The sequence below is a fragment of the Fibrella aquatica genome (assembly GCF_041321135.1).
In the GTDB taxonomy this organism is placed as follows: Bacteria; Bacteroidota; Bacteroidia; order Cytophagales; family Spirosomataceae; genus Fibrella; species Fibrella aquatica.
The window spans coordinates 1-102,323 of the sequence record NZ_JBGGWF010000017.1 but is presented as its reverse complement, the minus strand read 5'-3'; the positions used below and the strand labels follow the sequence as shown (position 1 = coordinate 102,323).

The following is a 102,323-nucleotide window of genomic DNA, read 5'->3' as shown; positions in this document are numbered from 1 at the left end:
GTTGCGGTTGCGCTGCTGAATCACCACTAGGTACTATAGCAGCGCAACCGCAACGGCGGACCGTCTTAATTCTTAATTCTTAACCGCAGCGGCGGACCGTTCTTAATTGATACACCGGCAAGTTAAGCGCGTTTGGGGCGGAATGCGTAATTTGAGGGCATGGAATTGCTGTTACACCGCTTTGATCTGCATTTGCGCCACACGTTCACCATTGCCCACGACAGTCGCGATGTGCAGAAAACGCTGATTGTTGAACTGCGCGATGGCCTGTTAAGTGGGTTCGGCGAAGCTACAGAAAACCCGTATTACGGAATTACGATAGACCGGATGATCACCGACCTCGATCAACTTCGTCCCCTCATTGAATCGGGCAAATGGCATACAGCCGAACAGCTTTGGGGTAAGGTGCATGAGGCAGTGAAGACAAATCCGTTTGCGCAATGTGCTCTCGACGAAGCGGCCCACGATTTGGTAGCCAAACGGGCCGGAAAACCACTGTATGCGCAGTGGGGGCTTGACCCAACGCATATTCCACTCACCAATTTCACCATTGGCATCGATACGCCTGCCATTATGCTGCGCAAAATGCAGGAGATGCCCTGGCCACTCTACAAAATAAAATTGGGCGGTACTCTGCTAGGCCATGGCGATGATGATCTGACACTTCTCTCGTTGCTTCGGCAACATACCGATGCCCGTTTTAGAGTTGACGCCAATTGCGGCTGGACCGTTGATCAAACCCTGGCCTACGCCCCCAGACTGGTTGAACTTGGCGTCGAATTTATTGAGCAACCCTTACCCGCCAATGATTGGGCTGGTATGGCCCGGCTTCTTGTCGAAAGTCCATTGCCTATCATAGCCGATGAAAGCTGTATTGTAGAAGCTGACATAGCCCGATGTGCCGATTTTTTCCATGGCATAAACATTAAACTAACTAAGTGTGGCGGACTAACGCCAGCCCGACGAATGATTGCCGAAGCCCGCCAACGCGGTTTGCGCGTAATGGTTGGCTGCATGACCGAATCGAGCGTGGGTATTTCGGCTATTGCCCAGTTGCTTCCTCTGCTCGATTACGTAGATATGGATGGTTCACTGCTTATCAGCAACGACCCGGCTACGGGGGTTACTTTCGATTTTGGTCAGGTACGTTACGCGGCAGAAAACGGTACCGGAGCAGCGTTGATAGGGTGATCTTTTCTATTAAATAGTTGATTGGTAATTAAGTATGGGTTCAACGTTGTCGGCTACGGCTCCCGTTTTTCAGATTGATCACCTGCCTGACCGTTTCATTCAGCACCAGGGGCAGGATTATCTTTTTTTCTCGGGTACGTCCTATCTTGGTATGGCGCAAAACCGGGCAATGCAGGCATTGTTGTCCGATGGTGTGCAGCGTTATGGGTTGCATTTTGGCTCGTCGCGCAACGGTAATCTCCAACTGGCTGTTTTTGAGGCTGCCGAAGCCAAGTTGGCTGAATTGGCGGGGGCTCCGGCCGCACTGACAGTATCATCGGGTATGTTGGCCGGGCAAGTGGTGGTAAACTGGTTAGCAAGCGTCGTTAGTTCCCAAAGCGTTGGTTATCAGGCACCGGGTACCCATCCGGCGCTTTGGCAGCCCTTGCTGAATGCACAGGCTGATTGGTTACCAATGCAACAGGAGGGCGTGAGCCCTGCCTACATACTGACCAACTCAGTAGATGCAATTCGGTCGGTAACAGACTCGTTCGACTGGCTTTCGAAGCTGCCCACCAACCAAACGATTTATGTGGTCATAGATGATTCGCACGGCTTGGGAATTTTAAACAATGGGCAGGGAATATGGCCACAACTGACTCAAAGGCTAGCGGATCATCAGAACGTGCGGTTGATTGTCACAGCCTCTTTAGCCAAGGCAATGGGCTTGCCCGGGGGCGTAATTTTTAGTGACCCGGCCACATTAGCGGCCCTGCGACGAACGGCTTATTTCGGGGCGTGTTCACCCATGCCACCTGCCTATGCGTACGCTTATCTGAATGCCGATACGCTCTATGCCGAAGCCCGCGAGCGATTAACCCAGAACGTTTCTCTGGCCGAACAGCTACTTGGCTCAACAGGTCTGTTCAAACAGGCCAAAGGCTATCCCGTTTTTTATACGGAGCACGACGACATAGCGCCCAAACTGCTCAATAATGGCATTTTTGTTTATTCTTTTGCCTACCCAACCGCCGCTGATAAAACCAATACCCGAATCGTTATTAGTGCGTTTCACGAATCCGAAGACGTTGAGATGCTGGCTGCTCTGCTACTATCACCTGTCGTACCGGCTTCTTAAACGCCTTGCCAACTCCTGGTTCTTTGATTTTCTTCCAAAAAGAGTAGCTAGAAATTGTCTGGTATTTATGGAATGTAAACCGTTTTTTTATCAACGAAAAAAACGCTCGTAAACCCTTTTAAACGCCATGAAAACTCTTACTGTCGCTCAGATTAATCAGCTACGCACCCACCTGCACAGGGCTGGTGCAACGCCTGCTCAGGCAACTACCCTGTTACCCCTGTTCAGTCAGGAAATTGAGCACTTCATGTGGATCGGTTTACCCTTCGAGGCATCGCTGGATAAGGTTCAGCTCGAGGCGGATGATAACCCAGTGCAGTATCTGCAACAGAAACACGCCATTTCTTCATCGGCCTCAGAAACAATGCTGGAAGAGCTTGATCTTGACGAAATTGTGTTTGCCAACCGGAATCGGGCCTACGGTGCCTATGACCTTCGCAAAGCATACAACCGCGCCGTAGTCAATGCCTTGCTGTTGACGATTGGCATTGTGTTGATGGTATTAGCGGCTATAGAAGCGTATCAGCAGAAAAGATGGGTATACGTGAGCCTTGGTGGTGGGGCCTGGATTGCGGGTATCTTTCTGGTTGCTTTTGCCAGTTTCCGCTTCTACATTGAACGTATCACGCTGATTACGAACGAAGAATAGCAAAATAATCAGCAACAGGGCACTAACTTTCCTGCAAGGAGCGTTATCTCTATTCACCAAGTAGAGTACGTTTTGCTTAAAAAGATTGGTTTCTCCTTGCTGATGGCATTTGCCCGGCCTGCTGCTGTAACAGCTACGAAAATTAACACTGCGCCTCTTGCGCCTCAGAAAAACACTCGAGATCAGCCAACATTGCTGGTCGTAAACAACCCCGCTGCTACGCTCACCAGACCAGCCTGGCCCAACGGAAGCAGTCTGCTACCAACCGATGTGGAGTTTCCGTTGCTCGACGTAGATTTTTGCGGCGAGGTAATGCCCTTTGAACAAGCCGATGTTGTATCGCGCTGGAAGCATGTGTTTACGTTGTTTAGACCACAATCGCCCAAGATCGATGCGCTACAAAAACGCGCTGATTCGTTCTTTCCAATGGTTGATTCTACACTGGCGGCCTATGATATTCCGGCCGATTTTAAATACATACCCCTAGCCGAGAGCGGTCTAAAACCTCGTGCGGTATCACCGAAAGGGGCAGGGGGGTATTGGCAACTGATGCCGGCAACGGCCCGCGAACTAGGTTTGAAAGTGGGTGGCAAAAACGACGAACGATTTAATGCCCAGAAGGCGACCGTAGCAGCTTGTAAATACTTGCGCAAGCTGTACGCTCAGTTTGGGTCCTGGTCGTTGGTAGCCGCCGCTTATAATGTGGGTCCGGGCTACATGAAGGCTCAGTTGAAAAAACAGGCCGACTGTTCGTATTACCAGATGAAACTTCCCCGCGAAACCCGATACTACCTATTTCGGGTGTTGCTATACAAAGAAATACTCTCCCGCCCCACCGATTACACCGCTTATTTAACGGGAGTATAAAAGGAAATGTCGTTTGCCTACGGCGTCATTAAGTGGTCATTCATAGTCATTAATAAACTAACAATTAATGATTATGAATGACCACTTAATGACGCCGTAGGCAAACGACATTTTTTATGTTTATTGCTTCGCCTTAACGGGTAAACCTTCCAGTTGCGCGTAACTCAGTTTCCAGCTGTCATCGGCGGCTTTTTTCCAGAGCAGCATAAAGTTACCTGAGCCCAACCCGCCCGGCTCGCCCGCCACTTCGGGCAATACATCGACGGAGTACGTACCTGCTTCATACGCTACCTGGGTATCGGCGGCTGTACTAACCGTGCTGAGCTTTAAATTGCCAATGGTCGGCATAGTGGCCCGAACCCATTTGTCAGCTACTTCTGACTTGCCGGCAAATCGGGTTTCACCCTGAAGAAACTGGACGTTATCGTCGAGCAAACCGACGACTTTTTCGGCTTCCTTGTTATTCCAGGCCTGAATAAACTGCTGATTGAGCGCTTCTACTTTAGCGGGTTCGCCGCCTTTGTTACAGGCTGCAAACAGAAAGGCAAGCGCAAAAAATTGTGCTATCGTTTTCATAAGAAATGGTGTCTTGCGTGGATGATTGGGAAATCGGATACTGGCTATTAGATACTAGACTAAATCTGTCTGATTCTTATCCAACATCCAGTATCCAAGATCTAATTGATTACCAGCTTTTCCGGCGGTATTCTGATGTTGGATAGGCCGTGCCCGGATCACCATATGCTGTGTTGAGCAAAAAACCGTTTCGTACTAACGGAACTGTAACTGGCTCTGGACCGGCCAATAGAGAGTTTTGCGAGGCGGCAACTGCTGCACCAGCGGCAACGGCAGCAACTGGTGCGGCCTTGGCTACGCTTGCCTTACGATTCGATGTGCCTGAACGGAGTTCGCGGTTTTCGGTAGCTGTACGGGCGGCAAATTCGCGGTCTTCGGCGGCGCGGGCGGCAGCGGCGGCTTTCTTGTTGCGGTTACTGATCACTTTGCCAACACCATAACCGGCAGCGGCACCAGCGGCCAAACCTACACCGGCACCTACCTTGCGGTCACGTTTGTGAATAAGGGCTCCGGCTACACCCCCCACGCCTGCACCAATGGCAGTACCTTTTGCCTCGGGGTTCCACTTGCGTTGGGCATTAGCGAAAGGGCTTACGAAAACAGCCACCAAAAGAGCAAGAGCTATAATACGTTGATTCGTTTTCATCTCTACAGTTGTTTTAAGCGTGAATAAGTACTTGTCTGCATCTTGGACAGGAAGCTGTTCTCAAGGTTTAAACAAGTATCTAATCAGACCTATATTCAACGTAGGATAGATAGGGATTGTTTGCGATCACTGCTCATCATGAGCAATTGTTTATATAAGCAGGCGTTAATTCGCTAATGGCGCTTTCGGTCAAGTAAGTTCTGCTCATTCGAGCAATTTGAGCAATTCATTCAACTTGAGCAGGGCTTCAATAGGAGTAAGGCGATTTACGTCGATCGTACGCAGTTTTTCTTTAATGGCTTCTGATTTTGGGTCACCTGCTTCAATGATGCGTAGCGCCAACTCGCGCTCGTTGCCTGAGCCCGCTTCGCGGATTGCTTCCTTATTGCCTTCGCGCTGATGTGATGCCTCCAGTTGGGTCAGAATGTGGGCCGCCCGTTTTACCACGCTACCCGGCATTCCCGCCATTTGTGCCACGTGAATACCAAAGGAGTGTTCCGAGCCACCTTCCTTTAATTTGCGAAGGAAAATGACTTTGTTGCCCACTTCTTTTACCGCCACATTGTAGTTCCGAATACGGGGAAGATCGGCAGCCAGATCGTTCAATTCGTGGTAGTGAGTGGCAAACAGCGTTTTGGGCCTACAGTCAGTGTTGTGCATGTACTCAGTAATGGCCCAGGCAATCGATACGCCATCGTAGGTGCTGGTACCTCGCCCGATCTCATCCATCAACACCAGGCTGCGCTCGCTGAGGTTATTTAGAATACTGGCCGTTTCGGTCATTTCGACCATAAACGTGCTCTCTCCCCGCGACAGGTTATCGGAGGCGCCTACCCGCGTGAAGATCTTATCGACGATGCCAATCTCGGCCGATGAGGCAGGCACGAAACTGCCCGCCTGCGCCATCAGTACAATCAGGGCTACCTGCCGCAGCAGCGCCGATTTACCCGCCATGTTGGGACCTGTAATGACAATGATTTGCTGCGTTTCATCGTCGAGGTGTACATCGTTGGGTACGTAGGGTTCGCCTGGAGGTAGTTGTTGTTCAATAACCGGGTGGCGGCCATCTTTGATCGTCAGGGCTTTGCTGTCGTTCAGTACCGGGCGAACGTACCTATTTTTTACCGCTACTTTCGCAAATGACGATAAGACATCGAGCACCGAAATAACACGCGCATTCTGCTGAATGGCGGCCACGTATTCACCCGTTGCGGCTACCAGTTCGGCGAACATCCGGGTTTCGATACTGAAAATCTGGTCTTCAGCGTTCAGGATTTTTTCTTCATACACTTTCAACTCCGGCGTAATGTAGCGCTCTGCGTTGACCAGCGTCTGCTTCCGAATCCAGTCTTCGGGAACGCGGTTTTTGTGTGCGTTGGTTACTTCCAGGTAGTATCCAAACACCTTATTATAAGCAATTTTAAGTGAAGAGATTCCTGTACGCTGTACTTCGCGCTCCTGCAACTGTAGCAGGTATTCTTTACCCGAATAAGCCAGTTTGTGCAGTTCATCGAGCTCCTCGTTGATACCTGTGCGAATCATGTTACCCTGATTGGAAAGCACCGGTGGATCGTCGCGGAGTTCGGCTTCGATTCGATCGAGCAAAAAGGCAAGGGGATTAAGCTGGTCGGCGTATTTTTTCAATGATGGAGCGTCGGCATGCTGATTCAGCGCCGTTATCAGCATTTCCTTTATTGGCAAAACATGTTGCAACGACCGTTTCAACTGCACCATCTCGCGCGGATTGATGCGCCGTACGGCCACTTTAGAGACTAGCCGTTCCAGGTCGCCGATCTGTTTGAGGTGGCTCAGCATGGTGTCCAGCAAATCATCGTTCTGATGCAGCAACGACACCAGATTTAGCCGCTCATCGATCAGGGCACGGTCTTTCAGGGGTAGCATCAGCCATTTGCGCAGTAACCGGGCACCCATTGGCGTAACGGTCTGATCGAGAATCTGAATCAGTGGAATACCGCCTTCCTGTTGGGCGGCAACCAGTTCGAGGTTACGAATGGTGAACCGGTCGAGCCAAACGTACCTGTCTTCTTCCAGCCGCGTGACGCGCTGAATGTGTTGCAGGTCTTTGTGTTCGGTTTCGTTGAGGTAATGCAGAATGACGCCGGCCGCAATAATACCATCGGGCAACCCGTCGATGCCAAACCCTTTGAGCGAAGTAGTCTGGAAATGCTGACGCAGGTAGTTATAACCAAAATCGTAGGTAAACGCCCAGTCTTCAAGTGTGAAGGTGTGAAATTTATCGCCGAAAAGGGTACCGAACTCGGCCCGATTCCTCTTGCAGTACAGCACCTCAGCTGGGTTAAAGCTTTGCAGCAGCTTGTCGATATAGGCGGCGTTGCCCTGCGAAGCCAGAAATTCACCCGTCGAAATGTCGAGGAAAGAGATGCCGAACTCATCACCGCCACTTTTGCCAAAATGCACGGCCGCCAGGTAGTTATTCCGGCGGGTGTCGAGCACATTGTCGTTGAACGAAACGCCCGGAGTAACCAACTCCGTAACCCCCCGTTTCACAATGCCTTTGGCCATTGCCGGATCTTCGAGCTGATCGCAAATGGCTACGCGTTCGCCCGCCCGTACGAGCTTGGGCAGGTGCGTATCGAGCGAGTGATGCGGAAAACCGGCAAGCTCTTCGTTCGACCCGCCATTGTTGCGTTTGGTAAGCGTAATGCCCAGAATACGACTGGTTTTAACGGCATCTTCACCAAAGGTCTCGTAGAAATCCCCCACTCGAAAGAGAAGTAGTGCGCCGGGGTACTTGGCTTTCACCTGGTTGAACTGCTTGTTGAGCGGCGTTTCTTTGGCTGGTTTCTGAGGCTTGTTGGGGGTGATCGTCTTCACTAAAATGGGGTACAGAAGTTTAAACAAATTTAGCCCATTTGAGCCGGGAAAGGAAGTGTTTTCTAGAACACCTCTGATAGGTCGAGTTAGTCAATGTAGCGGTCAGGCGTGAAGAAAACGCTGTTTGCTTAGTCGCTCTGTGTTTACTTTGCCTTTATGAACAACCCGCGTAAGCTCAGCCTCGACGAACTAAATAGACTATCGGTTGATGCGTTTAAAGCCGCCGACAAGTTTCCTTACTGTCTGTTACTCGATGATATTCGTAGTTTGAATAATGTAGGCTCGGTGTTCAGAACAGCCGATGCTTTTCGGGCCAATACGCTGTATTTATGTGGTATCACCGGTACACCTCCTCACCGCGACATTACGAAAACAGCCATCGGCGCGACCGAATCAGTAAATTGGCAACACGCCCCCGATATTGATGAGTTGGTTGGTGAATTGCAGGTACGTGGTTACGTTATTGTGGCGATTGAACAGGCGACTGATAGTATAATGCTACCGGAGTTTCGCCCCGACCTGACTAAACAATATGCTTTCGTATTCGGCAATGAAGTAATGGGTGTTCGGGAAAGTGTAGTGAAACGGGCCGATCACGTAGTCGAAATCCCTCAATTTGGTACTAAGCACTCGCTAAACATTGCCGTAACGGCGGGAATTATTTGCTATGATTTCGTAAATAAGATAACAAAAACTTAACATTGGGCTTTTGTTTGTCCCTAAAAATTCGTATTCCTTTGTAGATTTTTTATCTATTGAAAACCATGGCTAAAAGCAACAAAAAACAGACCCCAACCAATTCATTGGCGGCAGACATTCTCACTGTAGTAGAAGCAAAAGTAACTGAGGCAGGAAAAGCTACCAAAAAAGTGAAGAAGACGATTGAAAAGGCCGCCGAAAAATTGGCCAAACGTCTGAGCAAACTGGTGGAGAAGGAAAAGAAGCAGCTCGGCAAGTTGACCGAGAAGGTGGCAAAGAAGGAAGAGAAGAAGGCACACAAAGAAGCCAAAAAAGCAATTAAGAACGCTGCCAAGGCCGAGAAGAATGCCTCTCGTACCAAGGCCAAGAAGGTAAAGAAAGACGAAGCCCCCGCTGCACCCGTGCTGAAAGCAGTGCCGCTCCCTACAACAACGCCTAAAGAAAGTGCCCCCGCTACGCCTAAACCCAAACCAGCTGCCCGGCCACGAACTGCCGCGCCAACTACCCGGAAGACAGCCCCAGCTACTCAACCAACTACCGTAGAATCAACCACAACGACTTCTGAAGAGTCTGGCTCTTAGGTAGAAATATCAATTTTAGTATACTAGTAATTAGCCCGCATTGCCGGGCTTTTTTTATTTATAATAAAATATCGACATTGGTATGTGACGGAATGGTATAACTTTACGTCTATAGCCCCGGCCTCTTAGTCTCCGGGCTATATACACTTTCGGTATCCAACTCCGCCGTCTATGAATAATATAGCTACGTATGTTGTACGCAACTTGTACTATGGATTACTTGTAATCACAACGTTTGCGATATCAGTATATTTTGCACCCGATGTACAACGATTAGGATGGTATTTGTGGGTATCACTGGCGGGTATGTGTTGTGTAATTGGTTATTTCATGTGGCGCAATGCCCGTGAGCATCAGATGCCATACGTACACAAAGAAGTACTGGATACTATTGTTCATGAGTTCCAAACGCCTATATCAGCCATCAAGATGGCGGCCGATATTCTGGCCACTCCATTTGGCAGGTCATCGCAGGAACGTACCGACAAGTATATTCATATTATTCAGGAAGAAACTCAGCGATTACAGCAGCAGGTCGATGTGATGCTGAGTTTGGCGCGGGCCGACCGTGATCGGTTAGCCATTAACGTAGACGCCGTTAATGTACACGATCTGATAAAGTCTATCGCCGAACGACATGGACCTTATCTGAAATTGAGATTGCAGGCTACGCAACCTATTCTACTGGCCGACAAAATGCACCTGACGAATGTACTGCATAATTTGCTCGACAATGCCGTAAAATATAGCCCTGGCGAACCCGAACTAATTATTCAGACAGAGGGGGACCGATCTAACCTGATGGTTGCTGTGATTGATCGTGGGTTAGGCATTCCTAAACACTTGCAACGAAAAATTTTCAAACCCTTTTACCGGATCAGCGAGAATAATCAGGCGAGCGTAAAAGGATTTGGACTTGGGTTAAGCTATGTTCAGCGAATTGTTGAAGCGCACGCCTGGCATCTTGAATTAACCAGCGAAGTTGGGAAGGGTAGCGAGTTTAAAATTCGTTGTCCCAAGGCTACATTAGCCCCTTCTATTCATTTATCTGAGAGCAGAGTGTAATCCGGTTATTTTAGAACGTACCTGAGTTCATGTAAAAAGGCCGATTGTAGACGAATCTACAATCGGCCTTTTTGTTGTTTCAACCCGTCGTTGACAACCCTAGCTTAGTAGGTCACAGCGGAGGTGGTTTGGTAGGAAGAAGCTCCTGCCTGAACGAATGAAAGCAGATCTTCATTGAGCTGATCTTTCGCCGTTACAAACAAACCGTGTGGTTCGCCGTCGTAAATCTTGTACTCAGCCTGTGGCAACAATTCGTGTGATTTATCACCCGACGATTCGATGGGCACCGTCTTGTCATCATCGCCGTGAATGATCAGCGTGGGCACCGTAATTGTGCTCATGTCGGCCCGGAAATCGGTTGATGAGAATGCCTTTGCGCAATCGAGTGTGGCTTTTGGTGAAGCCAGCGAAGCCAACAAGAAATCATGGTTTAGATGAGCCTGACTAACCGGGTTGCTCAACAGACCCACGCCGTAGAACTGCTTGGCAAATGTTTCCAGAAACGCATACCGGTCTTTCTGTATGTCTTCGGCCATCGAGTCAAACGTGTCTTGTGGCACACCGTCGGGGTTGTCGTCAGTTTGAAGCATGTATGGTGTTACTGCACTGACAAGTACGGCTTTGCTCACGCTGGCACCACCGTGTCGGCTGAAGTAACGGGCCACTTCGCCACCACCCATCGAAAAGCCTACTAAAATAACGTTGTTGAGGTTCAACTCATCGATCACAGCTTTCAGGTCATCGGCAAAGGTGTCATAGTCGTATCCACCCCAGGGCTTCGACGATTTACCAAATCCACGGCGGTCATAAGCAACACAACGATAACCACGATCAGCAAAGTAGGCAACCTGGTTTTCCCACATTTCGTGGCTAAGCGGCCAGCCGTGAATGAAAATGATGGTTGGTTGGGTTGTCTCGGCGGCAAACGTTGTAGCCGTTGAAGTGGTATCGTATGTTGAACCTGCAACGTCCTGTACGAAGAGGTTTACTGGTTCTCCGAAACGGGAGTCGTTGGTTTGTATGTAAGGCATAACGTTGTTGAATAGGGGTTTGCTATTCATAGTATGAAACAATTGTACCTACATCTAGTCTTGCCTATCTGAGCGAATGGGCAAAAAAAATGGCAACCTTTACTGAACTACCTATAACCAGGGCTCAGTAAAAGTTGCCAATAACTGTTGGTACTAACTACCTGCTATTTTGCGGTGGTAGCGGATGGAGTAGCAGCTGTCACGGTCATCACGCCGTTCATGATGCGCCAGTGGCCGGGGAATGTGCACAGGTATGGATATTCGCCGGGTTGGTCAGGTGCTTTGAACCGGAGACGAATAGTTTGATTTGGATTTACCAGCGCGGTGGCAGCCAGAATATCAGACGACTCAGGTACGTAGTTCTTCTCGGCACCGTCTTTGGCTGTAATCATGGCGTCGGCCAGTTTACCAATCCGCTCCGTCGACTTGGGCTTACCAACCACCAGATTGTGCTGCATGGCGTCGGGGTTTTCCAACACGATGATGACCGTTTTGCCAGCCGGTACGCTGAATGTCTTCTTGTCGAAACGCATCTCTTCGCGCACTGTTTTCATCTGAATCACCACCGCATTGGGGTCTATGTCGGCGTTGGCATCACGCATTCCCCAGGCTTCGAGCAGGCGGTTCAGGCGTGGGCGGGCATCTTCCGGCAGGCTTGTGCCAATGCTGGCCAACAGCGTTTGTTGACCACTAGACAAGACCTGACGCGCTGGCTGACCCTCTGCTGACCGGGGGCGACGCACGTACGGATACCCATCTGACAAGCCTTTTACCAGCGCAAGTGCTTCATCGCTGTCGAGTTTTGTCGCGCGCTGCAACATCATCACCACCGAATCGGGTTTCGCCGTTGAGGCGTAGGCCCTTGCGGCTCTTTCGAGAGCAACCGTGCGCAGTTGAGCCGGAGCGCGGAAGCTGATCTTGGCTGTGTAGTTGTTGTTGCGGCGGTCGGCATCGGCAAACGTAACGTCTTTGTCAATGGCGATAGCCAGGCTGTACTCACCTGCTTTCTCACCCATCAGCGACAAATCACCAACCCACGGACCATTGTTCGTACGCGTAATAGCCACGGTTTCGCCGGGGGCAATGCCGCCATCAAACGTCCGGCTGACAATGTCAATTTTAGGGCCGTACGTGTCTGCATTACTTCCTTCAAAGCGCATCGTTAACGGAACGATTGTGCCCTTCGGCAGCGCTTCTGTACCCTGGTTGGTTATGTAAACCGTAGTGCGGGCAGGCTCCCGAACAACGGGGCGTAGGGGCTCCGTCACCACTTTACTCACCATCAAATCAACGCCGTTTACCGCTGTGCGTGGTCTTGCGGCTGGTGTCGGCTGTGTGGTGGCTTGCTCGTTCATAGATGGCATTGGGCCATGTTGACTGTGGTCCATTCCAGCATGCGCACTGGCTGTAGCATTCTCTTTGGCCGGACCAGCTTTGGTGATCGAACCAAGCCAGCGGTGAAGCAGTCGGGCATTGTTGCTGTTCAGCGCACAGGCGAACGCTTCAGGTAACCAACGGTCGTCGTTGCCGGCGGTTTGCCGTAGGCGCGTCAGTACAGCCTCGTCTGAAGCGGGGCTAATCGGTGATTCGCTCATGGCCAGCAGGCTGTTCAACACAACCAGTGGCTCGGCATCGTTAAGCGACTTCTGGGCCAACAGCATCTTGGCACCCTCATCGGTACGGGGCATCACTTGTACGGCCGTCTTGCGAACGCCAGCGCAAGGGTGTTTCAGAGCCTTTTCCAGTTCAGACGGTGTGATAGCGCCTAATCCATGCAGGGTCCAAAGGGCGTTTACGGCCGGTGCGTTAATGCCGATTTCGTCAACAGAAGGATCGTTCACGATGGCCCAAAGCTGAGGTGCTACGTCTTTGTTACCCCGTTCTACCAACAGCTTCTGCGCGTTCATGCGCCAGAAGAGGTTATCGTTCTTCAGCGCGGCAACCAGCCCGGCTGGTTCATTACGATTCAGTTTGGGGGCAGTATAGGTCGGAGCTTTGTTATAACCAACACGGTAGATTCGACCATGCGTGAAGTCGCGCAGGGGCGTTTCGTAGGCGTTACCCGCTCCATTTTTGAAGCCCTGTGGCACCGGGTTGTGCTGAATGATGTAGCTATACCAGTCGGCTACCCAAACGGCTCCGTCGGGCCCCACTTCGGCAAATACTGGCGCAAACCACTCGTCGGCTCCGGCCATCAGGTTGAAGCTACCGGCTCCGGTTTCGGCATCCGAAAAGTCGGTACCCTGCTTTACCATCCGGTTCTGGTGAACAATATGCCCGGTTGGTTCGCTGACAAACGCCACCTGATTCCAGTATTCTTTCGGGAATGCGCGGGCCGTGTACAGGTTATGACCAGCCGCTGCCGTAAATCCGCCAAATACATCGACCTGACGTACCCGCTCAGTAATGGGCTTCATGTCTTTGTGCGTATCGGTGCTACGGCTACCAGCCATGCTGCCGGGACGGGCGTTGAAATTCCGGTTCGGAATAGCCATGTACCAGCCGTGGCTGTTGTTGGCGGTTGAGCCAAACACGTTGCCTGTTTCGTCGAAGCCCAATCCCCAAGTGTTGTTCGAGGTATTGGTCATGTATTCGAGTTTCGATCCGTCGGGTTTGAAACGGAAGAAACCCTGGCTGAACTGAAGCGTATCGGAGCTGTTGCCCACCACGCCTTTGAAGCCCGAATAGCCTACGCTACCCCAAATCCAGTTGTCGAATCCGTAGTGCAGGTTGCTTGGGCCGGCGTGCGTATCGAACGTACCAAAGCCGGTGAACAGGATCTTCTTCTCGTCTGCTTTGTCGTCGCCGTTCGTATCGCGCAGAAACAGCATGTGCGGTGCCTGCGATACTACGAGTCCGCCATTGGCAAACGCCATCCCGGTCGGAATGCTCAGGCCATCGGCGAAGTTGGTGAACTTATCGGCTTTGCCGTCGCCATCGGTGTCTTCGCAGATCACGATCGAATCAGAGCCTCCTTCGGGTTTACGCTCGTTCGGGTAATCTTTGGTAATCAAGACATACAACCGTCCGCGCTCATCCCACGACATAGCAATGGGGTGCATCACGTTTGGTTCGTGGGCAAACAGGTTCATCGTGAAATCGACCGGTACCTGAATGTGCTTCATCGACTCTTCAGGCGAAAGCGGAAGTTGCTCCATCTGCTCGCCGGGGCGTTTTTCGTAGTTGGGCAGGTTAGCCGATTTATACGAAAACGCCTGCGGATTCAGATCGTCGTGCAGTTTCTTCACGGCATCACCTACCGACCACAGAATACCCCGTTCCAATAATTGCTGGAAAGCAGGCTGACTCCAGGTACGTTCGTCGTGACCGTAAGCCGTGTAAAAAACGCGTCCTTTACCGTAGGTACGTGTCCAGGTGTAAGGCTCTTCGGTAGCACCGGGGCGTTGGGCCGCAATGTCTTTCGCCTGATCGGCCTTGATGGGACGAACCGCCAGCACGTTGTTATCGGCCTGTAAGTGGCTGTGCAGGTACGTTTCGTCGTAGGCTTTAAACGAGGCAAGGCCCGCCGTGATTGCATTGTCGGGCTGGGTGAACCGGGTCTGGATCGTGTCCATCCGGTGCCGCCAGAACTGACCACCCACCACCTTATCGACGTATTCGGCCGAGTTGCGGAAGCAGAACGATGCGCAGTGAACCGGAATCAGGCCGTGCCCCGACGCTACGAAGTCGAGCAGAGCGCGTTCCTGCGGTTTTGGAATACTGTCCCAGTTGGCGAAGATCAGCATACCGTCATACTTCGACAGGTTTTCGGGGTTCAAATCCTCCAACTTGTCGGTATAGGTGATGTTGATACCCCGGCTTCCCAATGCAGCCATCAGTTGCGGGGCGCGTTCCATGGGTTTGTGGTGGCCTTTGTCGCCGAGAAACAAGATTTCGGTCCGGCGTGGTCCACTCTTCCGTGCCGATGCCGAGTTGGTCATCGTTTTCCCGTCCATCTCCTGACTGACCTTCGTCGGAGTACGGGTGCAGTTGGCCAGAACCAGCGCTGAGAGCGCGGTTACCAGCAGCGATCGGTTTATTGAGAAAGCCATGGGCTATACATCGTTTTCAAGTTGAATGGGTTCATTATGCACTACATGCTTAACGATGGCCGTCGACAGGCTTCTACGGCACCATCGACGGCTGTCGTTAACTACTTAAAGTCAGGCAGTTTCATGATCTCACCACCCTTCATGGCCGACTCGTGGGCCAGAATACCAACGCTTGTCCAATTGGCCGATTGAGCGGCGTTCGGAAATGGGTCGCGGTCTTCGGTAAGGGCAGTCAGGAATTCGTGTACCATGTGTGGGTGTGAGCCACCATGTCCACCGCCCTGCGTAAATGATAAGTGCTGCGTTTCGTCGGCATCGTACACACCTTTGGTTGTAAAGCGTTGAATTTCGGCGGGCAGCAAATGAGCGTAATCGGGCACCGTCACTTTCTCGGGAATTTCGGGTTCCGGCTTTTTAGCGGTATGAATCACCGGCTGTTCATCTTCGATCAACTGCCATTCGAACGATTTTTTATCGCCATACACCTCAAAGCTCTCGCGATATTGCCGGGCTACATCGAACAAAGACCGGTATACGTAAGCGGACAAGTCACTGTTTCTGAACTTGATATGAGCCGACTCTACCGCGAAGGGAGAGTTGTGAATCGCGGCCAGTTCGGGGCGAATGGTGCCCGAGCCGAAGCAGGAAACGTAGTCGGCTTCGAGGCGCAGCAGACCGGCAACCGGGCCAACGCAGTGCGTGGCGTAGTGCATAGGCGGCAGGCCGGGCCAGTAGTCGGGCCAGCCGTCCATATCCTGCTGATGGCTCGCTTTCAGGAACTGTACCTTGCCCAGCTCGCCTTTTTCGTACATCTCTTTCACGAACAGAAACTCGCGGGCGTACACCACAGTCTCCATCATCATGTATTTTTTGCCCGTTTCGCGGGTTACGCGCACAATTTCAGCACACTCTTCCACGGTGGTTGCCATGGGTACGGTGCAGGCTACGTGCTTACCGGCGCGCAGGGCTTTCAGGCTTTGTTCGGCGTGGTTCGGAATGGGTGAGTTGATATGAACGGCATCAACGTTGGGGTCGGCCAGTAGCTCGTCGTAACTGCTGTAACGTACCTGGATTCCGTAGTCGTCGCCGATTTTGTTCAGGCTGTCGACGTTACGCTGGCAAATAGCGTACATGTTGGCCAGTGGATGACGTTGGTAAATCGGGATAAATTCAGCCCCGAATCCGAGGCCAACGATAGCGATGTTAATCATTGATAATAAGCGAAATAATGAAAAAAAGGGACGGGCTGATAACCAGTTTATAACGCAATAGCTGCTTTCTCTAAGATACCGTTTGCTGCGAGATTGTGTGAAACGCCCTTGTTTAGCTTTTCTTTCAAGAAGGCGTACCCATCGCTTGCCAACTGTTCGGGCGAATCGAACATGCGACGGAAGATATGGGTGGCGGCGGCCAGTTCGGGCGGATTAGGACCAAACGCTTCGATAGCCAACGGGCCTGTGTAATCGACCTCAGCCAACGTATTCAATACATTGCTAAAATTGACCTGTCCTTTGCCAGGTGTAGATCGATCATTTTCAGAGAGTTGCACGTGAACCAGATAAGGGGCCAGCGTACGAATGGCATCGGCCATGTTTTTCTCTTCAATGTTGGCGTGGAACGTGTCGAAGGCGGCGCGGCAATAAGGATGGTCAACCGCCTCGATGTACCGAAGTGTATCGTCGGCGCAGGTAAGCAGGTACGTTTCAAACCGGTTCAACGACTCTATCGCCAGCATGACGTCCTGTTGCTGTGCGTGTTCAGCAATGGCGTACATACTGTCGACCGACCAGTTCCACTCGTCGGCGGTGGCAGGTTTGCCGGAGAACGTTTTAAAACCGGCAAAAAAAGGGCCCATCAGGATTGTTGAGCCAGCGGCGGCAGAGCAATCGACGACTTGCTTCAGGTACGTTACGCCTGCCTTGCGCACCGCCGCGTCGGGACTTAGCAGCGTCAGTTCGGGGGGAAGTAACGAGCACGTCTGAACGGCCAGACCCAATGCGGTTGCCTGTTGGCCAAGGCGCTGCCATTTTGCCAGATCAGGAGAGCCGCCCGGTGTGGTGCCGACGGGCATTTCTACAAAGTCGAATCCGGTTCGTTTCAGGTACGTTAAGGTATCCGATAGATCTTCATCCATGGTCATCGTCCAGGTAAACAGGTTCATGCCAAGCCGATTCATGCGCAGGTGGTTATAAGGTTCGTACTACTGATTCAGGAAATACTTCTACAAAGCTATTCTTGTTCTGTTTATGTTGTTGGCCTACTTTTGCCGAATATCGACTTTATTTTTGCAACTATACAGAAGTATCGTCTGTATTCCTGTTAATTCATGCACACTCTTAAGGCTACCCTATGAAATCTGCCTTGCGTAAGGACATTGACTCGGGTATCGGTTCGTTCGTTGTTAGAGACCTGATCGAACCCCACTTCGATCCCAATTGGCACTTCCATCCGCACTATCAATTGTTTCTGGTTGAAGAGGGAACCGGAACCCGCTTTATCGGCGATTCTATCCGGCCTTTTTCGCCCGGTGATCTGGTGATGATCGGCCCCGATTTGCCCCATTTATGGCGTAGTGATCAGGCGTATTTTCTGCCCGATTCGGGGTTGCAAACCCACGGATTGGTAGTCTATTTCACCGAAGATTGCCTCGGCCCCGATTTTTTCAATAAGCCCGAAATGAGTCGGATTAGGCAACTACTCGATCATTCCCGGCAGGGCCTTACCTGGACAGGCGATACGCACGAACAAACCGTGGCGGCGTTGCGTAAACTGGTGGTGCAGCCGCCATCATTTAGGCGAGTGCTGAATTTTCTGGAACTGCTTGATGACCTGGCTCATGCTACAGATGCACAATTGATCACTAGTGCCAACTATAGTAACCCCATGAAGCCCGCTGATGCCGACGAAGGAAGTGCATCCTCGCAGGCCTACCGGCGCATGCAGGCCGTACATACCTACGTACTAACGCATTTTCATGAAGCAATCAAATTAGACACCGTTGCCGATATTGCCGGCCTGACACCGTCTGCTTTCTGCCGCTATTTCAAGGTACGTACCAACAAAACGTTTGTCGATTTTGTAACCGAAGTACGCATCGGGCACGCCTGTAAATTACTCATAAACAGCGATTTGTCTATTTCGCAAATTGGTTACGAAAGCGGCTTTCGCACGATGTCAAACTTCAACCGCCAGTTCCGCGACGTAACCGGCCAAACGCCATCGCAGTACGTGAAAACGATGGGAGGAGTTTGAAGAGAGGGGGGAGTGGGAAAAAAGGGAGGAGTGGGAAGAAAGGGATTGCTGACGCAAAAGAAACTACGTATGCGTCAGCAATCCCTTTCTTCCCACTTCTTCCTTTCCCCCCCCTTCCTCTTTATTTCATCCCCATCCGAATGGCACCGTCGAGGCGGATTACTTCGCCGTTGAGCATGGGGTTTTCAACAATACTACGGGCCAGCATACCATACTCTGACGGGCGACCGAGCCGGGACGGAAAAGGTACCTGCTGACCCAGTGACAGGCGGGCCTCTTCGGGTAAACCTGCCAACAGGGGTGTTTCGAACAGGCCGGGCGCAATGGTCATTACCCGAATGCCTGACCGGGACAAATCACGGGCAATAGGAAGCGTCATGCCGACAATTCCGCCTTTAGATGCCGAATACGCCGCTTGACCAATCTGCCCGTCGTAAGCTGCTACTGAGGCTGTGTTGATGATCACGCCACGTTCACCATCGGCGTTGGGTACGTTCTGTTCCATGGCAAACGCTGCCAGTCGAATGACGTTGAAGGTGCCGATCAAGTTTACTTCAATCGTTTTGCGAAAAGCATCGAGCGAATGAGGACCGTACTCGCCGTTTACCTTCCCTACTGTTTTACGAGCTTCGGCGATACCGGCGCAGTTGACCACGACATGCAAGGCCCCAAACGACTCGGTAGCCAGCGAAATAGCCTGTTCAACGTCGGAAACGCTGGCTACATTGGTTAATGCAAACCGCACGTTGGTGCCTAGTTCGGTAACAAGCGAGTTGCCCCGATCCTGATTCAAGTCCGCTATGATGACGTTGGCTCCTGCCGCGTGAAAGGCACGAACAGTGGCTTCGCCGAGGCCCGACGCGCCGCCCGTCACCAGGGCTGTTGATTGATGAAGATGCATAGTTTGTTTACTTGTTGAGATTGTCGAAACCCAATTACATTAGATGCGACAAATCTACAAGTCTAAGAAGCGGTTGAGTTGATCGCGTTGGCGGAAAGCACGTTTTTTTGTCACCGTAACCATCTATCTGCCGTTATTCCTGTCTGCTATGATCTATCCAATTTTACTTTATTTTGGGCTACTATCTTGCAGCATAGTGGTGCCCGAACAGGGTCCAGGTACGTTTGTATCGACCAGTGCTATAACGCCCACTGTCGACCCGGAAGAAATCGTCGTTTTTCAGAATGGGGAAGGGAGGTACCGCTGTTACCGAATTCCAGCCATTGTGAAAGCGCCCAATGGTGAGTTGCTGGCTTTTGCCGAAGGCCGGGTGACCGACTGTGGTGATTTTGGCGACGTTGAGATTGTATTGCGTACCAGCACCGACAACGGCAAAACGTGGGGAACCCAGCGTCGGGCTGCTGACTTTGGCTCATTTCAGGTAGGGAATCCTGCTCCTGTATTCGACCTCTCAGACCCGCGCTTTCCCAATGGTCGACTGTTTCTGCTCTACAATACCGGCACCGTTTCTGAAGCTGATGTGCGGGCGGGAAAGGCTATACGAGAGGTGTGGTACATAACCAGTACAGACAATGGCAAAAGTTGGTCAGAGCCTGTCAATATCACCACGCAGGTGAATCGACCCAATAAGCCTACCGCCAATCCGCAGTACACGTTCACCGATGATTGGCGATCCTATGCCAATACGCCGGGTCATGCCCTGCAGTTGACCCGGGGAACTCGCAAAGGCCGACTGTTTGTGGCGGCCAACCATTCGGCAGGTTCTCCACAGGCCCAGTTTCGAGACTACCAGGCTCATGGCTTCTATTCTGACGATCACGGTAAAACCTGGCAACTCTCGGGTGTGATCGCTTATCCGGGTGGCAACGAAAGTACAGCCGCCGAAACCAGCGACGGGAATGTACTGATGAACATCCGTAATCAGTCGGGCGACGTAAAAAACCGGCTGCTAACCCACTCATCGGATGCGGGCACAACCTGGGGGCCAGTGCGTGTTGCGCAGGATTTGCCCGATCCTGTTTGCGAAGGAAGTATGCTTAACTACCAGCCAGCCAATGGGCGAGGTGTGTTGCTGTTCAGTAACGCAAACAGCCAGACAAAACGCGAAAAAATGACCGTTCGCATCAGTCAGGACGATGGCAGAAGCTGGTTGGCTGGTAAAGAAATCTATGCGGGTTCGGCAGCCTATTCCGATTTGGTTGTTCAGCACGACGGTCAAATCGGAATCCTGTATGAAAAGGATAACTACAGCCGGATTGTGTACACGCAGTTTAGCTACGACTGGCTGGTTCGCTGAAGCGGGCTAATCTTAGCATCTGATAACTTGGATGTCAGGTAGCTGTAGTGATTAATTGAGTACCTATGCTAAGGTGAATCCTAATGACCTGAGTACCGACGAAAGCGAAATAATGAATATAACCACCCTACATTCTGACCTGATCGGGGAGTTTGACCGTATCGTTGACCGCGAACATGTGCCTACGCATCTTATCGAATGGGAGATTGTGCAGTCTAAACAGCTGATTAGTGGCCGATAAGTCCAGCGAATCAGCCGCACACTGATTCAGACATGCGCTTTTCCGGCTTTAGTTAACAGGCAAAAACAGCACGGCGTCAGCTAGTACCGGCTCGGCTGAACCGGAGGCGACAAACGTAACAGACGGAGTTTTGCCTTTCGCAAACAGATACGTACCCAGACTGATCCAGTCGTTGTTCTGTTTTTGTTGGTTAATAGTTAGTGACTTGTTGGTGTTGCCATCGAACACGCGAACCGTTACACGAGCCGATTTGTCGCCCTGGAAAGCCACCTCGTCAGGGTTGCCGCCACCGCCCCGGCGCGTTGGATTGTACACGAAAAGCTGGTAGCGCCCCGGTTTAATCGTCGTTGCCTTGAAGGTTACTGCGGCCTTATCGTCTGCACTGAGCAACGCTGTTTTTCCATACTGACTGCCTTTGGCGAGTAAATCCCACTTGCCTTCTTGGTTTACCCGCACGCTATCGTCGTTGTCAATCAGCAGTTCGGGGCGGCTGCCATCGAGGAGTGGATTCTGGCGTAGGGTTTGTTGCAAACGGGTCACATCGAGGCGTTGTACAGGTACGTTCTGGTCGATAGCCTGTGCCGCCGCCGCGCCCGCTGTTTGGCCCAGTACCATAAACACCGGCTCCATGCGGATCGACCCATAAGCAATATGAGTGGCCGAGAGGCAAACCGGTACCAGCAGATTGATGGCTTGCCCCGTTTTGGGCACCAGTGCCCGGTAGCTGATCGGATAAGGTGGAAACCTACCAACCTGCACGTCACCCTCGTTACGTACCCCAGCTTTGCCGCTGGCGTCGGTGACTACCAGGCGCTGGCAATTGTGCGAATCCATGGTGTAGGCGGCCATTCCGATACCGTCAGAAACAATCGCTTTACCTTCGCAATTGGCCTGAGTCATCACGTACTCACCCACCATGCGCCGCGCTTCCCGAATGTAGAGTTGATGCGAAAAATGGTTGTTATCGGTATACTCGTCTTTCGGGTATCCCCATTTCAGCATTTCGTCGCGCAGGTGCTTTGGTACGTGCGGGTCGTGGCCAATAAAATAGAAAAAACCTTTCGTGTAGTCTTCGTGTGCCTGAACAATACGTTCCCGCTCAGCATAATCGGCGTCTGGGTACGTCCAGTTCGCACCGATCATGTCGGTCGAGAGGCCACCGCAGTTGTTGATGTCGGTTTTCCGATTAGGCATTGGCACAAAGTGCATCAGATTCCAGGTTAGCTCGCGGGGCGTCTTTTGCTGAATCTGCCGTAGCAACAATTCATATTTACTAGAATCGTAGCGCGCCGGGCGCAATATCGGAATACGATTAGCCGGATCGTCGGTCAGGCACATCCGGTAGTTGTACGCCTGTATTTTGGTGTCGCCAGTTCCGTTGGAAGCCAGTTTTTCGGTCGAGACGCCCCATATCAGGCCGCTTTCTGGTTTTCCGGGTACGTTATAGGGGTCAACGCCATCCGGAAACTGGTGCTTGTCGAGCAACTGAACGCCGTTCCAGGTTTCGGCGTATTGGCTGTTGGCCTCACGCCCTACGCTGTAACTCACGCCCGCTTTAGCCATTAAATCGCCTTCGTAACTACAGTCGATAAATTGTTTGGCACTAATGGTTTTAATGACGGTCTGGTTGGCCGATGATTCTACAATCAGGGCTTTAATTCGGGTCCCTTCTTTTTGCACGGTTCTAAGCCGGTAGCCCATCAACGGAGCAAGTTTTGCTTCGCGCAGATACGTTCCAAAAAGGTTTTCGGCCACGTGAGGTTCAAACGTCCACTGTTCCAACCGTCCGTAATGTGATCCGATGCGGCGGTAGAAATGGCGCGCTAATCCTGTCACGGCAAACTTGTTGCCTATGTCGGTCGCGCCCAGTCCGCCTGCCGAAAGACCGCCCAGATGTTTTCCCGGCTCGATCAGCAGTACGGTTTTCCCCAATCTTTTCGCCGAAACCGCTGCCATCACGCCCGCCGACGTGCCGCCATACACACAAACGTCAACCGATTGGGCAGGTAGAGAAAAGGGAATAAGAAGAAGCCACAAACCGGCCCAGACTTTTTGCATGGTGCTTTTGGCTAATGCGTTACAATAGCGATTACAAAATCGTCATCAGGTCGCGCCAGTGACGAATATCATAGGTGGCCGGGTCGTCAACTTGCTGGCCTTTTGGGTTATAGAATACCGTATCCAGCCCAACGGCTTTGGCGCCCAGAATATCGGCTTCGTAGTTATCGCCCAGCATCAGGCTCTCGGCCACTGTAGCTCCGCTGGCTTTCAGTGCATACTCGAAAATCAACGGATTGGGCTTCTTGGCATCGGCTGATTGCGTGGTGATTACTTCCTCAAAAAAGTGCGCTATCTCAGACGAAGCCATCTTAACGGCCTGAATTTCGGCAAAACCGTTTGTGATAATGTGCATGCGGTAGCGGCCGTGTAGGTGTTCAAGCAGTTCCTTGGCCGAATCGGTCAGGTGTGCTTTACGGGGTAACAGCTGCAGGTATTCTGTGTTCAGATCGGCACAACAATCGGTGTTATCGACGCCCAGTTCCTTAAAAACGAGGGGAAAACGATATTGGCGAATATACTCATGACCAATCAAGTCCTGATCGTAATCACGCCATAGCTGCCGGTTCACTGAGATAAACGTTTCCGCAAAGGCATCTGGAGACGAAAGCCCAAGTTCAGCCAGCCGATAGGTAGTGTAAATTTCGGCAATTGATTCCGATGAGTTGCGATCGAAATCCCAAAGCGTATGATCGAGGTCGAAGAAAAGGTGTTTGTACATAAACGAGGGGAGCAGAGCAGGAAGTTGGAGAATCGAAGCCTTAACGGCCAGGTTTAAAGAATTTTAGGTTCAGACAAAAGTTTCTGTTCTCATTCAAACATTACTTCTGTAAGCTATTGACTTTAAACCTGGCGCATCGGCTCTCACAGTCAGAAATCCAGTTTCAGGCGCTCCACAACCTCATTCCCCACAACGTGTTTTTCCACGATCTCGGCAATGTCGTCAACCTGCACATTACCGTAGTAAGTGCCTTCCGGATAAATAACCAGGGCGGGGCCAAAGGCACAGGCATCTAAACAACCTGCCCGCTGGGCACGTATCTGCTTTTGAAGGCCTCGTTGAGTAATTTCCTGTTTAAAGGCGTCGAGCAGGGCAGCGCCATGTTCGGCACCACACGATTTTTTAGGTGATTCTTTCTGATTAGTGCAGACAAAGATGTGTTTCTCGAATTTCATGGTTTTAGCATTAAAACAGCGTTTTTAGAAGACGAAGGTACTTTACACCTCTCAATTAAACCGTCGCAACGTTTTTTTGTCAAATAAATTGAAGGCCTACGCATCCTTTGGCTCACTATATACGTATAGTTTGGTATAGTTTTGGAGGGATTTTACTAAATTGAAGCTGCATTCAAGTATAGTCACAAAAAGTTACACCCATTTCTTGTAAGTTTTCGGCAGAGTTTGTTACTTTGAATAGAAATTCTCCTCCCATCTCACAAATCTTAACACGGACACACACTATCGACTAAACGCTCTACGTTACCTAATTGTCTTTCTGAAATGGAAAAAGCCCAGGTTAACGACAGCGAGCTTATTTCGTCGTACATCCGTGGTAGTGAGAAAGCCTTCGAAAAGCTGGTTTTACGGCATAAGAACAAGGTTTATACGACCATCTATCTTATTGTCAAAGATCAGTATATAGCTGAAGACTTAATGCAGGACACCTTTATCAAGGCGGTCGATACCATTAAGTCGGGTCGTTATAACGAAGAAGGCAAATTCCTTCCCTGGATTATCCGTATTGCTCACAATCTGGCCATCGACTATTTCCGGCGAGATAAACGCTACCCCAATGTAGTGTTTGAAGACGGAAGCAATGTGTTCAACACACTCGAATTTGCCGAAGACTCAGTGGAGGCGGTGCAGATTCGGCGTGAAACTCATGAGCACCTGCGCGAGTTGATTCAGCGATTGCCGGAGCAACAACGACAGGTTCTGATAATGCGGCACTACGAGGAAATGAGTTTCCAGGAGATCGCCGATGCAACCGGAGTCAGCATTAACACCGCTTTGGGACGTATGCGTTATGCACTTATAAACCTGCGCAAGCAGTTAAGCAAACGTCCTGTAAGCTATGACAAAAACGTTTACCCAAGATGACGTCATCCGGTACGTCTACGAAGAAACTTCTGAGGAAGAAAATCTTCTTATTGAAGAGGCACTGATGACAGAGCCCGAATTAATGGGCTTTTTCCTCGATACGCTCGAACTCCGGGCACTGATGGACAAAATTGAACGGGCTCCACGCTCTTCAACAGTTGAGTCTATCTTATCCTATTCTTCTTTTCACCCAAATTCCCCTGTTCGTAACCCAACTGGTGTTGCGTAGCATGGGAATTTTTGTTTCTGCATCAATGACTTATTTAGTTAGCCGGTGGTCTCTGTTGGGGGCCACCGCTTTCGCATTTGTAGCTGCCGGTACACCCGGTTTAGCGCAACAAACCAAGGCAGGTAAACGCGCTGTTTCTTCTATAACGGCCTCTGTTGCACAACCCGAAGCACAGTTGACGCGTGCTGAACTGGAAAACCATCTGCGGTTTATCGCCTCTGATGAGTTACAGGGTCGGAAAACCGGCTCGCCGGGAAACATGGTGGCTGCCCGCTACATTGCCGAACAGTTTAGGATGATCGGGCTGAAACCCGCTGCTGAAAATAACAGCTACTACCAATCTGTTACGTTGCAACGTACCCAGGCTACGGCCATGGGAGTCATCCGGTTTGGCGCCGACTCGCTGACAGTCGGAAAGCAGTTCGTGGTGGTATCGGGCGGAGCGGTTAACCAAACCGCCGAAAGCGTGTATGTTGGTTATGGTCTTACTGCTGACGACTACGCCGGAAAAAACGTACAGGGCAAGTTTGTGATTACGCAGGTTGGTTCTGCCGAGGCAAAATCGCCGCGTGACCTGATTGGGGCTATGACCGTCAAGCGGAAAATGGCCGCTGAACGGGGTGCGTTGGGCATCATAGAATTGTTCGCCTCGCCCGCCACACCATGGGCGTTTGCGAACCGGTATTTCAACAGTGAACAAATCAGCGTACCCACTGCAGAATCGGCCGGTCAGTCACCGATGCCACACATTTGGGCCGACAACGGTAAGGGGCAACTCGCCGGTTTGAAAGACAACAAAGCCGTAACCGTTTATACGTCAGGGCGGGCCGCCCAACCTGTAATGACGGTAAATGTGGCTGGCATAGTAGAAGGAACCGACCCAACCCTTAAAGCTGAATATATTCTGCTAACTGCTCATTACGATCACATTGGTACCGCCAAGGCCGGAACGGGGTCGGTGACGGCAGCCGATACGATTTATAATGGGGCACGCGATAATGGCATGGGCACCGTTGGGCTCATTGCCGCTGCCAAAACCCTAATGGCACAACCGCCCAAACGGTCAGTGATCATTGTGGCACTGACCGGTGAAGAGGTAGGTTTGCTGGGCAGTCGCTATTATGCTGAGCACCCGCTGATTCCGCTAAAGCAAACGATTTTTAATTTCAATATCGATGGGGCGGGTTATAATGATACCAGTCTGATTTCGGTTATTGGTCTTGAGCGTACAGGAGCCAAAGCAGAAATAGAACAGGCCGCTGCTACATTCGGCTTGTCTGTGTTTGCTGAGCCCGCGCCCGAGCAAGGCTTGTTCGACCGGTCAGACAATGTCAGTTTCGCAGCCAAAGGCGTTCCGGCACCTACGTTATCGGAAGGATTTAAGGCGTTTGATGAAGAGTTGATGAAAAATTATCACCAGGTGTCCGATAATCCTGAAACGATCGATTACGATTACCTGCTGAAGTTCTGTCAGTCTTATGCGTTGGCGGCACGGCTTATTGCCAACCGGGCCACCCGGCCATTCTGGATAGCCGGCGACAAGTATGAAGCGGCTGGCAAGGCCTTATATGGTCGATAAACTAAACCAGGCAGGGCGGCGTTATACCCATTGAAAATGCCCTGTTAAACCAACGTTGGTTATGCTCTTAAAAGTCCTGCTCGTTTTTGCGTTGCTCATCATGTTTGTACCACCGGTACGTCGATTCATGTTCTACCTGCTGGTTGGCCGTCAACTGGTGAAAGAGCAGCGCCGCGCTACTGAACGTACCCAACCGGTTCGGGAAGGCGAAACGCGGGTAGCATCGAGTTCAACGCGGAAAGGTGGTTCACCCATGAATGGCGGCGAATATGTTGACTACGAAGAGGTGAAATAACCTTTTTAAGATATTTTAAGGAAGCCCGTGCTGAAGAGCGCGGGCTTTTTTGTTGTTTGTTAATAATCAGGTAATCAGCCGCATCTTGTTTGGACAATTGGCCGTCTACTTGTTATTTTAGGCAGGATATAACTCGAAATACAAAACTTTTTAGGGCTAAAATCACGTTTTCTCATTACCAAACCGTTGGTACGTTAACCACATACTTTCTTCCTCATGTCTGTTTCCCGTTTAGTTGCCGTTGGCCTCTTGTCAACCTTGTTTGTTTCTAATCACGTTATTGCCCAAGTTAAAAAACCTGTCGCATCCGTTAAGTCAGCTAAAACACCCGTTAAGGCCAAGCCAGCAGTAGCTACAAAAAACACAATGCTGGCTAATAGTCAGGATTCGTTAAGCTACAGTGTTGGTTACAGCATCGCTCAGAGTCTGAAACAGCAGGGCATGACCGCTGTGAATACAGCGGTTTTGGCCAAAGGCCTCGAGAATGCGCTGAAGGGTCAGACCTTGTTGCTGGCTGAGCCGCAGATGCAGCAGATCATGATGAATTACATGCAGAAACAGTACGCGGCCAAAAATGCGGAAGCTGGTAAAGCTGCAGAAGGTAACAAAAAGATCGGTGCGGCGTTTCTAGCAGAGAACAAGTCGAAGCCGGGTGTGCAAACCACAGCTAGCGGTTTACAGTATGTAGTTGAGAAAGAAGGAGCGGGTGCCAAGCCGGTAGCTACTGATCGGGTGAAAGTACATTACACCGGTAAATTAATAGATGGTAAAGTTTTTGACAGTTCAGTTGAGCGCGGACAACCAGCCGAATTTGGGGTTACAGAAGTAATCAAAGGTTGGACAGAAGTGCTACAGTTAATGCCCGTAGGGTCGAAATGGAAAGTGTTTATTCCATCAGACATCGCCTACGGTGATCGGGGTGCAGGTGCCGACATCGGCCCTGGCTCAACGCTTGTCTTTGATATTGAGTTGTTAGACATTGTAAAAAACTAATTAGTGGGTTAGTGATTGAGTGAATGAGCGAATGTCTGGCTTGTCAGTATATAGCCAGATAGTTACTTGTCTTCTCGTCTACTAATTCGCTTATTCTGCCAATGAGAAAATACCTGATTACACTGGTTCCTGTGCTGATGCTAAGTCTTCAGCCAGAATCTCGTACGGCTTCGGCTTCCAGTGGGCAGCAGTCAACCGTTTGGACTCCATCTGGCGATGACCTGAAGCCAACTGTCACACAGGAGCGTGTGGAGCAGGCTGTTACTCAATTGCTGACACGTTATCATTACCGGAAAGTTCGGCTAAGCGATTCTTTATCAGCGGTTGTATGGTCGAATTACCTGAAAGAAATGGACCCTAGTAAGGTTTATTTCTTGGCTTCGGATGTCACTTCGTTTGAGAAATACAAGAACCAGATCGATGACGCGCTGGTGAATGGTGATCTAACGGCTGCGTTCGATATGTACAATGTGTTCCGGAAGCGATTCAACGAACGCACAGCTTTTGTCAACCAAACACTGAGCAAACCGTTCTCATTTACGGCCGACGAAACATATAACGTAGATCGGGAAAAGGCTCAGTGGCCTAAAACGCCTGAAGAGCAAAATGATCTGTGGCGCAAAATGCTGAAGAATCAGGCCCTAGAACTGAAGTTGGCTGGCAAAGCAGATACCTCAGTAGCCACACTGATGAATAGCCGCTACAAGAATCTGGGCAAAAGCATGAGCCGCATCAGAAGCGAAGATGTGTTTCAGTGGTACATGAATGCCTTTGGCGAAACGCTCGATCCGCATACCAATTACCTAGCTCCCCGAACTGCCGACCGGTTTACAGAAGAAATGAGCCAATCGCTGGAAGGTATTGGTGCTCGTTTACAAGAAGATGGTGAGTACATCAAAATCACCGATCTGGTACCAGGCGGCCCCGCTTTCCGCAGCAAGCAATTCACCGCTGGCGACAAGATTATCAGTGTGGCACAAGGTGAAACCGGCGCTATGGTGAGTGTGGTAGGCATGCAGGTAGACGACGCCGTGAAGTTGATAAAAGGCCCTAAAGGCACCGTAGTCCGGCTCCAGGTAAAATCGCCTTCAGCACTGGCTACTGACGTACCCAAAGAGATTCGAATTGTTCGTGAGAAGATCAAGCTGGAAGAGGGACGTGCCCATAAAGAAGTGATTGAGATTACAGAAGATGGACGCAATTACAAATTTGGTGTTGTTGTTCTGCCAATCTTCTACCGTGATTTTGATGCTGCCCGCCGTCGTGAATCCGATATGGCAAGTACAACTGTCGATGTGAAAAACCTGATCGATTCGCTCAAAATGGAGAAAGTCGACGGTATCGTTCTCGATTTACGGGGCAATGGCGGCGGATCGCTGATCGAAGCCATTAACCTGACTGGCCTGTTTATTCAGAAAGGGCCGGTTGTGCAGGTACGTGATTCGGGTGGTGAAACCGAAGTGATGGCCGATAATGATCCTTCAGTTGCTTACGATGGTCCGTTGGCGGTGCTGGTTGACCGATTCAGTGCTTCGGCTTCCGAAATATTTGCGGCTGCTATTCAGGATTATCGCCGGGGAATTGTTGTAGGTGGACAGACTTTTGGTAAAGGCACCGTGCAACAACTCATTGACTTGAACAGTATGTTGCCTAAAGAGCAGGATAAAGTTGGTCAGGTGAAAATGACCACGCAGAAATTCTACCGTATTAATGGTAGCAGCACGCAGCACAAGGGCGTAACCCCCGACATTCAGTTTCCGTCGCGTTATTCGGCCGAAGATTTTGGCGAAAGTTCGCAGCCAAGCGCTTTGCCCTGGGATCAGATCGCTTCAGCTCGCTTCGAAGCAACGAGTTTCATCAACGATAAACTGACTATGCAGTTACGTGATAAGTATGAGCAACGTCTGAAAACTGATGCAGATCTGAAACGGGAAGCGCAGGCCGTGAACGAATTCAAAAAGGCAAAAGAGAACACAACAGTGTCTTTGCAGGAAGCTAAGCGGAAGAAAGAGAAAGAAGAAGCCGAGAAGAAAGTGGCTAATCTGGAAAAGCCTTCGCCCACAGATACGCCTGAGGTAGTAAAGGCAAAGAAAAAGAAGGATACGTACCTGAATGAGACAGGTCGCATACTAGCCGATATGATTTCTGGCGGCGGACAAAACCAGTCTAAAGTTGTGAAGCACTAATAGGCTTCTGATCAATATAAAGAGCCGGGGCTTCAACGCCTCGGTTTTTTTGTTGATCACAGGTGACGCCGTGAGCGGATATAGCTTTGGGTATGCCCCTATAAACGCAAAAAGTCCCTCGGTTGCGAGGGGCTTTCTGTAAGCGGTTAGCGATGATTAGTTCGCTGATTCAGAAGTCATTGAAGTTGACTCAGGAGCCATCATCGTAGTGTCGGTAGCCATGGCGCTAGTGTCGCTAGACATAGTCATGGTTGTGTCCGTAGTAGTAGTAGTAGTCTCAGTGGTCTCAGTTTTCTTTGATTCACAGGCAGTAGCCAGAGCTACAACTGACATTACGAACAGAGCTGATTTTGCGAAGCCTTTCATGATTTTATGTGTTTAAGTGTTATTGGTTAACTTTCCATACCTTAATACGATAGACTAAAGAAGGTAACCCACGTTTTTGAAAAATATTTATCTTTTTTTTGGGTTACCAACTAACCCATTCGGTATTAATCAGTAAGCAGTGTATGAGGGAAGCCACGCGGGGGTTGTCGACAGATGAAGCCCTGTTGATAGGGTTGGCCGAAGGGTCTGACCAGGCATTGAGCCAATTGTATCGACAACACTACCCGATGATCTCGCAGTTGGTAATAAACAACAGCGGGTCTACAGATGACGCCAAAGACATTTATCAGGAGACGTTGATCGTACTCTTTGAGAAAGTATCGGCCGGTGATTTTGAGTTGAATTGCCAGCTTAAGACATTTATTTATGCGGTGGCCCGACGTTTGTGGTTGAAACAACTAGCGCAGCGGGGTAGGTCACCGTTGATTCGGGCGAGTCAGTTTGATACCGAGCCGGCCGAATCGATTACCGAAGATCTGGCCGATCATCAGCGGCGCGATCAACAGTTTGAGCAAATGGCCGAATCGTTAACCCAATTGGGCGAACCCTGTCGGACATTACTGGAAGATTTTTACATCCGTCATTTTTCGATGCAGGACATCACCGAAAAATTTGGATACACGAATACGGATAACGCCAAGACGCAGAAGTATAAATGTCTGACGCGGCTGAAGCGCTTATTTTTTGCAAGCTATAAAGACACCGAATAGTATGGACGCAGGAAAACAGGAACCTATCGAAACCATGTTGCAGGCCTATGGTCGGCGATTGGAATTTCGTGAGAAATTGAACCAGGTTCATCAACAACTGGAAGCAGATTCGCTACTGGATCATGCCGCTGTTGAACCGCGTGTTCAGGTACGTGCCTGGTGGCAGGCGCATCGGTCTACATTGGCCATTGCGGCGGCCGTAGCCATCATGACTACGTTTGCTACCATTATCATGTATCGTTCGTACCAGAACAGTCATAAGCAGGAGCAGCAGTATGGCATGATGATGCGGAATCTGGCAGTTATTCAGCAAACGCAAAATAAACTGCTTAACAACCTGAGTGGCCGTGGACGGGTATTTCAGCAAAATCCCGGTCAGGTAGCTGGTTCCGGCTTTTTACTGACGTCTTCCGGGTTTATGGTGACCAATAACCACATCATTCAGGGAGCCGACTCAGTATACGTACAAAGTCAGCAGGGCGTGGTGTACAAAGCCCGGATCGTGCATGCTGATCCGCAAAACGATTTGGCTATTCTTTCTATTGGACAAGACACGGCATTTCACGTTCAAGCCCCTGTTCCGTATGGTTTCGAGCCACACAAATCGGAGCTTGGTGAGCGCGTATATACTCTGGGATATCCACGCGAAGAGATTGTATATGGTGAAGGATACCTAAGTTCAGGTACCGGATTCAGAGGCGATTCGGCAGCCTATCAGGTGGCCATCAGTGTAAATCCAGGCAACTCCGGTGGCCCCTTGCTCGATGAGAAAGGAAATATAATCGGGATTATTACGGCTAAGCAAATCACGTCAGAAAACGCCACATTTGCTGTCAAAACCAGTGTGCTTCTCAATGCGCTGAACGCCATTCCGCCCGACTCATTGAAGGGTGATCCACTCGCTATAAATCGGAAGAGCCGCATGGCTCGTTTGTCGCGAAAGCAACAGATCAAGCAGATGCAGGGATATGTATATCAGATAAAAGTGTTCAAACACTAATCGACCTTAGGCAACCAAAAAAGGGCCATTCCTATACAGGAATAGCCCTTTTTTGGTTGCCTAAGGTCGTTGTCGTTATTCTTCTTCGCTGTTATTCAACTTGCTGAGCAGGCTGTAACCACCGCTGATCACAACGGGCGTTTGGGCTGTATTGATACTAGACGGGAGGATCACGGCCACAAATCCGTTTTCGCGCACACCGGTACGAACGTCAATCTGGCGAAACTGATAAACAACTGGCTGACCTTGTTTCTTCTCCAGTATATACACGTATTGCTTTCCGCTAAACTCGATAACTGCCGATTCGGGCAACGTGGATAACGACTGCGTTTTTACATCGATGTGGGCAGTAACGTACCCACCCGGAATGAAAATAGGTTTCAGTTCTTTTGGGTGAGCAAGTACTTCGATGGTACGGTCGGCCGAAATCGATTTGCCAATCAGGAAAATGTCGGCCTGATGTATGGGCGAGGCGTCGCTTCCCATGGCAAACTTAACCTGTTGCCCCAATCGAATCTGATTAATGTCTTTTTCGAAAATATTGAGTCGTACATGCAAATGCTCCATATTGGTAATTTCGGCCAGGACATCTGATGGGTTGACGAAGCGGCCCGCGTTGACCGGTACGTTTGTGATATAGCCCGATGTTGGTGCGGGTATACTGATGGTGCGGGTCATCCGGGCGGGGGTAAGTGTGGCGGGGTTGATGCGGAGCATAGCCAGCCGTTGTGCCGCCGCTGCCAACTGCGTTTGTAGACTTTGGCGGGTAGAGCGGGTTTGCTGAAATGTTTTCAGCGCGCCAACGTTTTCCCGACTCAGTTCTTCTTGCCGGGCATAATCAAGATCGGCATAGTCTAGTTTAGCCTTGGTATCCAGATAATCCTGTTGCAGTTGAATATAATCGGGATTTTCGAGCACAACCAGGGTTTGTCCTTTGGTGATCCGCATACCTGGTTCGAGGTCAATTTTGCGAATGTATCCACCAAAAGGAACAGAGACCGACACCCGATTGGAGGCAGGTACGTCGATGGCACCATTGGCTTTCAGTACCGTGCTGAGGGCCCGATTTGTTGGCTCTCCCAGCTTTATATCGGCTACCGAATACTGAGCCTGGGTCAGAGAAACGCGTACTTCACCGGTAGAGCTACTGTCCTGAGTCGCGGGAGTTTCGGTGTTGGCTGGTTCAGTATCACCGGTTTTGTTGGCCGATGAGCAGGCCAGGATAGAGAAGCAGAGGCCTGAAATAAACAGGAATGACTGCACATGAGCAGGCAGTTTACCCACAAAAGATGTTGTTATGAATGGCATATGGGGTATTACTGATTACCGAGTAGGTAGGTGATGTAAAGAACCGATTGGTTATGCTGGTTGAGCAAGTCGACGTACGACGAGCGGATTGTGAGTGCCTGTTGGAGTGCGAGCGAGAATTCAACGTACCCAATATCGCCCCCCCGAAAAGCCAGACGGGCATTGGTTTGTATCAATTGAGCCTGCGATAACCCATTCTGCTCATAGTAAATTAGCGCATTTTTATAGGTATTGTACTGGCCTACTGCTTGTTGTAGTTGCTGATTCAGCGAGAATTGGCCTGTCTGCAATTCGGTCTGCGCCATTTGCTCACCTATACGCGCCGCTTCGATTCGGGCTTTTTGCGCCTTACCGATCAGCGGGAAGGTAACGCCTAGTTGTCCGCCGGTGAAACGGGAACCGGGGCCGAAGTAAAGCTCCTGTCCGTTGATGAGTTGGTTGCCAATCAGCGTTTGAGAGAACAGACCAACGGTAAAATCAGGGCGGAGTCGGGCTTGCTCAACCAGCCGGGTTTGCTCGGCTACCACAACCTGTTGTTCCAGCAAACGTACCTGCGGATGCCGGGTGGCTACTGCAGGCTGAGTTAACAGTTGCAGGCTGTCGGTGGCATAGGGGAGGGTAAGCCTGAGTAGTGGCTGTTCGCTGACATCGGGAAGATCTGGGCTATATAGTAGTAGCTTCAGGCGTGTTCGGGTGGCAAGCAAATCGGCGTTGAGTTGCGCAAGCCTGACTCGTTGGTCAGCTAACTGGCTTTCTGCCGTAATTTTCTCCAGACTCCCTGTTTCTCCCGTTTTCACCCGTAGCGTAGCGGCCTGCACAAACTCGCTGAGCAGGGTATCTTGTCGTAAGTACAGTCGACGACGCTGATGCAGGTAGGCTAATTCATAGTAGGCGGCCTTTACCTGATAGCGTAAATCGTTGAGCGTTACGGCAAGCGTTGCCTGCTGGCCAGCCACGGTTTGGTCATTCAACTGAGCCAGCCGACGCGTTAGCAGCGGGTTTGGAATAGTGTGTGATACGGTCAGATTATTATCGAAACGGCGGCTGTTGTATTGTCCCAGTAATACGCTGGCCGACAGGCGACCGGCGTCATAGGCTGTCGGACGCAAGGCTTGCTGCCGGGTGATACCCAGGTTGCCGAGCTGTAGTTGTGCATTCCGACTACTTACCTGTTGCAGAGCCTGATCGAGCGTAATGGTTTGTAGTTGAGGGGTTTGTGCCCAAATGCTGCTGGTGCCCAGTAGTAGCAATAGTACGATTATGGCCGTAGGTACGTTACCACTCGTTTCTTTACCTCTATGTATTGCCCGCTCTCGATTAAGCGATTTTTGTTCAAACAAAGAATATAAAATAGGCAACACGATCAGGGTTAGCAGCGTGGCGGTCAGCAGGCCACCAATAACAACGGTGGCCAGTGGCTTTTGTACTTCGGCCCCTGCCGAATTGGAAATAGCCATCGGTATAAAACCAAAGGAGGCAACCAGCGCGGTCATAATAACGGGACGAAGTCGAATTTCGGTCCCTTGTCGAATAATCTCGTTCATATCAGTTATTCCTTCTTCGTGCCGAAGTCGATTAAATTCAGCAATTAACACAATGCCATTGAGTACGGCTACTCCGAAGAGGGCAATGAACCCTACACCCGCCGAAATACTGAACGGCATATCGCGCAGCACCAGGGCAAATACTCCACCAATGGCTGCCAGCGGAATGGCCATAAATATCAGGAGGCTTTGGCGGATAGAACCGAAAGTGAAAAATAACAGGGCGAAAATGAGGCCCAGCGCAATCGGAACGGCAATGCCGAGGCGTTGTTTGGCTTCTACCAGATTTTGAAATGCCCCGCCATAGGTGACCGAATAGCCTGCCGGTAGCTTAATTCGCTGATCTACCTTTAATTGAAGTTCAGCCACGATGCTCTCTACATCACGCCCGCGCACGTTGAAACCCACCGTGATACGCCGCCGTGTCTGGTCGCGCTGAATCTGATTGGGCGATTGGTCAACACGTACCTGGGCAATCTGTCCCAGTGGAATTTGCTCGCCGTTGGGTGTTGATATGTATACATTTCGAATGTCATCAACTGACTTTCTTTTTTCTTCGGCCAGCCGTAACACCAGATCAAATCGTTTTTCGCCCTCAAACACTAGCCCTGCTGATTGTCCGGCAAAGGCCGTATTGATGGTTTGATTGACGTCAGCTACATTAAGGCCATACTTGGCGAGTGCATTGCGGTCGAGTTTGATCAGTATTTGTGATAAGCCCGCTACCTGCTCGATATACAGATCAGCCGCCCCTCCGGTTTGTCGAACTAATCGACCGATCTCATTCGCCAACCGTTCGAGTTCGCCGAGGTCTTCGCCATAAATTTTCAGGGCTACATCCTGGCGGGCACCAGTCATCAGTTCGTTGAAACGCATTTGAACAGGTTGTTGAAAACCGAAGGTAACGCCGGGTACCACTGAGAGGGCTTCGGCCATTTTTTCGGCCAGTTCATCGCGGGTACTTGCTGATGTCCACTGATCTCTGGGTTTCAGAATAACCATCATATCGGCGGCTTCAATAGGCATCGGATCGGTAGGAATCTCGCCTGAACCGATCTTGGCAACCACCTGCTCTACTTCGGGAAACTGCTGTAACAGAATGCGCTCGCCTTTCAGCGTAGCATCAACAGTTTCGCTCAAAGAGCTTCCGGTCAGGGTGCGGGTATCAACGGCAAAGTCTCCTTCATCGAGTTGCGGAATAAACTCGCCTCCCATTCGGGAAAAGGTAAAAATAGCAGCAACGAGTAAAAGCAGTGCCGCCCCCAGAATCAGTGTTCGGTATTGCAGCGAACGAAGCAGAATAGGCTCGTAGACCCTGAAAATACGACGCATCAATTTATCGGAGAAGGTCTCTTTGTGCGTACGTTTTTTGCTCAGAAATAAGGCCGAAATCATGGGTACGTAGGTCAGCGAGAGAATGAAGGCACCCAGAATGGCAAATGCTACGGTAAGAGCCATGGGTTTGAACATTTTGCCTTCGATGCCCGAAAGGGCCAAAATGGGCAGATAAACGATCAGAATGATGATTTCACCAAAGGCCGCCGACGACCGTATCCGGCTAGCTGCCCCAAATACTTCGTTGTCCATCTCTGTCTGCGTACGAAGCCCGACCTGTCCTGTTCCCTCGGCCCCGAGGTTGCCCTGCCCACGCTGCAAGTGGTGCATAGTGGCTTCTACAATGATGACGGCTCCATCGACGATCAGGCCAAAATCAATGGCTCCAAGGCTCATCAGGTTGCCCGACACCCCAAACAGGTTCATCATGGCAACGGCAAACAGCAACGCCAATGGAATAACGGAGGCCACGACAAAACCGGCCCGAAAATTTCCCAACAGTAGCACCAAGACGAAAATTACGATGAGTGCTCCTTCCAACAAATTGCGCTCTACAGTGCCAATGGCGCTATTTACCATCTTTGTCCGGTCTAAAAACGGAATGATTTCTACACCCTCAGGCAGCGTTTTCTGAATCTCCGCAATTTTTGTTTTAACGCGTTTGATCACCGCCGACGAGTTTTCGCCCTTAATCATCATAACAATAGCGCCAACCGTTTCGCCTGTACCATTACGGGTAATAGCTCCGTATCGAACAGAAGAACCGATACGAACCGTGGCTACGTCACGTACCCGAACGGGCGTTCCCGACTGGCCTGTATGATCATTTTTTACTTGAACTACAATGTTGGCAATGTCATCGGGTGAGCTGATAAGCCCATCAGAACGAATAAAGTAGGCATTGGGCTTTTTATCGATATAGGCCCCTCCGGTGTTCTGGTTGTTCTGCTCCAACGCGCGGAACAGGTCCGAAATAGTAATGCCTACACTCTTGAGCCGGTCAGGATCAATGGCGATTTCGTACTGTTTCAGTAATCCGCCAAATCCGCTGACATCGGCTACGCCGGGCGTACCCAACAGCCCACGCCGGATTGTCCAATCCTGAATAGTGCGTAGATCGGTGAGGGTGTATTTGCTTTCGTAGCCTTTTTTTGTGGCTATTGTATATTGAAATATTTCGCCAAGGCCGGTAGTTACGGGAGCCATCACGGGCGTACCAATGCCCGGAGGGATCTGGCTCATCACGTTCTGAAGGCGTTCGGCAATTTGCTGACGCGCCCAGTATACGTCTGTTTCATCGGTAAAGACGACCGTTACAATGGACAGGCCAAAACGCGAAAACGAACGCAACTCCGTAATGTTCGGGATGTTGGACAGGCTCACTTCAATCGGGAACGTGACAAGGCGCTCTATATCTTCAGCCGCCAGCGAAGGGCTACTGGTAATAACCTGTACCTGATTGTTGGTGATGTCGGGTACGGCATCAATCGGCAATTGGGTTGCCGACCAGCCGCCCCACATGATCAGCGCCAGCGTAAAAAGGCCGACAATGAGTTTGTTCTCGATAGAGAACTTAATAATGGCATTCAGCATGAACGTAGGAATGGATCAATGGCCAGCAAGCAAACCGAGCCAAAGCCCGTTATGCAGGACTTCAGGCGCTAGTTGCTGAACAATAAGCTTTTGAGTAAACGCACTTCGCCCTGTTGGGCACGAAGGTCTACCGTCGAGGGGGATTGATTAGCGAGCGAATCGCAGTGAAGGCGTAGAGATCAGCCTTCTGAAAGAATGTGGCTCTGGCCACAGAAATAACCGACAGCGACAGCGACGTTGCATCGAGGCGGAGTGGGTTGGGCGTAGAAATCGATAGTGATTGTCCTGCCGAAGGAAGATTATGGTGATTGTGAGTAGGGTGTTTCTGATGGTCGGAACTGGCATCGTAATGCATCATCAGAAACGACAGAAAACCCAGCGCAGCGTCGGTTTGGCGATGCTGTTGATAATGATTGGCTAACTCAACCCATCTGGCCGACTGGTCAATGCCAAAGCCGGGGAGCAAACTGCTTCCGAGCATTAGATGAACCAGTAAAATTGCCAGCATTGATTTCATGGGCAGTATTGCTTTGCTTGCCTAACGTAAAGTGGCGTTGAAAGTTTCGCCATCCGGCCACAAGCATGGTAATTTATACTCGTTCAATACAGCTAATTACAGCTTACTCTGCCCAAATTCCTTCTGCTTTTCTTGATACCAGTTTATCGGCCTGAATGGTGCCGAGTACCGTGCCAAGCAGCAGCGAGATGATAGAGGCAACAATGATTCCCTGATTGCCCATATTCAGTGTTCGGCCCAGATATACGCAGAGGGGAATGTTAATAATAGCACCAGCCATAGCTGTGAAAAGCTGCATCTTGACCTTCCCAAAGCCGTTGATAACCGTTACCGTTATATTGTTCCAGCAGGAAACCAGGACAAAACAGGCCATGAGCACGTTTAACGACCACGACGTTTTGAAAGTTGGCCCTAGCCAGATTTCATATACTTTCGTAGAAACCAGCAGCATTACAACGATAGCCATAAAGATGACCAGCCAACTGCGTTTCAGGCGAGAGTAGGAGGTCTTCACCCACCCCAGTTCGTTTTTCGCGTAGGCCTCTGTGAATGCAGACCAGAATGGTGAAATGATGACAAAAAAGAACGAATTGATGGCATTGTAATACCGGAAAACGACACTGTACTCGGTTACCGATTTTGGGCCAAAAAGCTTCGAAATCAAGACGTTGTCGGTATAAAAGATAACAACCCCCGCTAACTGAATAATGAAAAATTTTAAGCCCAGGCTCATGAGTTGAGGGCGTACATTGAAATCGATTGACTTCAACGACGGGGCATATTCGCGTAGCTGTCCCTGATAGTAATAGAGGCTAAACCCAATGAGTACAACCACTGGCACAACAGCCGACATGATTGATACTGATAGCAAATTATTGTAGTGGCCGAGACCTAATAACCAAATACCGGCCACCAAGCCCAGGTTAATAATCAAGTAAATCGTATTCGATAAAGCTGTTTTCTGAAGTGCCAGCAACACATATGACACCGTATCGAGCAGGATTTTCAGGCAGAAACCCGCCAGCGTAACCAGCACAAGCAAACTCACGTATGAGTTGGATAAACGCACGTTGAGCACGTATTTCCAATCGACCAGATAAATAGCTACACAGGCGATTAACAGCAATGCTAACTGAATACCCGCAAATAAGACGTAGGCTGTGCTGATGTAGGTACGTCCGGTCTCATGATCATCCTGCGCTACCGACTCGGCCAACCGATTGCGTAACCCATTGCCCAGACCGATATCAAAAAAGGAAGCAAAAGTAACCAGCGAACTGATCGCCGTCCAGATGCCGTACTTTTCGTCTTGAAGTAAACCGAGCGTGATGCGAACCAGAATAAACGAAAGCACGATGTTGCCGCCTTTCACAAGTACGCTGGCCACCGAATTTTTAAAGGCCTGTCTACTGCGTGGGTGTGCCGTTCGGACGGAAGTGACCCTGTCGGTCAGCCATACGGTCAGATTACGGCGTGGATTCATACTGTAATTACTTAATAGAGATAAATGAAGGAATGATTACAGCAAAAGTAAGGAACCTGCGCCGGATATTGCCATTTTAGCTGTCAAGCAGCTACTAACAGGGTAATCGCGTTTGGCTGTTGGTAATGATTTACGGCTAGCCACTTCAACCTCCCTTATTAAAAAAAACACTTGTTGAGGCTGAATTAATTAATTCAAAACCCTGCAAGCTACTTTTGATTCTAACTAAGTTATAATACTTAAGTATTATAAAATATGCCCAGTAGCTATGCAAATTGGTTGTATAATGACATTCTGTGCGCTCACGGCGCTTAAATACATTAACATGGCAGGGTATTCAATACAAAATCCGGTCCAATCTGAGGTTCCATCTGCTGTAAAATAAATTAAGTAGTTGCTGAAGAGAAATAACTATGCGGCTGTTTGGCAACTGGTAGTGCCAACTAGTCGGTTTGGCTCGTCAAGGCGTACCCTACCCAAGTTGCCTGCATCAACGAGATTAGGGTCTTGACGAATCCAGAACGGTTGGTAGTTTGATTGAAACGCAGATTGAGTGGAATGAATATGCGTACCGTAAAGTTTTAATGGAAAGGTCTTGTGCGGTTCATTGAAAGAGCAACTCCAATGGTTGATTGATTGTCTCATTTAGCAGGCTGTTGTTTGCTCATGACGCGTAGCAGGTTGCCGCCCCAGATTTTGGTTATGGCTTTATCGGAATAACCCCGACTCTTCAGAGCGGCCGTCAGATTGGCTATCTCGCTAACGTCTTCTAGTCCGTTAACACCTCCTCCGCCATCAAAATCAGACCCGATTCCAACGTGGTCGATGCCGGCAATTTTCACGATATGGTCAATGTGATTAACGATATCGGCAAGACTTGCCCGTTCGTTTCGATATACCTGCTTCACTGAGTCGGTACGGGCCTGTTGCCGGGCGGCCTGCTCGGGAGAAGACACGCGCCCTACATTGGCCATCCTCATTTTGGTGAGCGCCTGCCGGTACTCTTCTGATGGTTTGCGCAGGTAATCACTCACGAAGTTGACCTGAATAACGCCCCCGTTCTTTGCTACCGCCCGAATCATGTCGTCGGTCATATTGCGCGGAAAATCGCAGAGGGCGCGGCAGTTCGAATGCGAGGCAATAACGGGTGTTTTGGTCAGGGCCAGCACGTCGTAAAATGTTTTGTCTGACGTATGTGATATGTCGATCATAATGCCCAGCCGGTTCATTTCGGCCACTACTTGCCTGCCAAACGCACTTAGACCATTGTGCAACGGCCCATCCGGGTCGGTCGACGAATCGCAGATGGCGTTATTGGCGAAGTGGGAAAGGGTAACGTACCTGCAACCGAGGTCATAATACGCTTTCACCATCGAGAGGTCTTCGCCAATAGGGTACCCGTTTTCTATACCAATAAAAATAGCCCGTTTCCCTGCTTTTTCAATCCGGTAGGCGTCGGCGGGCGACGTGGCTAGTTCGGCGGCGTCGGGGTATTTTTTCAGTGCCTCATGAATGAGTCTGAATTGGTTCAGCGCATTGCGTTTGGCCTCGGCGTGACCCTCGGGCGTACGTTGACCCTGTGGCAGGTACACAGCGAAGAACATAGCATCCATGCCGCCCTGCTTCATGCGCGGGAAATCGATTTGTGAATTATCTCGCTTCGTATCGTGCGTAATGCCTACATCGAACCCCTCTTTCTGCAACATCGTGGGCGCATCGGCGTGGGTATCTAGCGTAAGAATACGCTGGTGGAGCCGGGTCGTTTTCGAATCTACGGGCGATTGGGCAAAGGCCGCAGTGAACGACATAATGAACAACGAAAACAAAAACGGAGAGCGAGTCATAGCAGCAGGTTGTAAATAAGCAGCAAGTATAGCCAATGCAATGCGGACACGGGCCGTACTGCCGAAACTTTCCACCAGAACAGCCGGTTAGCTTTTCAGTTACCAGTTAACAGTGAGCAGTTATCAGCGCTGCCAGCTTAACGTACCTGAGCAACGCTGATAACTGCTCACTGTTAACTGGTAACTGTTAACTGTTAACTGAAAAATGGCCGTTCTTCCCTACAAAGACAAATCCACCAGCAAGCGTGAGCAGGTGGGCGAAATGTTTGATACCATTGCGCCGAAGTATGATTTCCTGAATCACTTTCTGAGTGCGGGAATCGACATTCTGTGGCGGAAGAAGGCCATTCGGCTGCTGAAGCCGTTTGCCCCGAAATATATTCTCGATATTGCCACAGGTACCGGTGACCTGGCCATCGAAGCACTGGCGCTAAAACCCGATAAAATCGTTGGTGTCGACATTTCGGAAGGGATGCTGGCTGTTGGACGGCAGAAGATGAAAGAGCGAGGCGTTGATCAGATCATCGAGATGCGATCGGGCGATTCGCAGGGTTTACCCTTCACAGACAATGAATTCGATGCCGCCATCGTTTCGTTTGGGGTACGTAACTTCGAAAACCTGCTGGCCGGTTTAACCGATATGCAGCGCGTGGTTCGTCCGGGTGGGGTGTGTATGGTGCTCGAATTCTCGAAACCGCGCACGTTTCCTTTCCGGCAGTTCTACGACGTGTATACGGCCCGCGTAGTGCCTTTCTTTGGTAAGATGGTGAGTAAAGACACTTCGGCCTACGAGTACCTCAACGAATCAATGCGGGCTTTTCCGGATGGCCCCGATTTTATCCGGGTTTTTGAAGAAGCCGGTTTTCGCAACACTAAATGGATTCCACTCTCGTTCGGCATCGCGTCGATTTATATTGGTCAAAAGCCTGCCGCATCCACGCAGGTGCACTAGTTATTCTGCTGCTGTTGCTCGCGCAGGCAGCGGCAGCACAGTCGACCTACAAATACATTCGTAAGCATAAGGAAGATTACGACGACAAGCTGATTCACTTCGGCTTTTACTACGCTCTGCCATTTACTCGGTACAACGTTACCTACAGCCCCGCCTTTCTCGATCCCGCTGACCCTACGCTGCGCATCACCTCTCCCAACAATACCGGGTTCCGGGTAGGGTTCACGTTCAATGCATTCATGAACGAGAATTTTGATTTTCGATCTAATCCGGGCGTGTCGATCTATTCACGGTCGGTCAATTATGCGATGGCCAGTGGCGAAGACAAATCAGATCTTCGGGAATCGACCTGGGTTGAATTGCCTTTCCTGATCAAGTATAAATCGGCGCGGCGGGTCAACTCCCGTATGTATCTGCTGGCCGGTGCATCGCTGGGCGTTGAAACGAACGTACGTCGCCGCCAAGCGCTCAGTCAGGGACGATTGAACACGAGCACCACTGATCTTAGCGTTGAATACGGTATCGGTTTCGAGCAGTTTTTTCAGTTTTTCAAGTTTGCCCCTGAACTTCGTTTCTCCCACGGCATTCCGAACTCGTTTAAGGGCGGGGCCACGGGTACATCGAGCGCGGGTATTCAACGGCTCAGTACGCACGCGGTAACGATCTACCTCAATTTCGAGTAGCGTACTTGTCTTTTGCAACGTACCTGAAAGCCAGTCATTTGTAAAAAAGTTAACCTTTTTTTGGCTCAGGGCTTGCAAAAAGGCCTTTTAGACCCCTATCTTTGCATCACCAAAACGGAAAAGGGGGTTTAGCTCAGTTGGTTCAGAGCATCTCGTTTACACCGAGAGGGTCGGCGGTTCGAGCCCGTCAATCCCCACCAAATTAAAAGCCAGTCATTAAAATGACTGGCTTTTTTGTGTTTTGTTATCTAGGCAAAATGGTTGGTAAGCAGGGCGGAACTCAGTCGATATGCGTAAATCTGTTTGGCAGATTATCAGCAATGTACTCGTCTAGGCAACTTCGGGGAGTTCGTCAGAACTTTCCAGGCTGAACAATTCATTCAGCGCCATTGCCCAACCCACTAGCATAATCACGCCAACCACAGCAGACGTAGCCACCGGGTAGATGAGAACCGTTTGGATCAGAATATAGGCAATCAGTGCTGGAAAAGGATTTTTCATAGCCTCAAGTAGTAAATCGTAGGCTATTAACGCTATTGTTCCTCATTTAGATTGCAGAAAGTGTCTTTTTTACCGCAAAGTGATGTAAATGTACCCGTTTAACGTATCTGAAAGGCCGTAACTCACGAAGCTGTTAGCGCACTTTAAAGGCATAAACGGTTGTGCTCAGGTACGTTGCTCCCGGTCGTAGGGTAGTAGTCGGAAAGTTGGGGTGGTTGGGCGAATCAGGGAAGTGCTGGGTTTCCAGGCAAAGGGCAAACCGCCGGGTATACGCTACACCTTCAGGTCCACGAATTCTGCCATTCAGGTGGTTGGCCGTATACAACTGCACGCCCGGCTCGGTGGTATACACTTCCATTAAACGGCCACTGTTGGGTTCATACACTGTAGCGCCCAGTTTCAGCCGGGCCGATTGATCGGTAAATGCCCAGCAATGATCATATCCCCGGCCGTATCGGATTTGGGTATCGGTGGTGTCGTTGATATGAGTGCCGATAGGGGTAGGCTTTCTAAAATCGAAGGGGGTTCCGGCAACGGGTTTTAGCTCACCGGTAGGAATCTGAGTTTTGTCGGTAGTCAGATACTGATCGGCTTTAATCATCACTTCGTTGGTCATCACGTCGGTTTTCATACCGCTCAGGTTGAAATAGGCATGATTGGTTAGGTTTAGTACCGTTGGCTTGTCGGTAGTAGCCCGGTAGTCGATGCGAAGTGCATTGTTTTTTTGCAACGTATACGTTACGTCAACAGCTAAGTTGCCGGGGTAATTTTCTTCACCATCGGGCGAGGTATACTGGAGTTTCAGGCTCGGCTCGGCCCCATCTGTGGTCGTCGCATTCCACAGCTTTTTGTCGAAACCAACTCGTCCACCGTGAATATGAATGCCGGCCGGATTCGTGAAAAGGGTATAATCTGTTCCATCGAGCGTGAATTTTCCGTTCGCAATTCGGTTACCGTACCGACCAATAATTGGTCCCAGGTTGGGATTGCCTTTCAGGTAATCGGCCAGTGTGGGTAAGCCGAGCACTACATTCGCCTGTTTTCCCTCTCTGTCGGGCGCTGTGCACGACACAATATAACCGCCATAATTGGTCAGCTTCACTTCCATTCCCTTCGCGTTGCGCAGCGTGAAGAGGTAAACTTCCCGCCCATCGGGCATCGTACCAAAAACCGATTTGACAATGCTGGCTTTGGGCCGTACAAATGATGTGAGCAGAAGGCTGCTTATCAAAATAAACAGGCTGATACGTTTTGTGGTCATGACAATTTCGGTCGATTAAAGGGTATAGATGGTGGTGGCAGGCCAGCCGGTAACATTTATGAGCGGCTTACGGGTAATTGATAAATCAGACCGCCTTTTCAGTTTACCCTATTAGGAAGCAGTAAGGTCTTTTTTACTCACCATGCTGTCACCATTAGTTTCATAAGCCGTGTTGCCCAACAGAAATTTGTAGCATCAATGCATTCGTTCAACATCAACCGCCGCCATTTCCTGCAAGGAGCCACGGCCTCACTCGCGCTCACCACTTTGGGGGTAAGCGGTATGGATATTATCTACCGGGCAAATCCGTATCGGGTTGGCTTGATCGGTACAGGCTGGTACGGAAAAAGCGATTTGCTCCGCCTCATTCAGGTAGCTCCCGTTGACGTAGTTGCCCTTTGCGACCCCGACAGAAATATGCTGGCCGATGCTGGTAAGCTGGTTAGCCAACGCCAGAAATCAGGTAAGACACCGAAACTGTACGGAGACTATCGCAAGATGCTGGCCGATAACCAGTTTGATATAATTCTGGTAGGTTCGCCCGACCATTGGCATGCGCTTCAAACGATTGATGCCATAAAAGCCGGGGCACACGTCTACGTGCAAAAACCAATCAGCGTCGATGTGATGGAAGGCGAAGCGATGGTGGCCGCCGCCCGAAAATATAACCGGGTTGTGCAGGTGGGAACCCAGCGAAAAAGCACGCCTCATCTGATCGATGCCAAGAAAAATATTGTCGATGCGGGGCTGCTCGGCAAGGTGTCGCACGTAGAGATGTGCTGCTATTATCCGATGCGTGCCAATGGAACGCCTCCGGTTCAGGCCGTTCCTGACTATTTTGACTACGATATGTGGACCGGCCCCGCCCCGCTACGGCCCTACGATGGTATTCCCCACGTGCGCTGGTGGCGAACCTTCACAGAATACGGAAATGGTATTGTGGGCGATATGTGCGTGCATATGTTCGATACTGTTCGCTGGATGTTGAAACTGGGATGGCCCAGCCGAATTAGCTCGACCGGGGGAATTTATGTGCAGAAAGAAGGCAAATCCAACATATCCGATACGCAGTCGGCCCAGTTTGAGTATGATGATTTGACCTGCGTTTGGCAACATCGCTCCTGGGGAGGCCCCGCTAATCCGGATTATCCGTGGTCGTTTACACTTTATGGCGAAAACGGCACATTGTGGGGCAGTACCATGCAGTGCGATTTTATTCCGAAAGATGATAAAGGCCCGACCAAAGGCAAGAAGATTCATCTGGATGTGGTCTACGAAAAAGAAAAATACCCCGAAGACCTCACCGAGCCAACCAACCCAAAAATTGAGCTCAACGCCGCGCCAGCTACTCGCCTGCATATGCTGAATTTTCTGGATGCCATCGAAAAAGGCGGGAAGCCAGTGGCCGATATTGAAGAAGGCCACATCTCAACGGCTAGTTGTATTCTGGCCAATATGTCGATGCAAACAGGTCGGCCTCTGATCTATGACCCGAAAAAACGGGAAATTATTGGTGATCGTGAAGCCAACGCGCTCCTGTCGCGGCCCTATCGTCAGCCATATGTACACCCTCACCCAAACCGGGTTTAAACGCAGAAATTAATGACCATTTTTCATAAAAAGTCTTGCCTAGTAGCGGTATTGCTTACCGCTGCCCACTCCTTCAGCCTTCAGCCCGCGAAAGCCGCCCCCGATTCGTTGCAGGTCATTAAGCCGGGTGCCACACTTCAGAAAGTTTCGTCGCAGTTTACGTTTACAGAAGGCCCGGCGGTAGATAAGAAAGGAACAATCTACTTTACCGACCAGCCCAACGATAAAATCTGGATGTATGACACCGACGGCAAATTGTCGCTGTTTATGGACAAGACCGGGCGGTCGAACGGGTTGTATGTCGATAAAAAGGGGAATCTGATCGCGTGCGCTGATCAGAAAAACGAATTATGGTCTATTGATTCTAAGAAGAAAGTGACCGTGTTGCTGGCCAATTACCAGGGTCGGCGGCTCAACGGCCCTAATGACGTCTGGCTGGACCCTAAAGGCGGAATCTATTTCACCGATCCGTATTACCAGCGCCCTTATTGGGAACACAAAAAGCCCGAAATCACGGCGCAAAGCGTGTATTACCTGCCCAAAGGCAAAACCGAAGCTGTTCTGGTCGATGGTGAGCTGATGCAACCCAACGGAATCGTTGGTTCTTCTGACGGTAAGCGACTTTTTGTGGCTGATATTAAAGCCAACAAAACGTACACCTATCAGATCGAAAGCGATGGGCGCTTGACCAACCGCCAACTGTTTGTTGAACAGGGATCTGATGGGATGACGCTGGACAAACAGGGCAATCTGTACCTGACGGGCAGAGGCGTTACCGTATACGACCCTGCCGGTAAAAAGCTGGGTAATATTCCGGTTCCGTCGGGTTGGGTTGGTAATATTTGTTTCGGAGGGAAAGATCGTAACCTGTTGTTCATCACAGCCTCTGAGTCTATTTATACGTTACAGATGGCGGTGAAGGGCGTTGAATAGGGGAGGGGCAATCTAGGTCATGTTGGGGTAAGGTGCTATTTTTGCCCCAACATGACCTACGACGAGTTAATTGTTTACTTCAACGATCGCCCGCTTCCTTCCGGCTCGATCAAATTTTCTTCATTTGAAGGCACCGACAACGCCGCTCAACTGGTTGAGTTGGCCTTTGCCCGCATTGAGGCAAAAGGATCGGGCTCTGATACGGCTCTTGCTATGCTGAACCGACTACGCTTATACCTGGAAGCCGAGCAGTAGCAGGCAACGTACCTGGCTTTATTTGAAGCCGAAGAAAAACGGGAACAAAAAAGCTACTGTTGCGCTCCAGGCACTGTAGAGAGGCAGAAAAAAAGCCATTGACCGGCCTACCAGTGCCAAATCTGTCTTGCGGGTAACAGCTCCATAAAGCCGTATGCCTACGTAAAGTAAGTGGCTCAGCATTAAAATGTTGGCTCCCAACACCGCAGCCCGGTTAGGCGTGATTCCCCATTCCGAAATTCGGAACAACACAGCCGATAAAGCAATTCCGTTGACTAACACTGTCACGGCCGATAATAGCAACAGAATAAGTAGTTGGCTGGTGCTTTTGCCTGAAGGTGATGTTTCGGCCACTGAAAAGAAAATCAGGGCCATCACGCCAACTAACAGGGCGTTGTAAAGAAGAAGAAACTCCCGATCCTGATACGGATTCTTACCCGAGAAAAGGGTAGCCGCCAGGTAGACAACCAGCATAACCAGCGCCACCGGGCTAAATAGGTTCGCAATCATCGGCGCCACTCGGTTAACCAAAGCGGGCTGTGTTTGGGTAAGAAAAGTGCCGACAATGGGTACTGCCGCTAATCCGCATACGACAACATAATCGAAATAGAATTTCTCGATTTGCCAGCCACTCAGGGCGAATAACCCGATGGTGAGACCGGTGGTTAGGCCGCCCGAGATAAGCAGTAGAGCGGTCACTACAGCCAGTTCGCCATTATATCGCAGGAAACCCAGCCAGTTTACCTCTGCCTTTAGTTTGCCGCCGCCAAACGTAAAACCCAACAGCGACCACAACCATAGTGGTAAGTGAATGCAGGACAGAATCAGCGTATCGCCCGATTTTCCCGTGTGCAAAAAATTGATGAATCCGAAGGCGAGCAGAGCAAGGCCACTCAGTCCGATCACCGTGGCGCGCGAAATCTTATTTTTCCAGGCGAAGTAGGCAATCAGCAATGGAAAGACGATGAAGCCAATATTACGCGAATAGAAAAACTCCGGGTCTAGTGAAAGCAGTTTAGGCAGTTGGGCCAGCAGTGCCGCCGTTAGGGAAGCCCCCACCACAAACAGCCGATCGGCAGGCGTGCCCCAGAGTTGATCTTCAGGGGTGTAGTTCAGGCGTTGGTACCACCCCTCGGCCAGCGGATTGTCGCGAAGCTGCGGATACAGCGCGTTGAAAGCTGCTTTAAAGGTTGACTTGTTGGTCCAGTACAGCTTTTCGAGCTGCCGGGGATCGTCGAGGTGTACTAAAATCTCGTCTTGCATGAAAGTAGAGGTTTAAATGGTAAAGTACTTTGCAGTACAGAGTATAATGAGAAAAAAATTTATTGATTCTTATTGTTTAAAATCAGCCGTTCCAGCGCATCCAGGTGGTTTTTGAAAGCAGTTGTCCCCAGCTTGGTAGCCTGGTAACTCGTACTTGGTTTACGTCCGATGAATTGCTTTTCAACCTGTAGGTAGCCCGCATCTTCCAGGGTTCGTAAATGGCTCGACAGATTACCATCAGTGAGTTGCAGCGCTTCTTTAAGGTAGGCGAAGTTGACACTCTCCGTGACCATCAGAACCGACATAATCCCCAAGCGGGCCCGACTCTCGAAATCTTTGTTAATATGTTTGATGTAATCCTTCACCTTTTATTAACCAGGCACTGTAGGGTTCGCTGTTGCGATATATGGATAAAGAGTTACTATTTAAGCTACGAGATGTCCGACAGCTTATTTCCCTTTTTCGTATTTATAATAAATCAGGGCGCCGTAGAGAATGTTCAGCCCACCAAAGCCTGTTGCCCAAGCCAGTAAAGCATATTCAATCTGAAAGCATGCGAACAAGCCCAAGACAATTTCACCCATCCCCAGATACCGGAGGTCGGTAAAGGCGTATTTGCTGCTGTTGATATGTGCCAGTCCATAAAAAATGAGCATCGAAGGGGCAATTAAATAGAGTACAGAATGGTACACCAGCACCAGACAAAAGACGCCGCCCACAACCAGCGGAAGCAATAAGTTACTGAGCATACGCTGACCGGGATCTTGCCAAACAGGTTGTCTTTCCCGCTTCGCTTTTAGCCAGGTCAATAGCAACACCGCGCTTACCGCTACCAGCAAAACCAGTATTGCCACCCCGATCAGAAAGCGACTGGTTTCTGGGGTAAGGTTTGTTGTATACACATCCGAGTACGACATGGCATGCTGGTTCAGATACCAGTAGACTATGCCCACCCCAACCAGCGCTATCAGGCCGACTACTATGCCAGACAAACCGCTCAATAGAGTAAATCGGGCAGAGCGCTCCATAAGGGTGCGAATTTCCTGTAGGGCGGCGAGTTGATCGTGTTCCTGTGCCATGTAAAGTACTTTGTGGTTCAAAGTTAGTGATAAATCAGAACGTCTAACAAATTGGAAAATATTTTTTTTGAGTGGATACGTACCTGTGAGAGGTAAATGCACCAGATAACCACACTTTTTGTGTTACTAAAATACAAATTTTAATATACTAATATCTTATTACGTTAACAGGTGGGTAACGTTCAGTTAACAGCGAAATCCGTCTTTTGCGGCCTGAGAAAATTCACTCTAGCCTCATGAAAAAACACGTTTTACCGCTCTTTCTAATACTGCTGTTTATGGGTTGCCTTTCGCACCAGACAGCTGCACAAACAACACAGGCTTCTATTGCCGGCATTATTACCGACATTCAGCGAAGCGCACTTCCCGGCGCTACCGTTCAGGTACGTAACGAATCAACGGGGTTCAGCACGGGAACGGTGACCAACGTCAAAGGCGAATACCTGTTCAAAGAATTACCGCTTGGTGGTCCTTACTCTATTCGGGTCACGTCGGTGGGCTATGGCGATCAAACCAGAACGGGCTACATGCTCAATCAGGGCGATGCTGTTCGGCTGAACTTGTCCATGCAGGAGAATAGTCAGACGCTGGAAGTGGTGCAGGTTGTGGCTTCGGGCCTGAAAAACAAGATCGACAACTTGGGAGCCGCTACGGCCATCTCGGCCAAATCGATCGCCAGCCTGCCCGTCAATGGCCGTAATTTCACAACCCTTACCGATCTGTCGCCATTGAGCCGGGGCGGGAGTATTTCCGGGCAGCTTGGCTCATCGACCAACTACACGATCGATGGTATGACGGCTAAAAACCCAACCTCGGCCGGTTCAACAACCAGCCGGAGCGGAGCGCCGTATTCCATTTCTATCGAGGCCGTTCGGGAGTTTAAAGTCGTGACCAACCAATACGACGTTACTTACGGACGCACCGGCGGTGGTATTGTGAGCGCCGTGACTAAAGCGGGTACCAATCAGCTAACGGGTAGCATTTTCAACTACACGCGTGCCAATTGGCTGTCGAGTCGCTACGATATTCGGGGCAACCGGCGGAACAACAAATTCTCGACGAACCAGTTTGGTTTCTCTTTAGGTGGTCCGATCATTAAAGACAAGCTGCACTTTTTCATGGTATGGGATCATCAGCAAGATTCCCGTCCTCTGATTATCGCTGATGTGCAGTCGGCCGCCGACGAAAACCGCTTCAACGTGACCCGAGCTACGCTCGACCAGTTTGTTAACATTGCCCGAACCCGGTACGGCACGTCCAGTGCGCCCCAGTACGGCACATTCGACAAGCCGCGCAGTTCTGACGCCGGCTTTTTGCGGCTCGATTGGCAGCTTAATGCCAAAAACCTGCTGACCGTTAGAAATAACTTCACTCGCGATGTGAATAAGCTGGGCTTGCAGGATAACTCGCCCATTAATATCTACGAATCGTACGGTAATGACTTCAACTGGGACAATAGTTTTCTGGCTACCCTACGTACCTCAGTGAATCCCCGGATTACCAACGAGTTGAAGCTACAGCACCTGTACACCTATCAGAACAGCAGCCCCGGCGATCAGCTGCCATCGGCCAATATTCCCAGAAACCTGGTCGAGAACGTGCCGTCAATTATCGCGGGCAGTAACCGGGCTACGACTCTTCAGATGGGCGGACACCGTTTTGCGCAGGAAGGCTTCAAGAATAACGTGATTCAACTGGTCGACAACCTGTATTATAACACCGACAAGGTGCAGTACACGGTTGGTATCGATCTGATGTATACCCGGGCCAACTCAGTGTATGGCAGTGAAGTAAACGGCCGTTTCCATTACATCGCCGACGCAACAGGCACGGCTCTGGAAAAATTTGACCGACTGCAACCGTACCGTTATTTCCGCGAAGTACCCCTGGTCGATGACCTGGCTGTGATTGGCAACACCCTGAACGCGGGTCTCTACGGTCAGATGGCTACAAAACTGTCGCCGGGTTTGGAACTGATCGGCGGCCTTCGTTTCGATTTGGCCCGCTACCCATCCTCACCGCTGAACCAGGTGGTGCTCGATGATCTTGGCCTGCGTACCGATAACAAGATCAAGTCATTTGTGGTGCAGCCAAGGGTGCAGTTGACCTGGGATGTTAATAACCGCCACACTGATTTTGTGCGTCTGGGCGGCGGCGTGTTTGCGTCTGACATTAACAACTACATGGTGATCAACAACCTGACATTCGATGGTAAACACCTGGCTACCGTCGATGTTAGGGGCGCGAACGTACCCACGCCGGACTTCGCTGCCTACCGGGCCAACTACGCCAGCATTCCTTCTCTAGCTGCTTTTCAGTTACCCACCATCAATATGACGGGGCCTGATGCGCAGGTGCCGGTTATTTACAAAGCTAACCTGTCGTATACCCGTTACCTGACCGAAAAACTGAAAGTAGGTCTGGCTGGTTTCATGACGCTGGGCCGCAATAACTACGTGTATGTTGACCGGAATATGGTGGCTGATCCATTTTTCAGACTGGCTAACGAAGCCAACCGGGGCGTATACGTACCTCTGAACTCGATGCCAGCAAACGGCGCGGGCGATTGGCTACAGGGGCGTATCAGTCAGCGGTTGGGTCGCGTGCTGGAATTGAACAGCATGGGTAAGGTCAATCAGTTTGCGTTTGTTGCCGATGCCACCTATCAGTACTTCAAGGATGGGGAGATTTCGGCCAGCTATACCTGGAACGATACCCGCGACAATACGTCCTTTAACGGAAACGTGGCTAACACGGCTACTTTGGTGCTGCCCGTAAAAGACGATCCACGGAACCTAAGCAACATGACCTATTCCGATAATCAGTTTCGCCACAAGGTTGTTGTATTCGGTACGCTGCCCAGCTTCTATGGCGTCACGGTTGGTTTCCGGTACTCGGGAATCGGCGGCACACGCTACACCCTGCTGTCGGGTGCCAATAGCAATAGCGACTTTGTTGCCGGCACAAACGACCTGGCCTTCATTTTCGATCGGAATGGCGAAAGCGTACCGGCCAATATAAAGACTGGGTTACAGGCTATTATCGACAACCCGAATGCTAGCCAGAGCATTAAAGAGTATATCAATGCCTATTCGGGGCGTATGGCTGAGCGGAATGGTGGCATCAATGGTTTCTACGGTGTGTTCGACGTACGGGCGAGTAAGCGATTCCGGATTTTTGGAACCCGCAGCTTGGAGTTATCGGTCGATGCCTTCAACGTGGCCAACCTGCTAAACCGAAATAACGGAACTAATAAGTCGTTGGGTACGCAGGCGCTATACGCGCTGGGTATTCCGGCGGCGGGTACAACGCCCGCTGTGCCTGCTTTTAGTCAGGCAACGCAACGGTTCAACTACCGGGTAAATACGGCGGGTGTGGTTAACCCCTCGGGCGACCCGTTCCAGATTCAGATTGGGGCTCGTTTCGGCTTTTAATCAGCTTAATCAAAAGCAGAGACGTAGAGACCACAGAGTTTTACTCTGTACTCAGCTAAAGTAAAACTCTGTGGTCTCTACGTCTCTGTGTTTAATCTAGTACACTCTATGAAAACAATAAGCTTATTTGGCCTTTTGCTGTGTGCCAACGTACTGTTAGCGCAACCTGCCTTCGACCGGCAGGGGCACCGGGGTTGCCGGGGACTGATGCCCGAAAACACGGTGGCCGCTATGAAAAAAGCGCTCGACCTAGGCGTTGAAACGCTGGAGCTGGATGTGGTGATTTCGAAAGACAAGCAGGTAGTGGTGTCGCACGATACCTACATGGCGTCTACCATCTCGCTTAAACCAGACGGCAACCCCGTAACGGCAGAAGAGGAAAAGACCATCAACCTATATCAACTGAACTACGCCGATATCCGGAAGTACGATGTAGGAGCAAAGCCGCATCCACAGTTTGCAGATCAGCAGAAATTCTCGGCCTACAAGCCGTTGTTAGCTGCCCTGATTGATTCGGTGGAGGCCTATGCCAAAGCCAAAAATATGGCGTCGCCGAAGTATAATGTAGAGATCAAGTCAGCCCCGGCTACAGACGGACAGTACCATCCGGCACCGCCCGAATTTGTCGAGTTGGTCATGGCTGTCTGCCAATCGAAAAAGTTGGGCAATCGCCTGAATATTCAGTCGTTCGATGCGCGACCATTGCAATTGATTCATCAAAAATACCCGACGGTACGATTGGCTTACCTGACAGCCAATGCTAAATCAGTAGCCGATAATCTGGCTACGCTCGGCTTTACACCCCAGATTTACAGCCCTTATTACAAGACCGTAACGGCCGAAACCGTGAGCGCTTGTAAGCAGCAGGGTATGCTAATTATTCCGTGGACGGTAAACACGAAAGCTGAAATTGACCAGCTAAAGCAGCTGGGTGTCAACGGCATCATCACCGACTACCCTAACTTGTTTTAAGCTATAGCGTTTCTTTTTGAACGAGTTGAATAATACGCAGAAAGTCCCCGGAGATGGTCTTCGGGGACTTTCTGTTTGATTCTGTAATGTTTCGCGCTTGTGGCCCTTCGACTAGGCCGGTCCGCCGGTGCGGTCCCCGACAGGCTCAGGGTGACAATCACCATCTTGATGTTTCATGACGAACTTGAGTGGGATTGTCACCCTGAGCCTGTCGGGGACCGCACCGGCGGACCGGCCTAGTCGAAAGGCCACAAGCGCGAAACATTACAATAGGAAGAGTTAGTCTGACCGGTCTATTGCTTGGTCAAAACAACCGTGTACGTGGTGGAAATAGGCTGGCCATCCGGGTTTGTAGCTAATTGCGTGGTGATGGTCGCTGTGGTTGCCGTTAGCACTTTAGAGCCAATGAGCGGGGGTTGTCCCGGCCTGTTTAATGTGGCCTGTGTACCCGTTTCCGAAAAGGTGGTGTTTGGGCCGAAAAACGTATTGATCAACTGTTGCGTATAAGTAGCATTGGTGCAGGTAGATTGAGTCGCTACATTATTCGAAATAGTCCCGTTAGCGTTGAAGGTGACCACGGCATCTTTGAGGCAGTTTTCGCCCAGTAGGGGCAGGGCACTGCTCAGATTCGTGATGGTCACTCCATTTACTGTGTAGCCGGGGTTGACGGTCAGGCCGGTAATTTTCCAGTTACCCTGCAACGAGGTGAGCACAACGGGGTCGGGTTCGGTTGTGCTTTTGCAGCCGAATGTTATCACTAACGCGGTTAGCAGAAGGGCTGTTGCCGTGGCAAAGCGGTGGATGATTTTCTTCATGATTGATTGTATTGGTTAATGTATCTGCTAAAAAACGGGTAAAAGTCCATTTTCTGCATAGGTCATTGTCTGTGTGCGCCTAATATGTACTGAATGGTTCAGGCAACGTACCCAGCTATCTTGTAGGTAACGTACCCAAAAATCTCTCTGATAAGATGCATGGCATCGGAAAAATCATCTTCATGCGGAACCAGCAAGTCGGCCAAAGCAAAGCTACGCGGCTCGCTGATGAAAGCGGCGGGAAACGCGATGGTCGAAATGCCTTGTTTGGTAAAACAGGCCATTGCCCGCCGTAAATGGAATGCCGATGTTACCAGTACGCATTGGTCAGTGTGGAACGTTGTTCGCAGTAGGCGCGCTGAGAACAAGGCGTTTTCGTGCGTATTTCGGGAGCGCGTTTCCCAGACCATATCGCCGGTAGCTACGCCCGCCAGTTTCAGAAATGCCATTGCTTCTGCTCCTTCCTGCAACGCCTCGCGGTTCGTGAAAAACAGATTGGCGCTACCGCCGCTAATCAGAATTTTCTGAACCCGGCCCGTTTTGTACAGAAACAGAGCCTGCCCCAGTCGGTCGGCCTGGTTCGACAACATCGGCCTGACGGGGGTAACGGGTCGTTGCGTGTTAGTGAGCCCACCGGTAAGCACCACCGCTACCCGAACGGTGGAGTCGTTCAGTGCGCGTGGCGCAGGTACGTTGCTGCCTGTAACTTCCCAGTAGCCCGCCAGTTCATTGACCAGGAAACTGTTGCCCAGTATCCAGAAAATGCCCAGCGAAACGAGTAACAGCTTGCGTTGGTGCCGCCTGAAAAGCAACGCCCCCACCAACGAAGCCAGGAGCCAACCCGCTGGCGTAAGGAAATACCCGGCGGTTTTCGACAGAAAGTAGAACATGAATTCGTTAATGAATGGTTAATAGGCGACAAGCCCGCATGATTGGCTTTATAACGCTTATTTTTGTGCTATGAAACGTCGTAACTTCTTTATGTTGATGCTGGGCCTGCTGCCCTTGCTGACTTTGGCCCAAACCAGCCCGGAAGGACACCGCATTGCGGGACAGATTCGGGGCATAAAAGACACCACCGTCGTATTGGCCCATTACCAGTACGACCCTACGCATTACGTGCCGAAAGATACGGCCCGGGTCGATGCTAACGGGAAATTTGTCTTCCAGGGGAAAAAAGCCCTGCCCGAAGGTTTGTATCTGGTCGTGTTGCCGAAGGGACGTTATTTCGACATTATACTGGCAGAGCAACAGTTTTCATTCGAGACAGATACCGCCAATTTCATCAAGAATATGAAGCTGACAGGGTCGGTCGAAAACGCGGCCTTTTACGGGTATCAGCAGAAACTGAATAGCGTTTATGAAGAGATGCAAAAGCTTGATAAACAGCCAAAGACAGAAGCTTCAGCACAGCGTTTGAAAGAATTACAGACACAGGCACGTACCTACAGAACCGATTTTCTGGAGCAGAATAAGTCCTTGCTGACGACCCGAATCCTAAAAGCATCGGCCGAACCCGACGTACCTACACCGCCCAAGGCCGCCAACGGCCGACCCGATTCACTTTGGCAGTTTGCCTATTACAAAAATCATTTCTGGGACAACTTCGACCTCAGCGATGACCGGATGCTACGCACCCCTTTGCTCCAGCCAAAAATTGATCGGTACATTAAAGAACTGACCGTTCAGCAGGTCGACTCGCTCACTAAAGAAGCTGATTATCTGGTGAAAAAAGCTAGCGCCAGCAAAGACATGAAGACGTACCTGATCTGGTACCTCACCAGTCAGTATGAGCGGCCGAAAGTGTTGGGCACCGATGGCCTTTTTATTCATATGGTCGAAAAGTATTGGCTCACCCGGCAGATGCCTAACATAGACTCAGCAACCCTGAAAACGGTGAGTGAGCGGGTGGCTGTGCTGAAACCGTTGCAAGTGGGCAAAACATTTGTCATGCCCGCCGTGGGCGACACATTAGCCCGGCCATTGAGTTTCAACAACCTGAGCGCCGCCGATTATACGATTCTGTTCTTCTATGCGCCTCATTGTGGCCACTGCCGCGAAGCCGCGCCCAAGGTGAAGAAGTTTACCGATTCGCCCGCCGGGAAAGGGGTGAAGGTGGTGGCTATTGCCATTGAAGATTCGGCCGAAGACTGGAAAAAATTCATTCGCGAATTCAAGCTTGGCGCCTGGATGCATGGCTACGATCACAAACAGCAGATCGACTTCCGTAGGCAGTACGATGTAGCTACAACGCCTACGCTTTACGTGCTCGATCGTAACAAAAAGATCATCGCACGCGGGCTTCCCGCTGAACAGGTGGAGGATTTCCTGGGCTTCACGCGTAAGCAGGCGGCTTTAACTGCTCCTGCCAAATCAAGCCCTACCAAGTCAGCTACCACAAAAGCGAAACCAACCGGTCGGTAAGCGAGAAAATGGCCCGTTTTTTGCAAACGTACCTGCAAAACACCCATACAGCCATGAATCGTTTTTTACTGATCGCGCTTTGCGTGGTTATTAGTAGCCTGAGTGTCAGTGCCCAAGTGCCGGAGAAATCAGGTTACCGCATCGAAGGGAGAATTAAAGGATTGCGCGATACGACTATTACGCTCGCGCACTACTTTGGTTACAATCAGTATATTCCCAAAGACACCGCCCACATCGATAGCACGGGACGCTTCGTATTTGAAGGAACCAAAACCCTGCCCGGTGGCCTGTATATAGCCATTCCGCCGCTGAAAAAGCAGCGGTTTATCGAGTTGGTGCTGCCCGAATCGGTAGGTACGTCCTTCTTCTCGTTCGATACCGATACCGTCAATATAACGGCCAATATGCGCGTGACCGGTTCACCGGATACAGAAGCGTATTATGTTTATCAGAAACAGTTGGCTACCTTTTCTGATGAGGCAAAAGCGCTCGAATTGCAGGCGCAGTTCAGGCCCGACGCCATCGCCAAACAGAACATTCGTCGTGAGCTGGCTGAGTTACAGCGTAAGGTGGCTCAACTGCAAAAGAAATACATCGCTAACGGGGATTCTTTGCTGATGGCCAAGCTTTTACGCGCCTCCGTCGACCCCGACGTACCTGCTCCGCCGCGTCTTAAAAACGGTAAAATCGACTCGACCTTCCAGTATCGCTATTACAAAAATCATTTCTGGGATGGGTTCGACTTCTCCGATGAACGAATGGTGCGTACGCCCATTTTTCAGCGTAAAATTGACCGTTACCTGCAAGAACTGACAGCCCCAACGGTTGATTCGCTAATCAAGAGTGCTGATTTGATTGTGTCGAAAGCCCGCGCCAACAAAGAGGTGCTTTCCTACGCCATCTGGTACATCACCAGTCAGTACGAACGCCCTCGTATAATGGGTACCGATGGGCTGTTTGTACACATGGCCGAGGCGTATTACCTCTCCGGCGTGATGCCAGCCTCAGACCCCGCCACAGTAGACAACATCCGCAAACGGGTGGAGATGATTAAGCCCCTGTTGATTGGTAAACCGTTTCCGGCTCTGGCTGTCAGTGATACCCTTCGGCAACCAGTTAATCTACAAGCTGTAAAAGCCGAGTATACCGTTCTGTTCTTCTACGATCCTACCTGCACACATTGCCGCGAGTCGATGCCTGCTCTGAAGCAGTTTGCCACCGATTCGGTGAAAAGTAAAGGCGTTCAGTTTTGCGCCATTGCCGTTGACAACAGCCCCGACGCCTGGCAGAAATTCATTCGGGAATACGGCATTCAGCAGTGGGTAAACGGCTACGATTTCACCTTCCGAACGGATTACCGTAAGCAATATGATGTGCTGAAAACGCCAACGGTTTACGTGCTCGACAAAGACAAGCGTATTCTGGCCCGTGCCTTACCCGCCGAACAAGTAGGCGGCTTTATTCAGTTTCAACGGCAACAAGCCCGACAACTCGCCATTCGAAAATAAGTTGCCTAAGGCGGATACGATGTGAAAAGAGGTTTTTTGACAGGATTAACCGGATTGACAGGATTTCTTTATTGCATATTACGCTATAAAATCCTGTAAACCCTGTTAATCCTGTCAAAAAACCTCTTTTTTGCAGCATGAAACACATCTTCGTCGGCTTACTAATACTAGTTACGGCTTTCTCCGCACTAGCCCAAACCCCATCACCCAAACCAACACTTACCGTTGAAACCATCATGCAGGACCCCCGGCAGTGGGTGGGTACGTCGCCATCGGGCGTGTTCTGGAGTGATGATTCCCGCACCATTTATTTCGATTGGAACCCCACGAAGTCACTGGGCGACTCGCTGTACAAAATCACGTTGCCCGGTGGTAAATATGCACCGTCGACAAAGCCCGTTAAAGTGTCGATCGATGAACGGCGGGCGCTTACGCCTGGCGAAGCCAGATTCAACCGGGCCCGAACGCTACGTTTATATGCTAAATACGGAGATTTGTTTCTGCTCGATCGGGCAACCGGCCGGGTACGTACCCTAACAAATACCGTAGACCGGGAAAGTAACCCCGTATTTTCGGGCGATGAAAAAGCCGTGCTATTTACACGGGCCAGTAATCTGTACCGTCTTGATCTGGCCACCGGCCTGACCGATCAACTCACCAATTTCGATCCCGGAGCCAAGCGGCCAACCCCGAGCAGCACCAGCCAGGAATCGTGGCTGAAACGCGATCAGTTGGCCTTATTCGACGTGCTGAAGGAGCGGAAAGCCAAACGCGATGAAGCTGAACGGACCACAAAAGCCGAACAACCGCGCCGCCCCAAAACCATTTACACGGAAGGTAAATCGGTGATGAACGCCAGCCTGAGCCCCGATGGCCGCGTTATCACGTACGCGCTGATGAAAGCGGCAACGGGTGCCAAATCGACCATTGTGCCCAGCTTCGTGACCGAGTCGGGCTTCACCGAAGATTTGCCGGCGCGTACCAAAGTAGGGGCTCCACTGTCGGCGGTCGAGTTCATGGTATACGACATTGCCCGCGACACCGCACTCACGGTGAGTTTGGCCAGTCTGCCGGGTATTACCGATAAACCCGATTACCTGATGCCCACCGCCGTTACCAGCGGCTCGGCTTCGGTAGCAGGACGTACGCCCATTGCCACCGCCGAAAAAACGCGCACTGACACCACCCGCAAACTGGCCACTGAACTAAAAAAAGCGGCAAATCGCCCTGTCTACGTTAGCTCACCCGTTTGGGCCGAAGGCGCTACCGCACGTTATGCTGTAGTAGTAGTACGCGCCGTTGACAATAAAGACCGTTGGCTGATGCTGCTCGATACTGAAAAACCAACCGCCCTGAAACTCCTCGACCGGCAACGCGACGAAGCCTGGATCGGTGGGCCGGGTATTGGCGGTGGATTCTCGGCCGGTACGTTGGGCTGGCTCGACGATCAGACCATCTACTATCAGTCGGAGGTAGACGGGTACTCGCATCTTTACTCGATGAACGTACAGACCGGGCAACGTACTCAGCTTACAAAAGGTCGTTTTGAGGTGCAGCAGGTCGTGTTGTCGGCCGATAAAAAGACGTTTTTCCTGACCACCAATGAAATGCATCCCGGCGAACAACATCTGTACCGTATGGCCGTAACGGGCGGGCAACGTACCCAGCTAACAACTATGACTGGTGCCAACGATGCCACACTGTCGCCCGATGAGTCGATGGTAGTGGTGCGTCATTCGGCCATTACCAAGCCCTGGGAGTTGTATTTGATGAACATGGGCGCGCAACCGATATCAGCAGCTAAGAAGAAGACGGCAGGAACAACCACTCTGGTCAGCAACGTACCTGTTCAACTGACCACCAGTACCACCGATGGTTTTCAGACGTACCCCTGGCGTAGCGCTGAGGTCATTACCATACCGGCTCGTGATGGCCAACCGATCTACGCCCGGCTTTATAAGCCATCGGCCGACGCTTCTGTTAAGGCGAATGGGAAAGCCGTTGTTTTTGTACATGGAGCGGGCTATCTGCAAAATGCCCATAAATGGTGGAGTCAGTATTTTCGGGAATACATGTTCCATAACCTGCTGGTCGACAAAGGGTATACTGTGCTTGACATCGACTATCGAGGCTCGGCTGGCTACGGTCGCGATTGGCGGACAGGCATTTACCGGTACATGGGCGGCAAAGACCTCACCGACCACGTAGACGCAGCCGACTGGCTCGTAAAAAATCACGGTGTCGATGCGAAGCGAATCGGTATTTATGGCGGGTCATACGGTGGATTCATTACCCTGATGGCCATGTTCACCACACCTGATGTATTTAAAGCCGGTGCCGCCCTGCGCCCCGTTACCGACTGGGCCGCTTATAATCACGGGTATACCAGTAATATTCTAAACGAACCCTATTCCGATACGCTGGCTTATCGTCGTTCATCACCAATCTACCACGCGGCTGGTCTGAAAGGCCACTTGCTCATTTGCCATGGTATGGTCGATGTAAACGTGCATTTTCAGGATGCCGTCCGGCTAACCCAACGATTGATCGAACTGAAAAAAGAGAACTGGGAACTGGCCCCGTACCCCGTAGAAGATCACGGTTTTGTGGAGCCAACCAGCTGGATGGATGAGTACAAACGCATCCTGAAACTGTTCGACGAGCGGCTGTAAATAGGTTTACGGGTCAGCGTCAGCTTTCAGGTAACACATCAGAAAAAAGGTCGTTGCTCACTGAGTAATGACCTTTTTTCAGTCTCTTAAATAAGTTATGGCACTCAATGACTGATTCAGAACGTTGACAGACAGAAAATCCCCTGTTTATTTGTGATGATGACTCAACCCCTCACTGTTCTTCTTTTTGGCATTACCCGCGATTTAGTCGGGCAAAGCCGGCTCACGGTTCCGCTTGCCAAAGGTGGTCGCGTGGCCGATTTGCTTGCGCACTTACACGAGCAATACCCGGCACTGACTGGCGTAAAATCAGTATTAGTGGCTGTCAACAGTGAGTATGCTGAGCCAGATACGCTCTTGAGTCCGTCGGACGAAATAGCGCTGATTCCACCGGTAAGTGGTGGCTAGGTCAGTGGCCAGCCGTCTTTGACAACTGTTAACTAACAACTGATCTCTGTAATGATTGCCCTTACCGCAGACCCAATTGATTTTAGTTCCGCCTATCACTACCTGCAAACCGACGAAGCGGGAGCCATCGATTTTTTCTTCGGTGTTGTTCGGAACAACACACAGCAGCGTTCGGTCAATCAGCTTGATTATGAAGCCTATGGCCCAATGGCCATTAGTGAGATGCAGAAAATTGCTGATAAAGCCTGCCAACAGTGGCCCGTATTGAAATACGTCATTATTCACCGAACGGGCGTGCTTCGTATTGGCGAAATGGCCGTGCTGATTGGCGTAGCAACGCCCCACCGGGATGCTGCTTTTGAAGCAACCCGCTACATCATCGACACCATCAAACAAACAGTACCCATCTGGAAAAAAGAAATGTTTTCCGACGGGGAAGTGTGGGTAAATGCAACGCCTTAAAACTAGTTTGTGGTTTGTCGTGTGTTGTTTGTGGTTGCGCTGCTAATTAAAATGGCGGGTAAATCGGCCACAACTTAGATCAGCAGCGCAACCACAAACAACACACGACAAACCACAAACTCATTTCACCCTATACGTACCCGTAATCGGAAAATGGTCGGAGTGCGGTTGGTCGTGGTGGGTTTCGAAATCGATTACCTGAAAACGGGGATCGTAAAATTGGTTATCGATGCGAATCGTGCGTGGAGCACGATTGAGGGTGAAACCGAAGCCGTGTCCGGCGTCTTCGAAGGCGTTAGGAAGCACGCGGTGTAATCGTTCATACACAACGCTGTAGGGTGTGTCGTTGAAATCGCCCGTGACAATGACCGGGTATGGACTTTCCTCAATACACGCTTCTACAAAACGAACCTCTCCCTGTCGCGCCTTAAATCCTGCCTTTAGCGCACCAAGCACTGATCTGGTTTCGGCTTTTACCCCCGACATTTTATTTTCCTGAAGCACCCGACGTACCCGGATGCCCATTGACTGTAGATGCACATTGATGACTCTAATGGTATCGCCATCTACGTTTAGGTCAGTCCAAACCATTCCGTTGAACGAACTGAATAAGTGGCGTCCCTGATCAACGATGGGGTATTTTGAAAAAGTAGCCACGCCAATATAGCCCGTTTCAACAGGTTGAAGGAAAGCATGGTATCGGTAACCCGCCTTCTCTAGTCTGGGAAGCATCTGAAAAGTCGGCGACTGATTGCCGGTATAAAACTCCTGAAAGCATTTGACGCCTGCCTGATGCTGAAGTATCCAATTGGTTAGCGCAATCGATTTTTTGGGTGTTTTCTTCAATTCATCCTTGTAATAAGTTTCCAAATTAAAAACAGATACATTGTAGCTGAGGATGGAGAATGCCGTTGCCTGTTGAGGGTCAGTTGACGCACTATGTATGGCCAGTGTACGGGGTAACAGCCAATAGCCAAGCAGCAAACCAAGTGCAGATAACGTGCTGCGCCACGGACGCGAGAAAAGCCAGAATATACCCAGCAATACCAGTAGCAACCAGGCGATCGGTAGCGTGATCATGACCATACTGGCTAACCAGTGTTCCAGCGGAAGCCAGCCCAACAAGTAATAAATCAAGAGTGTGTAAAAGAACACACCAAGGTGTAGCGACCAGATCAGCGACCGGCCCATGAAGGCTAAAAACTGGCCGATACGCGTTTGTAATGACATGTATAGATAGGTGATGACGCCGTAAAAGTACAACACAGTACTCGCCCTGCCAGCCGTTGTGGGTTGCTTTTCGCTGAATAACGCCTTATCTTTGCGCCACTTAGCGACATCATACAGGATCAGCAAAGGGAGTTCTACTCCCTTTTTTCTTTGGAAAACCCCGTGAACGACACCGCACGCATCGAATCCCTCTTGCAGCCGTATCTGAACGATGGCGAGTACTACATCGTTGATATTCAGGTAGCTGGAAAGCATGGAGGGCTACTTAAGGTAACCGTATTGATTGATTCCGACGAAGGGATGACGATCGAAGCCTGCGCTCGAATTAGTCGGGCTTTAGGTAATCAGATGGACGAAATGGACTTTTTCGGCGATTCTCCCTTTAATCTGGAAGTTTCGTCGCCGGGCGTCGATTTTCCGTTGACTCAGCCACGTCAGTTTACTCGTAATGTGGGCCGGTTAGTAAAGGTACAGCTAGACGGTGGACTGATTCTGATTGGTAAGCTTGAAACAGTAGATGAACAGGGAATTGTGATTGATGTACCACCTGCGAAAATGAGTAAAACAAAACGCAAAACATTGACCGAGCTGCCGCCAGAAGGCATTCAGACAATTCCTTACGGATCAATTCAGAAAGCTACTGTTGAGATTCAATTTTAAGAAATGACCAACTATATGAGAGGTAAGTTCTGCCGCGCATAATTACTCCTCAGCCAACCCGATACACCAAATGAATAGCGGACAGTTAATCGAATCTTTTGCTGAATTTGCCCGATCAAAAAATATTGACCGGCCAACCATGATCGCCATTCTGGAAGAAGTTTTCCGGACAATGATTCGAAAAAAATATGAGACTGATGCCAATTTCGATGTAATCATCAACGCGGAAAGCGGCGATCTCGAAATGTGGCGAACCCGCGAAATCGTTGACGATGACTCAGAAGATATCTGGGATTATGATAAAATTCCCCTCGCCGAAGCACGACTCATTCAGAACGACTTCGAGGTGGGGGAACAAGTGGCCGAAGAGGTTAAATTAGAAGATTTTGGGCGGAGGGTAGTGCAAACAGCCCGTCAAACGCTCATTCAGCGTGTTAAAGATTTAGAGAAAGAACTGCTGTACCAGAAATACAAAGACCAGGTTGGCGACCTGATTTCGGCTGAGGTGTACCAACTTCTGAAAGGCGAGATTATTCTGGTAGATGGAGAAAACAACGAGTTGAGTCTGCCCCGTAGTGAGCAGATTCCAAGAGATCGCTACCGAAAAGGCGACGCTGTAAAGGCAGTTATTCACCGGGTCGACATGAACAATGGCACCCCGAAGATTATTCTGTCACGTACCTCACCGGTTTTCCTCGAGCGGCTGTTCGAAACCGAAATTCCGGAAATTTATGATGGCGTCATTTCGATCCGTCGGATTGTGCGCGAACCGGGTGAACGGGCAAAAGTAGCCGTTGAATCTTACGACGACCGCATTGACCCCGTTGGGGCCTGTGTTGGTATGAAAGGGGTACGTATTCACAGTATCGTGCGCGAATTGGGTAACGAGAATATCGATGTAATTAATTACACCGAAAACCTGGAGCTACTCATCAGCCGTGCACTCAGTCCGGCCAAAGTCAGTTCGATGAATATCGATAAAGACACGGGCCGGGTTGCTGTGTATCTGAAACCAGATCAGGTTTCGCTGGCGATTGGTAAAGGTGGTCAGAACATTAAGTTGGCTGGCCGGTTAGTCAATCTGGAACTGGACGTATACCGTGAAACCGACGGTCAGGAAGACGACGAAGACGTTGACCTAATGGAATTCAAAGACGAGATCGACGAATGGATAGTCGAAGAATTCCGCCGCGTTGGCCTCGATACTGCCAAGAGTGTTCTGGCCCTGAGTCGTGAAGAATTAGTTCGCCGTACCGATCTGGAAGAAGATACCGTAGAAGATATCCTGAATATCCTCCGGCAGGAATTTGAGTAAAGAAAGTCTAAGGTTTAATATTGAAGGTCTAAAGTTGCCCTGCCAATTAATCAGATTGGTCATTGGCAAGGCAACTTTGAACCTTGAACATTAAACTTTGAACCCCTTAATTGGGATTTATAATCCGTTAACCGTTGTTATCACTGTATAAACAACCATTAATTTTGTCGGGTCTAAACCGAACGTATGGCAGAAGATAAATCAATGCGCCTGAGCCAAGTGGCGAAAATTCTCAACAAAGGGTTATCCTCTGTTGCGAGCACGCTATCTGCCAAGGGGTTCAAGGTGGAAATAAACCCTAATACCAAGATCAACACTGAACAGTTGGAGGTATTAGCGAAAGAATTTAAAGCAAGCGATCTCTTGAACGGAGCCCGCAAATCGGCCGACGCACCTGCTCCGGCAGAGGCGCACCGTGAGGCACCGGCCCGTCGGGATGATGACTACCTGCCACGTTATTCGCGTGATGAGCAGGGGCGCCCTAACCCGGGCGAGGGCGATAAAGCGGCACCTGCTGGTACTGCTCCCGAAACCGTCAAACCTACCACACAACCGGCACAGCGTGAGGCTGCTCCGGCTTCAGGCCTTCCTGGCTTGACGGTAGTAGGTAAAATTGACCTCAATGCGCCGCGTCCTGCGCCGCCTGTTCAGGCAGAGCGTGTGGCAACGCCAGCCCCGGCCCCAACTCCTGCCAAGGCACCCGAAGCGCCGAAACCACCTGTGGTTGCGGCTCCGGCACCCAAAGCACCAGAGCAGCCAGTTAGCGTACCGGCTCCAGTAGCTACTGCGCCCGTTGCTCCACCACAACCGGTGGCTCCGGTAGCGCCAGCACCGAAGCCCGTTGAAGCTCCTGCTCCGGTAGCAGAAGTGAAAGCAACGCCCCCCACACCTGCTCCGGCACCCGTGGCTGCTCCAACGCCTAAACCCGTTGAGAATCGTCAGCCCGACCGTCCGAAACCTGCCCCGCAGGCACCCAAAGCAGCCGAAACACCTCGTCCTGCTCCGGCAGCAGCGCCAGCCGCTCCTGTAGCGGCTGCACCAAAACCTGCTGAGGCGCCAGCGCCGAAGCCAGATGTACCTGCCGATGAACCGGCTCGCCCAATCGAGACGATTCGTGCGGAAGGTAGCGTGCAGCTGAAAGGCCTTACGGTAAAGGGTACTATTGATCTTACGCAGTTCAATCGCCCGCAGGGTGGTGGAGCAGCAGGTCGTGATAAAAAAGGAAAGCGGAAACGTATTCCGAACGCAAACGACCGGCGTCCCGGCCAGCCCAATACGGGCGGCGGTCAACCACAAGCTGGTGGTCAGAATCAGGTTAATGCACCACGCAACGACCGTGATGGACAGCCGCGTGGCGACCGTCCGGGCTATCAAGGTGGTGACCGTAACCAGGCAGGTGCAAACCAGAACCGCCCCGCACAAGGTCAGGGTTCAGGTAACAACACCAACACAACCCGTCCTGCTACAGGTGCACCAGCTGCTGGTAATACCAGTAACACAAATCGCCCGGCCGCAGGTCAGGGTGGTGGAAACAACCAAGGACGCAACAGCAATGGTCCACGTCCAGGCGGTGGTAACGATAAAAAGCGTGGAGGTGATCGCCGCGACGTACCTACAAAACAGGAAGTATCGGCCAATATTCGTGCTACTAATGCCCGGATGACAGGCGGTAACACCCGCACTAACCGGGGAGCCGATCGTCGCCGAGACCGTCGTAGTCAGCGTGAAGAAGATCGTCGTTTAATGACCGAGCAGGAAGAACTGGAAGCAAAAACGCTGAAAGTGACCGAGTTCGTGTCGGCCAACGATCTATCGTCACTGATGGATGTGTCAATCAACGAAGTTATCTCAGTGTGTTTGAGTGCCGGTATGTTCGTTTCGATCAATCAGCGCCTCGACGCTGAAGCGATTACGTTCATTGCTGACGAATTTGGCTTTGACATTCAATTTGTATCTGCTGAGGAAGAAACAGAAGCTAGTCTGGACGAAACGCCAGATGCCGAAGAAGACCTACATCTACGCGCTCCGATTGTTACGATCATGGGTCACGTTGACCATGGTAAAACATCGCTGCTCGATTACATCCGTCGCGCTAAAGTAGCCGCTGGTGAAGCTGGTGGTATTACGCAGCACATTGGTGCCTACAGCGTGAAAACGGAAGATGGCCGTATGGTTACTTTCCTTGACACGCCTGGTCACGAAGCATTTACCGCCATGCGGGCACGGGGTGCTAAAGTAACTGACGTTGTTATTATCGTGATTGCGGCTGATGATAGTATCATGCCACAGACACGTGAAGCCATCAACCACGCTCAGGTGGCAGGGGTACCGATCGTATTTGCTTTCTCGAAAGTAGATAAGGCTGGTGCCGACGCAGAGAAAATTCGGAATGAACTGTCGCAAATGAACCTCCTGGTTGAAGATTGGGGTGGTAAGTATCAGTCGCAGGAGATTTCATCGAAATCAGGTCTTGGCATTGATGAGTTGCTGGAGAAGGTGCTTCTGGAAGCAGAAGTACTCGAACTGAAAGCAAATCCATCACGCCGTGCCACCGGTACAGTGGTAGAAGCTACCCTCGACAAAGGTCGTGGATACGTGACCACGGTACTTGTTCATAACGGTACGCTTCGTCAGGGTGACATCATGCTTGTTGGAGCCCACTATGGCCGCATCCGGGCTATGACTAATGACCGTGGCGAGCGGATTAAAGAAGCAGGGCCTTCACAACCTGTACAGATTCTGGGTCTACCTGGTGCGCCCCAGGCTGGCGATAAGTTTAACGTGATGGAAACGGACCGTGAGGCCCGCGAAATTGCAAACAAGCGCGAGCAACTGTTGCGTGAGCAAACACTGCGTACTCGCAAACACATTACACTCGAAGAAATTGGCCGTCGGAAAGCGATTGGTTCATTCAAAGAGTTGAACGTGATTGTGAAAGGTGACGTAGACGGTTCAGTAGAAGCCCTGTCGGATTCGCTGCTGCAACTGTCGACGGGTGAGGTTCAGGTGAACATCATTCACAAAGCGGTTGGTCAGATTTCAGAATCAGACGTGCTACTGGCTTCAACAGCCGACGCGATCATCATTGGTTTCCAGGTACGTCCATCATCGAATGCCCGTAAGCTCGCTGAGCAGGAGCAAATCGAAATTCGGATGTATTCGATCATCTATGATGCCATCAATGAGATCAAAGATGCAATGGAAGGTCTGTTGGCTCCAACGCAGGAAGAGATCATTACCGGCAACATTGAAGTTCGCGAGGTATTCAAGATCAGTAAAATCGGTACGGTAGCTGGTTGTTATGTGACTGATGGTACGGTGAAACGGAACCATAAAATCCGGATTATCCGCGACTTTATCGTGATCCATACGGGCGAAATCAGTGCGCTGAAACGCTACAAAGATGACGTAAGCGAAGTACGTACCGGCTACGAATGTGGTTTGAGTATCAAAGGCTTTAACGATATCGAAGTTGGTGATATCATTGAAGGTTTCGAAATGAAAGAAGTGAAACGGACACTGGCTTAATTAGTTCGGCTGTTTTAAACAATCATAAAAAATGCCTGCCCTTGTAAAAGGGTGGGCATTTTTGTTGTTATGTGTTCTGATAGAATGGTCAGGATGGGATTCCGTAAAACTAAAATGGCTTCTTCCCGATTAGTTTCTTGAATAACTCCTTGGCCAGTACGCCAATAGAAAAGTTGTGACTTACGGCATATCTATAATCGCCGGTATTGATGGTATCGAATGGTTTACCATTTTGTGTGTGTTGCACCAATTGCCCGGTACTGATATCGACAACAGGGCGCAGATTGAGGTTGCCGGCAAACATGTCGGAGAAGCGCGGCGAATAATAGAGACAACCCTCGAAGTAGTAATGCGTTACCTGCGACCAACGGGTTGCACGACTGTTTCGGATGGGCGATCCGCCGTGAACCAGATTTGACGACCAGATAAGCACATCGCCTTTTTTCATGTAAATCTCGCGGCGTTCATACTGGCGAGAATCCATGAAGGCTTCCATAAAATCTTCGTATTCCTTGTATTCGCTAAAGTCTTTCTTGGCCTCAATCCCGATATTGAAGTAGTTGAACTCTTCACTCCGATGCGAACGGGGGTAGTAGAACAAAGGTCCGTTATCGGTATGGGTATCTTCGAGGGCTACCCAGACTCCACACATAAATTTACCGGGCAAACTACTAAAATGAATCGTATCGGAATGGGCGCGTTGCTGCGTGCCAAACTTGAAATTCAGTGTCTGGAACGGTATTGGCTTACGATCGTAAAGAAAGCGCAACACGTCGAGAATCTGTGGCAGAGAGGCAATGTCGCGCACCCTTGAATGCGTTTTCCAAAGGTCCTGATGACGGCTTGGTTCGTCGCCCAGATTGGCTGGATACTCGCCTTCAATTTGGGCAATAGCCTGATCAATCAACGTTTTGTCAATCGCATTTCGCAGTACGGCGAAACCCTCCCTATTGTAGTGTTCTGCTAAAGCGGTCTGTTCAGGCGTAAGCGTTTTTTCTGACAGCAGCTTGCTAAAGAAAGGTGACTCTACCCAGGGGAGATTGACGCGTTGAGTAACCGTAACAGTGTCGGACATGGCTTATATTAAGTGGCTAAAAGTAAAATAGCGCTGAATTCACTAGATTGTCTAATGAATTCAGCGCTATTGATTTATCGGTAGTTTACCGTTGTGTAAACGATAAATTACTCAGCCAGATAATTGCCGATACCAACGATGACTGTCGAGAGTACAACAGTAGCAATACCCAGCGAAATGGTGCGAAGTGTGGGTCGGTTAGCCCCTTTCCATTCGTTGAGATATAGGCCCCAAAAGCTACTGAAGGCAATAATAAAGGCCATATGAAGTGTCCAGCCTGAGAAACGGTATGCTCCCATTTGACTGTCGCCCATCCCGTAAAAGAAGAACTGAAAATACCAGGTGAAGCCCGCCAGCGCACAAAAAAAGATGTTGGTCCAAATAGGGGTGCTATGATTCGTGTAATCAGTGTACGTTCGGTTGCGGATGTTCAGATAGATAGTCCAGATGGCGTTGGTAGTGAGGCCACCCAGCAGAATAATGACTAGCGTAGCATTATTCATATAGAGCGGATCGGTACCATGCTGAACGGCAATATCTGAAATGGCCTGTCCAGCCGTGAGTCCGAAAGAGAAACAGGCGCTCAAAACACCTGAAAAAATAGCAACCAGCAGTCCCTTACGAATATCGAATTCGGTGATAACGGCTTTTTTCTGTTCCTCGGTGAGGTGGCGTTCTTTCATCATACCCGCTAACCCACAGATGCCGATGCCAAGTACGCAAACGGCTACTCCCAGCATAACGAAACGGCCCGACGTAGTGCTTACTAATTCTCCGATTGTTCCGAGGTAGATGGGAGGTACCAGTGTGCCAAAAACGGCGCACAAGCCCAGGGTGACGGCCATGCCGAGAGAGAGACCCAGATACCGCATAGCTAGCCCGAAGGTCAGTCCGCCGAAGCCCCAGAGTACGCCCCAGCCATAGGTCCAGAGGAGGGTGTCGGTGGGAGCCTGTTTCAGAACCTCCATCAGATCGGGTACCGTTATGGATCCGAGCAGGAACGGGGCTACTAGCCACGAAAACAGCCCGCCCACCAGCCAGTAGCTTTCCCAGGCCCATCCTTTCACATTTCTATACGGTAAATAAAAACTGCCCGACGCAAACCCGCCGACAGCATGTAGGACAACACCCCAGAATACAGCCATTTTTTCTACTTTTTATACCAAAGCTACGATATGCTGTATTTACTGCTTTCCTGCTCCTACCTGCTTAGGCCCAAATTGGGTACTCAAACGGGTTACGGCAAAAGAAAGCCAGACTATGTGTGTCTTTCCTCAACACAATTAAACATAATTACTTACTTGTTTTGTAATTTTGCTAACCATCTGTTATGACATCCTTATGACCCAACCGGTCCGAATTTTGCTGGTAGAAGATGACGAAGACGACATCACATTCTTTGAACTGGCGTTGAAAAAGCAATCGATTACTACTCAACTAACTACGTTAACGGATGGTGATCAGGTAATGCCCTACCTTAATGAAGCAGCTGAACACCCTGATTTGTTGGTCCTTGACCTGAACCTCCCCAAATTACCAGGCCGGGATGTGCTGACTCAAGTAAAGGAATCGCCTGTTGGTCAGGATATTCCAGTTGTTATTCTGTCGACGTCATCGGCTCAGGAAGACAGTGATTTTTGCATTGCCAATGGTGCCGAACGTTTCCTGACCAAACCTACCTCACTGACATCGCTCAGTACAATGCTGGCCGAAGTACTCGACGTTACAGTCAGGTAGGCTTGCTTATATCAGTTTCCCTGCAACTCCTGCACGGCTAGCCAGGCCATCAGGCCGGGGCCAATCGCCAGTGCCTCCTCGTCAATGTCGAACGTAGGAGTATGTACTCCGCTAACGATGCCTCGTGCTTCGTTGCGGGTACCCAGGCGATAAAAACAGGAATCGACTACTTGCGAGTAAAAGGCGAAATCTTCCCCCGCCATCCACAAATCGAGGTCTACTACATTCTCACGTCCCATATAGGCCTCAGCCTGGGTACGTAGCCGCCGGGTTAGTTCGGGGTGATTTTTCAGGAAAGGGTACCCTTTTACGCGCGTAAACTCGCAGGTACCGCCCATGGCTTCAGCCATAGTTTCGGCCATTTTCTGAATAAGTGCTACGCCTTTCTCACGCCATTCTTCGTTCATGCACCGGAATGTGCCCTCGATTTGCACGTAATTAGGAATCACGTTGGTCACTCCATCGGCAATGAAGCGGCCAAAAGAAAGTACGGATGGGCTGGCTGGTGGTCGGTTCCGGCTGATGATCTGTTGCAGGGCCACAATAACGTGTGAGGCAATCAGTACAGGATCTACCAGATTGTCAGGCATGGCGGCATGCCCACCCTTGCCGTGAATGGTCATGTAAATTTCGTCGGTGCTGGCCATGTACATGCCTTCTCGAAAACCAATTTTTCCGACAGGCACGTTGGTTGCTACGTGTTGGCCAATCATGCCCTGAGGCCGTGGGTTATCCAAAACGCCCTCTTTGATCATCAATGAGGCACCACCCGGCGCTTTTTCTTCGGCGGGTTGAAAGACGAGCTTAACTGTTCCCGAGAACTGATCACGTAATTCGGTCAGGATACGGGCGGTACTTAGCAGGCTGCTGGTATGCACATCGTGTCCGCAGGCATGCATAACACCGTCGACGGTGGATTTATAGGGTACATCGTTCGCTTCGAGAATGGGTAAAGCATCCATGTCGGCGCGTAGGGCAACAACCCGGTTATCGATGCCCGGCAGGGTGCCTTCAATCAGGGCAACTACGCCTGTGCCGGCTACGCCTTCCTGCGGATGCAGACCGAGTGCAGTAAGCTCACGTGCCACAAAACGGGCGGTTTCCTGCTCATGAAATGACAATTCAGGATGCGCGTGTAAATGACGACGAATGGCCACAGCACCGGCAGCGTATTGTTCAGACAGTGATTTTATGGAAGCTAGCATAGATTTAAGAGTTCAAAGTCTGTTAGAGTTCAACGTCTAAAGTTTAATGGCTAAAGTTGCTCTGCTGATATGCGTAGCGACTTTAGACATTAGACTTTGGACGTTAGACCTTACCTTGAACATTAGACGTTGAACTTAGAACTCATTCCTGCATGGATAGGAATTGGTAGTCGTTGATAATGGTAATTAAAAAGTCGTAGTTGCTCAGATCGGTGGTGATATGTAGTACCTCTTTGATTTTGTCGGCGGTCAGGTCGGCTGCTTCCGATGAACCCCGCCGGAGTACCTCGCGGATCACTTGAATATCCCGATCGGTCAACTGTTGGGCCGAGTGGAAGCGAACCTGATAGTTGGGGGGGAGGTTATTATAAACGACATCATCAAGTTGCACCTTTGAATGGAGCCGGATAACAGTGGTTCCTGCGGCCAGATCGCCAAGTCGTTGCCCTTTGCCATTAGTGGCCACGCAAACAATGGCTACTATACCGCTGAAAATGCGCGTGTCGACCAGGCGGAGTAGCCAACGCATCAGGTAAGCACCAACGCCCGGCTGTGACCCATCCATCATAACTACCCTGATTTTCAGCGCTATCTTGCCAATGCTCTGTCCGTTCAATAGCCATTCGCAGAAAAAATCGTAGAAGAAGATAGGAAGTGCTGCTACAACCAGTACATACACTACCGATTGTCCGCCGGAACCAAACCAACCTGCGCCAGCCGGAAGTGCGATTGTGAGTATAGCCCATGCCGCAAAGACGACATAGTCGAGTAGGGTGGCTAAAATTCGGTCGCCAATACTGGCAGGCTCATATTCGAGTAATACGTTCTGGGTGGTCTGGATAGAAACAGCCATCGGAAGAGGGGTGGGTTGATCTTTCGAACGTTTGTTCGCTAGGTCAAAGATACCGGTTAGGCCTGTTTTTGAGTCGCCTTTTATTGTGATTATTCGTGTGAAAATGCCACCAACTTTGCCGATAGTTAAGTAACTTTCCCCGGTCGATTAGATTAAGTCGATAAACCTACCTGCCTTCGGTTTGTATGCGTGAAGCTGCCTTTGTGAAACGGAACACTGACAAGTGGGCCGATATTGAAAGAAATCCGACAAGAGATCCCGACGAGCTGACAGCCCGTTATGTGGAACTGACCGACGACCTGTCGTATGCCCGCACGTTCTACCCGGAGTCGAATGTGACGCGGTATTTGAACGGGCTGGCCGCCCAGATGCACCGGGGCCTGATGCAGAACAAGCGCGAAGAGCGCGGCCGATTCGTGGCGTTCTGGAAATACGAGCTTCCCCAACTTTTTTACTATTCGCAACGAACGCTGGCGGTGTCGGCCGTTTTTTTCCTGATTGCCTGTCTCATTGGCTGGATTTCGGCGATCAATGACCCCACCTTTGTTCGCCTCATTCTGGGCGATGAGTATGTGAATATGACGCTGGAGAACATCAAAAAAGGAAATCCGCTAGGTGTATACGGCAGCATGGATCAGGGTAGTATGTTTTTCCAGATTACGCTGAACAATATTGCTGTTTCGCTACGGGCGTTTGTGGCGGGCGTAGTTGTTTCGGTAGGTACGTTGGTGATGCTGTTCTACAACGGTGTAATGCTGGGTGCTTTTCAGGCTTTTTTCTACGAACGGGGTTTGCTTGCCGAATCGTTGCTGAAAATATGGATTCACGGTACGCTCGAGATTTCGGCCATCGTAATTGCAGGTGCCGCCGGGCTCACGCTGGGCAATAGCCTGCTGTTTCCAGGTACGTTGCCGCGTTTAGAGTCGTTTAAACGCGGGGCAAAACAAGGATTGAAAATTGCTGTGGGGCTGGTTCCTATCTTTATTATAGCCGGCTTCTTGGAAAGCTTCGTTACCCGTCTTACGCTTCAGCCGGCGGTTAGTTTGCTGATTATTGCTACATCGGCAGCGTTCATTGTCTGGTATTTCATAATTTACCCAATTCAGTTGCACCGTTCCCGTCAAAATGCCTAATCTCTACTTCTTACTCTCATGATCCAGTTTGAAAGACGCCGCGATTTTGGCGAAAAAATCAATGCTACGTTCACGTTCGTGACCGAGCAAATCCGCGGTTTAGGGTTATCGCTACTCTTTATTGTGGGGCCTTTGGCGTTGGTGGGTGGTATCATCTCCGGCTACGGACAGGCTAAGCTATTAGGGTCTGCCACATCGGTGAATACGCCGGATAAGCTGATGTCGTTTTATGCCAGCATTCTTTCCGGTCCACAGTTGATTGGCATGGTGCTTCAGTTGTTTGCCTATGTACTGACCAGTTTGGTCACGTTTTCGTATATCCGGCTGTATCGTGAAAAACAAACCAAAGACAGCATTGGGGTAAGCGAAGTATGGGCCGAAGTACAACGGTACATTGGTTCTGGTATTCTGCTGTCTATCGTAACCTCCATCATTATGGCATTTGCGTTTATACTGCTGGTTTTGCCGGGTATATACGTAGCCGTAGTTCTGACCCTTGCCCCCGCGATTCTGGTATTTGAACGTCGGGAAGTTGGTCAGGTTATCAGTCGTTCGTTCAAACTAATCAGCGATAATTGGTGGTCAACATTCGGGATTTTGCTGGTTATGGGCATCATTGTCAGTATCATGAGCATGGTATTCACGCTGCCTTCTGCCATTCTCGGTGGTTTGTTTGGGGCAGGCGTGGTGAAAGATATTTCTATACTGACAGCCGTGTTAACTGCTTTAGCCTCGGTTGGTGGGTCCATTTTACAGGGGATTTCGGCGACAACGATCGCCTTTCAGTACTTTTCACTGGTGGAAGAAAAAGAAGGCACCGGACTGCTGAGTCAGATTGACTCTATTGGTCAACTGTCAACCACTCCGGGTGCATCTACATCAGGCACCTTACGGAATCGGGAGGAAGAAGGTGACTATTAAGCACGTTGAATGGGTTGGTCTTGCGTACAAAAACACCAGGCCAATTGTTGATCTTTTATGCTACTAAGTCGACTTTGTTTGTGCGTAATGATTGCCCTCGGCCTGCTGACTTCGGCTGTGGCTCAGGATACAACAACCGTGTCGCCTGCAGACGCGAAAGACGTGGTGGTCAGCCCTGAGGTAGATAAAGCCTATAAGCAGGAAGCCGATTCGGTGGCTGCCGCCCGTGATACTGCCACGTATGCGGTTGTTAATGACCGTACTCCTGTTGGGGTACGGTCGGTTGATGCCGATAAACTACGTGACATTCAGACCGACAGGGCGTATCAGTATGGCGACGATGTGCCGCCCACGGCTAGCCCCTGGCAACGGTTTTTGTCTTGGTTCTGGTATAAAGTAGGAGAGTTGCTCCGCACTAAGGCGTATCGGAGTGTTGGTCAGTATGTGCTACTGGCGGGCATTGCCGGGTTGGTAATCTGGTTGCTCTACAAAGCGGAGGTGCTGGCTAATCTGTTTCCGGGTCGGGCTAAACATACAGGGCTGGGCTACGAAACAGTAGACGAAAACATCCATCAGATCAACTTTAGCGACCGCATCAACGAAGCCGTTGAGAAGCGCAACTACCGGCTGGCCATCCGGCTGTTGTATCTGCAAACGCTGAAGGAATTGACCGACAGTGGCCTGATTCGCTGGCAACCCGACAAAACCAACCGGCAATATGCTTATGAGCTGACAGGAAATCCTAAGCGGCTCCCGTTTGAGCAGTTGACCACACTATTTGAATATGCATGGTACGGTGATTTTCCGGTCGATGAAACCCGTTTTAGTAGCATCCGGGAGCAGTTTCAACAGTTTAAAGCCTAGCCATTCAAGGTCATAAATTGACTGCGTTTTCATGCGTATAAACAAATACATCCTGTTCCTGCTGGCTACGCTTACGGCGTTTGTAGTGTTCGAGTATTACAAGCCCAAACCCATAGACTGGAACCCTACTTACCGAAATAACGACCGTATTCCGTTTGGCACTCAAGCGGTGTTTGAGTTATTGCCTGGCCTGATGGGGCGGAAAACGGTTGAAAGTGTTCGGTTGCCCGCCTACAATTTGCTGACCGAGACGAAGGTAGTAACGCCCAGTAACTACATAGCCGTTTGCGAGGATTTTGCGGCGGGAACCTACGACACCCGTGAACTGCTCAGGTACGTGGCACGCGGCAACAACGCTTTTTTGTCGGCCTATGATTTTTCGGATACGCTGAGTAAGGCGCTGGGATTTAAAGCCAACGTGAAGAATCCACTTGAGGCTGACTCAACACTGCGCTCAAATTTTGTGGGACCTAAGCTGGCGCGGAAAGGAGGATACAATTTTAGACACGACGATGGACGAAATTATCTGGTCGTAAAAAAGCCAAATAGTGGTATTACAGTATTGGCTCGTAATGCCCGAAACGAAGCAATTTTTCTGCGTATCCCGCATGGTAAGGGCGTTTTTTACATTCATAACCTGCCGCTTGCACTAACCAATTATTACCTGCTCTTCCCCGCCTCGGCCGATTATATGACCAAGGCATTTTCGTATTTGCCGGCTCAGACCACTTATTGGGATGAGTTTCAGAAGCAGGGCCGATTCAACGAAGATGAACAATCACTGTTGCGGTACATTTATAAGCAACCGGCTCTGAGTTGGGCATACTACATTGGTTTGTTTGGCCTCATTATTTATGCCCTGTTTGCCGGAAAACGGACGCAGCGTGTGATTCCTGTAATGCCATTGCCCCAGAATACATCGCTCGAGTTTGTGAAAACGGTGGGGCGGATGTATTTCCAGCAAAACGATCATGACAACGTGGGTCGTAAGAAAATCCTGTATTTCCTGGCCGATCTCCGCGAGCGTTATCAGATGAGTACGCACATTCTCGATACAGAATTTACCGAAACGCTGGCCCGTAAAAGCGGTGTTCCGCTCGATGAAACCCAAAATCTGGTGCGGATACTGGCTCAGGCGCAACGAGCCGTTTCACTCTCGGAATTTGATTTACTGACTATCAATTCCGCCATTGAAAATTTCAATCTTAGCAGTTCTGTTTCCAATATCTGAGGTTTTATCACTCTGGACCGAGAAGCCTAAACCCCGTATTTTGGACTTTGAACGAACATTATTCATACATGGAACAACCTTTTGATACCCGCGTTGACCTTCAGGGCCTAAGTGCTGCCATCAACGCTATTCGCGCTGAAGTTGGAAAAGTAATTGTTGGGCAGCACCAAACAATCGATCTATTGCTGGCCGCACTGCTAGCCGATGGACATGTGCTTATTGAGGGCGTTCCGGGCGTAGCCAAAACATTGACAGCTAAGTTATTGGCTAAAACTGTTTCGGTACAGTTCAGTCGGATTCAGTTTACGCCTGATCTGATGCCGGCCGATGTGTTGGGTACGTCGGTGTTTAGCCCCAAAACGGCGGAATTCTCGTTTAAGCACGGGCCTATTTTTGCTAATATCGTGCTGATCGATGAGATCAACCGGGCACCGGCCAAAACACAGGCGGCTCTTTTTGAAGCCATGGAAGAACGGCAGGTGACTAACGATGGTAACACATACCTGCTGCCGCCACCGTTTATGGTGTTGGCTACACAAAACCCCATTGAACAGGAGGGAACCTATCGCCTGCCCGAAGCCCAACTCGACCGGTTTCTGTTCAAAATTGTGGTTGGCTACCCTGAACAGGCCGAAGAAGTGGATATTCTGCGCGGACACCATCAACGCCGTAACCTGACCGACGCTATGGCTGCCATCAATGCTGTGCTGACTGCCGATCAGTTGAACGACATGCGCAACAAGGTGCATCAGGTCCACGTAGAAGATAATCTGTTCGATTACATTGCCCAGATTGTCAGAAGTACACGGGCCAACAAGTCGTTGTATCTGGGCGCGTCGCCCCGCGCTGCTGTAGCGTTGCTCAATTCGGCCAAAGCGCTGGCTACGTTGCGGGGACGCGATTTTATTACGCCCGAAGATGTGCAGGAACTGGCCGCGCCGGTACTGCGTCACCGGATTTTGCTCACCCCCGAACGCGAAATGGAGGGCGCCACTGCCGACGATGTGATCGCCCAACTGATTCAGAAAGTAGAGGTTCCCCGTTGATTATTGCACTGGCTAACCGCGGTGGTAAACCGATATGATGAAATTTATTCGTCCGCTTTTTATTTCGCTGCGTGTCTGGTTCATCCTGGCGGGCTTTGTGGTAGCCTTTGTGGTAGGCTATGCGTTACCTATTCTGTTTCCGCTGTTGCAAATTGCCTTTGCCGTTTTTGTATTGTTACTGCTCATTGAACTGGTATTGCTGTTTCGCGAGAGCGCCGCCGGGGGACAAGCCATTTTCTTCGCCCGTCGCGATATGCCCGACCGGTTATCCAACGGCGATGACAATCCGATTACCCTGTATCTGGAAAGCCGTTACGCGTTTAACACACCGGTTGAGATCGTTGATGAAATTCCGTTTCAGTTTCAACGCCGCGATGTGTTGTTTACAGCTGAGCTTAAACCGAACGAAACAAAAGCGATTCGCTATGAGCTACGGCCAACGCGGCGTGGCGAGTACAGTTTCGGCGCTATCAACGTCTTTGTGATGACGCCGCTGAAGTTGCTGAAACGGCGTTTTCAATTCGAGAAAGGCCGATTAGTGCCCGTTTACCCCTCGTATCTGCAAATGCGCCAGTATGAGTTGCTGGCCGCCAGTAATCGCCTTACCGAGGTTGGGATAAAACGAATTCGGCGCATTGGCCACAGTATGGAATTTGAACAGGTACGTCCCTATACGCAGGGCGACGACTTGCGGACGATCAACTGGAAAGCAACCGCCCGTCGGTCAGATCCCAACCAATCGAACCTGGTGGTGAATGCTTACACCGACGAACGGTCGCAGGCGGTGTATTGCCTCATCGACAAAGGCCGGGTAATGCGCTCGCCGTTTGAAGGGCTGACCCTACTCGATTATGCGATCAATGCCTCGCTGGTTTTGAGCAATATCGCGTTGCTGAAACAGGATCGGGCGGGTTTGATCACGTTCTCTGACCGAATTGGGCAGATCGTGCCTGCCGAGCGCCGTCCGGGGCATATGCTGAAGATTCTGGAGGTGCTTTACCGCCAGAAGACCCGTTATCTGGAAACCGATTTTGAAGGGCTTTACGCCACTGTTCGCATGCAGGTCCGTCAGCGCGGATTACTTTTACTGTTTACCAACTTCGAAACACTGAGCGGTATGCGGCGGCAACTACCTTACCTGCGCCGCTTAGCCAAAGATCATCTGCTGCTGGTTGTTTTCTTCGACAACACGGAGCTTCGATCGTTGCTTAACACACCCGCCTACGATACGGAACAAATCTACCTGAAAACAATCGCTGAAAAATTTTCGTACGAAAAGCAGTTGATTGTTAAAGAGTTAGGGCAATATGGTATTCAAAGTATCTTGACCGCTCCCCGCGATCTGACCGCCAATACGGTGAATAAATATCTGGAGCTAAAGGCGCGGGGGATGATTTAGCCGCCAACAACAGAATGCCCGGAGCGCAAACTTCAGCCCTGATGGGCGTAGCCTGCGTTCCGGGCATTGCTGTAGGTACGTTACCCCTTAGGTTACGAGGCCACCAACTCGCCTTTTAGGTATAGCTTCACCTGACCGGCAATATCGACCCGATTTTGGTCTGGGTGTAGGGTGCATCGTAGATTACCGCCCCGCGCCGAAATTTGGCGAGCCGACAGGGTATTTGTTCCCAGCTTTTCGGCCCAATACGGAATCAACGTGGTATGAGCCGATCCTGTGACCGGATCTTCGTCGATACCCGATTGCGGTGCAAAGAAACGCGACACAAAATCAACATTGTTTCCGGGAGCAGTAACGATGATGCCTCGCGCTGGTACAGAAAGTAGCTCGCGGAAATCGGGAGCCAGTGATTCCACATCAGCCTGAGAAGCGTACACAACCATGAAATCGGTTTTCCCTTTGCGAATCTCCAGCGGTTTGGGACCATTAAGGCCAGCCGACAGAGCCGGAGGGTGAACAGGCGCTTTTTGAAGTACATCAGCCGGGAAATCGAGTACCAGCCAGCCATCTTCATCGCGCCGAACGGTTAACGGACCTGATCGAGAATCGAAGGTGATCTGTGATTCGGATGGTTTTTCTTCCAGGAAAAAGACAACGTACCCAGTGGCCAGGGTCGCGTGGCCGCAGAGGTCAACTTCAACCGTGGGCGTGAACCAGCGGATGTGGAAACCCGTTTCGGTACGAATGTAGAAAGCCGTTTCTGCCAGATTGTTTTCGGCCGCTATGGCCAGCATCCGGGCATCGGGTAACCACTCATTTTGGTCGGTTAAAGGAATCACCGCCGCCGGATTGCCAGTATATAGCTGATCCGCAAACGCGTCGAGTTGATAGATACGCAGGGTAGGAGAGGGGGTCATTGAAAGGATATGGTCAGGTTTTGTACAGTAGGATTCAATTGTTGCATAGCCGGATTACTCGACAGAAATTCCTGGTCACCCATAAGCGACTCATATAGTTTCTCCTGGGCACCGGTCATCGACTCGGAAACACCGAAACCGAGACTAATCAGTGTTTTGCCATCTTGCTGCTCCAGAGCGCCACCCTTCCAGCTTGTCGACCAACCGCCATAGTCCCAGTCGAAACCATAGAGGCTAAACGGATTGCCGTTCTGCTTTTCAACGTCTCGTAGCGACATACCCGGTCTTATTTTCTGGCCGGTAATCCACTGCGTAACAGGTCCCGCCGTTCCAGGTCGCAAATGGCCGTCCTGATCGCGGGCGGGCCGGATCAATACCGATTGAGGACGCGCAAAACGGCGATTATCGGCCCAGAGAATTTGCGCTTGATCGGCGGTGTTTTTAAAAATAGTGGTGCCAATCTCATACGTGCCTTCGGCTACATAGATCGTGTCACGAACCACGTTCTTATTACCCAGTATGTCGATTAGGCCCGCCTCAGTGGCGTCAGCATGAATAGAACCAACCTGTAACCCCGGAATGATCAGAAAATTATCTGGCGATTGTGCCGATGTTTCAGTAGCCGATTCAATTATAGACGCCTTACTAACCAGTGAATCGGGGGATGTTGTGTCGCTGGTTGCCTGTTTACGTTGACAGGTAACCAGCGCGAGTAATAAAAGGACGGAAAGGGAGCGCTGTTTCATACGTCGGCCTGGCGAAAAGGCTTAACGTCAACGTGTTCCCAGACTTTATTCTGAATATAAGGTTCCCAGGACATCCAGTTCTGAAGTTGGGCTTCGTCGGTAAACTCGAGCAGCATCATCGAGCCAATCATCTGCCCATCGGGGCTGAGTAGTGCTCCGCCAAGTATGAAATGGCCTTCACTTTTTAGGCGTCTTGCTCCCTCAAAATGGGCAGGACGGGCAGCCATGCGCCGGTCAATAGCCTCAGGGTCGGTGCCGTCGTAGGCATGAACAACATAAAGCACGGTAGATAGTAGTTTAGGGTTGTTGCAAGATACCAAAATCGCCGATTATACGCCTACACCACGCACACCGGTGGGTTGAAGCAGCGCACATTGGTCTAAGTGTTGCCAGGTAGTAGCCAGTCCACGAACGAGGCCATAACAACCTGTTTCGGCGGTTGCCTTAAACGAAGTGGCAGGCTGTTGCTGACTATCAATTGCTAAATGCCAGCTCGATCCGGGTTTACTATCGGGAAAATGCTGGAACGAATAATCATAAAGGCGTTTAATCCAGCGGGGAGCTTCGGGGTGACGGGTGTGCCAGTATCCGTTGGTAAGTGCAGCAAGTGCCAGCAAATGGTCGGCGGCGAGGCGGTGGGTATCACCTTCAAAAACGAGGGGCTGATCTTTCCAGTCTACCCATTTGGCCAGGCCCTGTCGATCGTCGGTTCGGCCTTCGGGACGGGCGGGCCATGCCCATTCACAGGTGCGCAGGCACCAGTTTGTGGCTTGCAGTGTGAGTTTTCTATTTCCCAGCAACGTACCTACATCAATGAGCAGGCAGGCCGCTTCCATGCTCAGGCCGGTAGCTACCCGACGCCCCTCCGGGGTATTGGAGAAAGACCCTCCCGCACCCACATACTCGCGCACGATGTCGTGCCGTTTGTCGAGAAATTCGTTCAGGATTTCGTTCAGGAGTGGCTCGGTCGTTTCTTTCCAGTCGGTGGCGGCAAATAGTGGTCGGGCATCGACGAGGGCGCGCAACAAGGCAACAGGTTGGCTTAGATGTTGGAGTGGCTGCAGGTGGTCAACAGGGGTACTCAGCAGCGCTTCACGGCTTTCGTGGTAGTGGCGCAAAATGGCCTGAAAAGTCTGTTTTGCGAGCATCGCCCATTGGTCGTCGCCGGTGGCCTGGTGAATTTGGGCGTATGCTGCCGCTACCCGCGCACTGGTCAGCGGGTCGTGGATGGTCAATTGCAGCGAGGTGGGTCGAACGGCTGGGTTGCCAACACGATCCAGGTACGTATAGCAGCCCATTTGGGGCGTATGCGCATGTTCGGCCAGAAAATCGGCTCCGTGCAGAGCGTGGTCAATCCAGTCGGGTTGGGCGTCGATGTTAGTATACAGGTAAGCAAATGCCCAAACCTGTTCTGCCTGTCGGGCCACGGTTTTCAGGGCGTCAACTGATTGCCCATCGGTAGTCAGGTAGTCGAAATAACCACCACCCAGCCCATCGCAGGCGTATTTCAGCCAGAAAGGCAGGCACTCATCAATGAGCGCCGTTTGGCAGTGGGTCGCTATTTTGTGAAAATCGATCAATGAATAGAAGACAATCAGGTGGTGGCTCATCTCAGCAAGTAAGCGGCTCAGGCTGTTGATGAGGATTTTGGCAAAGTTCAGCAATAAACGGCCCCGGCGTACTATACGCTGTTGGGTAATATGCCCTATTTATGCCGATTACACCCGATCCTGAGCCGATGCCGACCGTATTGGCTTTTCGCTCTCGATTTTATTGCTTCACCAACCGACGGCTCATTTTGTGTCCATTTGCCATTATCTGAAGCACATACAAACCAGCGGGTTGCTCAGAGAGTGGTAGCTGGGTGATCGCCTGTCGGGTGTTTATGCTGAGTACTACATGGCCTTTTTCATCAACCAGAGTAAGTGTAGCTGCGCTGGTCAGTAGAGAAGGGTCAATCTGAACAGTCACTATGCTGGTGGCAGGTATTGGATAAACGCTGACCAAACCGGGCAACGGTTCAGTTGAGAGCAAAGGGGATACTGTAACGAGGGCCCGGCTGGCAATAGAAGTATTCAGGTTGCAGCCGTTGCTGATGCTGGTGAGGCGGTAAGCTGTGGTGCGGCTGGGCTTTACCTCAAATACGTGCGGATTGGCGTTGGTCGTTATGGTTCGTATGGTCAGTGGTAGATCAACGCCCGAACTATCACTGTAGCTGAATGTCCAGGGCCCTTCACCAGTGAAAGCAACAGATAATTTGGCCATGCCGCCATCAGAAATAATAGGTGTAGTAGTGGTTAGTGAAGCCCCTGCCTGCCCCAAAATGGCTAACGTAGACGAGCTGGGTGTGCCTATAATCGGATACCGCGGGTTAGTTGCGACTACCCGCACCAGGTACGTTCCTGCCGTGGCCGTGGCAGGGAGTATGCCTGTTATCTGCGATGAACCAACCTGCTGAGCAATCGAGAGATCTGAGTAGATTATTTTAGCCGTATCGGGGTTAGTACGCGCAATCTGAAGCCGAAAAACGTTGTTGGAATTAAACGTACCAGTGGTCTGAAAATTAGTAGTTATTGTGCCTCCGGCGCAGGCTATGGCTGTTTCTAATGGCGATGTGCGAATCGTTGGAATCAATACAACCACTGTTGCTGTGGCTGGGTTTCCGGGTAATCCGATGCCGCAACTTCCACTTACTTCCGTCACCTGATAAACCACTGTTCGTTCAGGCATCACCAGTAACGACGTGTCTTTGGTAGCTGTACCTGTAATGGTTGCAGTGCCCGTATTAGCCGTGATCTGGTAGCGAAATGGTCCGGCCCCGGTAAATCGAAGTTGAAGCACCAGATCGGTTCCGAGGTTAATGTTTTTTCCCCCCACCAATGATAACGTCGGCTGAGGCTGAACCACTACCCGAATAGCTGACCGAATGCTTGTGCAGTTACCCCCCGCTGATTGTGCCACGTAGTAGAGGTCTCCATCCGGCGTTTTGCTGGCATTTAGGGTATTCGGGACTGGCGCTGCCGTAGAGGTCAGGCCTGTAGGGTCGGTCCAGATCAGGTTTGTACCCGTAGCCGACAACGGTTGAGCAACAGCACCCCGGCACAGGTCAATCCGTGTTTGAGCCACTACGGGCGCGGCTATCGCCGTTTGAACGGTGACCGTTATAGGAACTTTCGGGCCTTCACATTGATCAAACGACTGGCTTACCTGATAGGTTGAGGTGCCTGACGATGTTGTCTGCGGGGTTGGCGTACCACCTGTCAGCAGCTTTCCGCTGGCATCATACCAAAGCAAATTGGCGCCGGCATTTGTGATCGAAACCGATAAAGGACTCGCGGTTTGGCCCTGGCAATAGATAACCGATGGAGCCGGAACGGAGGGTGCGCCTGGGCTGGCCCGAACTTCCGTTCTTAAGAAGGAAACGGTGCCGGGCTGTTCAACGGGGCTGCATCCTTTTGTTTCATCGATCACAACGTACCTGAGGTTATAGGTTTTAACCCCCACCGTATTGGTGCTGATAACCGGTGAGGTAAACGTTCGTTGGTTGGTGCTGGCCATGCTGGTACCAATATCATACAGCACCAGGTAGTTCTCGGGAACGGGGCCAACCAGATTAGCTACCGGGAAAGTGGGATCGTTCAGGCAAAAAGTGTACTGACTGGTGAAGTTGCCAATGGGCTGCGCTTTTATGACAGGGCCTGTTGTTGGCTGTGTTTTAATAAGCAGTGGAGTTGGGCTGAGCGAACCGATCGTGATCGGATTACTGGCTAGCATTCTAATGCGGTACGTGCCAGCCGTTAACGCGTTGGTGAGTGTAATGGTGGTAGTATACTGGCCGGTGACGGAGTTAACCAGTACCGTATTGGCTGGTAGAGTAACAGACTCCGCGCCTTTAACAAACTGAACGGAAAAACTATTGCCCGGAAGGAAACCACCTGTAACCGTAAACGCCACATCGAGCAACGTACTTGGGCAAACACTCGTCTGATTAAGCGGTTGAGTTGTGATGCTTGTTTGTGCAGCACCAGACAAGCCAAGGCCGCATAAAAAGAGAAGTTGAAAAAGGGAACGTAGTTGTTTTTGCATATATGAATGGCGGGTTGACACAGTAAGTGAGTCAGTGACTCGGTTACTTTCAGGTTTGTATTGAGACGCATAATTACCAAAAAGTCAAGGTTATTCATGAAAAAGGGGCACTCTGCTATGCAAAGCACCCCTCTTTTATATGAATAGTTAACTACTTGTAAATCAATGAGTAATTTCAGTTAATCCGAAAACGACCAATATTATATCGCTGTCTGTCCCTCATTGCTTCACCAGTCGGCGGTACACGTTGTATTCACCAGTACGGATCTGTAAGATGTATAATCCGGCCGCCTGATCAGCTAACGACAACTGTGTACTTAACTGGCGTGTTTCCAGTTTCTGTACGCTGTTTCCTTTGCTGTCAATCAATGTCAGCGTAGTCAAACCTACCATCAGTGATGCATCTACCTGCACGGTTATGCTGCTTGTTGTCGGCACCGGGAATACCCTGATTAGCGTAGGCAGCGCTTCAACTGCCAACAATGGGTTTACCGTTATCTGTACCGGCGCGGGAAGCGACAAACTGGCACCGCAACCGTTGCTGAGTGCGGTGATTCGGTAATTGGTTGATTTCAATGGTGTCAGTTCCAGTGCGTGCGGGTTTACGTTCGTCAGCACTTCCTGCGTGGTGTTTCCCACGCTGCTGCTGTCGCGGTAGGTAAACCGCCATGGCCCGTCGCCCGTGAAAGCCACTGAAAGTTTTACCGCATCGCCTTCGTAAATGGTTGTGGAACTAGCCGTGAGCGTTGCCGTCGATAGTCCCTTTACCGTAACTACTATCTCTGACCGTTCTCCTTCGCAATTGTTAAGCTGTTGAGCAACGTAGTACCTGAATGTACTAGGTACGTCTGTAGCTGGTCGGGGAATTACCGATGTGCCTGTACCACCCGTTGCATCGGTTCCATACCAAACCAGTGAAGCTGCTGCATCAGTGGTGCTGGCGGATAGTAAGTTCGCTGTTTGGTTTTGGCAGTATGACAACGAGTTGGTGAGCAGGGTCGGTTTGCCTGGACTGGGTTTGATTTTAGCGTAAATATCCCCATCATTTCTAGCCGGACTACGACAACCCTTATCTGATAAGTATGCTGCCGTGTAGTGATACACCTTTACTACGTCTGTTCTAATGGTAGGGGGAACGGTAGTGCCGGGAATACTGGTATTGAGCGGGTCAAAATAAAGTATCTGATAACCGGCTGGCGGAGGGTATACAAATTTGTCCAGCGTTAGCATGCCACTGTTTTGGCAAACCGCATAGGACTCTCCATTATAGTTCGATGGGCCAACGGGTTGATTGGGGTTAAACGTAACGATGAAAGGCGTCTTTTCGCTTTCACAGCCGTTCAGGGTCTGACTGGCATACAGTGTGTTTTCGCCAAATGTCCAGGCAGTACCTCCACCTGAATAGATACCGATCGAGCTAGGCGTACTGGTCAGAAACGGGCTGTACTTACTACCAGATGGGCTATACCAGGAAATAGACGCTCCGGCCGCAGGTGTTCCAAACAGACTGTATTCGCATGTGCTCGGGCTTGTACAAAACTGTTGGCAGATCGTCATGTTTCTCACAATTGGCACTCCCGGCTTCACCTTTACCACAAGCGCTGTGCTGCCTGGGCTTCCAACAACGGCCGGGTTACTTGCCGTAACACGTAACTGATATGTTGTTCCAGCCGCCGTGTTTCCCGGAATGGTTGCAGATACTGTATACCTTCCTGAACTACTATTGTAGCTGGCAGTGCCTGTTGGCATATCCATGTACTCGCCGCCATTCGAGAGTTGCACGACGAACGTATTGCTGGCTGGGTATGTACCCGAAGCAACAAAAGATACATCGAGTGTTGAGCCGGGGCATATACTCGTTTGGGCTACCGGTTGCGTCGTTATGGTGTGCTGGGCATGTAGTTCATTGCTCAACACACTCAGCATAATGATCAGCGTTAGGGATTGTGTGCAATGTTTCATGGCGGTGGGGCTCCTTTTTGTATTGGAGTAATATGTGAATATATACTGTTGATTGTCAACCAGGTAAGCTTATTTGTTCATTGATCCGGGAAGTGGATGAATGGTAAGTGGTTGGGCTGAAAATAAAGGTGTATACCCAATCTGACCGTATCGGAAAACCTTTTTCATGCCCTATGCGTAAATAGGTTGTACACAATCTGTGACTTTATCATGGAAGCTAAGCTTGCCCAACTTACTGCCGCGCTGGAACCCACTCGTCAGCGCCTGCTTAATCACCCCGTATACGCTACCGTGCAGGATCTTGACGGTTTGCGCGACCTAACCACCTACCACGCGTTTGCCGTCTGGGATTTTATGTCGTTGCTGAAAGCCCTGCAGCGTAATCTAACCTGCGTGTCGGAGCCCTGGATGCCCGTTGGACGGGGTAGCACGCGCTATCTGATCAACGAAATTGTAACCGGTGAAGAAAGTGACGAAGCCCCCGAATGGCTGGGCTGGCCCGATTCGCACATTAGCCATTACGAACTGTATCGAATAGCCATGCAGCAGTTGGGGGCCGATACCACAGCGATCGACCAGCTTGTAAACGGTATTGTGGCCGGAATGCCCATTCATGAGGCATTGCAGCAAACCGACGTACCCGACGGCGTACGACAATTCGTGCAGTTTACCTTCGATGTCATTGGGACTAACAAACCGCACGTAATGGCGTCTGTATTCACCTTTGGCCGCGAAGACCTTATTCCCGATATGTTTGTGAATCTGGTGCGCGCCCTTGCGGCCGATGCCCCCGAACAGTTGCATACCTTCCGTTATTATCTGGAACGGCACATTGAAATTGACGGTGATCACCATAGCCATCTGGCCATGCAAATGGTAACCGCCCTGTGCGATCAGGATACCACACGTTGGCAGGAAGCCACTGATTGGGCTATCCGTAGTATGGAAGCCCGGATTGGCCTTTGGGACGCTGTCTGTGAGCGGGTTGCAATTGCCTAAAAAAAGCTGGCTGTTGCTTTCCTGAACAGAAAGGCAACAGCCAGCTACACAACGTACCGGGTTAGAGATAGGCGATTTACTTCGTCTTTGTCATTTTAGTCAAGTCGGCCAGATTACTTCGTATTGTAGTAACGATCTGGCTTTCCTTGAACATCGGATTTTCACTCTTATCCAGGATTTTGCACCGGAAGGCTACTTCAACCGGCGTGTCTTTCTTATTGAACAACATCTTGGGCAGCAGCCCCATCGATTGGCCGGGCTTAACGGTCATTGGCACCACAAACGGCGTTGAACCCTGCTTTTTAATCAAAATCGGTTCGGGTTGTTCTCCCGCTGCAATCTGTTTCCCATCAATGGTGACACTGTACTTGGTATCACTGATGCTGATCGGGAAATTATTTTTATTAATGCAGATAATTCGGGTGGCCACATCGGTTCTATTGAGGCCGAACGTACCCAGATCAATATCGGCCACCTTAAATTCCGGGATATAAACAACAGGTGCCCGAACAGACTGACTGACGGTAAAGGTGCGTTCGCCTGCAATAGGAATGTCCAGATCAAAAGTGGTGCGAATGCGGTAATCAGTACTGTCTGTGCCTGCGGCTTCGAGACGTTTCAATACACCAATCATTTTTTTGGTGTATAACCGAACCGGAAGCGTGAGCAGTGTACTGTCCTGCGATTTTACCTCGATTGCTTTGCTGTAGGCATCCTTAGTTACCTCCTCATTGTCGATATACAACGTATAATCCACCCTTTTGGCCTTAAAACCGATCGGCAGTGGATTATCAATGAGCAGATGCATATTCACTAATACTGAGTCGTCTGAAACATTGGAAAGGTCAAACCGGCTTAATTCAAGGCGGGGTCTGAGGGTGCCATCATAGGCCCCGCCTTCTGCTTGCGCCTTGTTTTTTAAACTGTTATAATACAGGTAACCACCAATGCCAAGCAGTACCAAAACCCCCAATGTAATAATCCATCCCTTTTTCATAGCGTCGCGTTTACAGGTTGAAACACCGGCGACTACCAATAGTTGGGAATGAGCTGATAACGTACTTGAATGGCCAATAAACGTAACGTCTCCTGCTATTGCCGGTTTGATAGAGCTATTTGACAACAGCAGGAGACACTGAATAAGATTAATAAGCTGGTTAATTCAAATGAACCAACGCTGATTTGTATACACGCAACTCAAGGGTATCAAGCCATTGACTGAGGGGTTCACTCACATCGCGGGCGTTGAGTAACTCAGCATCAACCTGCCGAAGTAAAAAGTATAGTTCATGAATGTGGCACCATTGCCGGTTTAAAGCGCCGGCCTGATCGGTAGTAGCGGGTAGTTTGCGGTTTTCGGCGGTGAGGCGGCGCAGGCCCTGACGCAAGTGGTAACGAAGCGTCATTAGTCGACTGGCAATAGGCAGGGTTTGTTGCTGTTGCTCTAATTTTGAAATACTTCGCGAGAGCAACATGTTGCGCTGATTCAGTTGATCAGACACGACCATCCAGGCCTGATCGGCCTGAAGCGACTCAAATGTTACGGTTCTCATGTTAGGTTATTGTTACGATAACAAATCTATTCATTTGACAGAATATTCCAACAGTTGGTTTAGCATGCATCTAGATTAAATTCTGTACATATTATTTTTTGCCAAATAAGATATGATAACGTGTGGTACTGTACTCAATTACTGACTTTACACCACAAACTATCAGCCTTCTGTTTGTGATAATCCACTCAAAAGCTTACCTTTGCGGACTGATTTCGGAAACCGAACCAAGTCCTGTCAATGGCAAATCATAAGAATACCAAGAAAGCAATCCGGACCAACGCCAAAAAGCGTCTGTTGAACCGGTACCAGGCCGTAACAAGCCGTAACCTCGTGAAAAAACTTCGCGGAACCACTGATCACGCTGCCGCCAGCGACCTGCTGAAGACGGTAATCTCAAAACTTGATCGGTTGGCCAAGAAAAATATCATTCACAAGAACAAAGCCGCCAATAACAAGTCGAAGCTTACTCGTTTCGTCAACAAGTTGGCTCCTGCTGTAGCTGCCTAGTGTAGCTTGCCGGTCTCTGTTCTTCCGGAAGCAAACCTTATCTGCCCAAGCGGATAAGGTTTTTTGTTGTCCCTGGTCTTACCTTTGGGTATGTACCATGCGCCGAAGCTAACCGCAAACAGATGAACACATACCAGCCCTTGCGCAGCATTAAAAGCTGGGCGGAAGAGGACCGACCCCGCGAAAAATTAATGTTGAAAGGTATTGCCGCCCTTTCCGATGCCGAACTGATCGCTATTCTGATCAACTCCGGTACCGCCGAACTGTCGGCTGTTGATGTGGCGCGCAAAGTGCTGGAAGGCGTTGGTAATAACCTGCACGAGTTAGCCCGGCGAAGTGTGAAAGACCTTTCCAAGTTCAGGGGTATTGGCGAGGCTCGGGCCATCAGCATTGTGGCCGCTTTGGAATTGGGCCGCCGCCGCCGCGAACAGGCACCGCCAGAGCGACATCGAATCACCTGCTCGCGGGATGCTTACGAAGAGGTAAGGCCTTATTTGACCGATAAATCGCACGAAGAGTTCTGGATACTGTTGCTTAATCGAGCCAACGAGGTGCTACGCCCTGTACAGATCAGTGCAGGTAAACTATCGGGCACCGTAGCCGATCCACGAATGATTTTCAAGGTTGGCGTAGAGTATCTGGCCAGCGGTATTATTCTGGCCCATAATCACCCTTCGGGGAATCTCACTCCCTCGCAGGCCGACAAAGACCTGACCCGTAAGCTCAAAGAAGCGGGGCGTTTCCTGGATATTCCCGTTCTTGACCACCTCATCGTCACCGACCGAACGTACCTGAGCTTTGCCGATGAAGGAATCTTATGAATTTTTAGTCTGGAAAGTCTTGGAGACTTGAAGAAACCAACGTATTCTATGAAAAACATCATTTTTGATCTCGGCGACGTCATTATCCCGATCGATTTACGGGCTCCGTTGCGAAATTTTGCCCAATTGGCCAATCGGTCCGAAGCCGAGATGGAATCGCTCTGGAAGCAGCACGGTTTATGGCAACAATATGAAACCGGCCTTGTTGATGATGAGGCCTTTAGAGCCGCTGTTCGTTCGCTGGTTCGTTCAGAAAGTGATGAACCCGACCGGTGGGCCGACGAAATTATTGACACCGCCTGGAATAGTGTCCTACTTGATTTGCCCGTTGAACGCATCGAGCGCATTAAATTGCTATCGGGCAAATACCGGCTTTTTCTCTTGAGTAATACAAACCCAATACACATTCGGGAAGTTAATAATCGACTGGCTGAACTGGGGCAGCCTGCGCTGGAATCTCTGTTTGAACAAGTGTTTTATTCGCACATTGTCAGAATGCTGAAGCCGAACCCCGACATTTACGGGTACGTTCTGTCGGAGGCTGGTTTGGACCCCGCCGAAACGGTATTTCTTGACGACAATCTGCTGAACATACAGGCAGCCGCCGCGTTGGGTATCCGGGCAGTGCATGTTGTGCCGCCAAAAACCATTCTGGATTACCTCGACGAGATCGAGTGATGACTATGTTTTCAGTATCCTGTTTCTATCAGCTGAAAACTCCCTTCTATGCAAACACGTAAGTACCCCATCCATCTTGTTTTATTTCTTATTACACTCGTCACCACCACTGCCTCTGGGGCCGAGTGGATTTTTGGCTCAACGTTTATCCCGTTAGAGTGGCTTTATGAAGCAAAAGACATTCAGCAGTATAAGATCCGGTCGTTAGGCTGGTCTGAATTCTGGGTGGGTCTGAATTTTTCTCTGCCCTTCCTGACAGTACTGACAGTGCATGAGTTTGGGCATTACTTCGTAGCGCGGGCCAATCAGGTACGTGTCACCTTGCCCTATTACATTCCGTTCTGGACGGGCATGGGTGAGGGCATTGGCACGATGGGAGCGTTTATCCGTATTCAAGATTACATCAGCAGTCGGCGTAAATACTTCGATATTGGCGTTGCCGGGCCGTTGGCGGGCTTTGTTGTGGCGTTACTGTTGCTCTGGTATGGATTTACCCACCTGCCGCCCATAGACTATATATTCACGATCCATCCCGATTATAAAAAGTATGGCCTACGCTATGGTGAATTCGTAAGCCTGAACGTAGCTAAGGGAAACATTCGGAGTATTGCTCTGGGCGATAACCTGCTATTCTGGTTCTTCAAAACCTACGTAGCCGACCAGTCACTCTTGCCGCACCCCTACGAAATGGTGCATTATCCTTACCTGCTGGCGGGCTACTTATCGCTTTTTTTCACCGCCCTCAACCTCATTCCTATTGGTCAGCTCGACGGTGGGCATGTGCTTTACGCCCTCATTGGTCGGCGGCGCTTCAACACGCTGGCTCCCATCCTGTTTATTGGTTTCGTCTTTTATGCGGGTCTCGGTTTCTTCCGGGTATCCGACTTCGCTACCGGCGACGATGCCGTTTTTGGTGATCAGTTGTACAAACTGGTGCTGTACGTAGCCGCGTTGTTTCTGGCGTTCTCGCGCATCAATGACCGGCCTGTAACGGCGCTTCTCATTGCCTTATCAGTTGTGGTAACTCAGTTTGCAGTATCTTTTCTGTTCCCGGATGTAGAAGGATATATCGGCTTTATGGTGTTTGCGGTAGTATTGGGCCGCTTTCTGGGCGTTTACCATCCCGAAACCGAACAGAATGAGCCATTAAGCAACGGTCGAAAACTCCTTGGCTGGCTTGCCCTGCTCATCTTCATTCTCTGCTTCAGCCCGAAGCCTTTTATATTTTAAGGTTTCAATATCTTTGAGTTCAAAGTTCAACGCCTAAGGTCCAATGTTGCGTTGCTGTACCACCAAATCGGTGTGCAGCAACGCAACATTGGACCTTAGGCGTTGAACTTTGAACCCCTTTTTTTTAAACATTGGACTTTATAAAAATGGCTTCACCAATGTTTCGAGTTTGCCGATCGATTGCACGCCTGTCTGCCGCCAAACCACTTTGCCGTCTTTAAACATAATCATGGTAGGAACGCTTTGGATCTGAAATTTCGTGGCCGCCGCTTTGCTACGGTCAATGTCAACTTTCACGATTGTCAGCTTGTCACCTGTGCGGTCGGCAAGGTGTTTCAATGTGGGGGCCAGCGCTTTGCAGGGGGCGCACCAGGTGGCGAAAAATTCGACCAGCACAGGCTCGCCGCTTTTGATGATGTCAGCGAAGGGAAGTGGCTGATTGGCTTTTTTCATTGGTGATTATCAGGTACGTAACGCCTGCGCATTTAACGTAACTGACAAACCACGCTCGGCACGTACTGAGTTCCATACGGTTTGAACTCATGCCTACGGCTTTCGCTCAAGCCCCTGAATGCGTGCCAGGTACGTGGTGGGCAGCAATACGCGTTGAACTAATGCCCGCAGGCCTAGTACGCGTGAAACAGGGTAGATCCAAAGTAACTTACTCAGTAACGGCCGTTTGGGAAGGTCGAGCAAGGTAGACACACGTGCAGGTACGAGCATACTTTGGGCCTGTCGCAGGAGGTTGTAGCGCCAACCGCCAATTTCTTCACGATACCGCCGAAAAAGCGTATCGGTGAACGTGCTTCGTTCAAGGTCATTAGCCAGGTGAAGTTGCCGGTCTGTTTGCCAGTCAGCATACGTTAGCGGCAAGTCAGGAACGCCCATGCCAACACCCACCTGCCGAAAGGTATCGAAAACCTCTGTTTGTTCAGTAGGGGTGAGCGGTTGGTGAAGTAGTGCGTAAGCCCGTTCCGAGTAGTCGACAAGCATGTATAGAACATCACGATAAGCCCAGTCTGGAATAGAATAACCCCGATTCTGCTCAACACCCGCGTGAATGGACGCCATTCGACTCACGGCTTTCTGGGCGCTGACCTGGTCAGAAAAAACAATTTGTTGGGCATACTGTACCGTCGAAAACAGGCGGCCGATAGGATCAGCGGGTAACTTTCCGGTAAAAAATAGCCAATCAACGGCTTTATTGAGCGCGAACTCGGCGGCTGAGCCCGCGAAAATGAGCAAAATCACATCAGCATCGCCCCAGATACGACGAACAATAGAAGGCTCTTCAACAATTGCCACGGTTACAGCAGATAGGTATTGGCTACGCAGCTAGTCAGCAACGCCAGGTGTTTTTTTACAACACCACAAATTCAACGCGGCGGTTGCGTCGTTTATTTTCTTCCACATCGTTGGGGGCCGCGGGACGGGTATCTCCGTAGCCTGCATGCCGAAGACGAGTTTCTTTTATGCCTTTTGTAACCAGATAGTTAGTGATCACTTTGGCTCGGTTCTCTGATAAAAACTGATTTAAACGTCGGTCGCCCACATTGTCGGTGTGGCCCGCAATTTCGATGCGCAAGGTGGGTTCTCCCTGTAAAGTGCGAACCAGTTTGTCGAGTTGGTCAAATGATTCAGGCCGCATTTTATAACTGCTTTGATCGAAATAAACTTTATCGAGTTTAATGGCTTTGCCTTTGGTCAATTCCCGAAAAACCGTGTCAGTTCGGTCAAGTGGAACCGAGTAGCCGTAGGTGGCGCAGGTATCGCAGGGGGCCACCATCACGAACTCACCTTCATCATAACCAGGTGCCGAGGCAATAACCAGAAGAGAGTCGGCCCGGGTCATCACAAACTCAAAATCGCGGTCAGGAGTCGCTGGCCCAGAATAGTCTTTTTTGGCCAGATAAGCATGAACTTTGAATTGGGCGGGTAGGCGAACGCCCGTTTTCCCGTCGATGGCTGCCAGCGAAAACAGTGTGTTGGTGGGCTTGTTCGATAAAACGATGGGTGCCTGACCAAGCGCAAGGCATGGAATCAGCAGAAATAGCAGTAAAAAGCGAGACATGGTTTTAGAGGAGAATGGGTTAGGTAAGTGCTGTCAAATTTCGGGCCGAATTGCCTGATTTCGTTGCTCTTTACGTGGCAACATACTACGGTTGCCGTTCGTTTTGTACCTTGACAACCTAAACACAGCGAAACAATGGCTAAAGCACAAGATGCCCGTTCCGAAAAGAAAAAGGAACCGGCCAAGTCGCCGAAAGAAAAGAAAGCGGCAAAACAGGAAAAGAAAAGCGAGCGAAGCCGCCGTCAGGACTAAAAATCGACATGTTCCAGCGCACCAGGCCACCCATAGCCTGGTGCGCTGCTTTTGCAAAGGGGGTAGGTTTGGCCGTTGACGTACCTGATTAGAAGTCGATTGAATTTGATAAGGTGACCAATTTTTCTGATTTGCCGAGATAAGTCGGCTGCGTGTTGAACGATCGCTAATTTTTTTAGGAAATACCCCGCTGTTTCGTGTTAAACAGAAGTACTGACTTTACTTGTATGCGAATGAGCCTCATTTTTGTGGCTCAGATGACAATACCTCAACACCAATGAAACAGCTTGAATGCATCCTGCTAGTCGACGACGACCCCGATGATAACTATATTCACCAACTGGTAATAACAGATTGGGGTAAGTGTAATCATGTTCGCGTTTCCGAAAACGGAACCGAGGCGCTAACGTACCTGTCTAATACGACTGATCCAACCTACATACGGCCGGAAGTGATATTGCTCGACATCAATATGCCCGGCATGAACGGATTCGAATTTCTGGAAGAATACCACCGCCTGGACGCTAATCTGAAAAGTAATCTGGTTGTTATGATGTTGACGACCTCACTAAACCCCTCTGACGAGCAACGTGCCGAACAGTTTAATGAAGTGACCGGCTACCGAAATAAACCACTCACAAAAGCGATGCTCGACGATGTGCTGGTCAGACATTTTTCGTAAGTTAGCCTAAAGCAAACAAAGGGGGGCTAGCTTATCACAACCCACCTTGCTTTGGTTCTATGCATACGTACTTATCGTCTCCCCTCGGCACGCTTCGCATCACCGGCGATGTATCAGGGGTATCGGCTATCACCTGTCTGGATGATCCGATGCCTGATCTGTTTCTGATTAAAAACCTGCCGCTTCCCCTACAACAGGCCTGCGACCAACTCACCGATTATTTCGATGGCATTCGTAAGGACTTTACGTTTCTGATGACCCCTATCGGTACGCCGTTTCAGCAACGTGTCTGGGAAGCTTTGCTGACGGTTCCTTTCGGAGAAACACGTTCGTATCTAGCACTTTCCCGGCAGCTGGGCGACGAAAAAGCGATTCGTGCTGTAGCCTCTGCCAATGGGCGCAACCCACTGGCCGTAGTAATTCCTTGTCACCGAGTGATTGGCTCTGACGGCAGTTTGACCGGATATGCCGGTGGCTTATGGCGTAAACAATGGCTGTTGGAACATGAAGGATCACGCCGTAAAGTCAATGAAGGGCAGTTGAGTTTGTTTGCAATCTGATGCCAGACATTGGATTCTGGACTTAAACAGATCCCTGTGAGATAGTTTAAGTCCAGTATCCAGCGTCCAATGTCTGCTCAAATGTACCGCTCTGTAATGTGTCTTGCCCGTTCCTGTGTTTCGATCAGCAGCGGGTGGCGGGGGGTGGTCAGGGCTTCTTCCAACTCCGTCAGCGTGTCTTTGAACAGGAAGTAAACCGGCACTTCGTGGTTCTCGACCTTCGATTTCAAATATACCAGTTGTGGGCGGGTCTCGGCTAGTGCGGCGGCAGCATTGTACTCGCCTTTGGCCCGGTTCCAGTCATCGTCGGTGGGGCCGAAGTGAATGACCTGTTCGGGAAGCGTCGCTGCTTTACGGGCGGCTAACTTAGCGTCGAGTTCCGTCAGCATTTGTTTCAGGCGGTGTGTGTCTTTGCCGGTCCTGATCCTTTCCCGTAATGACTGCCTGATCAGGTACGTTAGCGAATCGCTCAGGTTCATGCCAATCTCAGCCATCTGCTTAAAGATAAGCGAGGTCGGTGACATGCCCGGAATGGTGTTCGGGTCATGAAACAAGACCCGCTGTGGCTCACCATTAGGACCTTCCGGCGTCAGGAAGCCGTCGATACGCGAGTACACGTTGATGCCTAGTTTCGTGAACAACTGCTCTATGCCCACCTGAATGGCCCGGTTGTTTTCCAAACTGGTACCCACCGGAATCCGCTTCTTGGCAACGCTGGTCAGGTATTTGGTTTCGTAATCAAAGGCATCGGCATTATAAATTTCGGTCGGCGGGAGGGCCACTGCCAGCCCATCGTCGTCCTGAATAACGCCACACGAAAATTCCTGTCCGTTGATGAATTCCTCGAATAATAGTTCATCCTCGGCATTGACCGAAGCCAGCGTGAAGAGTCGATCTGCATCTTCGTCGGCTTCGTCGTCGAGTTTTTCGATCAGGTCGGCGGGGTGCATGGCGTATTCCCCCGTGTTTTCAATAATGAGTGGGTAGCCGATTGCCGAACTGAGAGTTGCTGTTTTCTGCGCGTAATCGTGCTTCGCCTGCTCTTCCATGTTGGCCCAATCGGCCAGGTTAAGCGTGGTGGTAAAGAAACACTGGCCCACGGCCTTCTGGAACGTACCCAGATCATTTTCGCGCACGATCGCTACGCCGATAGACGAACCCTGATGCGGCGCTTTAACCACTACCGGCAAGCCGAGATGGTTCACCAGCGACGTAAAGAACGCGCCCTGATCGGCCTGATTCCAGGCATCGCGGGTGATGGTCGCCGTTTTTTTCTCCTGACCATTGACTAGCGCAATTAGGTTGTTCTGCAAAATCTTGTTGATGCCTAATCCCGAACCTAGAATGCCAGGTCCTGTATACGGCATTTTGTGCCATTCGAGCAAACCCTGAATGGCGCCGTCTTCACAATCGGGGCCGTGCATGGCCAGAAACGCCATGTCGAAATAATCTTCAAACCATTCCGGGTCAACCTGCTCGCCAGGAATGACGTCTTCTTCTTCCAGCGACTCGTCATACACCGAAAAGCCATCCTGCTCAGGCAAAGCGGCACGAATAGACGTATTCTCCAGAAAGTCGGGTTCCACAATATAAAACCGTCCCCAACCGCTGACGAACACCAGCACGGGATCAAATAGGGCTTTATTCAGGTTGGCCAGTGCGGTACGTCCGCCGGCAAATGACACGTCGCGCTCCCGCGAGGGGCCACCAAAGAAGATACCGATGCGCATTTTTGAATGGGTTTGTGGTTTGTCGTTTAAAGTTTGTAGTTGCGTTGCTAAATCATCGTACTATTGATTTGCAGCGCAACTACAAACTTTAAACGACAAACCACAAACTAGTTTTAGAGTAAAAGTCCCGCCAGGGTGGCAGACATATAGCTGGCTAATGTGCCGCAGATCAGGGCTTTGAAGCCTAGTTTGGCCAGGTCAGTGCGGCGGCTTGGGGCCAATTCGCCGATGCCGCCAATCTGAATGGCGATGGAAGAGAAATTGGCAAATCCACAAAGGGCAAAGCTGGTAATGGCTACGGTTTTTGGGTCGAGGGTTGGTTTGAGCTTGACCAGTTCGATGTAAGCCACAAACTCGTTGACCACCATTTTGGTACCCATTAACGCACCTGCTGCTTCAACGTCTTTACCCGGAACGCCCATTGCCCACGCAAATACCGAGAATAGTTTACCAAGCAGGAAATTCAGACTCAGGATTGGAAACCCGGCAAGGCTACCTGCTTTACCCAGTAACATATCGATCAATGAGATCAGGGCGATAAAACCGATCAGCATGGCTACAACGTTCAATCCCACTTTGAGCCCTTCACTGGCGCCACTGGCAATGGCATCGACTAGGTTTGCGTGTGTCTTTTTGATTTCGATGTTTACGACCCCCTGTGTGGTAGAAACTTCGGTTTCAGGGAAAACGATTTTTGAGATTACCAGTGCGCCTGGAGCAGCCATGATACTGGCGGCGAGCAGGTACGGGGCCGGAACGCCCAGCGAGATGTAGACGGCAAGAACGCCACCCGCGATACAGGCAAAGCTCCCCGCCATAGAGGCCAGTAGCTCTGAATTGGTCATGGTGGCCAGATACGGCTTAATCATGATCTGGGCCTCTACCTGACCCACAAACGTACTTGCCACATTCGAGAGGGCTTCGGCACCACTCACGCCCATCAGTCGTTTCATCACCCGTGCCATTAGGGCCACAATACGTTGCATGATGCCAAGGTGGTAGAAGATATTGACCAGCACCGCCACGAAAATGATGGTTGGTATCACTTTAAAAAAGAAAATGAAGTCGTTGCCACTACCAAATGCCCGCGACAGTACGTCGCGGTTTACCAGCGAGCCAAAAACAAATGCAGCGCCTTTATCTGCATTCTCCAGCGTTTTATTAACCAGGAAACCAAGGTAGTTGAAAACGTTCTGCCCGAGGTCGGTTTTGAGAACAAACACAGCAAGGCCAAATTGAAGGGCCAGCCCTACGCCTACTGTTCGATAATTAATGGCTTTGCGGTTGTTCGACATCGCGAAGGCGATGCCTAAGATCAAGACAATCCCGAGTAATCCGGTAAAACGCTCCATGCGGTCAGGTACGGTGCAAAAAATGGTTGTTACTGATGTTAGCGGACGAAGGTACGAAAAAACGCCCCTTTCCGGCCTGTACCTGTTACCTTCGTAGCTGGAAACGGCGTTTGCCGTCTGTTCCTTATTTTGACTAATCAGTATGCAAACCAACGACATTACGCCCGAGGATATTGAAGACCTTACCCTGGCTGTTCTTTACCTAACCGCTTGGCGGCAGGAAACGACCGACGAAAATGGGTACCCACAGGGTAAATCACTCATCAACTGGAAAGGCCACAGCTTCGATACCCTCGATGCTCTCGCTTCTAAACAGTATACTGACGGTAATCGTCGGAACAAATCAGTACAGATCACCGCAGCTGGTGAAGCGCGGGCGCAGGAAATTCTGAAACGGTTGCTCGATAAAGACTTCACCGTCACCGCCGAGCGGATTGTATAAGGGTCAGGTACGTATGTTGTAGCGCCGAAGCTCCAGCTTCGGTAGTAGAAAATAACTAGTCTACTACCGAAGCTGGAGCTT

The 102,323-nt window shown here is 50.4% G+C and carries 89 protein-coding genes and 1 tRNA gene; 49 read left to right on the top strand and 41 right to left on the bottom strand.

The annotated features are described in order from the left end of the window. Nucleotides 1–159: 159 nt before the first annotated feature. The 4 genes from ACAW87_RS24540 (at nucleotide 160) to ACAW87_RS24525 (ending at nucleotide 3,824) form a co-directional block, all read left to right on the top strand. Nucleotides 160–1,191 (top strand): dipeptide epimerase, encoded by a 1,032-nt coding sequence (locus ACAW87_RS24540; RefSeq protein WP_370726303.1) that lies wholly within the window; start codon nucleotides 160–162, stop codon nucleotides 1,189–1,191. Nucleotides 1,192–1,225: 34 nt separating this feature from the next. Further along, complete coding sequence (locus ACAW87_RS24535; protein WP_370726302.1) at nucleotides 1,226–2,308, top strand: aminotransferase class I/II-fold pyridoxal phosphate-dependent enzyme; 1,083 nt, start codon at nucleotides 1,226–1,228, stop codon at nucleotides 2,306–2,308. Nucleotides 2,309–2,435: 127 nt separating this feature from the next. Next, nucleotides 2,436–2,957: a Sec62 family protein translocation protein gene (locus tag ACAW87_RS24530; protein ID WP_370726301.1), complete on the top strand. Its 522-nt coding sequence runs from the start codon at nucleotides 2,436–2,438 to the stop codon at nucleotides 2,955–2,957. Between the two features lie 72 nt (nucleotides 2,958–3,029). Then, nucleotides 3,030–3,824 (top strand): lytic transglycosylase domain-containing protein, encoded by a 795-nt coding sequence (locus tag ACAW87_RS24525; RefSeq protein ID WP_370726300.1) that lies wholly within the window; start codon nucleotides 3,030–3,032, stop codon nucleotides 3,822–3,824. Between the two features lie 120 nt (nucleotides 3,825–3,944). Here ACAW87_RS24525 and ACAW87_RS24520 read toward each other — a convergent pair whose 3' ends face one another. The 3 genes from ACAW87_RS24520 to mutS all read right to left on the bottom strand — a co-directional run bounded on the left by ACAW87_RS24520 (nucleotide 3,945) and on the right by mutS (nucleotide 7,902). Further along, entirely contained in the window at nucleotides 3,945–4,400 is a 456-nt protein-coding gene (locus ACAW87_RS24520) for a YybH family protein (protein WP_370726299.1), read from the bottom strand. A gap of 109 nt (nucleotides 4,401–4,509) precedes the next feature. After that, on the bottom strand, nucleotides 4,510–5,046 hold the full coding sequence (locus ACAW87_RS24515) for a YMGG-like glycine zipper-containing protein (protein WP_370726298.1): 537 nt from the start codon (nucleotides 5,044–5,046) through the stop codon (nucleotides 4,510–4,512). Nucleotides 5,047–5,250: 204 nt separating this feature from the next. Beyond that, the gene (mutS, locus tag ACAW87_RS24510; protein WP_370726297.1) at nucleotides 5,251–7,902 is read right to left on the bottom strand and encodes a DNA mismatch repair protein MutS; all 2,652 of its coding nucleotides are present in this window, start codon (nucleotides 7,900–7,902) and stop codon (nucleotides 5,251–5,253) included. Nucleotides 7,903–8,058: 156 nt separating this feature from the next. On the opposite strand from mutS, the gene ACAW87_RS24505 reads away from it, so the two are divergent. From ACAW87_RS24505 to ACAW87_RS24495, 3 genes are all read left to right on the top strand, one after another. Further along, nucleotides 8,059–8,601, top strand: a complete 543-nt coding sequence (locus tag ACAW87_RS24505; RefSeq protein ID WP_370726296.1) for an RNA methyltransferase — start codon at nucleotides 8,059–8,061, stop codon at nucleotides 8,599–8,601. 65 nt (nucleotides 8,602–8,666) lie between these two features. Further along, complete coding sequence (locus tag ACAW87_RS24500) at nucleotides 8,667–9,182, top strand: hypothetical protein (protein WP_370726295.1); 516 nt, start codon at nucleotides 8,667–8,669, stop codon at nucleotides 9,180–9,182. Nucleotides 9,183–9,353: 171 nt separating this feature from the next. After that, entirely contained in the window at nucleotides 9,354–10,247 is an 894-nt protein-coding gene (locus ACAW87_RS24495) for a sensor histidine kinase (RefSeq protein ID WP_370726294.1), read from the top strand. 104 nt (nucleotides 10,248–10,351) lie between these two features. Here the strand turns inward: ACAW87_RS24495 and ACAW87_RS24490 are convergent, their stop codons facing one another. The 4 genes from ACAW87_RS24490 to ACAW87_RS24475 all read right to left on the bottom strand — a co-directional run bounded on the left by ACAW87_RS24490 (nucleotide 10,352) and on the right by ACAW87_RS24475 (nucleotide 17,506). Next, nucleotides 10,352–11,278, bottom strand: a complete 927-nt coding sequence (locus ACAW87_RS24490; protein ID WP_370726293.1) for an alpha/beta fold hydrolase — start codon at nucleotides 11,276–11,278, stop codon at nucleotides 10,352–10,354. A gap of 164 nt (nucleotides 11,279–11,442) precedes the next feature. Next, nucleotides 11,443–15,330 carry a PVC-type heme-binding CxxCH protein gene (locus ACAW87_RS24485; RefSeq protein ID WP_370726292.1) on the bottom strand — a complete coding sequence of 1,296 codons (3,888 nt, stop codon included), beginning with the start codon at nucleotides 15,328–15,330 and terminating at the stop codon, nucleotides 11,443–11,445. 101 nt (nucleotides 15,331–15,431) lie between these two features. After that, nucleotides 15,432–16,541: a Gfo/Idh/MocA family protein gene (locus tag ACAW87_RS24480; RefSeq protein WP_370726291.1), complete on the bottom strand. Its 1,110-nt coding sequence runs from the start codon at nucleotides 16,539–16,541 to the stop codon at nucleotides 15,432–15,434. Between the two features lie 47 nt (nucleotides 16,542–16,588). Further along, on the bottom strand, nucleotides 16,589–17,506 hold the full coding sequence (locus tag ACAW87_RS24475; protein ID WP_370726290.1) for a sugar phosphate isomerase/epimerase family protein: 918 nt from the start codon (nucleotides 17,504–17,506) through the stop codon (nucleotides 16,589–16,591). 173 nt (nucleotides 17,507–17,679) lie between these two features. Between ACAW87_RS24475 and ACAW87_RS24470 the strand changes: the two genes are divergently transcribed. Then, nucleotides 17,680–18,582, top strand: coding sequence for an AraC family transcriptional regulator (locus ACAW87_RS24470; protein WP_370726289.1), 903 nt, complete (start codon nucleotides 17,680–17,682; stop codon nucleotides 18,580–18,582). A gap of 121 nt (nucleotides 18,583–18,703) precedes the next feature. Here ACAW87_RS24470 and ACAW87_RS24465 read toward each other — a convergent pair whose 3' ends face one another. Further along, complete coding sequence (locus ACAW87_RS24465) at nucleotides 18,704–19,483, bottom strand: 3-hydroxyacyl-CoA dehydrogenase (protein WP_370726288.1); 780 nt, start codon at nucleotides 19,481–19,483, stop codon at nucleotides 18,704–18,706. A 148-nt stretch (nucleotides 19,484–19,631) separates the two neighbouring features. Here ACAW87_RS24465 and ACAW87_RS24460 point away from each other — a divergent pair, with 148 nt between their 5' ends. Together ACAW87_RS24460 and ACAW87_RS24455 are read left to right on the top strand one after the other, a co-directional pair. After that, nucleotides 19,632–20,840, top strand: a complete 1,209-nt coding sequence (locus ACAW87_RS24460; protein WP_370726287.1) for a sialidase family protein — start codon at nucleotides 19,632–19,634, stop codon at nucleotides 20,838–20,840. A gap of 112 nt (nucleotides 20,841–20,952) precedes the next feature. Next, the gene (locus ACAW87_RS24455; RefSeq protein WP_370726286.1) at nucleotides 20,953–21,081 is read left to right on the top strand and encodes a hypothetical protein; all 129 of its coding nucleotides are present in this window, start codon (nucleotides 20,953–20,955) and stop codon (nucleotides 21,079–21,081) included. Nucleotides 21,082–21,129: 48 nt separating this feature from the next. Here ACAW87_RS24455 and ACAW87_RS24450 read toward each other — a convergent pair whose 3' ends face one another. The 3 genes from ACAW87_RS24450 to ACAW87_RS24440 all read right to left on the bottom strand — a co-directional run bounded on the left by ACAW87_RS24450 (nucleotide 21,130) and on the right by ACAW87_RS24440 (nucleotide 24,315). Further along, nucleotides 21,130–23,139 carry an FAD-dependent oxidoreductase gene (locus ACAW87_RS24450; RefSeq protein ID WP_370726285.1) on the bottom strand — a complete coding sequence of 670 codons (2,010 nt, stop codon included), beginning with the start codon at nucleotides 23,137–23,139 and terminating at the stop codon, nucleotides 21,130–21,132. 31 nt (nucleotides 23,140–23,170) lie between these two features. Further along, nucleotides 23,171–23,860, bottom strand: coding sequence for a YjjG family noncanonical pyrimidine nucleotidase (locus ACAW87_RS24445; RefSeq protein ID WP_370726284.1), 690 nt, complete (start codon nucleotides 23,858–23,860; stop codon nucleotides 23,171–23,173). 149 nt (nucleotides 23,861–24,009) lie between these two features. After that, complete coding sequence (locus tag ACAW87_RS24440) at nucleotides 24,010–24,315, bottom strand: (2Fe-2S) ferredoxin domain-containing protein (RefSeq protein WP_370726283.1); 306 nt, start codon at nucleotides 24,313–24,315, stop codon at nucleotides 24,010–24,012. A 324-nt stretch (nucleotides 24,316–24,639) separates the two neighbouring features. On the opposite strand from ACAW87_RS24440, the gene ACAW87_RS24435 reads away from it, so the two are divergent. The 8 genes from ACAW87_RS24435 to ACAW87_RS24400 all read left to right on the top strand — a co-directional run bounded on the left by ACAW87_RS24435 (nucleotide 24,640) and on the right by ACAW87_RS24400 (nucleotide 32,618). Next, a complete protein-coding gene (locus ACAW87_RS24435) occupies nucleotides 24,640–25,239 on the top strand; it encodes an RNA polymerase sigma factor (protein WP_370726282.1) in 600 nt (199 codons plus the stop codon). Further along, nucleotides 25,214–25,468, top strand: coding sequence for a hypothetical protein (locus tag ACAW87_RS24430; protein ID WP_370726281.1), 255 nt, complete (start codon nucleotides 25,214–25,216; stop codon nucleotides 25,466–25,468). The genes ACAW87_RS24435 and ACAW87_RS24430 overlap by 26 nt, the downstream gene beginning before the upstream one ends. A gap of 25 nt (nucleotides 25,469–25,493) precedes the next feature. After that, nucleotides 25,494–27,047 (top strand): M28 family peptidase, encoded by a 1,554-nt coding sequence (locus ACAW87_RS24425; RefSeq protein WP_370726280.1) that lies wholly within the window; start codon nucleotides 25,494–25,496, stop codon nucleotides 27,045–27,047. A gap of 61 nt (nucleotides 27,048–27,108) precedes the next feature. Then, a complete protein-coding gene (locus tag ACAW87_RS24420) occupies nucleotides 27,109–27,342 on the top strand; it encodes a DUF4834 domain-containing protein (protein ID WP_370726279.1) in 234 nt (77 codons plus the stop codon). A 216-nt stretch (nucleotides 27,343–27,558) separates the two neighbouring features. Further along, the gene (bamJ, locus tag ACAW87_RS24415; RefSeq protein ID WP_370726278.1) at nucleotides 27,559–28,335 is read left to right on the top strand and encodes a BamJ family beta-barrel-assembly machinery protein; all 777 of its coding nucleotides are present in this window, start codon (nucleotides 27,559–27,561) and stop codon (nucleotides 28,333–28,335) included. 101 nt (nucleotides 28,336–28,436) lie between these two features. After that, a complete protein-coding gene (locus ACAW87_RS24410) occupies nucleotides 28,437–30,521 on the top strand; it encodes a carboxy terminal-processing peptidase (protein ID WP_370726277.1) in 2,085 nt (694 codons plus the stop codon). Between the two features lie 509 nt (nucleotides 30,522–31,030). Further along, entirely contained in the window at nucleotides 31,031–31,618 is a 588-nt protein-coding gene (locus ACAW87_RS24405; RefSeq protein ID WP_370726276.1) for an RNA polymerase sigma factor, read from the top strand. A 1-nt stretch (nucleotide 31,619) separates the two neighbouring features. After that, complete coding sequence (locus ACAW87_RS24400; protein WP_370726275.1) at nucleotides 31,620–32,618, top strand: S1C family serine protease; 999 nt, start codon at nucleotides 31,620–31,622, stop codon at nucleotides 32,616–32,618. Nucleotides 32,619–32,693: 75 nt separating this feature from the next. Here the strand turns inward: ACAW87_RS24400 and ACAW87_RS24395 are convergent, their stop codons facing one another. The 5 genes from ACAW87_RS24395 to ACAW87_RS24375 all read right to left on the bottom strand — a co-directional run bounded on the left by ACAW87_RS24395 (nucleotide 32,694) and on the right by ACAW87_RS24375 (nucleotide 42,206). Next, a complete protein-coding gene (locus ACAW87_RS24395) occupies nucleotides 32,694–33,926 on the bottom strand; it encodes an efflux RND transporter periplasmic adaptor subunit (RefSeq protein WP_370726273.1) in 1,233 nt (410 codons plus the stop codon). Nucleotides 33,927–33,934: 8 nt separating this feature from the next. Further along, complete coding sequence (locus tag ACAW87_RS24390; RefSeq protein ID WP_370726272.1) at nucleotides 33,935–38,398, bottom strand: CusA/CzcA family heavy metal efflux RND transporter; 4,464 nt, start codon at nucleotides 38,396–38,398, stop codon at nucleotides 33,935–33,937. Nucleotides 38,399–38,525: 127 nt separating this feature from the next. After that, nucleotides 38,526–38,906: a hypothetical protein gene (locus tag ACAW87_RS24385; RefSeq protein WP_370726271.1), complete on the bottom strand. Its 381-nt coding sequence runs from the start codon at nucleotides 38,904–38,906 to the stop codon at nucleotides 38,526–38,528. Nucleotides 38,907–39,018: 112 nt separating this feature from the next. Continuing rightward, entirely contained in the window at nucleotides 39,019–40,398 is a 1,380-nt protein-coding gene (locus tag ACAW87_RS24380; protein ID WP_370726269.1) for a lipopolysaccharide biosynthesis protein, read from the bottom strand. Nucleotides 40,399–41,039: 641 nt separating this feature from the next. Next, nucleotides 41,040–42,206 (bottom strand): dipeptidase, encoded by a 1,167-nt coding sequence (locus tag ACAW87_RS24375; protein WP_370726306.1) that lies wholly within the window; start codon nucleotides 42,204–42,206, stop codon nucleotides 41,040–41,042. A 241-nt stretch (nucleotides 42,207–42,447) separates the two neighbouring features. Between ACAW87_RS24375 and ubiE the strand changes: the two genes are divergently transcribed. From ubiE to ACAW87_RS24360, 3 genes are all read left to right on the top strand, one after another. Next, nucleotides 42,448–43,194: a bifunctional demethylmenaquinone methyltransferase/2-methoxy-6-polyprenyl-1,4-benzoquinol methylase UbiE gene (ubiE, locus tag ACAW87_RS24370; protein WP_370726268.1), complete on the top strand. Its 747-nt coding sequence runs from the start codon at nucleotides 42,448–42,450 to the stop codon at nucleotides 43,192–43,194. Continuing rightward, complete coding sequence (porT, locus tag ACAW87_RS24365) at nucleotides 43,119–43,877, top strand: type IX secretion/gliding motility protein PorT/SprT (protein WP_370726267.1); 759 nt, start codon at nucleotides 43,119–43,121, stop codon at nucleotides 43,875–43,877. The genes ubiE and porT overlap by 76 nt, the downstream gene beginning before the upstream one ends. A gap of 122 nt (nucleotides 43,878–43,999) precedes the next feature. After that, nucleotides 44,000–44,077, top strand: a tRNA-Val gene (locus ACAW87_RS24360). 130 nt (nucleotides 44,078–44,207) lie between these two features. Here the strand turns inward: ACAW87_RS24360 and ACAW87_RS24355 are convergent. Both ACAW87_RS24355 and ACAW87_RS24350 read right to left on the bottom strand, forming a co-directional pair. Then, nucleotides 44,208–44,378 carry a hypothetical protein gene (locus ACAW87_RS24355; RefSeq protein ID WP_370726266.1) on the bottom strand — a complete coding sequence of 57 codons (171 nt, stop codon included), beginning with the start codon at nucleotides 44,376–44,378 and terminating at the stop codon, nucleotides 44,208–44,210. A 133-nt stretch (nucleotides 44,379–44,511) separates the two neighbouring features. Further along, nucleotides 44,512–45,639, bottom strand: a complete 1,128-nt coding sequence (locus ACAW87_RS24350) for an aldose epimerase family protein (RefSeq protein WP_370726265.1) — start codon at nucleotides 45,637–45,639, stop codon at nucleotides 44,512–44,514. Between the two features lie 198 nt (nucleotides 45,640–45,837). On the opposite strand from ACAW87_RS24350, the gene ACAW87_RS24345 reads away from it, so the two are divergent. Genes ACAW87_RS24345 through ACAW87_RS24335 form a run of 3 tightly spaced genes read left to right on the top strand, consistent with a single transcriptional unit; the run spans nucleotide 45,838 to nucleotide 48,417 of the window. After that, on the top strand, nucleotides 45,838–47,229 hold the full coding sequence (locus ACAW87_RS24345) for a Gfo/Idh/MocA family protein (protein WP_370726264.1): 1,392 nt from the start codon (nucleotides 45,838–45,840) through the stop codon (nucleotides 47,227–47,229). A gap of 12 nt (nucleotides 47,230–47,241) precedes the next feature. Beyond that, nucleotides 47,242–48,162: an SMP-30/gluconolactonase/LRE family protein gene (locus ACAW87_RS24340; RefSeq protein ID WP_370726263.1), complete on the top strand. Its 921-nt coding sequence runs from the start codon at nucleotides 47,242–47,244 to the stop codon at nucleotides 48,160–48,162. Between the two features lie 51 nt (nucleotides 48,163–48,213). Beyond that, nucleotides 48,214–48,417 (top strand): DUF6965 family protein, encoded by a 204-nt coding sequence (locus ACAW87_RS24335; RefSeq protein ID WP_370726262.1) that lies wholly within the window; start codon nucleotides 48,214–48,216, stop codon nucleotides 48,415–48,417. An 18-nt stretch (nucleotides 48,418–48,435) separates the two neighbouring features. Here the strand turns inward: ACAW87_RS24335 and ACAW87_RS24330 are convergent, their stop codons facing one another. From ACAW87_RS24330 to ACAW87_RS24320, 3 genes are all read right to left on the bottom strand, one after another. Continuing rightward, nucleotides 48,436–49,680 carry a hypothetical protein gene (locus tag ACAW87_RS24330; RefSeq protein WP_370726261.1) on the bottom strand — a complete coding sequence of 415 codons (1,245 nt, stop codon included), beginning with the start codon at nucleotides 49,678–49,680 and terminating at the stop codon, nucleotides 48,436–48,438. 59 nt (nucleotides 49,681–49,739) lie between these two features. Beyond that, nucleotides 49,740–50,045 carry a winged helix-turn-helix domain-containing protein gene (locus ACAW87_RS24325; RefSeq protein WP_370726260.1) on the bottom strand — a complete coding sequence of 102 codons (306 nt, stop codon included), beginning with the start codon at nucleotides 50,043–50,045 and terminating at the stop codon, nucleotides 49,740–49,742. 84 nt (nucleotides 50,046–50,129) lie between these two features. Next, entirely contained in the window at nucleotides 50,130–50,759 is a 630-nt protein-coding gene (locus ACAW87_RS24320; RefSeq protein ID WP_370726259.1) for a hypothetical protein, read from the bottom strand. 236 nt (nucleotides 50,760–50,995) lie between these two features. On the opposite strand from ACAW87_RS24320, the gene ACAW87_RS24315 reads away from it, so the two are divergent. Together ACAW87_RS24315 and ACAW87_RS24310 are read left to right on the top strand one after the other, a co-directional pair. Beyond that, nucleotides 50,996–54,193, top strand: a complete 3,198-nt coding sequence (locus ACAW87_RS24315) for a TonB-dependent receptor (protein ID WP_370726258.1) — start codon at nucleotides 50,996–50,998, stop codon at nucleotides 54,191–54,193. 108 nt (nucleotides 54,194–54,301) lie between these two features. Next, nucleotides 54,302–55,165, top strand: coding sequence for a glycerophosphodiester phosphodiesterase family protein (locus tag ACAW87_RS24310; protein ID WP_370726257.1), 864 nt, complete (start codon nucleotides 54,302–54,304; stop codon nucleotides 55,163–55,165). 293 nt (nucleotides 55,166–55,458) lie between these two features. Here ACAW87_RS24310 and ACAW87_RS24305 read toward each other — a convergent pair whose 3' ends face one another. Further along, nucleotides 55,459–55,980 carry a hypothetical protein gene (locus ACAW87_RS24305; RefSeq protein WP_370726256.1) on the bottom strand — a complete coding sequence of 174 codons (522 nt, stop codon included), beginning with the start codon at nucleotides 55,978–55,980 and terminating at the stop codon, nucleotides 55,459–55,461. Between the two features lie 98 nt (nucleotides 55,981–56,078). Further along, the gene (locus tag ACAW87_RS24300) at nucleotides 56,079–56,870 is read right to left on the bottom strand and encodes a YdcF family protein (protein WP_370726255.1); all 792 of its coding nucleotides are present in this window, start codon (nucleotides 56,868–56,870) and stop codon (nucleotides 56,079–56,081) included. A gap of 70 nt (nucleotides 56,871–56,940) precedes the next feature. Here ACAW87_RS24300 and ACAW87_RS24295 point away from each other — a divergent pair, with 70 nt between their 5' ends. From ACAW87_RS24295 to ACAW87_RS24275, 5 genes are all read left to right on the top strand, one after another. Continuing rightward, complete coding sequence (locus ACAW87_RS24295; RefSeq protein ID WP_370726254.1) at nucleotides 56,941–58,404, top strand: DUF4369 domain-containing protein; 1,464 nt, start codon at nucleotides 56,941–56,943, stop codon at nucleotides 58,402–58,404. A gap of 53 nt (nucleotides 58,405–58,457) precedes the next feature. Continuing rightward, complete coding sequence (locus ACAW87_RS24290) at nucleotides 58,458–59,912, top strand: redoxin domain-containing protein (RefSeq protein WP_370726253.1); 1,455 nt, start codon at nucleotides 58,458–58,460, stop codon at nucleotides 59,910–59,912. Nucleotides 59,913–60,049: 137 nt separating this feature from the next. Beyond that, the gene (locus ACAW87_RS24285; protein WP_370726252.1) at nucleotides 60,050–62,584 is read left to right on the top strand and encodes a prolyl oligopeptidase family serine peptidase; all 2,535 of its coding nucleotides are present in this window, start codon (nucleotides 60,050–60,052) and stop codon (nucleotides 62,582–62,584) included. Nucleotides 62,585–62,743: 159 nt separating this feature from the next. Continuing rightward, a complete protein-coding gene (gene moaD / locus ACAW87_RS24280) occupies nucleotides 62,744–62,992 on the top strand; it encodes a molybdopterin converting factor subunit 1 (RefSeq protein ID WP_370726305.1) in 249 nt (82 codons plus the stop codon). A 51-nt stretch (nucleotides 62,993–63,043) separates the two neighbouring features. Beyond that, a complete protein-coding gene (locus ACAW87_RS24275) occupies nucleotides 63,044–63,454 on the top strand; it encodes a molybdenum cofactor biosynthesis protein MoaE (protein WP_370726251.1) in 411 nt (136 codons plus the stop codon). Nucleotides 63,455–63,574: 120 nt separating this feature from the next. Here the strand turns inward: ACAW87_RS24275 and ACAW87_RS24270 are convergent, their stop codons facing one another. After that, nucleotides 63,575–64,684, bottom strand: a complete 1,110-nt coding sequence (locus ACAW87_RS24270) for an endonuclease/exonuclease/phosphatase family protein (RefSeq protein ID WP_370726250.1) — start codon at nucleotides 64,682–64,684, stop codon at nucleotides 63,575–63,577. Between the two features lie 150 nt (nucleotides 64,685–64,834). Here ACAW87_RS24270 and rimP point away from each other — a divergent pair, with 150 nt between their 5' ends. From rimP to infB, 3 genes are all read left to right on the top strand, one after another. Then, nucleotides 64,835–65,344, top strand: a complete 510-nt coding sequence (gene rimP, locus ACAW87_RS24265) for a ribosome maturation factor RimP (protein ID WP_370726249.1) — start codon at nucleotides 64,835–64,837, stop codon at nucleotides 65,342–65,344. A 70-nt stretch (nucleotides 65,345–65,414) separates the two neighbouring features. After that, on the top strand, nucleotides 65,415–66,659 hold the full coding sequence (gene nusA / locus ACAW87_RS24260; protein ID WP_370726248.1) for a transcription termination factor NusA: 1,245 nt from the start codon (nucleotides 65,415–65,417) through the stop codon (nucleotides 66,657–66,659). A gap of 186 nt (nucleotides 66,660–66,845) precedes the next feature. Beyond that, nucleotides 66,846–70,187 (top strand): translation initiation factor IF-2, encoded by a 3,342-nt coding sequence (gene infB, locus ACAW87_RS24255; protein ID WP_370726247.1) that lies wholly within the window; start codon nucleotides 66,846–66,848, stop codon nucleotides 70,185–70,187. A 109-nt stretch (nucleotides 70,188–70,296) separates the two neighbouring features. Here infB and ACAW87_RS24250 read toward each other — a convergent pair whose 3' ends face one another. Both ACAW87_RS24250 and rhaT read right to left on the bottom strand, forming a co-directional pair. Further along, complete coding sequence (locus ACAW87_RS24250) at nucleotides 70,297–71,262, bottom strand: phytanoyl-CoA dioxygenase family protein (RefSeq protein ID WP_370726246.1); 966 nt, start codon at nucleotides 71,260–71,262, stop codon at nucleotides 70,297–70,299. Nucleotides 71,263–71,369: 107 nt separating this feature from the next. Further along, nucleotides 71,370–72,407, bottom strand: a complete 1,038-nt coding sequence (gene rhaT / locus ACAW87_RS24245) for an L-rhamnose/proton symporter RhaT (RefSeq protein ID WP_370726245.1) — start codon at nucleotides 72,405–72,407, stop codon at nucleotides 71,370–71,372. A gap of 196 nt (nucleotides 72,408–72,603) precedes the next feature. On the opposite strand from rhaT, the gene ACAW87_RS24240 reads away from it, so the two are divergent. Beyond that, nucleotides 72,604–72,999, top strand: coding sequence for a response regulator (locus ACAW87_RS24240; RefSeq protein WP_370726244.1), 396 nt, complete (start codon nucleotides 72,604–72,606; stop codon nucleotides 72,997–72,999). A gap of 11 nt (nucleotides 73,000–73,010) precedes the next feature. Here the strand turns inward: ACAW87_RS24240 and ACAW87_RS24235 are convergent, their stop codons facing one another. Beyond that, complete coding sequence (locus ACAW87_RS24235; RefSeq protein WP_370726243.1) at nucleotides 73,011–74,204, bottom strand: M20 metallopeptidase family protein; 1,194 nt, start codon at nucleotides 74,202–74,204, stop codon at nucleotides 73,011–73,013. Nucleotides 74,205–74,346: 142 nt separating this feature from the next. Beyond that, complete coding sequence (locus ACAW87_RS24230; protein ID WP_370726242.1) at nucleotides 74,347–75,057, bottom strand: RDD family protein; 711 nt, start codon at nucleotides 75,055–75,057, stop codon at nucleotides 74,347–74,349. A gap of 185 nt (nucleotides 75,058–75,242) precedes the next feature. Here ACAW87_RS24230 and ACAW87_RS24225 point away from each other — a divergent pair, with 185 nt between their 5' ends. The 6 genes from ACAW87_RS24225 (at nucleotide 75,243) to ACAW87_RS24200 (ending at nucleotide 81,651) form a co-directional block, all read left to right on the top strand. After that, nucleotides 75,243–76,190, top strand: coding sequence for a stage II sporulation protein M (locus tag ACAW87_RS24225; protein WP_370726241.1), 948 nt, complete (start codon nucleotides 75,243–75,245; stop codon nucleotides 76,188–76,190). Nucleotides 76,191–76,208: 18 nt separating this feature from the next. Beyond that, nucleotides 76,209–77,111 (top strand): DUF7847 domain-containing protein, encoded by a 903-nt coding sequence (locus tag ACAW87_RS24220; RefSeq protein ID WP_370726240.1) that lies wholly within the window; start codon nucleotides 76,209–76,211, stop codon nucleotides 77,109–77,111. An 87-nt stretch (nucleotides 77,112–77,198) separates the two neighbouring features. Next, nucleotides 77,199–77,975: a DUF4129 domain-containing protein gene (locus ACAW87_RS24215; protein WP_370726239.1), complete on the top strand. Its 777-nt coding sequence runs from the start codon at nucleotides 77,199–77,201 to the stop codon at nucleotides 77,973–77,975. A gap of 31 nt (nucleotides 77,976–78,006) precedes the next feature. Next, complete coding sequence (locus tag ACAW87_RS24210) at nucleotides 78,007–79,206, top strand: DUF4350 domain-containing protein (RefSeq protein WP_370726238.1); 1,200 nt, start codon at nucleotides 78,007–78,009, stop codon at nucleotides 79,204–79,206. A gap of 68 nt (nucleotides 79,207–79,274) precedes the next feature. Further along, on the top strand, nucleotides 79,275–80,252 hold the full coding sequence (locus ACAW87_RS24205) for an AAA family ATPase (protein ID WP_370726237.1): 978 nt from the start codon (nucleotides 79,275–79,277) through the stop codon (nucleotides 80,250–80,252). A gap of 37 nt (nucleotides 80,253–80,289) precedes the next feature. After that, entirely contained in the window at nucleotides 80,290–81,651 is a 1,362-nt protein-coding gene (locus tag ACAW87_RS24200; protein WP_370726304.1) for a DUF58 domain-containing protein, read from the top strand. Between the two features lie 92 nt (nucleotides 81,652–81,743). Here ACAW87_RS24200 and ACAW87_RS24195 read toward each other — a convergent pair whose 3' ends face one another. The 6 genes from ACAW87_RS24195 to ACAW87_RS24170 form a co-directional block, all read right to left on the bottom strand. Beyond that, nucleotides 81,744–82,568 carry a PhzF family phenazine biosynthesis protein gene (locus ACAW87_RS24195; protein ID WP_370726236.1) on the bottom strand — a complete coding sequence of 275 codons (825 nt, stop codon included), beginning with the start codon at nucleotides 82,566–82,568 and terminating at the stop codon, nucleotides 81,744–81,746. Continuing rightward, entirely contained in the window at nucleotides 82,565–83,314 is a 750-nt protein-coding gene (locus ACAW87_RS24190) for a hypothetical protein (RefSeq protein ID WP_370726235.1), read from the bottom strand. The genes ACAW87_RS24195 and ACAW87_RS24190 overlap by 4 nt, the downstream gene beginning before the upstream one ends. Beyond that, a complete protein-coding gene (locus tag ACAW87_RS24185; RefSeq protein WP_370726234.1) occupies nucleotides 83,311–83,598 on the bottom strand; it encodes a YciI family protein in 288 nt (95 codons plus the stop codon). Before ACAW87_RS24185 ends, ACAW87_RS24190 begins: the two co-directional genes overlap by 4 nt. Nucleotides 83,599–83,643: 45 nt before the next feature. Further along, on the bottom strand, nucleotides 83,644–84,924 hold the full coding sequence (locus ACAW87_RS24180; RefSeq protein ID WP_370726233.1) for an AGE family epimerase/isomerase: 1,281 nt from the start codon (nucleotides 84,922–84,924) through the stop codon (nucleotides 83,644–83,646). 160 nt (nucleotides 84,925–85,084) lie between these two features. After that, nucleotides 85,085–87,400, bottom strand: coding sequence for a T9SS type A sorting domain-containing protein (locus ACAW87_RS24175; RefSeq protein ID WP_370726232.1), 2,316 nt, complete (start codon nucleotides 87,398–87,400; stop codon nucleotides 85,085–85,087). 219 nt (nucleotides 87,401–87,619) lie between these two features. Continuing rightward, entirely contained in the window at nucleotides 87,620–89,362 is a 1,743-nt protein-coding gene (locus tag ACAW87_RS24170; protein ID WP_370726231.1) for a T9SS type A sorting domain-containing protein, read from the bottom strand. A 210-nt stretch (nucleotides 89,363–89,572) separates the two neighbouring features. Here ACAW87_RS24170 and ACAW87_RS24165 point away from each other — a divergent pair, with 210 nt between their 5' ends. After that, nucleotides 89,573–90,361, top strand: a complete 789-nt coding sequence (locus ACAW87_RS24165) for a DUF3050 domain-containing protein (protein ID WP_370726230.1) — start codon at nucleotides 89,573–89,575, stop codon at nucleotides 90,359–90,361. 76 nt (nucleotides 90,362–90,437) lie between these two features. Here the strand turns inward: ACAW87_RS24165 and ACAW87_RS24160 are convergent, their stop codons facing one another. Both ACAW87_RS24160 and ACAW87_RS24155 read right to left on the bottom strand, forming a co-directional pair. After that, nucleotides 90,438–91,358 carry an LEA/WHy family protein gene (locus tag ACAW87_RS24160; RefSeq protein WP_370726229.1) on the bottom strand — a complete coding sequence of 307 codons (921 nt, stop codon included), beginning with the start codon at nucleotides 91,356–91,358 and terminating at the stop codon, nucleotides 90,438–90,440. Nucleotides 91,359–91,518: 160 nt separating this feature from the next. Next, the gene (locus ACAW87_RS24155) at nucleotides 91,519–91,914 is read right to left on the bottom strand and encodes a hypothetical protein (RefSeq protein ID WP_370726228.1); all 396 of its coding nucleotides are present in this window, start codon (nucleotides 91,912–91,914) and stop codon (nucleotides 91,519–91,521) included. A 240-nt stretch (nucleotides 91,915–92,154) separates the two neighbouring features. On the opposite strand from ACAW87_RS24155, the gene rpsT reads away from it, so the two are divergent. From rpsT to ACAW87_RS24135, 4 genes are all read left to right on the top strand, one after another. Continuing rightward, nucleotides 92,155–92,424, top strand: a complete 270-nt coding sequence (gene rpsT / locus ACAW87_RS24150; RefSeq protein WP_370726227.1) for a 30S ribosomal protein S20 — start codon at nucleotides 92,155–92,157, stop codon at nucleotides 92,422–92,424. Between the two features lie 122 nt (nucleotides 92,425–92,546). Continuing rightward, nucleotides 92,547–93,245, top strand: coding sequence for a RadC family protein (gene radC / locus ACAW87_RS24145; protein WP_370726226.1), 699 nt, complete (start codon nucleotides 92,547–92,549; stop codon nucleotides 93,243–93,245). Nucleotides 93,246–93,293: 48 nt separating this feature from the next. Beyond that, a complete protein-coding gene (locus ACAW87_RS24140; RefSeq protein WP_370726225.1) occupies nucleotides 93,294–93,923 on the top strand; it encodes an HAD family hydrolase in 630 nt (209 codons plus the stop codon). 48 nt (nucleotides 93,924–93,971) lie between these two features. Beyond that, entirely contained in the window at nucleotides 93,972–95,153 is a 1,182-nt protein-coding gene (locus ACAW87_RS24135) for a site-2 protease family protein (RefSeq protein WP_370726224.1), read from the top strand. A 138-nt stretch (nucleotides 95,154–95,291) separates the two neighbouring features. Here ACAW87_RS24135 and trxA read toward each other — a convergent pair whose 3' ends face one another. The 3 genes from trxA to ACAW87_RS24120 form a co-directional block, all read right to left on the bottom strand. Then, nucleotides 95,292–95,606, bottom strand: coding sequence for a thioredoxin (gene trxA / locus ACAW87_RS24130; protein WP_370726223.1), 315 nt, complete (start codon nucleotides 95,604–95,606; stop codon nucleotides 95,292–95,294). 93 nt (nucleotides 95,607–95,699) lie between these two features. Further along, complete coding sequence (locus ACAW87_RS24125; RefSeq protein ID WP_370726222.1) at nucleotides 95,700–96,458, bottom strand: oxygenase MpaB family protein; 759 nt, start codon at nucleotides 96,456–96,458, stop codon at nucleotides 95,700–95,702. 55 nt (nucleotides 96,459–96,513) lie between these two features. Continuing rightward, complete coding sequence (locus ACAW87_RS24120) at nucleotides 96,514–97,224, bottom strand: OmpA family protein (protein WP_370726221.1); 711 nt, start codon at nucleotides 97,222–97,224, stop codon at nucleotides 96,514–96,516. Nucleotides 97,225–97,753: 529 nt separating this feature from the next. Here ACAW87_RS24120 and ACAW87_RS24115 point away from each other — a divergent pair. Beyond that, nucleotides 97,754–98,158, top strand: a complete 405-nt coding sequence (locus tag ACAW87_RS24115; protein WP_370726220.1) for a response regulator — start codon at nucleotides 97,754–97,756, stop codon at nucleotides 98,156–98,158. Nucleotides 98,159–98,217: 59 nt separating this feature from the next. Further along, on the top strand, nucleotides 98,218–98,718 hold the full coding sequence (locus ACAW87_RS24110; RefSeq protein ID WP_370726218.1) for a methylated-DNA--[protein]-cysteine S-methyltransferase: 501 nt from the start codon (nucleotides 98,218–98,220) through the stop codon (nucleotides 98,716–98,718). A 77-nt stretch (nucleotides 98,719–98,795) separates the two neighbouring features. Here ACAW87_RS24110 and ACAW87_RS24105 read toward each other — a convergent pair whose 3' ends face one another. After that, entirely contained in the window at nucleotides 98,796–100,448 is a 1,653-nt protein-coding gene (locus tag ACAW87_RS24105) for a D-alanine--D-alanine ligase family protein (RefSeq protein WP_370726217.1), read from the bottom strand. 113 nt (nucleotides 100,449–100,561) lie between these two features. Further along, nucleotides 100,562–101,800, bottom strand: a complete 1,239-nt coding sequence (locus tag ACAW87_RS24100) for a NupC/NupG family nucleoside CNT transporter (RefSeq protein ID WP_370726216.1) — start codon at nucleotides 101,798–101,800, stop codon at nucleotides 100,562–100,564. A 142-nt stretch (nucleotides 101,801–101,942) separates the two neighbouring features. Here ACAW87_RS24100 and ACAW87_RS24095 point away from each other — a divergent pair, with 142 nt between their 5' ends. Continuing rightward, complete coding sequence (locus tag ACAW87_RS24095; RefSeq protein WP_370726215.1) at nucleotides 101,943–102,242, top strand: DUF6429 family protein; 300 nt, start codon at nucleotides 101,943–101,945, stop codon at nucleotides 102,240–102,242. The last annotated feature ends 81 nt before the right edge of the window (nucleotides 102,243–102,323 follow it).

Excerpts from the sequence above, each read along its gene's own strand:
- ACAW87_RS24335 (WP_370726262.1), top strand. The coding sequence starts at position 48,214 with ATGACCTACGACGAGTTAATTGTTTACTTCAACGATCGCCCGCTTCCT.
- ACAW87_RS24305 (WP_370726256.1), bottom strand. The coding sequence starts at position 55,980 with ATGAAGAAAATCATCCACCGCTTTGCCACGGCAACAGCCCTTCTGCTA.
- ACAW87_RS24435 (WP_370726282.1), top strand. The coding sequence starts at position 24,640 with ATGGAAAAAGCCCAGGTTAACGACAGCGAGCTTATTTCGTCGTACATC.
- ACAW87_RS24165 (WP_370726230.1), top strand. The coding sequence starts at position 89,573 with ATGGAAGCTAAGCTTGCCCAACTTACTGCCGCGCTGGAACCCACTCGT.
- ACAW87_RS24530 (WP_370726301.1), top strand. The coding sequence starts at position 2,436 with ATGAAAACTCTTACTGTCGCTCAGATTAATCAGCTACGCACCCACCTG.
- rpsT (WP_370726227.1), top strand. The coding sequence starts at position 92,155 with ATGGCAAATCATAAGAATACCAAGAAAGCAATCCGGACCAACGCCAAA.
- ACAW87_RS24170 (WP_370726231.1), bottom strand. The coding sequence starts at position 89,362 with ATGAAACATTGCACACAATCCCTAACGCTGATCATTATGCTGAGTGTG.
- ACAW87_RS24100 (WP_370726216.1), bottom strand. The coding sequence starts at position 101,800 with ATGGAGCGTTTTACCGGATTACTCGGGATTGTCTTGATCTTAGGCATC.
- ACAW87_RS24175 (WP_370726232.1), bottom strand. The coding sequence starts at position 87,400 with ATGCAAAAACAACTACGTTCCCTTTTTCAACTTCTCTTTTTATGCGGC.
- ACAW87_RS24300 (WP_370726255.1), bottom strand. The coding sequence starts at position 56,870 with ATGTTCTACTTTCTGTCGAAAACCGCCGGGTATTTCCTTACGCCAGCG.
- ACAW87_RS24445 (WP_370726284.1), bottom strand. The coding sequence starts at position 23,860 with ATGTACAAACACCTTTTCTTCGACCTCGATCATACGCTTTGGGATTTC.
- ACAW87_RS24440 (WP_370726283.1), bottom strand. The coding sequence starts at position 24,315 with ATGAAATTCGAGAAACACATCTTTGTCTGCACTAATCAGAAAGAATCA.
- ACAW87_RS24235 (WP_370726243.1), bottom strand. The coding sequence starts at position 74,204 with ATGCTAGCTTCCATAAAATCACTGTCTGAACAATACGCTGCCGGTGCT.
- ACAW87_RS24290 (WP_370726253.1), top strand. The coding sequence starts at position 58,458 with ATGAATCGTTTTTTACTGATCGCGCTTTGCGTGGTTATTAGTAGCCTG.
- ACAW87_RS24295 (WP_370726254.1), top strand. The coding sequence starts at position 56,941 with ATGAAACGTCGTAACTTCTTTATGTTGATGCTGGGCCTGCTGCCCTTG.
- bamJ (WP_370726278.1), top strand. The coding sequence starts at position 27,559 with ATGTCTGTTTCCCGTTTAGTTGCCGTTGGCCTCTTGTCAACCTTGTTT.
- ACAW87_RS24390 (WP_370726272.1), bottom strand. The coding sequence starts at position 38,398 with ATGCTGAATGCCATTATTAAGTTCTCTATCGAGAACAAACTCATTGTC.
- ACAW87_RS24120 (WP_370726221.1), bottom strand. The coding sequence starts at position 97,224 with ATGTCTCGCTTTTTACTGCTATTTCTGCTGATTCCATGCCTTGCGCTT.
- ACAW87_RS24155 (WP_370726228.1), bottom strand. The coding sequence starts at position 91,914 with ATGAGAACCGTAACATTTGAGTCGCTTCAGGCCGATCAGGCCTGGATG.
- ACAW87_RS24275 (WP_370726251.1), top strand. The coding sequence starts at position 63,044 with ATGATTGCCCTTACCGCAGACCCAATTGATTTTAGTTCCGCCTATCAC.
- ACAW87_RS24140 (WP_370726225.1), top strand. The coding sequence starts at position 93,294 with ATGAAAAACATCATTTTTGATCTCGGCGACGTCATTATCCCGATCGAT.
- ACAW87_RS24500 (WP_370726295.1), top strand. The coding sequence starts at position 8,667 with ATGGCTAAAAGCAACAAAAAACAGACCCCAACCAATTCATTGGCGGCA.
- ACAW87_RS24410 (WP_370726277.1), top strand. The coding sequence starts at position 28,437 with ATGAGAAAATACCTGATTACACTGGTTCCTGTGCTGATGCTAAGTCTT.
- ACAW87_RS24190 (WP_370726235.1), bottom strand. The coding sequence starts at position 83,314 with ATGAAACAGCGCTCCCTTTCCGTCCTTTTATTACTCGCGCTGGTTACC.
- trxA (WP_370726223.1), bottom strand. The coding sequence starts at position 95,606 with ATGAAAAAAGCCAATCAGCCACTTCCCTTCGCTGACATCATCAAAAGC.
- ACAW87_RS24115 (WP_370726220.1), top strand. The coding sequence starts at position 97,754 with ATGAAACAGCTTGAATGCATCCTGCTAGTCGACGACGACCCCGATGAT.
- ACAW87_RS24430 (WP_370726281.1), top strand. The coding sequence starts at position 25,214 with ATGACAAAAACGTTTACCCAAGATGACGTCATCCGGTACGTCTACGAA.
- ACAW87_RS24195 (WP_370726236.1), bottom strand. The coding sequence starts at position 82,568 with ATGACCCCCTCTCCTACCCTGCGTATCTATCAACTCGACGCGTTTGCG.
- ACAW87_RS24475 (WP_370726290.1), bottom strand. The coding sequence starts at position 17,506 with ATGAATCGGCTTGGCATGAACCTGTTTACCTGGACGATGACCATGGAT.
- ACAW87_RS24135 (WP_370726224.1), top strand. The coding sequence starts at position 93,972 with ATGCAAACACGTAAGTACCCCATCCATCTTGTTTTATTTCTTATTACA.
- ACAW87_RS24200 (WP_370726304.1), top strand. The coding sequence starts at position 80,290 with ATGAAATTTATTCGTCCGCTTTTTATTTCGCTGCGTGTCTGGTTCATC.
- rhaT (WP_370726245.1), bottom strand. The coding sequence starts at position 72,407 with ATGGCTGTATTCTGGGGTGTTGTCCTACATGCTGTCGGCGGGTTTGCG.
- ACAW87_RS24455 (WP_370726286.1), top strand. The coding sequence starts at position 20,953 with ATGAATATAACCACCCTACATTCTGACCTGATCGGGGAGTTTGACCGT.
- ACAW87_RS24340 (WP_370726263.1), top strand. The coding sequence starts at position 47,242 with ATGACCATTTTTCATAAAAAGTCTTGCCTAGTAGCGGTATTGCTTACC.
- ACAW87_RS24540 (WP_370726303.1), top strand. The coding sequence starts at position 160 with ATGGAATTGCTGTTACACCGCTTTGATCTGCATTTGCGCCACACGTTC.
- ACAW87_RS24420 (WP_370726279.1), top strand. The coding sequence starts at position 27,109 with ATGCTCTTAAAAGTCCTGCTCGTTTTTGCGTTGCTCATCATGTTTGTA.
- ACAW87_RS24355 (WP_370726266.1), bottom strand. The coding sequence starts at position 44,378 with ATGAAAAATCCTTTTCCAGCACTGATTGCCTATATTCTGATCCAAACG.
- ACAW87_RS24400 (WP_370726275.1), top strand. The coding sequence starts at position 31,620 with ATGGACGCAGGAAAACAGGAACCTATCGAAACCATGTTGCAGGCCTAT.
- ACAW87_RS24405 (WP_370726276.1), top strand. The coding sequence starts at position 31,031 with ATGAGGGAAGCCACGCGGGGGTTGTCGACAGATGAAGCCCTGTTGATA.
- ACAW87_RS24375 (WP_370726306.1), bottom strand. The coding sequence starts at position 42,206 with ATGTCGTTCACTGCGGCCTTTGCCCAATCGCCCGTAGATTCGAAAACG.
- ACAW87_RS24250 (WP_370726246.1), bottom strand. The coding sequence starts at position 71,262 with ATGTCCGACACTGTTACGGTTACTCAACGCGTCAATCTCCCCTGGGTA.
- ACAW87_RS24425 (WP_370726280.1), top strand. The coding sequence starts at position 25,494 with ATGACTTATTTAGTTAGCCGGTGGTCTCTGTTGGGGGCCACCGCTTTC.
- ACAW87_RS24210 (WP_370726238.1), top strand. The coding sequence starts at position 78,007 with ATGCGTATAAACAAATACATCCTGTTCCTGCTGGCTACGCTTACGGCG.
- ACAW87_RS24315 (WP_370726258.1), top strand. The coding sequence starts at position 50,996 with ATGAAAAAACACGTTTTACCGCTCTTTCTAATACTGCTGTTTATGGGT.
- ACAW87_RS24495 (WP_370726294.1), top strand. The coding sequence starts at position 9,354 with ATGAATAATATAGCTACGTATGTTGTACGCAACTTGTACTATGGATTA.
- ACAW87_RS24330 (WP_370726261.1), bottom strand. The coding sequence starts at position 49,680 with ATGCAAGACGAGATTTTAGTACACCTCGACGATCCCCGGCAGCTCGAA.
- ACAW87_RS24310 (WP_370726257.1), top strand. The coding sequence starts at position 54,302 with ATGAAAACAATAAGCTTATTTGGCCTTTTGCTGTGTGCCAACGTACTG.
- ACAW87_RS24485 (WP_370726292.1), bottom strand. The coding sequence starts at position 15,330 with ATGGCTTTCTCAATAAACCGATCGCTGCTGGTAACCGCGCTCTCAGCG.
- ACAW87_RS24110 (WP_370726218.1), top strand. The coding sequence starts at position 98,218 with ATGCATACGTACTTATCGTCTCCCCTCGGCACGCTTCGCATCACCGGC.
- ACAW87_RS24270 (WP_370726250.1), bottom strand. The coding sequence starts at position 64,684 with ATGTCATTACAAACGCGTATCGGCCAGTTTTTAGCCTTCATGGGCCGG.
- ACAW87_RS24460 (WP_370726287.1), top strand. The coding sequence starts at position 19,632 with ATGATCTATCCAATTTTACTTTATTTTGGGCTACTATCTTGCAGCATA.
- ubiE (WP_370726268.1), top strand. The coding sequence starts at position 42,448 with ATGGCCGTTCTTCCCTACAAAGACAAATCCACCAGCAAGCGTGAGCAG.
- ACAW87_RS24450 (WP_370726285.1), bottom strand. The coding sequence starts at position 23,139 with ATGCAAAAAGTCTGGGCCGGTTTGTGGCTTCTTCTTATTCCCTTTTCT.
- ACAW87_RS24380 (WP_370726269.1), bottom strand. The coding sequence starts at position 40,398 with ATGAATCCACGCCGTAATCTGACCGTATGGCTGACCGACAGGGTCACT.
- ACAW87_RS24535 (WP_370726302.1), top strand. The coding sequence starts at position 1,226 with ATGGGTTCAACGTTGTCGGCTACGGCTCCCGTTTTTCAGATTGATCAC.
- moaD (WP_370726305.1), top strand. The coding sequence starts at position 62,744 with ATGACTCAACCCCTCACTGTTCTTCTTTTTGGCATTACCCGCGATTTA.
- ACAW87_RS24505 (WP_370726296.1), top strand. The coding sequence starts at position 8,059 with ATGAACAACCCGCGTAAGCTCAGCCTCGACGAACTAAATAGACTATCG.
- ACAW87_RS24350 (WP_370726265.1), bottom strand. The coding sequence starts at position 45,639 with ATGACCACAAAACGTATCAGCCTGTTTATTTTGATAAGCAGCCTTCTG.
- ACAW87_RS24225 (WP_370726241.1), top strand. The coding sequence starts at position 75,243 with ATGCGTGAAGCTGCCTTTGTGAAACGGAACACTGACAAGTGGGCCGAT.
- porT (WP_370726267.1), top strand. The coding sequence starts at position 43,119 with ATGGATTCCACTCTCGTTCGGCATCGCGTCGATTTATATTGGTCAAAA.
- ACAW87_RS24480 (WP_370726291.1), bottom strand. The coding sequence starts at position 16,541 with ATGATTAACATCGCTATCGTTGGCCTCGGATTCGGGGCTGAATTTATC.
- ACAW87_RS24515 (WP_370726298.1), bottom strand. The coding sequence starts at position 5,046 with ATGAAAACGAATCAACGTATTATAGCTCTTGCTCTTTTGGTGGCTGTT.
- ACAW87_RS24395 (WP_370726273.1), bottom strand. The coding sequence starts at position 33,926 with ATGCCATTCATAACAACATCTTTTGTGGGTAAACTGCCTGCTCATGTG.
- ACAW87_RS24240 (WP_370726244.1), top strand. The coding sequence starts at position 72,604 with ATGACCCAACCGGTCCGAATTTTGCTGGTAGAAGATGACGAAGACGAC.
- ACAW87_RS24490 (WP_370726293.1), bottom strand. The coding sequence starts at position 11,278 with ATGCCTTACATACAAACCAACGACTCCCGTTTCGGAGAACCAGTAAAC.
- ACAW87_RS24465 (WP_370726288.1), bottom strand. The coding sequence starts at position 19,483 with ATGCATCTTCATCAATCAACAGCCCTGGTGACGGGCGGCGCGTCGGGC.
- ACAW87_RS24345 (WP_370726264.1), top strand. The coding sequence starts at position 45,838 with ATGCATTCGTTCAACATCAACCGCCGCCATTTCCTGCAAGGAGCCACG.
- ACAW87_RS24385 (WP_370726271.1), bottom strand. The coding sequence starts at position 38,906 with ATGCTGGCAATTTTACTGGTTCATCTAATGCTCGGAAGCAGTTTGCTC.
- ACAW87_RS24230 (WP_370726242.1), bottom strand. The coding sequence starts at position 75,057 with ATGGCTGTTTCTATCCAGACCACCCAGAACGTATTACTCGAATATGAG.
- ACAW87_RS24160 (WP_370726229.1), bottom strand. The coding sequence starts at position 91,358 with ATGAAAAAGGGATGGATTATTACATTGGGGGTTTTGGTACTGCTTGGC.
- infB (WP_370726247.1), top strand. The coding sequence starts at position 66,846 with ATGGCAGAAGATAAATCAATGCGCCTGAGCCAAGTGGCGAAAATTCTC.
- ACAW87_RS24095 (WP_370726215.1), top strand. The coding sequence starts at position 101,943 with ATGCAAACCAACGACATTACGCCCGAGGATATTGAAGACCTTACCCTG.
- ACAW87_RS24205 (WP_370726237.1), top strand. The coding sequence starts at position 79,275 with ATGGAACAACCTTTTGATACCCGCGTTGACCTTCAGGGCCTAAGTGCT.
- ACAW87_RS24220 (WP_370726240.1), top strand. The coding sequence starts at position 76,209 with ATGATCCAGTTTGAAAGACGCCGCGATTTTGGCGAAAAAATCAATGCT.
- ACAW87_RS24105 (WP_370726217.1), bottom strand. The coding sequence starts at position 100,448 with ATGCGCATCGGTATCTTCTTTGGTGGCCCCTCGCGGGAGCGCGACGTG.
- ACAW87_RS24520 (WP_370726299.1), bottom strand. The coding sequence starts at position 4,400 with ATGAAAACGATAGCACAATTTTTTGCGCTTGCCTTTCTGTTTGCAGCC.
- ACAW87_RS24320 (WP_370726259.1), bottom strand. The coding sequence starts at position 50,759 with ATGGCACAGGAACACGATCAACTCGCCGCCCTACAGGAAATTCGCACC.
- nusA (WP_370726248.1), top strand. The coding sequence starts at position 65,415 with ATGAATAGCGGACAGTTAATCGAATCTTTTGCTGAATTTGCCCGATCA.
- ACAW87_RS24215 (WP_370726239.1), top strand. The coding sequence starts at position 77,199 with ATGATTGCCCTCGGCCTGCTGACTTCGGCTGTGGCTCAGGATACAACA.
- radC (WP_370726226.1), top strand. The coding sequence starts at position 92,547 with ATGAACACATACCAGCCCTTGCGCAGCATTAAAAGCTGGGCGGAAGAG.
- ACAW87_RS24285 (WP_370726252.1), top strand. The coding sequence starts at position 60,050 with ATGAAACACATCTTCGTCGGCTTACTAATACTAGTTACGGCTTTCTCC.
- ACAW87_RS24470 (WP_370726289.1), top strand. The coding sequence starts at position 17,680 with ATGAAATCTGCCTTGCGTAAGGACATTGACTCGGGTATCGGTTCGTTC.
- ACAW87_RS24180 (WP_370726233.1), bottom strand. The coding sequence starts at position 84,924 with ATGAGCCACCACCTGATTGTCTTCTATTCATTGATCGATTTTCACAAA.